100 protein-coding genes and 1 tRNA gene (1 of these 101 cut by a window edge) are annotated in these 115,343 nt (G+C 55.8%); 81 read left to right on the forward strand and 20 right to left on the reverse strand.

Features of this window, described 5'->3' with window-relative positions; genetic code table 11:
- From J1C54_RS05435 to pgi, 9 genes are all read left to right on the forward strand, one after another.
- The coding region (locus tag J1C54_RS05435) for an EpsG family protein (protein WP_229145640.1) at window positions 1-813 on the forward strand (813 nt) is incomplete at its 5' end.
- Window positions 814-827: 14 nt separating this feature from the next.
- Window positions 828-1,919 carry a glycosyltransferase family 4 protein gene (locus J1C54_RS05440; protein ID WP_229145645.1) on the forward strand — a complete coding sequence of 364 codons (1,092 nt, stop codon included), beginning with the start codon at window positions 828-830 and terminating at the stop codon, window positions 1,917-1,919.
- A gap of 206 nt (window positions 1,920-2,125) precedes the next feature.
- Window positions 2,126-3,187: a UDP-N-acetylglucosamine--undecaprenyl-phosphate N-acetylglucosaminephosphotransferase gene (gene wecA / locus J1C54_RS05445; protein WP_229145647.1), complete on the forward strand. Its 1,062-nt coding sequence runs from the start codon at window positions 2,126-2,128 to the stop codon at window positions 3,185-3,187.
- Between the two features lie 25 nt (window positions 3,188-3,212).
- Complete coding sequence (locus J1C54_RS05450) at window positions 3,213-5,150, forward strand: YjbH domain-containing protein (RefSeq protein ID WP_229145649.1); 1,938 nt, start codon at window positions 3,213-3,215, stop codon at window positions 5,148-5,150.
- 88 nt (window positions 5,151-5,238) lie between these two features.
- Entirely contained in the window at window positions 5,239-6,201 is a 963-nt protein-coding gene (locus J1C54_RS05455; protein WP_229145650.1) for a hypothetical protein, read from the forward strand.
- A 137-nt stretch (window positions 6,202-6,338) separates the two neighbouring features.
- Window positions 6,339-7,670 (forward strand): UDP-glucose/GDP-mannose dehydrogenase family protein, encoded by a 1,332-nt coding sequence (locus tag J1C54_RS05460; RefSeq protein WP_229145652.1) that lies wholly within the window; start codon window positions 6,339-6,341, stop codon window positions 7,668-7,670.
- Complete coding sequence (gene galU / locus J1C54_RS05465; RefSeq protein ID WP_229145654.1) at window positions 7,667-8,545, forward strand: UTP--glucose-1-phosphate uridylyltransferase GalU; 879 nt, start codon at window positions 7,667-7,669, stop codon at window positions 8,543-8,545. The genes J1C54_RS05460 and galU overlap by 4 nt, the downstream gene beginning before the upstream one ends.
- A 33-nt stretch (window positions 8,546-8,578) precedes the next feature.
- Window positions 8,579-9,871: a UDP-glucose/GDP-mannose dehydrogenase family protein gene (locus tag J1C54_RS05470; RefSeq protein WP_229145656.1), complete on the forward strand. Its 1,293-nt coding sequence runs from the start codon at window positions 8,579-8,581 to the stop codon at window positions 9,869-9,871.
- A gap of 36 nt (window positions 9,872-9,907) precedes the next feature.
- The gene (gene pgi / locus J1C54_RS05475) at window positions 9,908-11,551 is read left to right on the forward strand and encodes a glucose-6-phosphate isomerase (protein WP_229145657.1); all 1,644 of its coding nucleotides are present in this window, start codon (window positions 9,908-9,910) and stop codon (window positions 11,549-11,551) included.
- Here the strand turns inward: pgi and J1C54_RS05480 are convergent.
- Both J1C54_RS05480 and J1C54_RS05485 read right to left on the reverse strand, forming a co-directional pair.
- Window positions 11,546-11,980: a thioesterase family protein gene (locus tag J1C54_RS05480; RefSeq protein WP_229145658.1), complete on the reverse strand. Its 435-nt coding sequence runs from the start codon at window positions 11,978-11,980 to the stop codon at window positions 11,546-11,548. The genes pgi and J1C54_RS05480 overlap by 6 nt on opposite strands.
- 5 nt (window positions 11,981-11,985) lie before the next feature.
- Entirely contained in the window at window positions 11,986-13,137 is a 1,152-nt protein-coding gene (locus tag J1C54_RS05485; RefSeq protein WP_229145660.1) for an iron-containing alcohol dehydrogenase, read from the reverse strand.
- A 47-nt stretch (window positions 13,138-13,184) separates the two neighbouring features.
- Between J1C54_RS05485 and J1C54_RS05490 the strand changes: the two genes are divergently transcribed.
- Genes J1C54_RS05490 through J1C54_RS05525 form a run of 8 tightly spaced genes read left to right on the forward strand, consistent with a single transcriptional unit; the run spans window position 13,185 to window position 19,265 of the window.
- Entirely contained in the window at window positions 13,185-13,427 is a 243-nt protein-coding gene (locus J1C54_RS05490; protein ID WP_229145661.1) for a hypothetical protein, read from the forward strand.
- Between the two features lie 58 nt (window positions 13,428-13,485).
- Window positions 13,486-14,136, forward strand: a complete 651-nt coding sequence (locus tag J1C54_RS05495; RefSeq protein WP_229145664.1) for a TetR/AcrR family transcriptional regulator — start codon at window positions 13,486-13,488, stop codon at window positions 14,134-14,136.
- Between the two features lie 5 nt (window positions 14,137-14,141).
- Complete coding sequence (locus tag J1C54_RS05500) at window positions 14,142-14,615, forward strand: L,D-transpeptidase (protein WP_229145666.1); 474 nt, start codon at window positions 14,142-14,144, stop codon at window positions 14,613-14,615.
- Between the two features lie 16 nt (window positions 14,616-14,631).
- Entirely contained in the window at window positions 14,632-15,642 is a 1,011-nt protein-coding gene (gene nagZ / locus J1C54_RS05505) for a beta-N-acetylhexosaminidase (protein WP_229145668.1), read from the forward strand.
- On the forward strand, window positions 15,642-16,784 hold the full coding sequence (locus J1C54_RS05510; RefSeq protein ID WP_229145670.1) for a mechanosensitive ion channel family protein: 1,143 nt from the start codon (window positions 15,642-15,644) through the stop codon (window positions 16,782-16,784). Before nagZ ends, J1C54_RS05510 begins: the two co-directional genes overlap by 1 nt.
- Window positions 16,781-17,341, forward strand: a complete 561-nt coding sequence (locus J1C54_RS05515) for a hypoxanthine-guanine phosphoribosyltransferase (protein WP_229145672.1) — start codon at window positions 16,781-16,783, stop codon at window positions 17,339-17,341. Before J1C54_RS05510 ends, J1C54_RS05515 begins: the two co-directional genes overlap by 4 nt.
- Complete coding sequence (locus J1C54_RS05520; RefSeq protein ID WP_229145674.1) at window positions 17,341-18,075, forward strand: S-methyl-5'-thioinosine phosphorylase; 735 nt, start codon at window positions 17,341-17,343, stop codon at window positions 18,073-18,075. Before J1C54_RS05515 ends, J1C54_RS05520 begins: the two co-directional genes overlap by 1 nt.
- The gene (locus tag J1C54_RS05525; RefSeq protein WP_255612541.1) at window positions 18,072-19,265 is read left to right on the forward strand and encodes an NAD(P)/FAD-dependent oxidoreductase; all 1,194 of its coding nucleotides are present in this window, start codon (window positions 18,072-18,074) and stop codon (window positions 19,263-19,265) included. Before J1C54_RS05520 ends, J1C54_RS05525 begins: the two co-directional genes overlap by 4 nt.
- A gap of 25 nt (window positions 19,266-19,290) precedes the next feature.
- Here the strand turns inward: J1C54_RS05525 and J1C54_RS05530 are convergent, their stop codons facing one another.
- Together J1C54_RS05530 and mfd are read right to left on the reverse strand one after the other, a co-directional pair.
- On the reverse strand, window positions 19,291-20,160 hold the full coding sequence (locus tag J1C54_RS05530; protein WP_229145677.1) for a CsiV family protein: 870 nt from the start codon (window positions 20,158-20,160) through the stop codon (window positions 19,291-19,293).
- 50 nt (window positions 20,161-20,210) lie between these two features.
- Window positions 20,211-23,669 (reverse strand): transcription-repair coupling factor, encoded by a 3,459-nt coding sequence (gene mfd, locus J1C54_RS05535; RefSeq protein ID WP_229145681.1) that lies wholly within the window; start codon window positions 23,667-23,669, stop codon window positions 20,211-20,213.
- A gap of 415 nt (window positions 23,670-24,084) precedes the next feature.
- Here mfd and J1C54_RS05540 point away from each other — a divergent pair, with 415 nt between their 5' ends.
- The 11 genes from J1C54_RS05540 to J1C54_RS05590 all read left to right on the forward strand — a co-directional run bounded on the left by J1C54_RS05540 (window position 24,085) and on the right by J1C54_RS05590 (window position 35,129).
- A complete protein-coding gene (locus J1C54_RS05540; RefSeq protein ID WP_229145682.1) occupies window positions 24,085-24,960 on the forward strand; it encodes an acyl-CoA thioesterase II in 876 nt (291 codons plus the stop codon).
- Between the two features lie 81 nt (window positions 24,961-25,041).
- Window positions 25,042-26,481 (forward strand): glyceraldehyde-3-phosphate dehydrogenase, encoded by a 1,440-nt coding sequence (locus tag J1C54_RS05545; RefSeq protein ID WP_370635613.1) that lies wholly within the window; start codon window positions 25,042-25,044, stop codon window positions 26,479-26,481.
- 199 nt (window positions 26,482-26,680) lie between these two features.
- The gene (locus J1C54_RS05550) at window positions 26,681-28,027 is read left to right on the forward strand and encodes a Na(+)-translocating NADH-quinone reductase subunit A (protein WP_229145683.1); all 1,347 of its coding nucleotides are present in this window, start codon (window positions 26,681-26,683) and stop codon (window positions 28,025-28,027) included.
- Between the two features lies 1 nt (window position 28,028).
- On the forward strand, window positions 28,029-29,276 hold the full coding sequence (locus tag J1C54_RS05555; RefSeq protein ID WP_229145684.1) for an NADH:ubiquinone reductase (Na(+)-transporting) subunit B: 1,248 nt from the start codon (window positions 28,029-28,031) through the stop codon (window positions 29,274-29,276).
- Window positions 29,276-30,103 carry a Na(+)-translocating NADH-quinone reductase subunit C gene (locus J1C54_RS05560; protein ID WP_229145697.1) on the forward strand — a complete coding sequence of 276 codons (828 nt, stop codon included), beginning with the start codon at window positions 29,276-29,278 and terminating at the stop codon, window positions 30,101-30,103. The genes J1C54_RS05555 and J1C54_RS05560 overlap by 1 nt, the downstream gene beginning before the upstream one ends.
- Window positions 30,096-30,767, forward strand: coding sequence for an NADH:ubiquinone reductase (Na(+)-transporting) subunit D (locus J1C54_RS05565; protein ID WP_229145702.1), 672 nt, complete (start codon window positions 30,096-30,098; stop codon window positions 30,765-30,767). Before J1C54_RS05560 ends, J1C54_RS05565 begins: the two co-directional genes overlap by 8 nt.
- A 15-nt stretch (window positions 30,768-30,782) precedes the next feature.
- The gene (gene nqrE / locus J1C54_RS05570) at window positions 30,783-31,403 is read left to right on the forward strand and encodes an NADH:ubiquinone reductase (Na(+)-transporting) subunit E (RefSeq protein ID WP_229145708.1); all 621 of its coding nucleotides are present in this window, start codon (window positions 30,783-30,785) and stop codon (window positions 31,401-31,403) included.
- Window positions 31,404-31,421: 18 nt separating this feature from the next.
- Entirely contained in the window at window positions 31,422-32,651 is a 1,230-nt protein-coding gene (gene nqrF, locus J1C54_RS05575; RefSeq protein WP_229145712.1) for an NADH:ubiquinone reductase (Na(+)-transporting) subunit F, read from the forward strand.
- Window positions 32,644-33,717 (forward strand): FAD:protein FMN transferase, encoded by a 1,074-nt coding sequence (locus J1C54_RS05580; protein WP_229145714.1) that lies wholly within the window; start codon window positions 32,644-32,646, stop codon window positions 33,715-33,717. Before nqrF ends, J1C54_RS05580 begins: the two co-directional genes overlap by 8 nt.
- Window positions 33,714-33,950 carry a (Na+)-NQR maturation NqrM gene (nqrM, locus tag J1C54_RS05585; RefSeq protein ID WP_229145722.1) on the forward strand — a complete coding sequence of 79 codons (237 nt, stop codon included), beginning with the start codon at window positions 33,714-33,716 and terminating at the stop codon, window positions 33,948-33,950. The genes J1C54_RS05580 and nqrM overlap by 4 nt, the downstream gene beginning before the upstream one ends.
- A 39-nt stretch (window positions 33,951-33,989) precedes the next feature.
- Window positions 33,990-35,129, forward strand: coding sequence for a patatin-like phospholipase family protein (locus J1C54_RS05590; RefSeq protein ID WP_370635614.1), 1,140 nt, complete (start codon window positions 33,990-33,992; stop codon window positions 35,127-35,129).
- Window positions 35,130-35,137: 8 nt separating this feature from the next.
- Here the strand turns inward: J1C54_RS05590 and J1C54_RS05595 are convergent, their stop codons facing one another.
- Window positions 35,138-35,878 (reverse strand): glycerophosphodiester phosphodiesterase, encoded by a 741-nt coding sequence (locus J1C54_RS05595; RefSeq protein ID WP_229145724.1) that lies wholly within the window; start codon window positions 35,876-35,878, stop codon window positions 35,138-35,140.
- Between the two features lie 139 nt (window positions 35,879-36,017).
- Here J1C54_RS05595 and J1C54_RS05600 point away from each other — a divergent pair, with 139 nt between their 5' ends.
- The 3 genes from J1C54_RS05600 to J1C54_RS05610 are packed head-to-tail and all read left to right on the forward strand — an operon-like array spanning window position 36,018 to window position 40,317.
- The gene (locus J1C54_RS05600; RefSeq protein ID WP_229145728.1) at window positions 36,018-36,725 is read left to right on the forward strand and encodes an ABC transporter ATP-binding protein; all 708 of its coding nucleotides are present in this window, start codon (window positions 36,018-36,020) and stop codon (window positions 36,723-36,725) included.
- Window positions 36,722-39,094 (forward strand): ABC transporter permease, encoded by a 2,373-nt coding sequence (locus tag J1C54_RS16705; protein ID WP_229145729.1) that lies wholly within the window; start codon window positions 36,722-36,724, stop codon window positions 39,092-39,094. Before J1C54_RS05600 ends, J1C54_RS16705 begins: the two co-directional genes overlap by 4 nt.
- An 11-nt stretch (window positions 39,095-39,105) precedes the next feature.
- A complete protein-coding gene (locus tag J1C54_RS05610; RefSeq protein WP_229145733.1) occupies window positions 39,106-40,317 on the forward strand; it encodes an HlyD family efflux transporter periplasmic adaptor subunit in 1,212 nt (403 codons plus the stop codon).
- On the opposite strand, the gene J1C54_RS05615 is transcribed toward J1C54_RS05610, so the two are convergent.
- The 3 genes from J1C54_RS05615 to J1C54_RS05625 all read right to left on the reverse strand — a co-directional run bounded on the left by J1C54_RS05615 (window position 40,314) and on the right by J1C54_RS05625 (window position 43,503).
- Window positions 40,314-41,207, reverse strand: coding sequence for a carbon-nitrogen hydrolase (locus tag J1C54_RS05615; protein WP_229145738.1), 894 nt, complete (start codon window positions 41,205-41,207; stop codon window positions 40,314-40,316). The genes J1C54_RS05610 and J1C54_RS05615 overlap by 4 nt on opposite strands.
- 19 nt (window positions 41,208-41,226) lie before the next feature.
- Complete coding sequence (locus J1C54_RS05620; protein WP_229145742.1) at window positions 41,227-42,246, reverse strand: agmatine/peptidylarginine deiminase; 1,020 nt, start codon at window positions 42,244-42,246, stop codon at window positions 41,227-41,229.
- 78 nt (window positions 42,247-42,324) lie between these two features.
- On the reverse strand, window positions 42,325-43,503 hold the full coding sequence (locus tag J1C54_RS05625) for a hypothetical protein (protein WP_229145747.1): 1,179 nt from the start codon (window positions 43,501-43,503) through the stop codon (window positions 42,325-42,327).
- A 168-nt stretch (window positions 43,504-43,671) separates the two neighbouring features.
- On the opposite strand from J1C54_RS05625, the gene J1C54_RS05630 reads away from it, so the two are divergent.
- On the forward strand, window positions 43,672-44,907 hold the full coding sequence (locus J1C54_RS05630; RefSeq protein ID WP_229145976.1) for a lipoprotein-releasing ABC transporter permease subunit: 1,236 nt from the start codon (window positions 43,672-43,674) through the stop codon (window positions 44,905-44,907).
- On the forward strand, window positions 44,900-45,595 hold the full coding sequence (locus tag J1C54_RS05635) for an ABC transporter ATP-binding protein (RefSeq protein ID WP_229145762.1): 696 nt from the start codon (window positions 44,900-44,902) through the stop codon (window positions 45,593-45,595). Before J1C54_RS05630 ends, J1C54_RS05635 begins: the two co-directional genes overlap by 8 nt.
- Here J1C54_RS05635 and J1C54_RS05640 read toward each other — a convergent pair.
- Window positions 45,568-46,131 carry a DUF2062 domain-containing protein gene (locus tag J1C54_RS05640; protein WP_229145770.1) on the reverse strand — a complete coding sequence of 188 codons (564 nt, stop codon included), beginning with the start codon at window positions 46,129-46,131 and terminating at the stop codon, window positions 45,568-45,570. The genes J1C54_RS05635 and J1C54_RS05640 overlap by 28 nt on opposite strands.
- An 86-nt stretch (window positions 46,132-46,217) precedes the next feature.
- Between J1C54_RS05640 and J1C54_RS05645 the strand changes: the two genes are divergently transcribed.
- The 9 genes from J1C54_RS05645 (at window position 46,218) to J1C54_RS05685 (ending at window position 66,015) form a co-directional block, all read left to right on the forward strand.
- Window positions 46,218-48,455 carry a DNA internalization-related competence protein ComEC/Rec2 gene (locus J1C54_RS05645; protein ID WP_229145774.1) on the forward strand — a complete coding sequence of 746 codons (2,238 nt, stop codon included), beginning with the start codon at window positions 46,218-46,220 and terminating at the stop codon, window positions 48,453-48,455.
- Window positions 48,456-48,482: 27 nt separating this feature from the next.
- Window positions 48,483-49,124: a MotA/TolQ/ExbB proton channel family protein gene (locus J1C54_RS05650; protein WP_229145775.1), complete on the forward strand. Its 642-nt coding sequence runs from the start codon at window positions 48,483-48,485 to the stop codon at window positions 49,122-49,124.
- Window positions 49,121-49,537 (forward strand): biopolymer transporter ExbD, encoded by a 417-nt coding sequence (locus tag J1C54_RS05655; RefSeq protein WP_229145777.1) that lies wholly within the window; start codon window positions 49,121-49,123, stop codon window positions 49,535-49,537. The genes J1C54_RS05650 and J1C54_RS05655 overlap by 4 nt, the downstream gene beginning before the upstream one ends.
- Window positions 49,534-51,285, forward strand: a complete 1,752-nt coding sequence (gene msbA, locus J1C54_RS05660) for a lipid A export permease/ATP-binding protein MsbA (RefSeq protein ID WP_229145779.1) — start codon at window positions 49,534-49,536, stop codon at window positions 51,283-51,285. Before J1C54_RS05655 ends, msbA begins: the two co-directional genes overlap by 4 nt.
- Window positions 51,272-52,288 (forward strand): tetraacyldisaccharide 4'-kinase, encoded by a 1,017-nt coding sequence (lpxK, locus tag J1C54_RS05665; protein ID WP_229145784.1) that lies wholly within the window; start codon window positions 51,272-51,274, stop codon window positions 52,286-52,288. The genes msbA and lpxK overlap by 14 nt, the downstream gene beginning before the upstream one ends.
- A complete protein-coding gene (gene kdsB / locus J1C54_RS05670) occupies window positions 52,285-53,037 on the forward strand; it encodes a 3-deoxy-manno-octulosonate cytidylyltransferase (RefSeq protein ID WP_229145786.1) in 753 nt (250 codons plus the stop codon). The genes lpxK and kdsB overlap by 4 nt, the downstream gene beginning before the upstream one ends.
- Window positions 53,034-53,507 carry a low molecular weight protein-tyrosine-phosphatase gene (locus tag J1C54_RS05675; RefSeq protein WP_229145789.1) on the forward strand — a complete coding sequence of 158 codons (474 nt, stop codon included), beginning with the start codon at window positions 53,034-53,036 and terminating at the stop codon, window positions 53,505-53,507. The genes kdsB and J1C54_RS05675 overlap by 4 nt, the downstream gene beginning before the upstream one ends.
- Window positions 53,504-54,517, forward strand: a complete 1,014-nt coding sequence (murB, locus tag J1C54_RS05680) for a UDP-N-acetylmuramate dehydrogenase (protein ID WP_229145796.1) — start codon at window positions 53,504-53,506, stop codon at window positions 54,515-54,517. Before J1C54_RS05675 ends, murB begins: the two co-directional genes overlap by 4 nt.
- 365 nt (window positions 54,518-54,882) lie before the next feature.
- The gene (locus tag J1C54_RS05685) at window positions 54,883-66,015 is read left to right on the forward strand and encodes a thrombospondin type 3 repeat-containing protein (protein ID WP_304504399.1); all 11,133 of its coding nucleotides are present in this window, start codon (window positions 54,883-54,885) and stop codon (window positions 66,013-66,015) included.
- A gap of 375 nt (window positions 66,016-66,390) precedes the next feature.
- Here J1C54_RS05685 and J1C54_RS05690 read toward each other — a convergent pair whose 3' ends face one another.
- Window positions 66,391-66,696 carry a hypothetical protein gene (locus J1C54_RS05690; protein ID WP_229145800.1) on the reverse strand — a complete coding sequence of 102 codons (306 nt, stop codon included), beginning with the start codon at window positions 66,694-66,696 and terminating at the stop codon, window positions 66,391-66,393.
- Window positions 66,697-66,714: 18 nt separating this feature from the next.
- On the opposite strand from J1C54_RS05690, the gene J1C54_RS05695 reads away from it, so the two are divergent.
- From J1C54_RS05695 to J1C54_RS05715, 5 genes are all read left to right on the forward strand, one after another.
- The gene (locus tag J1C54_RS05695) at window positions 66,715-67,674 is read left to right on the forward strand and encodes an RHS repeat-associated core domain-containing protein (RefSeq protein ID WP_229145803.1); all 960 of its coding nucleotides are present in this window, start codon (window positions 66,715-66,717) and stop codon (window positions 67,672-67,674) included.
- Window positions 67,675-67,683: 9 nt separating this feature from the next.
- Window positions 67,684-67,983: a hypothetical protein gene (locus tag J1C54_RS05700; protein WP_229145806.1), complete on the forward strand. Its 300-nt coding sequence runs from the start codon at window positions 67,684-67,686 to the stop codon at window positions 67,981-67,983.
- Between the two features lie 113 nt (window positions 67,984-68,096).
- Window positions 68,097-69,356 carry an RHS repeat domain-containing protein gene (locus J1C54_RS05705; protein ID WP_229145807.1) on the forward strand — a complete coding sequence of 420 codons (1,260 nt, stop codon included), beginning with the start codon at window positions 68,097-68,099 and terminating at the stop codon, window positions 69,354-69,356.
- A 439-nt stretch (window positions 69,357-69,795) separates the two neighbouring features.
- Complete coding sequence (locus tag J1C54_RS05710) at window positions 69,796-71,139, forward strand: RHS repeat-associated core domain-containing protein (RefSeq protein ID WP_229145809.1); 1,344 nt, start codon at window positions 69,796-69,798, stop codon at window positions 71,137-71,139.
- Entirely contained in the window at window positions 71,129-71,434 is a 306-nt protein-coding gene (locus J1C54_RS05715; RefSeq protein WP_229145811.1) for a hypothetical protein, read from the forward strand. Before J1C54_RS05710 ends, J1C54_RS05715 begins: the two co-directional genes overlap by 11 nt.
- Window positions 71,435-71,641: 207 nt before the next feature.
- Here the strand turns inward: J1C54_RS05715 and J1C54_RS05720 are convergent, their stop codons facing one another.
- The 3 genes from J1C54_RS05720 to J1C54_RS05730 all read right to left on the reverse strand — a co-directional run bounded on the left by J1C54_RS05720 (window position 71,642) and on the right by J1C54_RS05730 (window position 73,345).
- Window positions 71,642-72,319, reverse strand: a complete 678-nt coding sequence (locus tag J1C54_RS05720) for a TIGR04211 family SH3 domain-containing protein (RefSeq protein ID WP_229145813.1) — start codon at window positions 72,317-72,319, stop codon at window positions 71,642-71,644.
- A gap of 95 nt (window positions 72,320-72,414) precedes the next feature.
- On the reverse strand, window positions 72,415-72,711 hold the full coding sequence (locus J1C54_RS05725) for a YciI family protein (protein ID WP_229145818.1): 297 nt from the start codon (window positions 72,709-72,711) through the stop codon (window positions 72,415-72,417).
- Window position 72,712: 1 nt separating this feature from the next.
- Window positions 72,713-73,345 (reverse strand): inner membrane-spanning protein YciB, encoded by a 633-nt coding sequence (locus J1C54_RS05730; RefSeq protein ID WP_229145821.1) that lies wholly within the window; start codon window positions 73,343-73,345, stop codon window positions 72,713-72,715.
- Window positions 73,346-73,489: 144 nt separating this feature from the next.
- On the opposite strand from J1C54_RS05730, the gene J1C54_RS05735 reads away from it, so the two are divergent.
- From J1C54_RS05735 to queF, 22 genes are all read left to right on the forward strand, one after another.
- Complete coding sequence (locus tag J1C54_RS05735) at window positions 73,490-74,332, forward strand: PHP domain-containing protein (protein WP_229145823.1); 843 nt, start codon at window positions 73,490-73,492, stop codon at window positions 74,330-74,332.
- 11 nt (window positions 74,333-74,343) lie between these two features.
- Window positions 74,344-74,967: an L-threonylcarbamoyladenylate synthase gene (locus J1C54_RS05740; RefSeq protein ID WP_229145824.1), complete on the forward strand. Its 624-nt coding sequence runs from the start codon at window positions 74,344-74,346 to the stop codon at window positions 74,965-74,967.
- A 51-nt stretch (window positions 74,968-75,018) separates the two neighbouring features.
- Window positions 75,019-76,236 carry a tryptophan--tRNA ligase gene (locus tag J1C54_RS05745; RefSeq protein WP_255612544.1) on the forward strand — a complete coding sequence of 406 codons (1,218 nt, stop codon included), beginning with the start codon at window positions 75,019-75,021 and terminating at the stop codon, window positions 76,234-76,236.
- A 45-nt stretch (window positions 76,237-76,281) separates the two neighbouring features.
- The gene (locus J1C54_RS05750; protein ID WP_370635615.1) at window positions 76,282-77,217 is read left to right on the forward strand and encodes a ScpA family protein; all 936 of its coding nucleotides are present in this window, start codon (window positions 76,282-76,284) and stop codon (window positions 77,215-77,217) included.
- Entirely contained in the window at window positions 77,210-78,241 is a 1,032-nt protein-coding gene (gene scpB / locus J1C54_RS05755) for an SMC-Scp complex subunit ScpB (protein WP_255612545.1), read from the forward strand. Before J1C54_RS05750 ends, scpB begins: the two co-directional genes overlap by 8 nt.
- Window positions 78,234-79,079, forward strand: a complete 846-nt coding sequence (gene rluB, locus J1C54_RS05760) for a 23S rRNA pseudouridine(2605) synthase RluB (protein ID WP_229145825.1) — start codon at window positions 78,234-78,236, stop codon at window positions 79,077-79,079. The genes scpB and rluB overlap by 8 nt, the downstream gene beginning before the upstream one ends.
- Before the next feature lie 39 nt (window positions 79,080-79,118).
- Window positions 79,119-79,760, forward strand: coding sequence for a phosphoribosylanthranilate isomerase (locus J1C54_RS05765; RefSeq protein WP_229145826.1), 642 nt, complete (start codon window positions 79,119-79,121; stop codon window positions 79,758-79,760).
- On the forward strand, window positions 79,753-80,964 hold the full coding sequence (gene trpB / locus J1C54_RS05770; protein WP_229145827.1) for a tryptophan synthase subunit beta: 1,212 nt from the start codon (window positions 79,753-79,755) through the stop codon (window positions 80,962-80,964). Before J1C54_RS05765 ends, trpB begins: the two co-directional genes overlap by 8 nt.
- A gap of 13 nt (window positions 80,965-80,977) precedes the next feature.
- Window positions 80,978-81,793, forward strand: coding sequence for a tryptophan synthase subunit alpha (trpA, locus tag J1C54_RS05775; protein WP_229145828.1), 816 nt, complete (start codon window positions 80,978-80,980; stop codon window positions 81,791-81,793).
- A gap of 33 nt (window positions 81,794-81,826) precedes the next feature.
- Window positions 81,827-82,705 (forward strand): acetyl-CoA carboxylase, carboxyltransferase subunit beta, encoded by an 879-nt coding sequence (accD, locus tag J1C54_RS05780; RefSeq protein WP_229145829.1) that lies wholly within the window; start codon window positions 81,827-81,829, stop codon window positions 82,703-82,705.
- Window positions 82,706-83,929 (forward strand): folylpolyglutamate synthase/dihydrofolate synthase family protein, encoded by a 1,224-nt coding sequence (locus J1C54_RS05785; RefSeq protein ID WP_229145830.1) that lies wholly within the window; start codon window positions 82,706-82,708, stop codon window positions 83,927-83,929.
- Window positions 83,929-84,450: an SPOR domain-containing protein gene (locus tag J1C54_RS05790; protein WP_229145831.1), complete on the forward strand. Its 522-nt coding sequence runs from the start codon at window positions 83,929-83,931 to the stop codon at window positions 84,448-84,450. The genes J1C54_RS05785 and J1C54_RS05790 overlap by 1 nt, the downstream gene beginning before the upstream one ends.
- Window positions 84,451-84,503: 53 nt before the next feature.
- A complete protein-coding gene (locus J1C54_RS05795) occupies window positions 84,504-84,998 on the forward strand; it encodes a CvpA family protein (protein ID WP_229145832.1) in 495 nt (164 codons plus the stop codon).
- Between the two features lie 12 nt (window positions 84,999-85,010).
- On the forward strand, window positions 85,011-86,534 hold the full coding sequence (gene purF, locus J1C54_RS05800; protein ID WP_229145833.1) for an amidophosphoribosyltransferase: 1,524 nt from the start codon (window positions 85,011-85,013) through the stop codon (window positions 86,532-86,534).
- A 14-nt stretch (window positions 86,535-86,548) separates the two neighbouring features.
- Window positions 86,549-87,766 carry an O-succinylhomoserine sulfhydrylase gene (locus J1C54_RS05805; RefSeq protein WP_229145834.1) on the forward strand — a complete coding sequence of 406 codons (1,218 nt, stop codon included), beginning with the start codon at window positions 86,549-86,551 and terminating at the stop codon, window positions 87,764-87,766.
- A gap of 36 nt (window positions 87,767-87,802) precedes the next feature.
- A complete protein-coding gene (locus J1C54_RS05810; RefSeq protein WP_229145835.1) occupies window positions 87,803-88,720 on the forward strand; it encodes a MoxR family ATPase in 918 nt (305 codons plus the stop codon).
- Window positions 88,720-89,682, forward strand: coding sequence for a DUF58 domain-containing protein (locus J1C54_RS05815; RefSeq protein WP_229145836.1), 963 nt, complete (start codon window positions 88,720-88,722; stop codon window positions 89,680-89,682). Before J1C54_RS05810 ends, J1C54_RS05815 begins: the two co-directional genes overlap by 1 nt.
- Window positions 89,682-91,757, forward strand: a complete 2,076-nt coding sequence (locus J1C54_RS05820; RefSeq protein ID WP_229145837.1) for a DUF3488 and transglutaminase-like domain-containing protein — start codon at window positions 89,682-89,684, stop codon at window positions 91,755-91,757. The genes J1C54_RS05815 and J1C54_RS05820 overlap by 1 nt, the downstream gene beginning before the upstream one ends.
- A 6-nt stretch (window positions 91,758-91,763) precedes the next feature.
- A complete protein-coding gene (locus J1C54_RS05825) occupies window positions 91,764-92,453 on the forward strand; it encodes a histidine phosphatase family protein (protein WP_229145838.1) in 690 nt (229 codons plus the stop codon).
- A gap of 100 nt (window positions 92,454-92,553) precedes the next feature.
- A complete protein-coding gene (locus J1C54_RS05830) occupies window positions 92,554-93,489 on the forward strand; it encodes an ABC transporter ATP-binding protein (protein WP_229145839.1) in 936 nt (311 codons plus the stop codon).
- Entirely contained in the window at window positions 93,486-94,259 is a 774-nt protein-coding gene (locus J1C54_RS05835; protein WP_229145840.1) for an ABC transporter permease, read from the forward strand. The genes J1C54_RS05830 and J1C54_RS05835 overlap by 4 nt, the downstream gene beginning before the upstream one ends.
- 35 nt (window positions 94,260-94,294) lie before the next feature.
- The gene (gene queF / locus J1C54_RS05840; protein ID WP_229145841.1) at window positions 94,295-95,119 is read left to right on the forward strand and encodes an NADPH-dependent 7-cyano-7-deazaguanine reductase QueF; all 825 of its coding nucleotides are present in this window, start codon (window positions 94,295-94,297) and stop codon (window positions 95,117-95,119) included.
- A 3-nt stretch (window positions 95,120-95,122) separates the two neighbouring features.
- Here the strand turns inward: queF and J1C54_RS05845 are convergent, their stop codons facing one another.
- On the reverse strand, window positions 95,123-96,589 hold the full coding sequence (locus J1C54_RS05845; protein ID WP_229145842.1) for an AbgT family transporter: 1,467 nt from the start codon (window positions 96,587-96,589) through the stop codon (window positions 95,123-95,125).
- A gap of 8 nt (window positions 96,590-96,597) precedes the next feature.
- On the reverse strand, window positions 96,598-98,145 hold the full coding sequence (locus J1C54_RS05850) for an adenylate/guanylate cyclase domain-containing protein (protein ID WP_229145843.1): 1,548 nt from the start codon (window positions 98,143-98,145) through the stop codon (window positions 96,598-96,600).
- A gap of 149 nt (window positions 98,146-98,294) precedes the next feature.
- Here J1C54_RS05850 and J1C54_RS05855 point away from each other — a divergent pair, with 149 nt between their 5' ends.
- From J1C54_RS05855 to J1C54_RS05865, 3 genes are all read left to right on the forward strand, one after another.
- Window positions 98,295-98,858: a nitroreductase gene (locus tag J1C54_RS05855; protein WP_229145844.1), complete on the forward strand. Its 564-nt coding sequence runs from the start codon at window positions 98,295-98,297 to the stop codon at window positions 98,856-98,858.
- Window positions 98,851-99,297, forward strand: a complete 447-nt coding sequence (locus tag J1C54_RS05860) for a YiiD C-terminal domain-containing protein (protein ID WP_229145845.1) — start codon at window positions 98,851-98,853, stop codon at window positions 99,295-99,297. The genes J1C54_RS05855 and J1C54_RS05860 overlap by 8 nt, the downstream gene beginning before the upstream one ends.
- 115 nt (window positions 99,298-99,412) lie before the next feature.
- Window positions 99,413-99,503 (forward strand) — tRNA-Ser (locus J1C54_RS05865).
- Between the two features lie 197 nt (window positions 99,504-99,700).
- On the opposite strand, the gene J1C54_RS05870 is transcribed toward J1C54_RS05865, so the two are convergent.
- Both J1C54_RS05870 and J1C54_RS05875 read right to left on the reverse strand, forming a co-directional pair.
- Window positions 99,701-100,603, reverse strand: coding sequence for a recombination-associated protein RdgC (locus J1C54_RS05870; protein ID WP_229145846.1), 903 nt, complete (start codon window positions 100,601-100,603; stop codon window positions 99,701-99,703).
- A 399-nt stretch (window positions 100,604-101,002) separates the two neighbouring features.
- Entirely contained in the window at window positions 101,003-102,514 is a 1,512-nt protein-coding gene (locus J1C54_RS05875) for a 4-hydroxyphenylacetate 3-hydroxylase family protein (protein WP_304504400.1), read from the reverse strand.
- 225 nt (window positions 102,515-102,739) lie between these two features.
- On the opposite strand from J1C54_RS05875, the gene J1C54_RS05880 reads away from it, so the two are divergent.
- The 7 genes from J1C54_RS05880 to J1C54_RS05910 are packed head-to-tail and all read left to right on the forward strand — an operon-like array spanning window position 102,740 to window position 108,641.
- Window positions 102,740-104,251 carry a fumarate hydratase gene (locus tag J1C54_RS05880; RefSeq protein ID WP_229145847.1) on the forward strand — a complete coding sequence of 504 codons (1,512 nt, stop codon included), beginning with the start codon at window positions 102,740-102,742 and terminating at the stop codon, window positions 104,249-104,251.
- A 22-nt stretch (window positions 104,252-104,273) separates the two neighbouring features.
- Window positions 104,274-104,888 carry an RNA polymerase sigma factor gene (locus J1C54_RS05885; RefSeq protein ID WP_229145848.1) on the forward strand — a complete coding sequence of 205 codons (615 nt, stop codon included), beginning with the start codon at window positions 104,274-104,276 and terminating at the stop codon, window positions 104,886-104,888.
- The gene (locus J1C54_RS05890) at window positions 104,882-105,109 is read left to right on the forward strand and encodes a zf-HC2 domain-containing protein (protein ID WP_229145849.1); all 228 of its coding nucleotides are present in this window, start codon (window positions 104,882-104,884) and stop codon (window positions 105,107-105,109) included. The genes J1C54_RS05885 and J1C54_RS05890 overlap by 7 nt, the downstream gene beginning before the upstream one ends.
- Before the next feature lie 59 nt (window positions 105,110-105,168).
- Window positions 105,169-105,834 carry a DoxX family protein gene (locus tag J1C54_RS05895; RefSeq protein ID WP_229145850.1) on the forward strand — a complete coding sequence of 222 codons (666 nt, stop codon included), beginning with the start codon at window positions 105,169-105,171 and terminating at the stop codon, window positions 105,832-105,834.
- A 3-nt stretch (window positions 105,835-105,837) separates the two neighbouring features.
- Window positions 105,838-106,677 (forward strand): peroxiredoxin, encoded by an 840-nt coding sequence (locus J1C54_RS05900; RefSeq protein WP_229145851.1) that lies wholly within the window; start codon window positions 105,838-105,840, stop codon window positions 106,675-106,677.
- Window positions 106,677-107,720, forward strand: coding sequence for a methyltransferase domain-containing protein (locus J1C54_RS05905; protein WP_229145852.1), 1,044 nt, complete (start codon window positions 106,677-106,679; stop codon window positions 107,718-107,720). Before J1C54_RS05900 ends, J1C54_RS05905 begins: the two co-directional genes overlap by 1 nt.
- A 15-nt stretch (window positions 107,721-107,735) precedes the next feature.
- Window positions 107,736-108,641 carry a radical SAM protein gene (locus J1C54_RS05910; RefSeq protein WP_229145853.1) on the forward strand — a complete coding sequence of 302 codons (906 nt, stop codon included), beginning with the start codon at window positions 107,736-107,738 and terminating at the stop codon, window positions 108,639-108,641.
- Between the two features lie 31 nt (window positions 108,642-108,672).
- Here the strand turns inward: J1C54_RS05910 and recQ are convergent, their stop codons facing one another.
- Complete coding sequence (gene recQ, locus J1C54_RS05915) at window positions 108,673-110,481, reverse strand: DNA helicase RecQ (RefSeq protein ID WP_229145854.1); 1,809 nt, start codon at window positions 110,479-110,481, stop codon at window positions 108,673-108,675.
- 31 nt (window positions 110,482-110,512) lie between these two features.
- On the opposite strand from recQ, the gene J1C54_RS05920 reads away from it, so the two are divergent.
- On the forward strand, window positions 110,513-111,535 hold the full coding sequence (locus tag J1C54_RS05920) for a hypothetical protein (RefSeq protein ID WP_229145855.1): 1,023 nt from the start codon (window positions 110,513-110,515) through the stop codon (window positions 111,533-111,535).
- On the opposite strand, the gene J1C54_RS05925 is transcribed toward J1C54_RS05920, so the two are convergent.
- Entirely contained in the window at window positions 111,532-112,284 is a 753-nt protein-coding gene (locus J1C54_RS05925) for a ParA family protein (RefSeq protein ID WP_229145856.1), read from the reverse strand. The two genes, J1C54_RS05920 and J1C54_RS05925, sit on opposite strands and share 4 nt — an antisense overlap.
- 149 nt (window positions 112,285-112,433) lie before the next feature.
- Here J1C54_RS05925 and J1C54_RS05930 point away from each other — a divergent pair, with 149 nt between their 5' ends.
- Window positions 112,434-113,462 (forward strand): DUF4062 domain-containing protein, encoded by a 1,029-nt coding sequence (locus tag J1C54_RS05930; RefSeq protein WP_229145857.1) that lies wholly within the window; start codon window positions 112,434-112,436, stop codon window positions 113,460-113,462.
- A 16-nt stretch (window positions 113,463-113,478) separates the two neighbouring features.
- Here the strand turns inward: J1C54_RS05930 and J1C54_RS05935 are convergent, their stop codons facing one another.
- Window positions 113,479-115,343 carry the 3' portion of an acetoacetate--CoA ligase gene (locus J1C54_RS05935; protein WP_229145858.1) on the reverse strand. 85 nt of this gene lie beyond the right edge of the window, so only the last 1,865 of its 1,950 coding nucleotides appear in the window; its start codon lies beyond the right edge, outside the window; the stop codon is at window positions 113,479-113,481.

Raw genomic sequence — 115,343 nt, forward strand, 5'->3', positions numbered from 1 at the left:
CTGGTTAACTGGCTTGTCGCCCAGTTTGACGGTCCCATTTATTGGGTGAACCTGATCTGCGGCGCCATCCTTATGATTGGTGTGATGTCTTTTTCTCGTCGCCAACCCCTGCCATGGCTGGCGCTACTGGTATCGGTGCCATATCTGATCATCGTGGTGGGTATGGGCTACACCCGTCAGGCGGTGGCGCTGGGCTTTTTGCTGATCAGTCTGACCTCACTCGGCAGGGGCAAGGTCGGATGGTTTGTATTCTGGGTGATGCTGGGTGCGACTTTCCACAAATCTGCAGTATTGATTCTGCCGGTGACAGCTCTTGCCTCAACTTCAAATCGGCTATGGAATTTTACCTGGGTTGGACTGATGTTTTTGGTGGGCGGTTATCTGTTCCTTTTCGATTCTGCCGAGCACCTTTGGATCAACTATGTTCAGGCGGACTACCAGTCTGAAGGTGGCTTGATCAGGGTGTTGATGAACGCGGTTCCAGCCGTGCTGTTTTTCCTGTTGCACCGGCGTCTGAGTTTGTCTGAAGCCGAAAGAAAGCTTTGGTTATGGATGTCCTTGCTGGCACTGATTTGCATTCCCCTGGTTGTTGTTTCATCCGCTGCAACGGATCGAGTGGCGCTTTATTTGATTCCTTTACAGATTTTTGTGTTTTCACGCTTGCCAATGGTTTCCGCCAAACCACATTCTCGCGGAGCCATTGCTCTTGGTGTGGTGGGCTATTACGGGCTGGTGCAGGCTGTTTGGCTATTTTTTGCTACACATTCCTTTGCATGGGTCCCATACCAGAACGTTCTATGGTTTGGTGGCTGATGAGATCCGTTTTCTTGACATCAAATTCATCCTGGTATCTCTACAACTTTCGCGCCAGTACTATTCATATGCTTCGCGAGCGAGGTTTCAGGGTTGTCTGTCTTGCTCCTTCAGATGAATTCAGTTCGCGTCTGGTTGATGAGCTTGGCGTTGAGCATATCCCCGCGCCCCTCGACGGCAAAAGCACCGGAGTTGTTCAGGAGCTTCGCAGTCTCTTTTTTATTTGGAAGGTGATGTGGCGACGCAAACCTGACTTCGTTTTCAACTTTACGGTAAAGATGAATATCTACAGTGGTCTGGTTTGCGCACTGCAAGGGCTCCCGTTTGCTAACAACATCTCGGGCCTTGGCACTGCATTTATTCACGACTCCTGGCTATTTCGTCGTGTGCGGCAGGCCTACGGGCTGGTGAATCGCAGAGCACAGCATCTGTTCTTCCAGAATGAGGCAGATCTTGCTGTGTTCAGGGATAGCGGCTTGTTGGGGCATACACCGGTTACGCTACTGCCCGGCTCTGGAATCGATTTATGCAGGTTCCAGAGCTCGCCTTTACCTCAGGGTGGCCCGGTGACCTTTATTATGATCGCCCGGTTGCTGGGAGATAAGGGGGTGCGCGAATACGCCGAAGCATGCCGCCGGCTCAAGGCGGATGGCCTGCAGGTGCGCTGTTTGCTGGTTGGGCCCTTGGGGGTGAGTAATCGCACGGCGATCTCGTCACAAGAAGTTAGTCAGTGGCAGGAAGAGCAAGCGCTTGAGTACCTTGGCGCCGTGGACGATGTGCGCCCGCTAATCGAGCAGTCTCATGTGCTGGTATTGCCTTCCTATCGGGAGGGTATGCCTCGCACGGTGCTAGAAGCTGCCGCCATGGGCCGCCCTGCAATTGTCACGGACGTGCCGGGATGTCGGCATGCTATCGAACCGGAAGTTACCGGTTGGCTGTGCAAGGTGCGTGATGGGCAATCTCTGGCCAAGCAAATGGGGCGGCTGGCGCTGATGAGCACCGCTGACATACAAATGGCGGGCAGGGCGGCTCGCCAGCGGATGGAGAGCTTGTTCAGCGAAGAGCGTGTTGTACAGGCATACTTGAATTGCCTGATTGAACCTTAGGGATGATACCGGGATAACCCTATTTCCCCAGTTTTCGTATTTCGTTCATGGTCATCGACTAACCTTCGCTTGAGACGTCCTTCACAGGCATCGTCACATTAGTGTTAAATGCACTACTGTTTTGCCCGATAGCTGGAGCCGCCGTTTATGTATCCGTTGAACCTGATGTCCGACGGTGCGGCTGGTCCAGATCAAGGAGAGTAGGCATGGATTTGATGACTACAACAGGGCTGTTATCCGGGCTTTTTGCATCCGTTTCTCTCGTCTTTCTGCGGCCTGTAGCCGTTCGTGTGGGCCTGCTGGATATTCCGGATCACCGCAAGATGCACCGTGGGGCAGTGCCTCTGATCGGTGGTCTCAGCGTTTTTGCTGGTCTTGCCTTGGCGTGGCTGATTGTCATGCCGTTCAACCGGCCTTATGGCATTTATCTACTGTGCTCTCTTTTTCTGGTGGCCCTTGGGGCACTGGATGATGCCCGTAATATTCCGGCCCGCTTCCGTTTGTGGGCGCACGTGGTGCTAGGCACTTTGTTGGCTCTGGGTTCGGGCGTTTACCTGAACACCTTCGGTGATCTGATCGGTTTTGGCGTGATCATGCTCGGTTGGCTGGGGCCGGCAATCACTATCTGTGCGGTAATTGGCGCCACCAATGCATTCAACATGATGGATGGAATTGATGGGCTGGCTGGCAGCTTGAGCCTGGTGTCACTGGTTTCGCTGATCATTTTGTTTGTGCTGGCCGGGCCGGGCTTCTCCACTGAGCTGGTGCTGGCAGTGGCCCTGACTGCGGCCATGGTGCCGTATCTACTGGCCAACCTGTCCATCGGCCCGTTCTCCCGCAAGGTCTTTATGGGCGATGCCGGCTCCATGTTTATTGGCTTTTCCCTGGTGTGGTTGCTGGTTAATGGCACTCAGGCGGGAGAGCTCGCATTCCGGCCTGTGACGGCGCTGTGGATCATTGGTCTGCCGCTGATGGATATGCTGGCGGTTATGTTTCGTCGCTACCGCAAGGGGCAGTCGGTGATGATGCCGGACCGTGATCACCTGCATCATATTTTTCTGCGCGCCGGTTTCAATGACCGGCAGGCACTGGCCATTATTACGGGGGCAGCCTCCATTCTGGCGCTTCTCGGTATTGCCGGGGAGGTGATTGGTGTGCCGGAGTCGATCATGTTTCTTGGCATTCTGGTACTGTTTGTTTTGTATAACTTTGCCCTGAGCCATATCTGGCGTGTGACCGCTGTGATTCGCAAAGGCCTGAAAATGTAGGAGCGGCTTAAGTCGCGAATAGTCTATGAAAAAGAGTTCGCGGTTTAAGCCGCTCCTGCCGGTTATTTTCTCTCTTCCGTATGTGGTATCTGCTGCGGATGATCTGGCATTGCCCGGTTACAGCGGTTTTCTCAATGTCCCCTCTGCCACGGTGCTTAATCACGTTCAGGCGGATGTACAGTATTCTGATCAGGCGTGGGTTGCTGGTGAGTATGGTCATTACCGTAATGTGGCCGGGGTGGTGGGAATCTTCCCGTTAGTCGAAGTGGGCGGGCGTATTGCCTGGGAGGAGACCCAGTCCAATCTTTTTGCTAACGGTAGCGGGCCGCGAGATCTGTCAGCTAATTTCAAGGTGCAGGCGCCGCTGATCCCGGAAAGCTGGTTCACACTTGCCGCCGGGGCTCAGGACTTCGGAGGCTCGGCGAATAATTTCGAGTCCTACTATGTGGTGGCTGGCCGTCAATTCGGGCCTGTGGAAATGGCTGTTGGCTATGGTCGCCCGGAAGAGGCTTTGCGCTATTTGGATGGTGCTTTTGCTGCCATCTCTTACCGGCCCACCCGCTGGCTTAATCTGATCGCTGAATATGACGCTGCGGATGTCCGCCTTGGCGCCGGCTTGACCTCCCCCAAAGGCTGGCTACCCGGTGGTCTGCAGGTGAAGGGCAAGGTGATGGCCTATGACCGTGGTGATAGCGACAACGGCAGGCAGTTCTTCTCCTTGGGGCTATCCATTCCGCTGGGCCGGGATACCGCTCGATCCACCACAGGGGCGGCTTCAGCTGTGGCAACGGAGGCGGCTTCAGCACCGGTTACTGGTCAAGAGTCAAAACAGTTGGTGGACGAAGGCGCGGCTACGACGACTATTGGAGAGATTCTGGTAGCGGCGGGCTATGAGCGGGTTTCCGTGGGCTCGGCCGGCAATCAGCTGACAGTACGCTTTGAGAACAACCTGTTTAACCGTGATGAGCGACAGGCCCTTGAGGATGTGGCCCAGCGGTTGCACGCGGCGGGCTTGCCGACCGGCTCAGAGGCGGCGACCAGCCTGCGTCTGGTGCTGCTCAATCAGAATATTCCGGTGATGACACGCCAGCTGTGGCTGGATGGAGAGCAGCCACGGCTGACCTCTGCCAGCGAGCAGGAGCCGCCACAGCAGTGGGACTTTCAGGGCAGTGCCGGGCCGGTATGGCGACCACGTTTGACCCTGAGCCCAAATCTGACCACAGGCGTGGCCACTGAGTACGGCGTGCTGGATACCTCGCTGGCGCTGGGCTCCGAGGTGTCGACATCGCTATGGACTGGAGCTCTTGCGTCGGCAACCTGGAATCAGGCGGTTTACGCCAGCGAAGACTTTGATCGGGGTGGGGTGTTCTATAACAGTCGCCAGCGCACCGGCCTGAAAGAGGCGGATTTGCAACAGACTCTGCGGCTCCATCCACAGTTCTTTACTACCTTTCATGCGGGGCGCTACAACACTGACTATTATGGCTGGTTGAGTGACTCCTTGCTGGTTAGTTCCGATCGCCGCCATGCCCTTGGTTTCCTGAGTGGCAATTTCCGCCATGTGGACGATTCAGCCAGAGAAGCGCGGCAGATGCTGGGCCGCTATACCTATAGCCATCCGGGGCGTGACGTACAGCTTACCTTGCATGCCGGGGAGTTTTTCGAGGGTGACACAGGCTTCCGGGTGGATGGCCGCTTCTGGTTTGGCGACTACGCCATGCTGCTGACCTACAAGAACACCGATGCTGAGTTTGTTGGCCTTGGGGTAATGATTCCGCTGACGCCGGTTAAGGACCGCCAGTTCCGCTACTTGCAGGTGCGCGGCAATCCGGATTGGAGCTATACCGTGCAGACCCGGATTAACGAAGATGCCAACGTAGTGTCATTTGGCGGGGCTACCATAGTGCGACCAGCGAACACGCTGGAGCGGGTCTACTTGAACCGTCTGCGGCCGGGTCTCTAGGGGCCAATTCCTTGCAATTACAGGGGCTTCCGCTATAGTGACTGGCATTCACGCCCGTGGTGCCGACGCCAGATTCAGGGAGTTTATGATGACCGAAAGTAATAAGGATGCAGTAATGCGTAATCTGATTGCCGTCGCCATTTTGGCTCCGCTTGTGGCGCTTGCCGGCTGTTCTGATAGTACTAATTTTCTTGGCAAAAAATCGAAAGGTATCGTCTACGACGGCTATCTGGCAGGTGCCAAGGTTTGCGTTGACCAGATCGTTAACCGTCAGTGCGATGATCCGCCGGAGCCGGCAACCTTTACTGATGCCGATGGCGGCTTTCGCTTGACTGCTCTAACCCCGGAGCAGGCACGTTATCCACTCGTTGCCGAGGTGGTGCCAGGTACCACCATTGATCTGGATACTGGTTTGCCGGCGCCTGCTGGGTTGAAGTATCTGGCTCCGGCCGGCAGTAACTCGATCAGTGCTTTCAGCACCATTGTTCAGATCAGGATCGAACAAGAGATTGTCGCAGGTCTTAACGTTGTGCCGATTGTTGTTCCTGACCTGGTCACCCTGAAAAAAACCGTAACAGAGGCGCTGACAACAGAGCTTGGTTTGCCAGCCAACATTGATCTGACCGACTATGATCCGATTAAAGTGAAGAACAAGGGCTCGGCTAGCGCGGCGGCGCGCGAAACGGCGGCCAAGTTGCATATCGTTAACCAGATACTGACGGCTCAGATCGTTGAGTTTCTGCCTTTGGCGGTTGCTAATGCTAACCCACCGAGTCAGGAGTCTGCTGCATATCCTGCTTTGATTGCGAAGTTGGATCCGGCTCAGGTGCTGGCTGAGGTAGAGGCCTACATTGCGGCCAACACCCTTACGCTGGCGGATCTTCTGGACCCAGCCTTTGACCCGGCCATAATTCCGGTGACAGACCCGGCGGTGCCTACTCAGGCTGAGATCTTTATTCAGTTCGAGAACGACGTGAACATTGCTCAGTCCATCGACAATCTGGTCAATGGCGGTCAAGCGGTTACCGGTGGCACCGGCGGCACGCCTTGATCAAGTGCTGAGATAGACAGGAAGGGCGGCCAAGGCCGCCCTTTTTTATGTTGCGGCAGGAATGCTCCCCCAACAGCAGCCCACTAACAGGGAACAGGGTATAATCACCCCGTTTTCTTTTTCGTTCAGGGACTTTTATGAATATCACCATTTTCGGCACCGGCTATGTGGGCCTTGTGACCGGTACCTGCCTGGCTGATGTTGGCCACAATATCCTCTGTGTCGATGTGGATGCAGCCAAGATCGAAGGCCTGAAGAATGGTGTCATTCCGATTTACGAGCCGGGCTTGGAGCCGATGGTCAAGCGCAATGTGGCCGAGGGCCGGTTGAACTTCACTACTGATGCTGCTCAGGCAGTGGCCTTTGGTGAGCTGCAGTTTATTGCCGTGGGCACGCCGCCAGATGAAGACGGTTCCGCGGATCTGAAATATGTATTGGCAGTGGCACGTACCATTGCCACCCATATGACTGATTACAAGGTGGTGATTGATAAGTCTACCGTGCCAGTAGGTACTGCCGATAAGGTTCATGCTGCTATTACCGAAGTGCTGGCCCAGCGCAAATCGGCCATTGAATTTGATGTCTGCTCTAATCCCGAGTTTTTGAAGGAAGGGGCGGCCATTGAAGATTTTTCCAAGCCGTCGCGCATCGTCATTGGTACGGACTCGCCGCGCGTGGAAAAACTGATGCGCGAGTGCTACGCGCCGTATAACCGCAATCACGACAAGATGATTGTTATGGATGTGCGCTCCGCCGAGCTAACCAAGTATGCGGCCAACGCTATGCTGGCCACCAAGATCAGTTTTATGAACGAGATGGCTAACCTGGCGGAGCGTCTTGGTGCAGATATTGAAGCAGTGCGCATCGGTATTGGCTCCGATCCGCGCATTGGTTATCACTTTATTTATCCAGGGGCCGGTTATGGCGGCTCCTGTTTTCCCAAGGATGTGCAGGCACTGGCTCGCACGGCCACACAGGTGGGTTATGCGGCGCCGTTGCTGAATGCGGTGGAAGCCGTCAATGACGCCCAGAAGGAGACTCTGTTCGCCAAGCTAAGCAAGGCGCTGGGCTCTGTGCAGGGCAAAACCATTGCCGTATGGGGTCTTTCGTTCAAGCCAGAAACCGACGATATGCGCGAAGCACCATCGCGGGTGTTGGTAGAAGCGGTATTGGCAGCTGGCGGTAAAGTGCAAGCATTCGATCCCCAGGCGGCCCATGAAGCTGGCCGGATTTTTGGGGAGCGCGACGGGCTTAGTCTGGTTGATAGCCGCAATGATGCTGTTGCCGGTGCTGATGCATTGGTGATTTGCACCGAATGGAAAGCATTTCGCGCAGTGGACTTCGCCTGGCTGAAGTCGCAACTGAAAAGCGCCGTGGTGATCGATGGCCGCAACCTTTACGACCCGGAGCAAGTCGCCGCCGCCGGGCTTGAATATTGGGCCGTAGGTCGCGGGCGGAGCATTCAATGATTAGAAAAGCTGTCCTTCCTGTCGCTGGCCTTGGCACCCGGTTTTTGCCAGCCAGCAAGGCTATACCAAAAGAAATGATCACCGTGGTCGACAAGCCCGTGGTGCAGTATGTGGTGGAGGAGGCAGTAGCCGCCGGTATCACAGAGATCGTGCTGGTTAACCATTCGCTAAAGAAAGCGATCGAAGATCATTTCGATGTTCATTATGAACTGGAAGCCGAGCTGGAGAAGAAAAACAAGACCGCCTTGTTGGAAGTAGTGCGCGGCATTGTGCCCGCGGGAGTGCGGGTCATCAGTGTCCGTCAGGGGCGGCCATTGGGATTGGGTCATGCGGTGTTGTGCGCCCGTGAAGTTATTGGCGATGCACCTTTTGCTGTGCTGCTGCCGGATGTTTTGGTGGATGCAGAGGGTGTGACTGGCGGCAATGACCTGTCACGCATGCTGCAGGCCTTTGAGGCTCATCAGGCTGCCCAGATAATGGTGCAGCAGGTGCCTATGTCGCGGGTCGATCAGTATGGTGTGGTATCGCTAGGTGGCCCGGCTCCAGCAGCGGGGCAAAGCGTACCGATGACCGGAGTGGTGGAGAAGCCGAAGCCAGCAGATGCGCCTTCAGATCTGTCCGTGGTGGGCCGCTATGTGTTGCCGGCTCGCATCTTCGAGCTGCTGGCAAGCACGGCGCCGGGCGCCGGCAACGAGATCCAGTTGACCGATGCCATTGCTGCATTGATTCAGGAGCAAAGCGTGGAGGCCTATCGCATGCTGGGGGCGACCTATGATTGCGGCAGCAAAATAGGCTACCTTGAAGCCACTTTGCGCTACGGCCTGCGCCATCCCGAACTCGGTGCCCCGTTCCGCGATCTGATTAACAACCTGTAGCAGCGGCTTCAGCCGCGAACCGGAGAGCCATCAATGCATCTGGATGTTTACGGCGACACCCTTACCGCGCTGGTTACCGCTGCGGCGTTGTCCTCCACCGGACATCAGGTGACGCTGCGGGTGCCGGCAGGGCAGGTGGCAGATGATCTGAATGCCTATCGCATGCCATATCAGGAGCCGGGCCTGGAGTTGATGCTGGATCAGCAGCAAAAGGCTGGTCGGCTGTGCACGGGTTCTGCCGAAGATATGCCGGAAGATTGTGTGGAAGGGGTGTTTCTGGCCCTGTCTCCAGCGGCGCAGTCTTTTGCAGAATCCTTGATTGATCAGCTGGCAGCTCGTCGCGGCCATAGTTGGCTGGTGGTTAACCAATCCAATTTCCCGGTGGGCACCACAGAAAGTTTGCAGCTGCGTTTGCGTGATGGCGTCGACCCAGGTGTAGATCGCGCGGTAATCTGCATGCCGGAGATGCTGCAGGAAGGCGCCGCACTGCAATCGTTTATGCGCCCATCCAGCATTTTAGTAGGTTGTGATAGTGACTGGGCGGAAATTCATATTCGCGAGATGCTGCGGCCGTTTAACCGCTTGCGCGATGTAATGCGCTTGTTGCGTCCGCGTGAAGCGGAGTTTACCAAACTGGCGATCAACGGCATGTTGGCCACTCGGCTGGGCTTTATGAATGACATGGCATCTTTGGCCGATGCGCTGCATGTAGATATCGAGCAGGTACGCATGGGCATGGGCGCGGATCCACGAATCGGTGAGGCGTATCTGTATCCCGGTTGTGGCTTCGGAGGGATGAACTTTTCCCGCAACGTGATGAGCCTGGCGGATACTCTGGAGTCATCCGGAGTGGGCTCCGAGTTGCTGGAACAGGTGCTGCTAATTAATGAGCGACAGAAGGAAGTTCTGTTTCGCAAGCTATGGCAGCACTACCACACCGAGCTGAATGGCAAAACTGTGACCCTGTGGGGCGCCGCATTCAAGCCGGGCACTGGGCGTATTGATAACGCACCAGCGCTTAAATTGATGGAAGCGCTATGGGCGCAAGGTGTCACCGTGCGGGTGCATGACCCGAAAGCACTGCCAACCCTGCTGGCACACTATGGTGAGCGTGCTGATCTTGTTCTTTGTGATGATCCCTACGAGGCTGCACGTGGTGCCGATGCGCTTATGCTGGTAACTGAGTGGAAAGATTACTGGAGCCCGGATTATCGGCGCCTGCGTACACTTATGGCACAGCCGTTGCTACTTGATGGGCGCAATATTCTGGACCCGGACTTTGTCCGCAGCAGTGGCTTTGTTTATTACGGTATTGGCCGGCAGTAGTGCGGGCAGCGAAAGTGGCAAGCGGAGTTTTGGTGCATGCGTAGTCGAACAGGAGTGCCTGCAGATACGGTTTGGCAGCAGCTGAGCGAGCAGGCGGCTGCCTTGCAGGATATTCATCTGGCTCAGATGTTTGCCGATCAGCCGGACCGTTTTGCCCGGTTGTCTCGTCGTGCCGGTCCGTTGCTACTGGACCTGAGCAAGCAGCGTCTTGATGTACGTACGCTGGATTTGCTTGGCCGGCTGGCCGATGCCCGCGATTTGCGCGGCTGGATTAACCGCCTGTTCGCTGGCGAGTCAATCAATCACACCGAGCAACGTGCCGCCATGCATTGGGCATTGCGGGTGCCGCCACAGCAGCCTTCGCCGGTTCAGCAGCAGGTGCAGGAGCAGCTGGATCGCATGACCCGCATAGTTGAACGCATCCATGCCCGTCAGTGGCGTGGCGTCACCGGTGAAGTGATTACCGATGTTGTAAATATTGGCGTGGGTGGCTCTGATCTGGGCCCCATGATGGTTTGCCGGGCACTGGATGATGCTGCCGATGAGCGGGCAGTGCGCACCCATTTTGTCTCCTCCATGGACGGCAGTCAGGTGTCCCATCTGCTGCATCAATTACGTCCACACAGCACGCTTTTTATTATCTCTTCAAAGTCTTTTACCACCATCGATACGTTGTACAACGCGGGCACCGCCCGGGCCTGGCTGCAGCGAGCCCTGGGCGATGACCCGGCGGTGATTGGCTGTCACTTTATTGGTGTGTCATCCGCTGTGGACAAGATGGAACAGTGGGGCATTCCGCGCACTAATCAGTTGGCGCTTTGGGACTGGGTGGGTGGTCGTTTTTCGCTGTGGTCATCCATCGGTTTGCCCATCGCTTTGCGCATTGGCATGAAAGGCTTTCGCGAATTGCTGGCCGGAGCCAATCAGATGGACGAGCACTTTCGCAGTGCGCCATGGACTGAAAACGTACCGGTGCTGATGGCACTGACCGGCGTCTGGAATACTAATATTCTTGGTATTCATGCCCATGCGGTGTTGCCCTATGACGGCCGCCTGAAATATCTTCCGGCGTTTTTGTCGCAGCTGGAAATGGAATCCAATGGTAAGTCGGTGACCCGCGATGGTGAGCCGGTGCCAACTGGTACTTGCCCGGTTTTGTGGGGCGAAGTGGGGCCTAATGCGCAGCATGCTTTTTATCAGTTGCTGCACCAAGGCACTGAGCCGGTGACCTGTGACTTTATTGCGCCCGCCCGGCGCTACCATGAAGTGCGCCACGACGCGGCGGCTGCCGAGTTGATCGGTCAGCACCATCTGGCCTTGGCAAACTGCTTTGCACAGTCGCGGCTGTTGGCATTTGGTGAAGCCGCTTTGCCGCCCGGCGAGCAGCTGCCCATGTATATGCGTTATCACGGCAACCAGCCGAGCAGCACATTGCTACTTGATCAGCTGGACCCATTCTCGCTGGGTGCCTTACTAGCGGCCTTCGAACACAAGGTTTTTGCTCAAGCGGTTATCTGGCAGATCAACCCGTTCGATCAATGGGGCGTAGAGATGGGCAAGCAAATCGCCACCGAAACCCTTGAGCTGATCAACGGAGGAGTGACATCCAGCAGCATGGATTCATCCACCGATGGTCTGATTGCTGCGGTAGGGGCAGCTTCAGCGGCGAAAGATTTATAAGATTCCTTGCAGTGCTGTGCGCAGGTTGTCCGGAATCGGTGTTGGCTTGCGACTATGCCGGTCAACGAATACATGAACAAAGTGTCCCTCCGCTGCTGCCTCGTCGTCACCTTCGCGAAAAATTGCCAGCCCGTACTCTACGGATGAATTGCCGAGCCGGTTGACTCGCATGGCACCCTGCAGTTTCTCCGGGTAGGCCAGTGCCTTGTGATAGCTGCAGCAGGAGTTCACCACCAGACCGATAATATTGCCGTTATGGATGTCCAGGTCTCCTTCGTGAATCAGGAAGTGATTGGCGACAGAATCGAAGTAGCTGTAATAGATCACGTTGTTTACATGACCATAGATGTCGTTGTCGCTCCAGCGGGTGCTGATCGGGGCGAAGTAGTGGTAGTCGCTGCGTCGGCCGATGGCTTTTTTCTCACTCACGCCGGTTACCACGCAGCTTTGTAGATGGCGATAGCGTCTGCTTCTGTGACTTCACGAGGATTATTTACCAGCAGTCGTTGCTGCAGCATTGCGTCACTGGCCAGCCGTGGGATGGCGTCTTCGTTGATGTCCATTTCGCGCAGACGGGTCGGCAGTCCCAGCTCCCCGCTAAGGGTGCCCAGCCAGTTGATCAGGGTGGTGGCGGCCTTGTCTCCCACCAGTGTGCCGCTCGGCAGCACGCAGCGGGCCAGCTCCGCATAGGCCTTTTCTGCCTCAGGCAGGTTAAAGCGCATGACATGGGGCAGAACCAGTGCATTACTCAGGCCGTGAGGAATGTGATAGATGCCGCCCAGCGGGTAGGCGAGGGCATGCACTGCGGCCACCGGTGCGTTGGCAAAGGCCTGCCCGGCGAGCATGGCGCCGAGCAGCATATTGCCGCGCGCTTTCAGGTCACTGCCATTGTTGACTGCGGTTTCGATATTGGCACTTAGTAGTCTCAGCGCTTCGCGGGCGAGCATGTCCGAGTAGGGGTTTTTGCGATGCTTGCTGGTATAGGCTTCGATGGCGTGAACCATGGCATCAATGCCGGTGGCGGCGGTTACCGCGGCCGGTAGGCCAGTGGTCAGAGTGGCATCCAGCACTGCCACATCCGGCAGCAGTTGCGGCGCCACTACGCCCATTTTGGTTGTCTCGCCGGTGGTGACGATGGCAATCGGTGTCACTTCCGAGCCCGTGCCGGCGGTGGTTGGTATCTGGATCAGCGGCATGCGCTGACCTGTGGCATTACCAACGCCGTAAACCTGCTGCAGGGTCTGCTCGCCGGGCACCAATAGGGCCACCAGCTTGGCGGTGTCCATGGCGCTGCCGCCGCCAAAGCCGATTACCCCGTCGCAGCCGGATTCGCGGGCCACCTGCAGGGCTTGCTCTATAACGCTCTCTGGCGGGTCGGCTTGCACATCCTTGAATACGGTGACAGCCAGACCGGCTTGCTGCAGTCGCGTTACCAGCGGCTCCAGCATGCCACTATTGGCAATGCCGCCATCAGTCACCACGCAGGGGTGGCGCATGCCCAGATCACTGGCGATTTCGGCCAGTCGCTCACTGGCGCCAGGCTCACAAATCAGGCTGCGGGTAGTAGCAAAGGTAAAGGCAGTCATAGCATCATCCGTATAGAGCGGTTATCGCGATAAACAGGGAGGAGATTATGGGTAAACCCACCGCAGAACAACTGGAGCAGGCTCTGGCGCAGGCCGCATGGCTACGCGAGAACGATGTCGACGAGCATTTTGTTGGCAAGTCACTGCTGAATCACAACTATCGTCTGCACCTGCTGGAAGATGTTCTGGTTAAGGCCAAACACTACCTGCACTCCGGGCAAAGCGCCCAGGGCCACCGGGAGCTGATACAGGCCATCGAAAAGGCTGAGGCCGCCGACCCGGACATGTAGGAGCCGCTGTTACGGGGTGCTACCATGCGTTTCAAACGTTTGTTTGGGAGGCGCTATCATGGCTGGGCGAGGGGCTGAACGAGGCACGGTGGACCGGATTCTCGACACTGCCGAGGTGTTGTTTGCCCAGAAGGGCTTTGCTGAGACCAGTCTGCGCGCGATCACCAGTAAGGCTGGAGTCAATCTGGCGGCGGTGAACTACCACTTCGGCTCGAAGGAAGCCCTGATACAGGCGGTCTTCGAGCGCTTTCTGGATCCGTTTTGTGCCCGTTTGGATGGTCTGCTGACGGAGCTGGAGACTAACTCCGGGAGCGTTACTCTGGAGCGCCTGCTGGCCACGCTGTCGCAAAGTGCGCTGGCGGTGCAGAAGGGCGAGCCGCACAGGGTGGCTATCTTCTTCCGTCTTAGCGGTCTTGCTTATAGTCAGGCTCAGGGGCATTTACGCCGCTTTTTTCGGGAGCATTACGGTGAGGTGTTCCGGCGGTTCCTGGAGCAGCTAGCACTGGCGGTTCCGGAAGTGCCGCCGATGGAAATGTTCTGGCGGGTTCACTTTGCTCTAGGGGCGACCATTTTTACCTTGTCCGGTATGGATCCGTTGCGTGCCATTTGCCGCAGTGACTTTGCCGTTGAGGTGCTGCCGCAGCAGGTTGAGGAACGGCTACTGGCATTTCTTGCCGGTGGTATTCGCGCGCAGCTGCCGGCATCCTGAACGTTATGGCTATCCACGTTTCCATTGCTGATCAGACCCTTCGCTTTATGGACGCCAGCGGCGCTGAGCACCGCTATTGCGTCTCTACTGCATTGAATGGCCCGGGTGAGAAGCAGGGTAGTGGCTGCACGCCTCGCGGTAGCCATCGTATTCGGGCAAAAATTGGTGCCGGCCTGCCTGTGGGGGCGGTACTGGTAGGGCGTCGTTTTACGGCGGAGATATGGTCTCCGCAGCTTGCCGAACAGTATCCCCAGCGTGACTGGATTCTGTCGCGAATCCTTTGGTTGTGTGGCAATGAGCCAGGCCGCAATCGGTCGGGTCGCGTGGATTCCATGCGCCGCTTCATCTATATTCACGGCACGCCGGATGACCAGCCTATGGGCGTGCCGCGCTCGCATGGCTGTATCCGAATGCGTAATGCGGATGTGATTGAATTGTTCGACCTTGTCACGGTCGGTTGTCCTGTCCTGATTGAATAATTTCCGGGGAAATTTCATGTCTGCCCAGCCCCTGCTGATGCTGGATGTTGCCGGCCAGTCGCTGACCCATGAGGATCGCGAACTGCTACGCCATCCGGGCACTGGTGCTTTAATTCTGTTTAGTCGTAACTACGCCAGCCCCGCCCAGCTTAGTGAGCTGGTAACGGAAATTCGCACCGAAAGTCCCGATATTCTGATCGCAGTGGATCAGGAGGGCGGTCGGGTGCAACGCTTTCGTGAGGGCTTTAGTCGTATCCCGCCCATGCGTTGTCTGGGTGCATTATATGATCGTGATGCGGACGCAGCGCTGGCAGCCTCTCGTGAGATGGGTTTGTTGATGGCGGCGGAGCTGATTCCGCACGGCATAGATATCAGTTTTGCCCCGGTGCTGGATCTGGATTTTGGTGCCAGTTCGGTGATCGGGGATCGCAGTTTTCATGCTCATGCCGATGCGGTAGTGGCTTTGGTAGCTGCTTTTATTGATGGCATGGCGGCCGCTGGCATGGCTGCCACAGGCAAACACTTTCCCGGGCATGGTTTTGTGCAGGGCGACTCCCATCTGGAGTTGCCTGTTGATCATCGCAGCCTGGATGAAATTCGGGCCCAGGATATGGTGCCATTTATCAAGCTGGCGGACAGTCTTGCCGGCATGATGCTGGCGCATATTGTTTATGATCAGGTGGATGCCGAGCCGGCTGGCTTTTCAAGATTCTGGTTGCAGAATATCTTGCGAGGTGAGCTGGGTTATCGTGGCCTGATTTTCTCTGATGATCTATCCATGGAGGGCGCCGCTGCCGCTGGCAGTTATGCGCAACGTGCCGCTGTGGCACTGGATGCCGGTTGCGATATGGTGCTGGTATGCAATAACCGCGCTGGAGCTATTGATGTGCTGCGCTATCTGGAGCAGCGACCTGCTTCTCAGGTGGTGCCTGCATCCTCTATGCGTGCGCAGCAACATCAAGTGTCAACGGCGGCTCTGCAAGCTGCCCGCAATACCGCCATGCGTTTGCTTGAGGAGGCGAAGTAATGCTGGAGACAGTACAGACATTCTTTCAGGAGTCCACCGACACAAAAGTCTGGCTGACGCAGGTTTTTGTAGTGGTGTTTATCACTGTGTCGATCAATTTTATTTTGATGCGGCTGATTGATATCGCCGAAAAGCTAGTGGGAAAGACCGAGTCATTATGGGATGACGCTCTGCTGGAGGCGGCACGTATCCCGGTGCGTTTGTTTGTCTGGACCATTGGCCTTACCTTTGCCGCGGCTATTCTCGATAACGTGACCGAAACCGCGTTGTTTGGATATTTACCTCAGGCCAGAAGTATTGCCTATATCGTTATCCTGAGCATGTTTTGCACCCGGTTCATCAGCTATGCGGAAGTAAATATCGTAAACCCGCAGCGTCTGGCGAAACCGATGGATCAGACCACGGCGCGGGCGCTGGCAAAACTGCTGCGTATGTCGGTGATGATTACTGCCGGGCTGATCATTCTCCAGGAGCTGGGCTATTCGGTGTCCGGGGTGCTGGCCTTCGGCGGTGTCGGCGGTATTGCCATTGGTTTTGCGGCTAAGGATATGCTGGCCAACTTTTTCGGCGGCATGATGATCTATCTGGATAAGCCTTTTAAGGTGGGTGACTGGGTGCGCTCGCCGGATCGCCAGATTGAAGGGACGGTAGAAGATATTGGCTGGCGTTTGACCCGCATTCGTACCTTCGATAAGCGGCCGCTATATATTCCTAACTCCATGTTCTCGACTATCGTCGTGGAGAACCCGTCGCGCATGACTAATAGACGAATCTATGAAAATCTGGGTATTCGTTATAGCGATGGCCATCTGATGAAGGTGATCTGTGACGACGTGCGCGACATGCTTAATGCGCATCCGGATATTGATCAGGAGCAAACTATCATTGTCCACTTTAACCGCTATGGTGACTCCTATCTCGAGTTTATGCTGTACGCATTTACCAAGACAAGTGAGTGGGTGCCGTTCCATGCGGTGAAGGAAGATGTGCTGCTGAAAGTTATGCAAATTGTTGAAGGTCATGGCGCTGAGTTTGCCTTCCCGACTCGGACATTGCATATCGCTGCTGATGGCCATCCTGATGAAGCAGCTATATTGCAGACCGTTACCGAGCAGAAAAACAGGGAGGAGAGACGCCCATGACCCCGGAGTTTCGTCAGCATCTACTTGAAGTACGAGCTAATGCTCGGCAGTTGTATAGCGCTGAACAGATTGATCAGGCAATTACTGGCATGGCTACGAAGATTAATCGCGACTATGCCGAGCAGGATCCGTTGATGTTGACCATCATGAATGGTGGTGTGGTACTGATGGGTAAGCTGCTGCCACAACTCGACTTCCCCTTGCAGATTGATTACCTGCACGCCACTCGCTATCGCGGTGAAACTTCAGGCACTGAGATCGAGTGGATTATTACGCCGGGGACTTCGCTGAAGGATCGTAACATTATTATTGTGGACGATATTCTGGATGTGGGCTCTACCTTGTTGGCTATTATCGATGCCTGCGAAAAGCAGGGTGCCAAGTCGGTGGCCACGGCGGTGCTGGTGGATAAGGTGCATGATCGCAAGGCGCAGCCGGGAATGAAGGCGACCTACACCGGTATTGAGGCGGAGGATGCCTACCTGTTTGGTTGCGGTATGGATTATCGCGAATACTGGCGTAACGCACCGGGTCTATTTGCGGTGGAGGGACTGTAATGCTGGCTTTTATCGGTGGCACCGGGTTGACCCGTATGGCTGGCCTGACGGTGATCGCCAAACATGGCATTACTACTGAGTGGGGAGATCCTTCGGCAGCTGTTGTGGAAGGTGAGCTAGCGGGCAAGCGTGTGCTTTTTCTGGCCCGTCATGGCGACCCCCATGTGCTATTACCACACCAGGTTAATTACCGCGCCAACATTGCTGCATTGAAGCAGGCTGGTGCCTCCGAGATCGTTGCCGTGAATGCGGTTGGTGGGATTACTGCTCAGGCACCTACTGCTGCCATCGTGGTGCCAGATCAAATTATTGATTATACCTGGGGCCGTGAGACGACTTTTTTTGACAGGCGCGTGGCGCCGGTTGTGCATGTGGATTTTTCCTGGCCTTTCAGCGTGTCCCTGAGGCAGCGCCTGGTAACTGCTTTGGCAAGTGTTCATGCCCACGCCATCAATGGTGGCTGCTATGGTGCCACTCAGGGGCCAAGGCTGGAAACCGCTGCAGAAATTAGCCGCATGGAGAGAGATGGCTGCGATATTGTGGGGATGACGGGTATGCCAGAGGCCGTGCTCGCCCGCGAGCTGGAGCTTCCCTATGCCATGCTGTCGCTGGTGGTTAACCCCGGTGCGGGGAAAAGCGATGTCGAAATTTCCATGGAAGAAATCGAAGCGGTGATTCATGCCGGCATGGGCAAGGTCTGCGAGGCGCTGACTGCCATGGTGTCCGCTGCTTGAACGATGTTGATGTGTTGGTTATCGGCGCCGGGGCCGCCGGTCTCATGTGTGCCTCTGTGGCCGCATATCGAGGCCGTCGGGTACGGGTGCTGGACCACGCCAACATGGCCGGTAAGAAGATTCTGATGTCTGGTGGTGGTCGTTGTAACTTCACAAACCTGAATACTGCTCCAGCAAATTTTATTTCAGTGAATCCCCACTTCTGTATTTCTGCGTTGAAGCGTTATACCCCCCAGCACTTTGTTGAGCTGGTGGAGCGCCATGGTATCGATTGGGTGGAGAAAGCGCCGGGACAACTATTTTGTGCCGATAGCAGTCGTGACATTCTGGATATGTTGTTGCGGGAATGTGAGTGGTCACAGGCGCAGGTATCGCTAAAGGTTTCCATCGAACAAGTGGAGGCGGTGCAGGGTGGATACCGAGTGCGCACCTCCGATGGTGTGATTCGTTGTGAGTCTTTGGTGATCGCTTCCGGTGGTCTGTCTATCCCGACGCTCGGTGCTAGTGGTTTTGGTTATGATATTGCCCGCCAGTTTGGCCTGCCGGTTTTGCCCACCCGCGCTGGGTTGGTGCCGTTTACCCTGCAACCCGCCCAGAAAGAAAAGTTAGCGCCACTGTCGGGGCTCAGTACGCAAGTGCGGGTGCATTGTCGTGATGCCGAATTTGCCGAACCGATGCTGATCACCCATCGCGGACTTTCCGGGCCGTCCATGTTGCAGATTTCCAGCTATTGGCAACCTGGTGATGAACTGGATATTGATCTTGTTGCCAGCGCTGAGGGCGGTAAGGGGTTCGATATTTCTGTACTGCAGCAATTGCGCGCAGCCTCACCCAATGCGCGTCCGGAAAGCTGGCTTTCCAGCATGTTGCCAAAACGATTGGCCCAGACCCTGTGTGAATGGTTCGATTGGCAGCAAAGCTGGCAGTATTTCGATAATGCTCGGTTAGAGTCCATGGCGGATCAGCTTCAACACTGGCGCATCAAGCCATCGGGCACGGAGGGCTATCGCACCGCCGAAGTGACTCTTGGCGGCGTTGATACCCAGGCGGTGTCATCCAAATCCTTTATGGCTAAAGACCAGCCCGGCCTGTTCTTTATCGGCGAAGTGCTTGATGTCACCGGTCATCTTGGCGGGCATAACTTCCAGTGGGCCTGGGCCAGTGCCCAAGCGGCCGGACAGTTCGCCTGACCTCAGGCTCCTCCTGCAGTCATTTCTATCGGATCTGCTGGGCTTTGAGGGCTTCGTTGAGTTGGTCGAGCTTATCTTGCTCAGGATGATTCCACGGGGTGATTCGTACCAGTAGGCCAAACAGGGGATGGTCGAGGTAGTGCAGCTCTTCACTGCGCATGCGCCGTTTCTGGTCAATTTTGACCCACACTCGCTGGCCTTCAGCGGTGTCGCTGCCAAACCAGAGAATGGGCTCGATGTGCAGGTACCGACTCAGATGAAAGCGCAGGGCCCCTTGCAACTCGTGGATTGCAACGGGCTCTTCGCTGCTTTCCAGGGTTTCAATCTGTGGCAGGGTGGTGAACTGGCCGCTGCTGTCCATGGCGGCGTAGTCGTCAGTGGTTGGTGCTAATTCGCCTTCTTGGGGCATTGCTTCGCTGGCAACGGGCTCCGGCAGGATGTCGCCGCCTTCTACCAGCACCGCAAAGGCATGGGCCCGTTCGCGCACTGGCTGGCGCCAGGCTTGATGTAGCAGGATTCGGTGGCCATCTTTAGCCATTCTTTCGGCGGCTTGCTGTAATGGCAGATCGCTGTCGATAATCTTCCAGGCACCGTAGGCAACGGCACTGATGTCTATATTGTCGGCGTGCTCCGGGATGCGCGGTTCGCTGCTGTCCAGTGCGATCAGGGCAGAGTGGTTCAGGTCCGGTTGCTGGTCGAGACGCCAATATTCGTCGCTTAGAGGGCTTTGCCGGGCAAAGGCGACTACTTCGATCTGGTACCACTTTTCTTGCATTACCTTGGGCAAGTCGGCGATAGCCCGGCGGATTTCCGGTGCACTCATTTCGGCATAGGGGTTGGCCATTGCCGGTGCGGTCAGGCTCAGTAGTAAAAGTGGCAGCATGATGTAGCGCATGGTTTCTCCTGAGCTCTTATACCAATATTGCGGTTAAAGCCGCTTCTGCATTATTTTCCGGCGAGGGTGTCGAGCAGCTTGTTTACCACTTCGATTTTTTCCTCGGCTGTATCAGTGTTGATGGCAAATTTCAGGGCGGTGGCGCCATCCAGTTTGTAACGGGTCGAGGCGGACTGTACCAGCTTTACCAGACTGAGGGGATTGACCACAGTCTGCTCGGAGAATTCCAATCGGCCCCACTGGCCGCCGGCATCGATCTTGCGGATGCCGATCTGTTCGGCCCGTTGACGCAGGGCGGTGACGGCGAACAGGTGCTTGACCTGCAGCGGCAAAAGACCAAAGCGGTCGATCATTTCGACCTGCAGTTCGCGCAGGGCCTCGGCGTTGCGGCAGCCGGCAACGCGCTTGTACAGGGTCAGGCGGGTAAACACATCTGGCAGGTAGTCCTCCGGAATCAGCGCCGGGATGCGTAGGTTTACTTCCGGGCCGCCGGAAAGAGGCTTTTCCACATCCGGCTGTTCGCCGCGCTTCAGCGCTTCCACTGCCTGCTCAAGCATTTCCATGTAAAGGGAGAAGCCAATCGATTCAATATGGCCGTGCTGCTCGTCGCCGAGTAGCTCGCCAGCGCCGCGTATTTCAAGGTCATGGCTGGCCAGTTGGAAGCCGGCGCCGAGATCTGTCGCGGTTTCGATTGCTTCAAGACGCTTTTGTGCGTCCTTGGTCATCACTTTCGGCGGTGGCGTCATTAAATACGCATAGGCTTGATGGTGTGAGCGCCCAACCCGGCCGCGCAACTGGTGTAGCTGGGCCAGACCAAACTTGTCGGCACGATCAATGATGATGGTGTTGGCGGAGGGAATATCGATGCCCGTTTCGATAATGGTGGTAGATACCAGCACATTAAAACGGCGGTGATAGAAATCAGACATCACCGACTCCAGTTCGCGTTCACGCATCTGCCCGTGGGCAATGCCAACCCGGGCATCCGGTACCAGTTCGCGGATTTCGTTAGCCGTGCGGGTCATGGTGTCGATATCGTTGTGCAGATAGTACACCTGCCCGCCACGCAGCAATTCACGCAGAATGGCTTCTTTAACCAATGGTGCGTCGTGCTGCTGAACGAAAGTCTTAACAGACAGGCGTCGCTGTGGCGGAGTGGCAATAATGGAAATCTCACGTAGCCCGGCGAGCGACATGTTCAGTGTACGAGGAATGGGTGTGGCGGTCAGGGTGAGCATGTCGCACTCGGCGCGCATTTGTTTCAGACGCTCTTTGTGACGCACACCGAAACGATGTTCTTCGTCGACAATAATCAGGCCAAGGTCCTTGAATTCGATGCCTTCCTGTAGCAGCTGATGGGTGCCCACCAGAATATCTACCTTGCCTTCTTTAAGACGTTTCAGCGCATCGGTTTTTTCTTTACCGCTACGGAATCGGTTGAGCACTTCCACACTGACTGGCCAATCGGCAAATCGGTCGCTGAAGGTTTCAAAGTGCTGTTGGGCCAGCAAGGTAGTGGGAACCAGTACGGCTACTTGAGTGCCATTTTGCACTGCGGCAAAAGCGGCACGCATGGCCACTTCGGTTTTGCCGAAGCCAACGTCCCCACATACCAGCCGATCCATCGGCTTGGCAGTGCGCATATCCTGCAGCACCGCTTCAATGGTTTGCTGCTGGTCCGGGGTTTCTTCGAACGGGAAGCCTGCAGAAAAGCGACGATATTCTTCTTCGTCAAGTTTGAACGAGCGGCCTTTCTTGGCTTCCCGTCGCGCCCAGGTGTTGAGTAGTTCGGCGGCCACGTCATGAATTTTTTCTGCCGCTCTTTGTCGCGCCTTGCTCCATTGGTCGGAGCCGAGTCGGGTCAGCGGCGCATGTTCCGGATCACCGGCGCCGTAGCGGCTGATCAAATGGAGACTGGCCACAGGTACATAGATTTTGTCGCCGCCGGCATACTCAAGCAACAACAACTCATGCTGCTGGCCGTCGATCTGCATATAGGTCAGGCCATGATAGCGACCGACGCCATGGTCTATGTGTACTACCGGCGTGCCGGGAGTCAGCTCGCCCAGTGAGCGGAAGGCATTTTCCGGGGCGCTGGAATCCGAGGTTTTACGGCGTCGGCGTTGCAGAATTCGCTCGCCGTATAGTTGTGACTCAGCCAATACCAATATGTTGTCTTTGCTTGACCAGAAGCCGCGGTCCAGTTCACCAACGGTCAGTTGCCAGGATACGTTTTGCTGAACAGCATTGTGCAAAAAGTCCTGCCAGCCGTCGGCCATTTGAGGCTGCAGCCCGGCTTTTTGCATAAGCGGCAGTAGTGCTTCACGTCGCCCGGCGGTTTCTGCGCAGACCAGTACCCGCAATTGCGGATGTTCTTCAGTAAAGCTTTTGATCTGTGCAAATGGGTTCTGGTCGCTGTGTGCATTGACGGCAAAATCCGGCGGAGCATCAAAAGCAAAGGCAATGCCGTCATCGTCACAGATGCGTGCCCTTGGCCGTGACTTCAGGCCGCCGTTCAGTTCGTCAGGGCGTAGAAAAATCTCTACCGGGCTAAGAATCGGCCGGCGGATATCGTGACGCCGGCTTTCGTAGCGGCTGCCGGTTTCTTCCCAGAAATGATTGGCAGCTTCTTCGCAGCCGGCCATCTGCACGATGCGGGCATTATCGGGCAGGTAGTCAAACAGGCTGGCCAGCTGATCGAAGAACAGCGGTAGGTAGTATTCCAGACCACCGCTGGCCATGCCTTCGGAGACGTCCTGGTACAAGGTGCATTGACGATGGTCGACATCAAAGCGTTCCCTAAAGGCACTGCGGAAATGGCTGATGCCGTCAGTGCCGAGGGGGAATTCTGCCGCCGGCAACAAGGTAATGTTTTTTACGGTTTCACTTGAGCGCTGGGTGTCCGGGTCGAACAGTCTCAGGGACTCTACTTCGTCATCGAATAGTTCGATGCGAAAAGGCTGTTCTGCGCCCATGGGGAAGATGTCCATGATGGCGCCGCGCACTGCAAATTCGCCATGCTCGAAGACGTTGTCACGCTGGCGATAGCCGGCCGCGACGAGGCGCAGCCGGGTGTCTTCCATATTAAAGCGCTCGCCAACCTTGAGAACAAAGCTATTGCCGTCGATATGGCTGCGCGGTGCCAGGCGTTGCATCAGGGTGCTGACCGGGGTGACCAGTATGCCGCTCTGTGCAGTGGGCAGGCGGTGCAGCACTTCTATGCGGTCGCTGATGATGTCCTGGTGGGGGGAGAACAAATCCCAAGGCAGGGTTTCCCAGTCGGGGAACAGTCGTAGCGGCAGGGCTGGGTCGTTGTCGAGATAGAAGGCGAGGCTGTCATGCAGTTGCTGGGCACGGCCGGAGTCCGGCGTGACCAGCAGGATCAGGCCGGGGGTCTCGCGAGCCAGGGTGGCGAGGGTGACGGCCAGGGAGCCGTCGTCCAGTCCGCGCCAATGGCGGTAGTTTTCCGCTCCGCTGGGGAACAGTTTTTCGTCAGGAAGCAGGATCAAAACGGCGGCCCCTATAAATCAGGGCGCCGATTCTACCGCAATAACCTGGTTGAACCACCTTCACCCCCGTGCCCGGGCGCAACCGCCGCCAGCTGGTAAATCTCTGGTTGGGCAGTGAACCTCACCGGTTCTGTCACCTGTTCGGGGTTTGCGGGACACGCCGTGAACCCATCCCTAGGGGCTTGAGTAACAGGCGCCAGAACCTCGCATCCTGCTTTTTCAAGCTTTTCGGCTTCATCCCTGGCCCTCGTTGGCTCGGTGCCTCCCTTAGGCGTGAACGCCACCATAATCCGGAGGGTGACTCAGCGTAGCGGGCACCCCGGAGGATTATGGCGGCGGTTGCGCCCTGGCACGGTGGTGGCGGTGGGGGGTTAAGGTACAATCCGGCTTTCTGTTTTCTAGCGAGGTGCGGTTAATGCGCCAGGTTGTTCGTGAATTGCTCGATATCCTCCAGCTTGAACCGCTGGAGCAGAATCTGTTTCGTGGTCAGACCCGGGCCACCGGGCAGCGCAGTATCTTTGGTGGCTTGGTGGCGGGTCAGGCACTGATGGCCGCATCCCGTACTGTACCGGCGGACCGCCCGGTGCACTCCCTGCATGCCTATTTCCTGCGCCCGGGTGACTTCAGTCTACCTATTATCTATGAGGTCGACCGCATTCGTGACGGCGCCAGCTTTACCACCCGCAGGGTCAATGCCATCCAGCATGGCAAAGCGATTTTCTCCCTGGCAGCCAGCTTCGCGGTGGAAGAGGAGGGGGTTGAGCACCAGAGCGCCATGCCGGATGTGCCGATGCCGGCGGATCTGGAAAATGATGAGCGCATTCGAGGTCAGGTGGCGGCCAATATTCCAGAGCCCTTTCGCAGCGCCTTTTTGCAGGAGCGGCCGGTGGAGTTTCGCCCTGTAAAGCCGCGCAACCCCTTCGATATCACCCCGCAGAGCCCGGAGCGCATGTCCTGGTTCAGGATTCCGGAGGTTCTAGATGTCGATCAGGCCACCCACCGGGTGTTGCTGACCTTTTGTTCGGATTTTAGCCTGATGGGGACTGCCATGCTGCCCCATGGCATGCACTTCTTTCAGCCACAGCTGCAGGCGGCGAGTATTGATCACGCCATGTGGTTCCACAAGCCAATTCGTGCCGATCAGTGGCTGCTCTACTGCACCGACAGCCCGCGGGCTTCCGGTGCCCGGGGTATCAATCGCGGCCTGATCTATGCAGAGGACGGCACTCTGGTTGCCTCGGTGGCTCAGGAAGGGCTGATGCGCTTGCGGCCGGGGGAAATGCAAGCCTGACCATGGGGTATTACGGGTGGCACAGGGCGGTGCTTGCAGCTAGAATGCGCGCCCCGAACCCCCCACCTTGAGAGGCTGCCCGTGAACAAGCTGGAAGATCACTTCGGACGCTGGAAAAACCGTGAGGAAATCGCTGAGACGATGATTCCGATGATCGGTCGTCTGCACCGCGAGAAGAACCTCACCATCACGGTTTACAGCCGCTCGCTGCAGAACCAGTCCGTTATCCAGATTCTCAAGGCGCACCGTTTCGTCAAGCAGATTGAAGACGCCGAGCTGTCTGTGGTCGAGACTTTCCCGGTGCTGCAGGAAGTGATGAAGCTGGACCTGCATTCCCTGCGCATCGATATCGGCAAGATTGCCGTGGCCTTCAAGAAAGATGACCGCGGCCAGAGTATCGAAGAGTTTGTCCGTCAGGAACTAAATGGTGCAGTAGAGGCGGGTAGTGCGCCGGCTGAGCCCACTGATGTGGTGCTTTATGGTTTTGGCCGTATCGGCCGCATTCTGGCGCGCCTGTTGGTAGAAAAAGTTGGCGCCGGCCACGGTCTTCGTCTGAAGGCTATTGTGGTACGTGAATCAGGCAAAGGGGATCTGGCCAAGCGTGCCAGCCTGCTGCGCCGTGATTCGGTGCATGGTCCGTTTGCCGGTACCATTGCGGTGGATGAAGAAGACAGTGCGATCATTGCCAACGGCAATTTCATCAAGGTGATCTACTCGAACGATCCGACCACCGTGGATTACACCCAGTACGGCATCAAAAACGCCATTCTGGTGGACAACACGGGCAAGTGGCGTGACAGCGAAGGCCTGTCCCAGCACCTTAAGTGTGCGGGTATCAGCCGTGTGATCCTGACCGCCCCAGGTAAGGGCGATATCAAGAACATCGTTCACGGCGTGAATAACGACATTATCACCGCTGACGACCAGATTATCTCCGCAGCCAGCTGCACCACTAATGCCATCGTGCCGCCGCTGAAAGCACTGAGCGACAAGTTCGGCATTGTTCACGGTCATGTGGAAACGGTGCACTCCTACACCAATGACCAGAACCTGCTGGATAACTTCCACAAGGGCAACCGTCGCGGCCGCGCCGCACCGCTGAACATGGTGATCACCGAAACCGGTGCTGCCACCGCTGCAGCCAAGGCGTTGCCGTCACTGGCAGGAAAGCTGACTGGCAACTCTATTCGTGTGCCAACGCCGAATGTGTCGCTGGCGATTCTTAATCTGACGCTGGAGAAGGAAACCGACCTGGAAGAGCTGAATAGCTATCTGCGTTGGGTGTCCCTGCATTCTCCGTTGCAGCGCCAGATTGACTACGTGAAGTCGCCGGATGCGGTTTCTACCGACTTTGTTGGTGCTCGTCACGCTTCCGTGATTGATGCCGAGGCTACTATTGTCAACGGTAATCACTGCGTGCTCTATGTCTGGTACGACAACGAGTTCGGCTATAGCTGTCAGGTGGTACGTATCCTGCAGCAGATATCGGGTGTGGAATACCCCTCCTTTCCGAAGGAGTGATGTACCGGCAGCGGCGTGTTTAGCTGGCAACCCTGAGGGGCTGTCCCTATAATGTCGCCCGCTGCAACCCGGCCAAATGGGTGTTAATGCAGCCGTTCTTCCGGAAAAGTGCCCTGAAAAGGGCCTTTTTCAGCACTGCTTCACCGGTTCGGGCGCAGGCCCGGACGTAATCCGGAACCATTAAATTGGGCAAGAAGCTATGATCAAAATCAGGCGGGGACTTGAACTTCCCATCAGCGGATCACCGCGTCAGACCATCACTGACGGAGCCGCTATCCGCACCGTGGCCATTCTCGGCCCCGATTATCCCGGTATGAAACCCACCATGGCAGTTCAGGAAGGCGACCAGGTCGAAAAGGGCCAGCTGCTGTTCACTGACAAAAAGTGTGAAGGCGTGAATTACACCGCCCCGGCTGCCGGTACCATCAAGGCTATTCATCGTGGCGCCAAGCGCGTCCTGTTGTCAGTGGAAATCGAGGTTGCAGAGACTGAGAAGTCAGTCAACTTCGGCGCCCACGACCGCGCTGCACTGGCAGGGCTGTCCCGTGAAGCGGTGCAGCAGCAGTTAATTGAGTCCGGCCAGTGGACAGCAATCCGCACCCGCCCATTCGGCAAGGTGCCGGCGCCTGGTTCGGTGCCAAATTCCATCTTTGTCACTGCCATGGACACTAACCCGCTGGCTGCTGACCCTGATGTGATTATCGCAGAGCAACTTGATGCGTTTCGCGATGGCCTGACTGTGCTGTCAAAACTGACTGCCGGCCCCGTTTGGGTATGTCGCGCTGCGGCTTCCAAACTGCCGTCGTTTGCAGCTGGCCAGATTCGTGAGGAATCTTTTGCTGGCCCGCATCCGGCCGGCAACCCGGGTACCCATATCCACTACCTCGATCCGGTCGGCGCCAGCAAATCTGTCTGGACGGTGAGCTATCAGGAAGTGATCGCCATCGGCAAGTTGTTCACCTCCGGCGAGCTGTTTACTGACCGAGTGGTATCTCTGGCCGGCCCGCAAGTGCGTGAGCCCCGTCTGGTACGTACTCGAGTAGGCGCATCCACTGTTGAAATGACTGCTGGCCAGCTGAATGGTGGTGACAACCGCGTTATTGCCGGCTCCGTGTTTAATGGTCATAACGCCCGCGGCGCGATGGCGTTTTTGTCACGGCTGTCGCAGCAGGTCACCGTATTGCTGGAAGGCCGTCATCGCCAGATGTTCGGCTACCTGTCTCCGGGTATCAATCGTCACTCGGTGCTGGGTATTTATCTGTCAAAACTGATGCCGGGCAAAAAGATCGCCATGACGACTACCACCAATGGTAGTGAGCGGGCCATGGTGCCGGTGGGCACCTATGAAGCAGTGATGCCGCTGGATATTCTGCCTACTCAGTTGCTGCGCGCATTGATTGTCGGCGATACAGACTCGGCTCAGAAGCTTGGTGCGCTGGAGTTGGTGGAAGAAGATCTGGCGCTGTGCACCTATGCGTGCGTCGGCAAGTATGAATACGGTCCGATCCTGCGGGATAACCTGACCCGGATCGAGCTGGAGGGCTGATATGAGTCTGCGACAGTATCTCGACAACAAGGTGGCGCCGCATTTTCACGAAGGCGGCAAGCTGGAAAAATATTACGTTTTCTACGAGATGTTCGACACCATGTTGTACAGCCCGTCTTCGGTAACGAATACGGCTGCCCATGTGCGTGACGGCATCGACTTGAAGCGGGTGATGATGACGGTATGGTTTGCAGCCATGCCAGCGTTGCTGTTTGGTCTGTTCAACACCGGTTATCAGGCCAATATGCAAATCACAGAGTTTGGCTACCAGCCCATCGAAGGCTGGCGTACCGCCATCGTCGCGGCTCTGACGGGCTTTGATCACGGCAACGTGTTCGCTAACCTGCTGCACGGTGCTGTGTATTACATTCCGATTATGATCGTGGTGTATGTCGGCGGCTTTATCTGGGAAGGCCTGTTCGCCTGGAAGCGCGGTCACGAAGTTAACGAAGGTTTTTTTGTTACCGGTATTTTGTTCACTTTGATTCTGCCGCCGGCGATCCCGCTTTGGCAGGTATTCCTTGGCATTTCTTTCGGGGTTGTCATCGGTAAGGAAGTGTTCGGTGGTACGGGCAAGAACTTCCTTAACCCGGCGCTGGTTGGCCGTGCGTTCCTTTACTTCGCGTACCCGGCACAGATGTCCGGCGATGCGGTATGGACTGCGGTGGATAACTTCTCCGGAGCCACCGCGCTGTCATTGGCTGCCGCAGGGCAGATCGATTACAGCGTAGGGCTGACTGAAATTGCGTACACCAGCGGCAACGTGGATTTGAGCTGGATGAGTACTGCGTTGGGCGGCATTCAAGGTTCAATTGGGGAAACTTCGACGCTGGCCATCGCCATCGGCGCCGCAATTCTGTTGCTTACCCGGATCGCCAGCTGGCGCATCATGCTCAGCGTGATTGTTGGCACAGTGCTGATGTCGTCGATCTTCAATGCCATTGGCAGTGAAGGGAATCCCATGTTTGCCATGCCCTGGTATTGGCACCTGACCATCGGTGGTCTGGCATTTGGTCTGGTGTATATGGCAACGGATCCGGTGTCGGCATCCATGACCAATACCGGCAAATGGGTCTTCGGTATCATCATCGGTGTCATGACTGTGATGATCCGGGTAGTCAATCCGGCTTTCCCGGAAGGCATCATGCTGGCGATTCTGTTCGCTAACCTGTGCTCACCATTGATCGATCACTTTGTCATGCAGGCGAATATCAAACGCCGCATGCGTCGTAGCGGAGGAGTCGCCTGATGTCCGCGAAAAATGATTCGGTTCTGAAAACTTTCACCGTCGCACTGTTGGTATGTCTGGTGTGCGCAGTGGTAGTTGCCACGGCGGCTGTGATGCTGCGCCCGGTGCAGGAGATTAACAAGCTGCTGGACAAGCAGGTCAATATCCTGATGGCGGCGGGCTTGTACAGCGAAGGCATGGATGTAGCCCAGGCGTTTGAAAGCATCGATCGTCGCTTTGTGGACCTGGAGTCTGGTGAGTACGTCGATATGCCGGAGAGCTATGACCAACGCCGTGCTGCGAAAGATCCAGAGGCCAGTGTGCGTCTGGACGGCAAGGTGGATATCGCCAGTATCCGCAATCAGGCCAAGGTGGCAGAGGTCTATCTGGCCAAGGATGAAGACGGCGAGCTGAGCAAAATTATTCTGCCGATTCATGGATACGGTCTATGGTCGACCCTGTATGGCTTTCTGGCACTACAGCCGGATGCCAACACTATCGCTGGCCTGGGCTTCTATGAGCACGCCGAAACCCCGGGGCTTGGCGGAGAGGTCGATAATCCGAAGTGGAAAGGTCTCTGGCCGGGTAAGACACTGTTCAATGAGGAAGGTGAGCTGGCCATCGCTGTTGTCAAAGGCACCGTTGATAGTGGTGCCCCTGATGCGCAGCACAAGGTGGATGGGCTGGCTGGAGCGACGCTGACCACCAATGGCGTGAATAATCTGGTGCGTTTCTGGATGGGTGAGAACGGTTTTGGTCCATATCTGGATTCACTCAATGCACAGGCAGCCGCTGAGCAGATGCCAGTTGAAGAGCCCGTCGAAGACGAGGAGGTGAGTAATGGCTGAGCAAGGTAAAACCAAAGAACTGCTGTTTGGGCCGATCTTCGACAACAATCCGATTGCCCTGCAGATCATCGGTATTTGTTCAGCGCTGGCCGTAACCAGCAACCTGAACACTACTGTGACCATGTGTATCGCGCTGACCTTGGTGACCGCGTTCTCTAACTTCTTTGTATCAACGATTCGCAACCAGATTCCATCGAGCATCCGGATCATCGTGCAGATGACCATTATTGCCTCGCTGGTTATTGTGGTGGATCAGTTCCTGCGCGCTTACGCCTATAGCATTTCCAAGCAGCTTTCGGTGTTTGTGGGTCTGATCATTACCAACTGTATCGTGATGGGTCGCGCCGAAGCCTTCGCTATGAAGAGCCCGCCAATTCCTTCATTTATCGATGGTGTAGGTAACGGTCTGGGTTATAGCTTCATCTTGCTGGTGCTTGGTTTTGCCCGTGAGCTGATTGGTGCTGGCAGCCTGTTCGGCGTACCGATTCTGACCAAGGTCACCGACGGTGGCTGGTACATTCCCAATGGCATGATGTTGTTGCCGCCGTCCGCATTTTTCCTGATCGGCTTCATCATCTGGGGTATTCGTGCGGCGAAGAAGGGTCAGGTAGAGAAAGATACCTTCGCCATGGCTCCGAACACCCGCACCAGTGAAGCCTTTTAAGGGGAGCGCACAACAATGTTTGAACATTATCTGAGCCTGTTTGTGCGAGCTGTGTTTGTCGAGAACATGGCGCTGGCATTCTTTCTGGGCATGTGTACGTTTATTGCGATCTCTAAGAAGATCGAAACGGCCATTGGTCTGGGTATTGCTGTGGTGGTGGTGCAAACCATTACTGTGCCGGCAAATAACCTGATCGTTCACTATTTGTTGAACGAAGGCGCGCTATCCTGGACCGGCATTGAGGCTCTGGCCAAGCTGGACCTGCGTTTTCTTGGTCTGCTCAGCTTTATCGGTGTGATTGCGGCCATCGTCCAGATTATGGAGATGGTGCTGGATAAATATGTGCCGGCTCTCTACAACGCGCTAGGCATCTTTCTGCCGCTGATCACCGTGAATTGCGCCATTATGGGCGGCTCACTGTTCATGGTTGAGCGTGACTACAACTTTGGTGAGTCGGTGGTATACGGTCTCGGTTCTGGTGTGGGCTGGGCGCTAGCCATTACCCTGCTGGCCGGCATCCGGGAAAAGCTCAAGTACAGCGATGTACCGGATGGCCTGAAGGGTCTCGGTATTACCTTTATCACTGTCGGCTTGATGTCGCTGGGATTTATGTCTTTTTCTGGCGTCCAGCTGTAAGCGGAGGGAGCACAGACCATGAATTTTGAAATTGCGTTCAGTGTGCTGATGTTTACCGCCATTGTTCTGGCGCTGGTGGCGATTATTCTTGCCGCTCGCTCCCGTCTGGTGAGCACCGGCGATGTGCATATCGAAGTGAACGAGGATGCCTCTAAAGCCTTGACTGCATCCGCCGGCGACAAACTGCTGCAAACCCTGGCAGGGCAGGGCATCTTCCTGTCCTCGGCTTGCGGTGGCGGCGGTTCCTGCGCCCAGTGCAAGTGCCGCGTACTGGAAGGCGGTGGCGATATCCTGCCAACTGAGGAAGGGCACTTTACCAAGCGTGAAATCCGCGACGGCTGGCGCTTGTCTTGTCAGGTTGCAGTAAAGCAGGACATGAAGATCGAAGTGCCTGAGGAAATCTTTGGCGTGAAGAAGTGGGAGTGCGAGGTTATCTCTAACGATAACGTGGCTACTTTCATCAAAGAGCTGGTGCTGAAGCTACCAGAGGGCGAGGTGGTTGATTTCCGTGCCGGCGGTTATGTACAGCTGGAAGCGCCGCCGTACGAAATCGACTTCAAGAATTTCGATATCACTGAGGAATACCGTGCAGACTGGGATCGCTTCAAGTTTTTCGATCTGAAAACCAAGAACCCGGAAACCGTGATTCGCGCCTACTCTATGGCCAACTATCCGGAAGAGCGTGGTCTGCTGAAGTTCAATATCCGTATTGCCACTCCGCCTCCGGGCCGCACCGATATCCAGCCAGGCCTGATGAGCTCCTATGTGTTCAATCTGAAGCCGGGCGACAAGGTCACCGTATTTGGTCCCTTTGGTGAGTTCTTTGCCAAGAAAACCGAGGCAGAGATGGTATTTGTCGGTGGTGGTGCCGGTATGGCGCCGATGCGCTCGCATATCTTCGACCAGCTCAAGCGACTTGGATCGAAGCGAAAGATCAGCTTCTGGTACGGTGCGCGCTCGCTGCGAGAAACCTTCTATGCGGATGAGTACGATCAGCTGGCTAAGGATAATCCGAACTTTGAGTGGCATCTGGCGCTGTCCGACCCTCAGCCGGAAGATAACTGGGACGGGCTGACCGGGTTTATTCACAACGTGCTGTTTGAGCAATACCTGAAGAACCATCCCGCACCGGAAGACTGCGAGTTTTATATGTGCGGTCCGCCGATGATGAACGCGGCGGTGATCAAGATGCTGGTAGATCTTGGTGTCGAGCCTGAAAATATCCTGTTGGATGACTTTGGTGGCTAACGCTCTTCGTATCAGAGCAGAGCGTTTTGCTCACCACTTACAGGGCCTTCGGGCCCTGTTTGCGCTTTGCCTGATGGCGTTGTTGCTGAGTGCTTGCCGGCAGCCCCAACAGATTCATCTGCTAAGCGGCTCCACCATGGGTACCACCTGGTCGGTGAAGGTAGTTGATCTGCCTGAAAATACCACCGTGCCGCAGCTGCGCGCAGACATTGAGCTGCTTCTTGAATCGATTAATCGGCAGATGAGCACTTATCAGCCGGAGTCTGATATTTCACGGTTCAATCGGGCTGCAGCCGGGACATGGCAGGTGCTGCCGGTGGACTTCTGGCGAGTTGCCAGCTATTCATTGAAGCTGGCTCAGGAGACCGGTGGAGCCTTTGACCCCACGGTGGGGCCTCTGGTTAATCTGTGGGGCTTTGGCCCGGATCCAAAGCGTGACCACCCCCCAGAGGCGGATAAGCTGGCCGCAGTGCAGGCCCGTGTTGGCTGGGCTAAGGTTGCCATGCGCGCCGAAGATCAGGCTCTGTATCAGCCGGGCGGCGTGTATTTTGATCTTTCCGCGGTAGCCAAGGGCTATGCGGTGGATAAGGTGGCAGACCTGCTGCTGGGAATGGGCATAGACAACATGCTGGTTGAAATAGGTGGGGAATTGCGAGGCCATGGCCGCAAACCAGGCGGCGAGCTTTGGCAGGTGGGTGTTGAGAAGCCGTTGCCAGGAGTGCGTGAAGTGGCCCACGTAGTAGCCTTGAGGGATTTGGCTATTGCCACTTCAGGGGACTATCGTAATTACTTCGAGGAAGGTGAGCGGCACTACTCCCATATTCTTGATCCGCGTACCGGATATCCTGCGGAGCACAGGGTAGTATCGGTGTCGGTGTTGCATGAACGTTGCGCTGATGCGGACGCACTGGCCACGGCCCTCACGGTAATGGGGGCAGAAGAGGGAATGATTTGGGCTGAAGACAGGAAACTGGCGGTTCTGTTTATGGTCAAAGCAGATCAGGGTGTAGAGCAAAAAATGACAACGGCATTTCGCCGCTTGGCAATGCAGGAGACGACCCAATGATTGAAACCATTCTTGCCAGCATCGTGGTAATGGGCGGCTTGATTGCTGCTATGGCAGTGGGCGTTATTTTTTCCAATAAGCCGATCAAGGGCTCCTGTGGCGGGCTCAATGCGCTGGGTATGAAGGAAGGTTGCGAAATCTGTGGAGGAGAGCCGAGCAAGTGCGACGAGCAGGTCAAGGCCTCCTCAGGCAAGCCAGCCCCCATGGCCTACGACGCCAACAAACAACGTTAGTTCTGACCACTGGCTGCATCTGGCGGCTCAGGGAGCAGCGTGTCACTGCATAAAAAGAAAACAGGGTTAATCCTCTCCGGTGGTGGCGCAAGGGCCGCCTATCAGGTCGGTGTGCTTATGGCTATCGCCGATATGGTACCGCGCGGCACGCGCAATCCTTTTCCGATTATCTGCGGTACTTCCGCTGGCGCTTTGAATGCGGCAGCTCTCTCTGCCAACGCGCATAATTACCGCATGGCAGTAAAGGGGCTGGAACGGGTCTGGTCGAACATCACTGCCGAGCAGGTTTATCGTACTGACCTTTATGCTTTTGTTCGCTCCCTTTTCCGCTGGGCACTGAGTGGCGTGCTGTCTGGTAGTACTCCGGTCAATAGCGCCTTGCTGGACAGCACGCCGCTGCATAAGTTGATTGATTTGGTGATCAATTTTCAGCGCATTGAGCAAAGTCTGGAGCGTGGTGATCTGGATGCTCTATCGATTAGTGCCACCAGCTACGGAAGTGGCGAATCAATTGCTTTTTTTCAGGGACGCGAAGGAATTGAGGGGTGGCAGCGCGCCCGCCGTATTGGTCGGCCCACGCGTATCGCAGCGCATCATCTGTTGGCTTCCGCGGCAATTCCGATTCTGTTTCCTGCGATTGCTCTGGAAGGGCGATATTTTGGTGATGGGGCAGTGCGTCAATTTGCCCCAGTCAGCCCGGCCCTGCACTTGGGCGCTGAGCGGGTCATGGTTATCGGTGTATCTGGTAACACCAGTGCCAGTCATCAGCGTGAAGTCACGGGCTACCCTTCACTGGCTCAGGTGCTTGGTCACATTCTGAATAGTGTGTTTGTCGATACTTTGGAAGGGGATGTGGAGCGGCTTGAGCGCATTAACAAGACCTTGTCTGCTATTCCGCTGAAGGAGCGAGAGAAGCAGGGCGTTAGTCTGCGTGAAGTGGAAGTATTGAAGATCTATCCCTCTCAGCCAATTGATGAGATCGCTGCGGGACATATTCAGGAATTGCCACGTACGCTGCGATTCTTCTTGCGTGGTTCCGGGGCTACTCGTTCGCCGGGAGCGGCGGCGGTGAGCTATCTGCTATTCGAGCCTGGGTTTACTCGCAGCTTGATGTCGCTCGGGTTTCGTGACGCCAAAGAACGTGAAGAGGAAATCCGGGCCTTTCTTGGCATCCTTTAAAGCGGCAATTACAGCCGTGCTACCCGGCTGCGCAGGTGGCTCAGGAAGCCGGTGGGGAAATCGGTGATGATCGAAGTTACCCCCAGTGAGATGAGTCGTTCTGCTTCCTTAAGATCGTTCACCGTCCATACAGAAATGCCCAGATCATGTCGACGTACGTGATCCATCAAACTGGCGCTGACCAGTCCATGATGGCAGATCAGCCAGTGGCACTGCAGGTCAATGCAGCTTTGGATCGGCTTGTTGCGACGGAACTGGCATACATAGCCACGGTGAATTTCCGGAGCCGCGTGGCGCATCATGGAGAGAAAGCGAGAGCTGCTCGACGTCACCACAACACGTTGCTCCAGAGCCTGTTCACGAATCATACGCGCCAGTCTGTCGGCGGTGCGCTTTAGCGGTGCTTTGCCGTCTGCTTTAACTTCAAACTGAAATCGCATGTGATCTGGGCAGCTGTTCACCACCTGTTGCAGCGATGGCACCAGGCAAGGCGTGGGCCACCCCGGGATGGCTTGACGGGCATCATGGGCCATGGCGCTGGCCAAAGGCAGTTTGTGGGCGTTGCCGGCGTGGCCTGTAGTCCGTTTCAGGTCTGCGTCATGCAACACAAAAAGTTCATCGTCTCTGGATAAGCGCACATCCAGCTCGATTTCAGTGACGCCGGCAATCACCGCCCGCTCAAAGCTGGGAAGGGTGTTTTCCGGTGCCTCACCACGAGCGCCGCGATGGCCGACTATGGCTGGCAGCATACTGATTCTCCCTTGGTCTGTGGCGCGAGTATGCCGCCGCCTTGTGCTACCGTCTATCGCTGACCGAGGTCAATGTCGGCTGGTTGTGGTTAATGCATAGTGCCATCCAGTCAGGGAGCCACCCGGCTAGGGAGTCACTATGGCAGAGATCGTTTTTCAGGCCCACGGACTGACCAAGGTCTATGGCGATGGCGACCTCGCCGTGCATGCATTGCGCGGCGTTGATATGCAGTTATATGCGGGCGAGATGGTTGTGTTGCTAGGGGCTTCCGGCTCCGGCAAGTCTACCTTGCTGAATATTCTCGGTGGGCTGGACAATGCCACCAGTGGCACGGTGCGGTATGGCGATATTGAGCTTGGTCAGGCGTCCGAGCGCCAGCTGACCCGTTACCGCCGACACCATGTCGGTTTTGTTTTTCAGTTTTATAACCTGATTGCCAGCCTCACAGCGTTGGAAAACGTTGCTGTGGCCACGGAAATTTCTGCGGACCCCATGAGCCCGGAGGATGCTCTGGGGCTGGTTGATCTGGGTGGCCGAGGGCATCACTTCCCTGCTGAGCTGTCCGGTGGGGAGCAGCAGAGGGTGGCCATCGCCCGAGCCATTGCCAAGCGTCCTGCTGTGCTGCTGTGTGACGAGCCCACCGGTGCACTGGACTCGAAAACTGGCGTGCGCGTGCTGCAAGCGCTGGCCAAGGTTAATCAGGAGATGGGCACGGCCACAGTAATCATTACCCACAACGCCGGCATTGCCGCCATGGCGGATCGGGTCATCACTCTTAGTGATGGTCGCATCAGTGAGGAACATCGCAATTCAACTCGTGCTGATCCAGCAGGACTAAGCTGGTGAACTGGCTTTCGGTGCTGGATCGCAAGCTGCTGCGCGAGCTATTTCATTTACGTGGCCAGGTATTGGCCATTGCACTCGTGGTGGCCGGTGGCATCGCTGTGTGTGTGATGTCGCTGGTTAACTACGCATCGTTGTCTGAAACCAGAAGTCACTACTATCGTCAGCATGGCTTTGCGGATGTCTTTGTTGACCTGACTCGAGCGCCGCGCCATATGCTGGCTCAGGTGCAGCGGCTGGATGGTGTGGCGCGGACAGAAGCACGGGTGCAGTCGTCGTTGCGATTGCAACTGGAGGGGGTTACTGATCCGGTTAGCGGCCGGGTGCTGTCATTGCCAGATCAAGGGGAGCCGTCCTTGCATCGTCTTTTCCTGCGGGCTGGACGCATGCCGGACTCGCGCCGCAGTGACGAAGTGGTTGTGATAGGTAGCTTTGCCGAGGCGCATAACTTGAAGCCCGGCGACTCCCTGAGCGCGATTATCAATGGTCGCTGGCAGGCGTTGCGTATTGTTGGTGTGGCCGAGTCGCCCGAGTTTATATATGTGATTCCACCGGGCAGCATGCTGCCGGATTATCGCCGCTATGCGGTTCTGTGGATGAGTGAGCGAGCGCTGGCGGCGGCCATGGATATGCAAGGTGCGTTTAATAATGTGCTGGTATCTTTGCAGCCAGACGTGCCAGAGGAGATGGTGATTGATCAGCTTGATGAGCTGTTTCGTGGCTCCGGCAGTACGGGTGCCTACGGCCGCGATGATCATTCATCTGACCGATTTCTTAGTGAGGAGTTGGCGCAGCTGCGTACCATGGCGCTGCTGTTTCCTGCCATCTTTATGGGCGTGGCAGTGTTTCTTATCAATGTGGTAGTGGGCCGCCTGGTGTCCACTCAGCGTGATGTGATTGCCGTACTCAAGGCATTTGGTTACAGCAATCTTCAGGTCAGTGTGCATTTTGGCAAGTTGGTATCCCTGATCATGTTGCTGGGAATTCTGCTTGGCATGATTGGTGGACTGGCACTGGCCCACGCATTGACCGAAATGTATATGCAGTATTTTCGTTTTCCGACTTTGTTGTTTTCGGTGCCCATGGCGCAAACCCTGCTGGTTGCAGTGATCGGTTTGCTGGCTGGCGTTGCCGGTGCCTACGGTGCATTACAGCGCGCTTTCCGGTTGTCTCCGGCGGCGGCCATGGGGCCAGAGCCGCCGCCAATTTATCGCCGTGCACGACTTGAAAGAATGTTCTTGCTGATCCGTTTCAGCCAGCCTGGCCGTATGATTTTGCGCAATATCGAGAGGCGGCCGTTACGCTCTTTAATGTCCGTGCTTGGCGTAGCCATGGCTACAGCCATTATTGTGCTGGGTACCTTCCAGTTTTCCGCTATTAATTTGATTGTTCACAGCCAGTTCGCCCTTGTGCAGCAGGAGGATATGACAGTCACTCTTGTTAACCCGCGTACTGTGAATGCGGCTTATGAGCTGGCCGGTATCAATGGTGTCCGTGCTGTTGAAAGTAGTTTGGCAGTGGCCGTACGTTTGCGATCCGGTCACCGCAGTTGGCGGGTTGGTTTGATCGGACTACAGCCGGATGCGCAACTTAGTCTGCGGGTGGATACTGCGCTTGAGCGCATTGCGCTACCGGAGAAGGGCTTGTTGTTAACGGAGTTTTTGCTGGAAGAGTTGCAGGTGGGTGTGGGTGATTCATTGACGGTGGAGTGGCTCGATGGCAGTGGCGAGCAGAGCGAAGTGACTGTTGCAGGAGGCTCAAGGGAGTTTGTTGGTGTTGGTGCCTGGATGTCGCTACCTGAGCTGCAGCGTTTGCGTGGTAGAGGTGCAGAAATTAATCAGCTGCAATTGACAATAGATCCACAAATGCGCAGTGCCGTGTTGCAGGCACTCCAGGAGCGTCCGCAAATTGCCGGTGTCAGCGAGCGCCAGGCCATGCTGACCGCATTTAATGAAACCATTGGCCGCAGTTTTTTGACCTATACATTTTTTATTGCCTTGCTGGGAGGCGTGATTGCCTTCGGAGTGATCTATAACACCGTGCGTATTTCCCTGGCGGAGCGAGGTCGAGAGCTGGCAAGTCTTCGTGTGCTGGGCTATCGACCATCGGAGGTGGATCATATTCTGCTGGGTGAGCTGGCGCTGCTGTTACTGCCTGGCATCCCGCTTGGCTGGTTAATCGGCCAGCAGTTGGCTTGGTTGCTGGTCCATTTGATGGAAAGTGAACTGTATCGGATTCCATTGATTTTCACTGCTCAAACACTGGGGCTTGCTGCCACAGTGGTGATACTGTCCGCCATATTGTCTGGCGTGGTGGCGGTAAGACGAGTGGCGAAACTGGACCTTATTGAAGTTCTGAAAACCCGCGAGTAAAGGAGACACAGGTGAGCGTTAAAAAAAGAAACTGGCTCGGTCGTGGTGTTTTTTGGGGGCTGATTGCGCTGGCAGCGCTATTTGCGGTTCTGACCACCCTGCGCGAACAACCGGTATGGGTGGATGTTGCTGTGGTATCACGCCAGCCGTTGGAGGTCACCATTGTTGAAGAAGGCCGCACCCGTGTGCAGAACCGTTTCGTAGTCTCCGCGCCGGTGGCGGGTTATGTGCGTCGTATCGAACTTGAAGTAGGTGAGCGGGTGGCCCAGGGGCAGCTGCTGACGCGACTGGAGCCGTTGCGTAGTGAAGTGCTGGATGCGCGCTCCCGGGCTGAAGCAGAAGCCATGGTGGCCGCTGCACAAGCATCGCTGGCGGCGGCTGAGCAACAGGTGGCGGCTGTACAGGCGGACCAGCAACTGGCGGCCAGTGAGTTGAAGAGAATTGCTCAGTTGGCAGAAAAGCAGTTGGTGTCTCAAGAGGTGCTTCAGCAAACTGAGGCCGCCGCCGCCCGTACCGATGCAGCGCTGCGTTCTTCCCGCTTTGGCGTGGATGTGGCTCGTCATCAACTAGAGGCAGCGCGCATGCGTGTGTCGGTTTCTGCTGCCAGCAGTGGCGCCGCCAGTACGGACTTGGTGGACATTACCGCACCAGTGTCCGGTGCTGTGTTGCAGCGCCTGCGACAGAGCGAAGGTGTGGTAATGCCCGGTCAGTCATTACTGGAACTGGGCGACCCGGCAGCACTGGAAGTGGAAGTGGATGTGCAGAGTTTTGATGCGGTGCGTATTCAGCCCGGCACAGAAGTGCGCCTGACTGGCTGGGGTGGCGATGCGCTCATGGCGATTGTCCGTACCGTCGAGCCGGTGGGGTTTACCAAGGTGTCGGCACTGGGTGTTGAAGAGCAGCGTGTTCATGTGGTTCTGGATATTACTGCGCCGGCGCAGCAGTGGGCTTTGCTTGGTGATGGTTACCGGGTTGATGCGCATTTTATTTTGTGGCGCGGTGACGATGTATTGGTGGTGCCGGAGTCAGCCCTGTTTCGTCGTGGAGATAAGCGTTATGTGTTTGTTGTCGACGGCGATATGGTCAAGGAACGTATGGTTGAAACCGGCAACAGTGACGGCTTCCGTATTGCCGTGCGCAGCGGCTTGGAGGAGGGCGAGCAGGTGGTGCGCCACCCTGACAACAGTCTGACTAATGGCGCACGGGTACGCAGCCGGCTTTAACGTCGGAAGCGCTTGGTCAGGTCACCATAGGCATCAATGCGGCGATCGCGCAGATACGGCCAAATGCGCCGAACTCGTTCGGTGCGGGCCATATCAATATCAATCAATAGCACTTTATCGCCATCCTCTCCGGTCTGACCGAGAATCTCGCCCTGCGGGCCGGCAATAAAGCTGTTGCCCCAGAACTGGATGCCGCCTTGACCAGTGGGTGAGGCTTCAAAGCCGGTGCGGTTGGCAACCATAACGGGCAGACCATTGGCTACACCATGGGCCCGTTGAATGGTGATCCAGGCATTCAGCTGGCGCTGTTTTTCGTCTTCATCGTCGGCCGGGTCCCAGCCGATGGCGGTGGGATAGAGCAGCAGTTCTGCTCCGGCTAGCGCCATCAGGCGCGCAGCCTCCGGGTACCACTGATCCCAGCACACCAGAATCCCCAGACGACCCACTGAGGTGTCAATGGGAGTGAAACCACTTTCTCCATCAAGACGCTCTGCGTCACCCGGGGTAAAGAAAAACTTTTCGTAAAAGCCAGGGTCGTCCGGGATGTGCATCTTGCGGTACTGCCCGGCGATGGAGCCATCTTTTTCCAGGACCACTGAGGTGTTGTGATAAAGCCCGGCGGCACGCTTTTCGAACAGGCTGGTGACCAGCACGATGGCCAGTTCCTTGGCCAGTTTGCCGAAACGTTCCGTGGATGGGCCAGGAATGGTCTCCGCCTGATCGAACACATCGGTGTCTTCGGTCTGGCAGAAATACAGGCCGCGATGCAGTTCTTGCAGTAGCACCAGTTCGGCACCCTGACTAGCCGCTTCACGGATCAGCTTTTCGGATTTTCGCTGATTGGCTTCGAGATCGCCGCTGTTGGATTGCTGGATCACTGCTACCCGCATCGTGCTCTCCTGTTTCCTGTTAATCCGTTGAGGTTGTTTTACGCAGGCCATGGGGCAATTGCATAGTCACACAATGCAGGCTGCCGTGCTGCCAGGTCAGAGCCAGACAGTCTATCGGCACTATTTCATGGTGTGGAAAGGCTTTTTTCATTTGGCTAATGGCCATCGCATCAGTGTCACAGTTGTATACGGGCAGTAGTACGGCACCATTTATGATCAGGAAGTTTGCATAGGTGGCCGGCAGTCGATGGCCATCGTCGTCGAACAAGGCTGGGGTCATCGGCAGGGGTACCAGTTTGAGCTGGTATTGAGCAGCCAGTGCTTGCAGCTCCAGCTCCATCTTTGCCAGCTCGTCATAATGACTATCGGTTTTGTCTGTACATTGCACATAGGCAATGGTGCTGTCGTCGCAGAATCTGGCCAGGGTATCGATGTGAGCGTCAGTATCGTCGCCTTCGAGGTCGCCGTGACTGAGCCACAAGACCTGTGTCACACCAAGATGATGGGCCAGTTGCGCTTCGATATCCGCCTGACTCAAGTCCGGGTTGCGGTTCGGGTTCAGTAAACAATAGCGTGTGGTTAGTAGCTGGCCGTGGCTATTGATTTCCAGAGAGCCACCTTCCATTACCAGCGGCACACTTTCTACCGGCGCGTTCCAGTCAAGTTTGCCTGTAGTGGTGTTGTCTAGCGCCGCTTCGAATTTGCCGCCCCAGCCGTTGAAGACAAAGTCCTTGATTAACAGGTCGCCGTTACGAATTACCGATAGCGGGCCGAAGTCGCGAGCCCAGGTATCGTTGTAGTCGAGTTGACGCATCTGCAGGCGCGATCGATCCACTTGGCCGAGCCGCTCGAGAATATGTTCTTCGTGGGCCTGATCACGGCACAAAATAAGCAGATTTTCTCTTTTCAGAATGGCTTGAGCCAGTGCCTGATAGGTGGCTTCTGCCCGGTCCATAATGTAAGCCCAGTCAGTATCCGGGTGAGGCCAGGCAATCATGACTCCCCATTGCGGGTGCCATTCAGGCAGCAGTCTGCTCATGTTGGTTCAGTGACTCCGTAAAAAAGAAAACCGGATCAGGATCCGGCTTTCTGTGGGCGCTAGAAGGTGGGAGCTATATTACCACTGAAGGCTGAATCCACTCTCACCTTGCTCTTCTTTTTTCTCGCTATTTTGCTTCTCAGGTTGTGCCGCTGGCTTGGCCGCGGACTCCTTGGCGGGCTTCGCAGGCGGCTGCTCTGCTGACGGCTTGGCCGGCTCCTGTGCAGGTTGCTCTTCGGCAGGCGCTTCCTCTGCTTGCTGGGCTGCGGGCGCAGCCTCTGGCTCTGCAGCAGAGGCGGGCTCTTCCATCACAATGCGGCCGGTCGCTGGGTCAAAACGGAAACGGGCTGCCTCTGCCGGAGCCTGAGCAGGTGCTTCTGTGGCAGGAGCCTCCTTCGCAGGTGCAGCTGGCTCAGCCGGCTTGACTGGCTTGGCGGCTGGAGTGGCTGGTTCCGGTGTGGCAGCAGCTGGCTGGGTCTCTACCGGAGCTACCGGTTTGCCATCTGCTCCGACCTCGATCATCCGCCCGGTGGCAGGATCAAAGCGCATACTAGTGGCAGAACTTGCAGGGGCGGTGGCCGGGGCAACCGCTGCCGGTGCGATGGCTGCAGGGGCAGTTTTCTTTGACTCTGATTTCTTTGGCTGCTGTGGCTCGGCAGCCGGAGCTTGCTCTGCTGCGGGAGCAGGAGCTGGCGTGGCCTCAGTCTCGGTCTCGATCTCAGCCTCCGGTACGGTCTGCGCTGCCGGTGAGCGGACGGGCTTGCCATCTGGGCCGATCTCGATGATTCGACCGGTGGCCGGGTCGAAGCGGAAGGTGCTTTCTGCCGCGGCAGGAGCGCTGTCTGGCTCAGCTTCTTTGGCTGCGCCGGCTTCCGCCGCTGCGCCGGCCTTTGCCGGGGCCTCTGTTGAGTTGATTTCTTCAATCGCCGGCGGCTGCTCAGTGACTTCCGCCTGAGGCGAGGTTTGCGAAGCTTCTTCAGGCACAGGAGCCGGTGCAGGAGGGGGAGTAGTCAGCGTTTGAGCATGCTGAACTGCATGAATGGTGTATTTGCCTTCGAAATAAACGGTGAAATCGTCATATACCCACCGGCTGATGGGTGGCGTGCCGACGGGTGCCACCTGGCTCGCCGGATTGCCGAACTGCTTGCGCACGGCATCCTGAGTCATGCCGCGATCAGGCAGCTGGCCGGCGGCAAACAGGCTGGAAGTCAGGCCCAGCAGGCCCGCGGCCAGCAGGGCTGTTGTTGTTATACGCATTCCTATTCCCCCACAGGAGGTGCAATTTCAAGTGATATTAGAAAGTTAGCGCTGGTTATTCAACTACTTTGCCAAATTGTGCCCCCGCTCATGTTGCAGACATGGGAGTTAATCAGAGTGTACAGATCATCTTTCTAGGCGGCATGGTTTAGTGCTTAAATGCGCGCCATGCTGAAACCATTCTCCCTATATGTTGGCCTGCGTTACACAGGCGCCAGAGCCCGCAATGGCTTTATCTCAGTAATCACCCTGATTTCCGCACTGGGCTTGATGCTCGGCGTGGCGGTGTTGATTACCGTTTTATCTGTGATGAACGGCTTCGATCGCGAGCTGCAGACGCGGATTCTGGGCATGGTCACCCATGTTTCGGTGACTGGCCGCGAGCCAGTGGCGGATTGGGAGTCATTGGCTGCGGTGGCCAATCGTCATGATGAAGTGCTGGCGGCGGCGCCGTTTCGGCAGATGGAGGGCATGCTAAGTCATCAGGGGCAGGTGGCCGGGGTAATCGCCACCGGGATACTGCCTGAGGCGGAGCGTCAGGTGTCTATTATTGGCGACTTCATTGATAGCGGTGATCTGGACTCGCTTCAGTCCGGTGAGTTCAACGTGGTCATTGGCTATGGCTTGGCGCGGCGACTGAATGCCGCTCTGGGCGACAAGGTAACTTTGGTATTGCCTGAGGCGACCCTGTCGCCGGCCGGCGTGATGCCGCGCTTCCGGCGTTTTACCGTTACCGGTATTTTCCGGGTGCGTGCGGAAGTTGATGGGATGCTGGCTTATATCCATGTGGATGATGCGGCTCGCTTGGCGCGAGCCCCCGGTACGGCAGAAGGCATTCGCCTGCGCCTGAAGGATTTATTCGAGGCGCCGTATATTGGCTGGCAGCTTGAGCGGGAATTGGGACCGGACTACCACAGCAGCGACTGGACCCGTAGCCATGGCAGCCTGTTCCAGGCAATTCGTATGGAAAAAACCATGATGACGCTGTTGCTGTCTTTTATCGTTGCAGTGGCGGCTTTCAATATCATTTCCAGTCAGGTGATGCTGGTCACCGAGAAACGGGGCAACATTGCCGTGATGCGTACTTTGGGCGCCACGCCCGGTATGATCATGCGGGTGTTTATGGTGCAAGGTACTTTGATCGGCTTTGCCGGCACTGCGGCGGGAACGGCACTTGGCGTGCTGCTTTCCACTAATATCAGCGCCATCGCCCGATGGCTGGAAGATACTTTTAATGCGCAGATGTTTGATGCCTATTTCGTCAATTATCTGCCTTCCGAGCTGCAGTGGGGCGATGTGACCACCATTGTATCCATTGCTCTGGCGATCAGTTTTAGTGCCACTTTGTATCCATCCTGGCGGGCCAGTCGTGTACTTCCAGCGGAGGCGCTGCGTTATGAGTGATGCAATGGCTGAAACTCGAGTTCTGGATGCGGCTGGCCTGAGTAAAACATTCCGAGAGGGTAATAATGAGCTAACCGTGCTCAGCGATGTCACGCTGCATTTGCAGCGCGGCGAGCGTGTTGCGGTGGTGGGCAGTTCTGGCAGTGGTAAGTCCACTTTGCTGAATTTACTTGGCGGACTGGATGCACCTAGCCATGGCAGTGTCGCGGTATGCGGTCAGGTGATGCAGTCGCTATCTGAAAAGCGTCGTTGCCAGTGGCGCAATCGGCACATCGGTTTTATTTATCAGTTTCATCACCTGCTGCCTGAGTTTAGTGCACTGGAAAATGCTGCCATGCCATTGCTGATCCGTGGAGACTCACCGGCACAGGCCAGTCGTACGGCAACAGAGCTACTTGAGCGAGTAGGGCTGGGGCAGAGATTGCGTCATAAGCCAGGCATGCTCAGTGGTGGTGAGCGCCAGCGAGTCGCTATTGCCCGGGCGCTGGTCACTTCGCCGGCGCTGGTGCTGGCAGATGAGCCTACCGGTAATCTGGATGAGCGCACTGCGGCCTCAGTGCAGGGGATGATGCAGGAGTTGAATGAGACGCTCGGTATTGCATTTCTTATCGTGACCCACGACAACGCCTTTGCGGATCGTTGTCAGCGTACTCTGACCCTTCATGAGGGACGGCTTTCATCCTCCTGAGCGGCGGCCTTGGCCTGTTCTGAACGCTCTTTCTTGCGACGACGCTGGTCTTTGCGCAGGCTCCAGGTTCGAGCTACGGCCATGCGCCATATCAGTTTGATTACCGCCCACGACAGACCGCCGAATACTACCCCACATAAAAGTGATCCAAACCATAGCGGGATCATCTGCTCAATCAGCCATGCAAAGCTGACATGACTGGGTGGTGCCACAGGCATGCCCAGAATCCAGGCCCCCACCCGGTAGGTGAAATAGAAAACCGGCACGATGGTGAGCGGGTTGGTAAACCAGACCAGAACCACAGACAGCGGCAGGTTGCACTTGAAGCGCACTGCCAGTGCAGCAGCCAGCAGCATCTGAAGTGGGATCGGTACCAGAGAAGAAAAAATGCCTATGAAGGCAGCGCCAGCCAAAGAGCGGCGATTTATATGCCAGAGATTCGGGTCGGATAGCAGTGCGCCAAGAAAGCCAAGTGATCTGTTCTGTCGGATTTTGTCCGGCGAGGGCAGATATTTCCTGAATAATCTTTTCGGCATTGGCTTACCTTGGCCTCGCATTGGCGCCGCTATTATGCCTGTGTTTGGCTGCTGAGTGCACAGGGATGTGGTGCCTGCCGGTAATAATGATTGCGCTGTGTTTCGGTCAGGCCTGGTGTTGGGCTCTGGCGGCGCTGCTATGGCTGTATGGCGGTTGGTATGCGGGCTGGCGCCGTGCCATTCGTTATCTTCCCTTGATGATGGTGCTGGCGGTATATACCCAGAGTCAACTGGAGGGGGCCCTCGGCGCCAGATTGCCGAATGCATTAACCGGTGCAGAGATGCAATTTCAGGCTAGGGTGCAGGGTCTGCCCGCCCGGCTGACACTTGCACCTCGCGGCTCAGCCTCTACCTCAGGCTCCCAGCCGGCGGTAGAGCAGGTGCGCTTTATGGTTGAGGCCCAGTCGCTTGATCCGCGTTGGCCCGGGAGCCATCAGCTGGTACTTGTCTGGTATAGCAAAGACACCTCGGCGGTACAGCCCGGTGCGCTGCTGGATTTACATGTTCGCCTGAGGGCGGTGCGTGGCCAGCTCAATCAGGGCGGCTTCGATGCTGAGCGACACGCATTGGCGAGAGGCATTGTTGCGCGCGGCACGGTTCGCGCTCTGACGCGGCTGGAAGAAGGCGGTGGAATTGACCTTTGGCGTGAGCGGATAGCCAGTCGGATTGCTCGGCGAGTGGAGCATTATCCTCAGGCGGTGGCGCTGTTGCCGGCCTTGGTGGCCGGTGATCGCCGTGGCTTGAGCGGTGATCACTGGAGCGTGCTGCAGAGCACTGGTACTGCCCATCTTGTCGCCATTTCCGGGCTGCATATCAGTTTGGTGGCTGGTCTGGTGTGGTGGCTGGGACGTTGGCTGATCAGCGGTATTCTGGCGGGCAGCGCCGGCCGCATTACGGCCCAGCGACTGGCAGCGTGGCCGGCATTGCTGGCGGCGGTCGGCTACGCGGCACTGGCGGGGTTTTCCCTGCCCACTCAGCGAGCGTTGCTGATGACAGTGCTGGCAATGCTGTTGCTGTTAGCTGGACGCTCTCGCTCACCCTGGGACAACCTGCTGCTGGTGGTCTTGCTGGTTACCATTCCAGCGCCGCTGGCGTGGCTGGACAGCAGCTTTTGGCTGTCGTTTGGCGCCGTGGCGCTGCTGTTGCTGGTGCACAGTGCCGGGCATGGCGGGCTGGTCCGCCTGCAGCTAACCCTGACGTTGGTGTTCGGTGTGCTTGCTGGCCAACTGTTTGGACTTTGGAGTCTTTCGGCGCTGCCAGCCAATCTGATCTCAGTGCCGATTTATTCCTTTTTGTTGGTGCCAATGGCATTGCTCGGAGCACTGCTGGACAGTAACGCGTTGCTGGGGATGGCGGCATGGCTGGCCAGTGTAAGCTGGGACCTGCTGCGCTTTATGGCGGCATGGCCGTCGCTGCCGCTGCCATCTTCGTGGTTGGCGGGCCTGCTGCTGGCACTATTCCTGCTCAGGCTAATGCTGCCCGCGCTACCTGGGCCACGCTGGCTGTTACTGGGTTGTCTGCTGCCATGGTGCTGGCCGAAGGATCTGCGTCCCGCTATGGGCGAGGTTGAGTTGGTGGTGTTTGATGTGGGCCAGGGGCAGATGAGTGCCTTGCTTACTCGCAACCATCTACTTCTTTTTGATCTGGGGCCGGGCTGGGAGGACGGTAATGCCGCCAGTAGTGTGTTGATTCCCTGGCTGCGCCGGCAGAGGCGCCAGCCGGATTTGGTTTTTGTCAGCCATGGCCATCAGGACCATGCCGGTGGCGCGGCGCTATTCCACGACCAGCGCTATGATGGCCGACTGTTTGCGGGTGAGCCTCAGTCCCTGCCCGGCAGTCAGGCCTGTTTAAGGGGGCAGCGCTGGAAGTTTGATCAGGTGTCGGTTGAAGTACTGTGGCCGCCGGCCGGAATGGCGCTGCTACACAGCAATAATCGCAGCTGTGTAGTTAAGGTCAGCGCAACCAATCAGAGCGTGTTGCTGACCGGAGATATCGGTCGCCAAGTTGAATACTGGTTAGCCCAGCATGACGATCTGCAAGCGGATGTGCTGCAGGTGCCGCATCACGGTAGTGGTTCCAGCTCATCCTATACGCTGCTGCGGGCGGTGAGGCCCAGGCATGCCTTCATTAGCGCGGGGTATGCCAATGCTTTTGGCCATCCGGCAACGGAGATTGTGCAGCGTTATCGACAGGCTCAGATTGAGCTGGCTAACACCGCTGACAGCGGAATGCTGATTTACGGTCGGGCGGACACATTATCGCCACTGCGCTGGCGGCAAGTCTCGGCTTTCCCGTGGCGAGCCGGCGAGCCTGTGGTAGAGTAGCGGCCGTTATTCCTTCGGAGTTCTGCTGTGCTGGAAATTGTCCAATCCGGCGGCTGGTTGATGCTGCCCATCTTGATATGCTCCCTGGTTGCCATGGCAATTGTTGGCGAACGCTTCTGGACATTGCGACGCGGCCGACTGGCGCCTGAGGGCCTGGTAGGCAGGGTTCAGACCTCGCTGAAGAAAGCTTCCCCGGACAAGGCCATGCTTCAGCAATTGGCCAGTGATTCTCCCTTGGGTCGTATTCTGGCAACCGGACTGGCGAATGCTGGTCAGGGTCGCGACATCATGAAAGAAAGCATTGAAGAAGTTGCTTCTCAGGTGGTGCATGATCTTGAGCGTTTCCTCAATACATTAGGCACCGTTGCTGCGATCACGCCGATGCTGGGCCTGCTTGGTACCGTGGTCGGTATGATCGATGTATTCAGTGCCATCATGCTGCACGGTGCCGGAGATGCAGCTCTGTTGGCAGGTGGTATTTCCAAAGCCCTGATTACTACAGCAGCCGGTCTTTCGGTGGCCATTCCAGCCATGTTCTTCCACCGCTTTTTTGTACGCCGTGTAGAAGAAATCACCGTGGCTATGGAACAGCAGGCCATTTATCTAGTCGACATGATGCATGGCGACAGGGTTGAGGTGCCGCAAGTCAGTAAGGGTAGTAAAGCGTGAAGTTTGCCAGAGCAAAAAAAGAGAACGTGGAGGTCAACCTGACTCCACTGATTGATGTGGTTTTCCTGCTGCTGATCTTCTTCATGGTGTCGACCACCTTCACCCGGGAAACAAGGCTGTCAGTGGAGTTGCCGGAAGCCACAGGAGTGGCGGCACTGAGCGCAGCAAAAATGATAGAAGTCAGTGTCGCCGCCGACGGTACCTATGTAGTGAACGGAGAGCGCTTGACCCGCAGTGATCGCGATACCCTGCGTACCGTGCTGTTGCCGTTGTCCCAGCAGGGCACTGACCTGCCGTTCGTGATTATAGCTGACGCCGCGGCCACCCATCAGGCGGTGGTAACGGTGATGGATGTGGCTGGCAGGTTGGGTTTTGCCAACCTGAGTATTACCACTCAGGAGCCGAAGAAATGAAGGGCACCCGAGGTAAGCCACCGGAGGATGTGTGGCCAATTTATCGGCGCTTGCTCCGCTATACCCGGCGTTACTGGTATGCACTAGTGATCAGTGCGTTGGGCTTTGCCCTCTATTCATCCATGCAGCCAGTCACTGCCCATATGATGCAGGTGATTGTCGATACTTTTGAAAATCCTACGCCGATCATGATTTTGGTGGTTTCACTGGCGCCGTTGATGATCGCCCTGATTAACGGTATCGGTCAGTTTATTGGCTCTTACTCTGTGGCCTGGCTTGGTCAGCATATTGTTTTCGAAATTCGCAATGAAGTATTTCATCACGTGCTGGCGTTGCCGCAGCGCGTATTTCAGCGCAATGCCACGGGGCGGATTACTTCTAAGCTAGTGTTTGATGCTCAGCAGATTACTGCGGCAGGCAGCGAGGCTGTTGTGATTATTATCCGAGAAGGCCTGTCAGTGATTGCCTTGCTTGGTTACTTGCTCTACCTGGACTGGAAGCTGACCTTGATTCTTTTCACGGTGGCGCCGGCAGTGGGTGCTGTGGTGAATTATTCCGGCAAGCGTTTTCGCGCTATCAGCAGGCGTATGCAGGGCAATATGGGCAATATTAGCCATTACGTGTCTGAAGCCATCGATGGCCAGCAGCCAGTGAAGATATTTGCTGCTCAGGATCAGGAGCGAGAACGCTTCCACAAGGTTAGCCGTAGCTTCGAAAAGCAGAACGTCAAAATGGTGGCAACCAAGGAAGTTGGCACCATGCTGGTTCATATGGTGATTTCGGGTGGTGTCGGCCTGATCATCTATCTGTGTTTCGTGGTTATGAACGAAAACTTTTCCATCGGCTCTTTTTTGACCTTCTTTACTGGCGTGGGCCTGATCCAGCAGCCGATAAAACGGCTCACCGAGGTTAATGTAAAAATCCAGCGTGGCTTGACCGGTGCCGCCTCCCTGTTCGAGTTGCTGGATACCCCGCCGGAGCAGGATGCAGGTACGCGCTCGCTACAACGTGCTCGTGGAGAAATTGAGTTCCGTGATGTCAGCTTTGGTTATGAGCAGGATCAGCCGGTTCTCAAGGGATTATCGTTTTCCGTGGCGGCGGGAGAATCCGTGGCGTTGGTTGGTCGCTCCGGTGCGGGCAAGACCACCATATCTTCATTGTTACCCCGCTTTTATGATGTTGATGGTGGCCAGATTCTGCTTGATGGCCATCCGCTGACAGAATACCGGCTAGCCGATCTGCGCAGGCAGATCGCCATGGTTAGCCAGAAGGTGGTCCTGTTCAACGATAGCGTGCGCAATAACATTGCATATGGTGAGTTGCGTGATGCCACTGATGAACAGGTGATCGCTGCGCTGGAGGATGCCCATGCATGGGAATTTGTGCAGGCACTGGATGGCGGGCTGGATGCACACATTGGTCAGGATGGTACGCAGCTGTCCGGAGGTCAGCGGCAGCGTCTGGCCATTGCCCGGGCGCTGCTTAAAGATGCACCTATTCTGATTCTGGATGAAGCCACATCCGCGCTGGATACCGAGTCTGAATTTCGCATTCAGCAGGCGTTGGAGAGGGTTATGGCGGGACGTACTACGCTGGTCATTGCACACCGTCTGTCCACCATTGAGCGGGCCGACCGCATCATGGTGCTGGATGAAGGACATTTGGTGGAGAGCGGCTCCCATAGTGAGCTGCTGGTTAAGGAAGGCGCTTACGCACAACTTTACCGGATGAACTTTGAAGAGCATTGAGCAGCGATTCAGCACACTGGCGGCAGCAGTGCAGGCAGCCTGGTACCAGGGCGCTGGCTGGTTGCCCCTGTTGTATCCGGCGGCCTGGTTAGTTGGTGGCATTGCCCGTTTACGTTTCCTGATGTTCAGGCGCCGCGCTGCCGTGCCGTCGGTGCCGGTGCTGGTGGTTGGCAATATCACCGTCGGTGGCACGGGCAAAACGCCGTTGGTTGCGGGCATTTGTGATTACCTCGGTAGCCGCGGTTTGCGGGTGGCAGTGATCAGCCGTGGTTACGGTGCCCAGCCGCCGCAGTATCCTTGGCCAGTGGAGCCAGAGCAGAGTTCGGCAGAAGCGGGGGATGAGCCCCTGCTGATCCGTCGTCGCACCGGCGTGCCAGTGGTTATTGATCCAAAGCGTGCTCGCGCTTTGCAGTATGTTATTAGCCAGTATCAGCCTGATGTGGTGATCAGCGATGATGGGCTGCAGCATTTTGCCTTGCCGCGTACTGTAGAAATTGTAGTGCTTGATTCGGATCGCGGACTCGGCAACGGGCGCTGCCTTCCCGCGGGCCCGTTGCGTGAGCCGTCATCACGGCTTGATGACGTGGATTTTGTGGTGCTTAACGGTCGCCCGGATGCGCGTTGGCCTAATGCGCAGGTTATGGTGCTGCAATCGGATGATCCGGTTAATCTGAAAACCGGCGAGCGTATGCCGATGGAGGAATTCGCTGCCCGTCATCCGCTAGTACATGCCTTTGCTGGCATCGGCAATCCGCAGCGCTTTTTCTCCTCCCTGAGCACCTGGGATATTCGCGTTACTGGTCACGCTCTGCCGGATCACCATGCTTTCACTGCTGAGGATTTCGCTGGGCTGGAAGGTCACACCATTATCATGACGGAAAAGGATGCGGTTAAGTGCGTTGAGTTTTCCGGGGATAACTTCTGGTACTTGCCCGTTAGCGCTCGACTGCCGAATGTATTTCTTGATGATCTATGCAATCGCCTGCAACGGAGTGTGCAATGAGCTTCACGGTTGTGATTCCTGCCCGCTACGAATCAACCCGTTTGCCCGGTAAGCCGCTGGCTGATATTGCTGGCTTGCCGATGGTCATTCGAGTGATGCAACGTGCTCGGCAAAGTGGGGCGGCTGCCGTATGTGTGGCCACCGATGATGTGCGGGTATATGAGATTGTTCGTGAGTATGGCGGTGATGCGTTGATGACTCGCGCAGATCATGCTTCTGGCACTGACCGGTTACAGGAAGTGGCAGAAAAGCTTGGTTTGGCAGACGACCATATCATCGTCAATGTTCAGGGGGATGAGCCATTAATCCCGCCTGCCGTGATTGATCAGGTCGCGCATAATCTGGCCTCTCATTCGAGCTGTGGTGTTGCCACCCTGTGTGAGCCGATTGACCGTCGTGACGATTTGTTTAATCCGAATATTGTGAAAGTGGTGGCTGATGAGCTTGGTCATGCACTGTATTTCTCCCGTGCGCCGATTCCCTGGCATCGTGATGCTTTCGCTCAGCCAGGGGATGATTTGCCGGCCGGGCAGTGGTGGCGACATATTGGCATTTATGCATACCGTGCGGGCTTTCTGAAGAAGTTTGTTGGTTGGCCGCCGGCTCGTCTTGAGTTGACGGAATCCCTTGAGCAGTTGCGTGCAATGGCCAATGGCATTGCCATTCATGTGGCCCCCGCTAGTGAGGCGGTTCCGGGTGGCGTCGATACTGGGGAGGATCTGGAGCGGATGCGGGCGCTGCTGGGATGAGTGTTCGTATCTTGTTTGTTTGCCTTGGCAATATTTGCCGTTCACCCACCGCTGAAGGCGTGTTTCGGCAACGTGCCGCCGCCGCTGGCTTGTCGCTGGTAAAGATCGATAGCGCGGGCACCGCCGGCTGGCATGTGGGCAAGGCGCCGGATGCTCGTACAGTAAAGGCGGCAGCGCGCCGGGGTTATGATCTTTCCATGCTACGTGCGCGCCAGGTTGGTGTGGATGACTTTAATGCTTTTGATTTTATCCTCGCCATGGATGAGCAGAATCTTGCTGAGCTGCGGTCTATTCAGCCAGCTCAATCCGTGGCTGAGTTAGGCTTGTTTCTTGAATACGCGGAGGGCCCCGTTCCGCGTGAAGTGCCGGACCCTTATTACGGTGGGGATCAGGGCTTCCAAACCGTTCTTGATCTTGTAGAAAGTGCCAGCGATGGCCTGATTCGCCGTTTGCGAGGAGTTGGGTCATGACTCTCCGCGGGCATGCTGCACTGGTAAATACCCTGGGTTTGCCTGCCTCTGCCCAGTGGTATGCGGCGCTCGACGATATTGCCCAATTGCCAGCGTTGCTGGCCAATCCCAGCGTGACAAATTTGCCGCTGACGGTGCTCGGGGAGGGCAGTAATGTTGTATTGCGGGCTGAGTTACCCGGTTTGGTGTTGAGGCCGCAAATGCGAGGCATGCGCATTGTTGAATGGCGGGGCAGTCAGGCGCTGATTGAGTGCCAGGCGGGAGAAAGCTGGGACGCGCTGGTTCAGTGGTCTTTAAAACAGGGGCTGGCCGGACTGGAAAATCTGTCATTGATTCCGGGCAGTGTTGGCGCGGCACCGGTACAGAATATTGGTGCCTATGGTGTAGAGCTGGCAGACCGCTTTGATTCGTTGATCGCCTGTTCATTGCAAAACGGTAAGCCGCGCAGCTTCTCGCCTCAGGAATGTGCCTTCGCGTATCGCGACAGTTTTTTTAAAAGTGTCGAGCCGGGAGCCTGGATGATTAGTTCGGTGCGCTTGTTGCTGGATCGTGATCTGGCGCCAGTGCTGGGTTACGCAGATCTGGCCAGTCGCTATCAGGCGCTGCCGGATGAGCAGCGCAATGCCACCGGGCTGCGTGAGTTGGTTTGCTCACTGCGCCGCAGCAAGCTACCGGACCCGGCGCTACTGCCGAATGCGGGTAGCTTTTTCAAAAATCCTGTGGTGCCTGCGGAGCAGTACACTTCGCTGCAGCTGCGCTATCCAGATCTGGCGGCTTACCCGCAGGCTGACGGCAGCTATAAGCTGGCCGCCGGCTGGCTGATCGAGCGTGCTGGCTGGAAGGGCAAGCGAGTCGGCAACGTCGGCATGCATGCGCAACAGGCGCTGGTGCTGGTGAATTATGCCGAGGCCACGGGAGCAGAAGTGCTGGCTTTTGCCGATTTAGTGCGCCAGTCCGTGGCGGAAATGTTTGATGTTGTTCTGGAGCAGGAACCAATCATCCTGCCCTAAAAGGAGCGGCCGTAGCAGCGGCTTAAGGCGCGGGCATTGATATCAAATTGCCGCCAGTAGATAGCATTAATGATGACGTTTCTACATGTCATTCTATCTGGTCGTGCGAATGTATGGCTCTAGCGATTTGGCCTGATTCCTTTTTTAAGCTCTCAAGATTACGGAGTTTTCAATAGTATTTTCCGTTGAAATATTTTCTTGCTTTGGAACTTCTTTGTCGCGTATTTTCCACTTGGCCATGTCGGGGGAGGCATGGTTCACCAATCGCACGCCTTTGGTAAGTGCTTTTACGTGAGCATGCTTTGGATGCTGCTCATTGCTTGCTATTGAGTCCTAAAAAATTTCGGCCTGACTGGGGGACATGGATGAGTTCGTTCGGGCGTTTTCTTGTTCTGACATTTGTTCTGACGCTTTCGGCTTGCAAGCTTGAGGTATTTGTTGAGGGGCAGGGTGCCGTTTCAGCAAGTCCACAAGGCAGGGCTTGTAGTTCTACTGCCCAGCTTTGTTACGAGTATGGATCAAGCACCGCTGTCAGTATTACTGCCATGCCAGCGCCAGGGTATGTTGTTTCCTCCTGGTCATCAGCAAGCTGCGGTGACGCCGAAACGTGCCGCGTCACTGTGGATGATGATATCCAGATTACCGTTACGTTCTCATCTGTCGAAGAAGATGGAGATGGTGACTCAATTGCCGATCCGTATGATCAGTGCCCCGCGACCAGCCCCGGTCTGCCTGTCGATGAGAACGGTTGTGCAGATAATCAGAAAGATAGCGATAGCGACGGCGTAACGGACGATTTTGATATTTGCGCCGGTACGCCTGCTGGCGCAAGCGTCAATGCACAAGGTTGTGCGCCGTTCCAGATAGATAGTGATGCCGACGGTGTCAGTGATGCATTTGACATCTGTCCACTGACCGAGCCTGGGCGCCCTGTGGATGCCAATGGTTGTGCTGCCAATCAGAAAGACAGCGACGGAGATGGCGTCAACGATGCAGCGGATCAATGTCCTGCAACTCCACAAGACATGGATGTTGACCAGTTTGGTTGTTCTGCTTCGCAAAAAGACGTTGACGGAGACGGGGTGAGTGACGCGCTGGATGAATGTCCAGCCACGCAGCCGAATGTGCCGGTCAATGATCGGGGCTGCGCATTGAACCAGCTGGATGCTGACGGTGACACTGTTAATGATGCGCTGGATCAATGTCCGGCGACGCCGCTCGGAGAGTCCGTTGACGAGTTTGGTTGTGCTCAATCACAAAAAGATGATGACCTTGATGGCGTGAGTAATCTGCTGGATCAGTGTCCGCTGACTGAGGCAGGTGTTTCCGTCGATGCGCAAGGCTGTGCAGAGAATCAGAAAGATGACGATGGGGATAGTGTAAACAACGCGGTCGACCAGTGTCCTGCCACACCATCCGGTGAGGCGGTAGATGGTGCGGGTTGTGCGGCATCCCAGAAAGACGAAGACGGTGACACCGTTATTGATGACCTTGATCAATGCCCAAACACTCAGCAAGGAATGGTTGTTGATGCTAATGGCTGCGCCTCCAATCAGAAGGATGATGATGCGGATGGCATTAACAATGATCAGGATATCTGTCCAGATACTGTCTCCGGGCAGTCCGTCAATACCCAGGGCTGTGCCCTAAGCCAGCTGGACTCTGACGCAGATGGCATCACTGATGACCTTGATCAATGTCCTGATACCGCTGTTGGCGCATCGGCCGATGCCTCAGGTTGCAGCGACGATCAGAAAGACACCGATGGCGATGGCATAAGTGACCGGTATGACCTCTGTCCCGCTACCGAATCTGGCTGGGATGTGGATATGTTCGGTTGCGCCGAGAATCAGAGAGATGGAGACGGTGATGGCGTACCCGATAGTCTGGATCAGTGTCCTGATACAGAGGCAGGGTTGGCCGTCAATGTACAAGGCTGCGCGCTGAGTCAGTTAGACAGTGATGGAGATGGCGTCAACGACCAGCTGGACTTGTGTCCCGGCACACAACAGGCGCTGCTGGTCGATGCCAATGGTTGCGCTGAAGATCAGCAAGACACTGACAGCGATGGTGTGAACGACGCACTGGATCAATGTCCAAACACTCCATTTGCCGCTGCCGTGGATGTCACGGGATGCTCCGCAGGCCAGCGCGATACTGATGGCGACGGTGTAAGTGATGATCAGGATATTTGTCCATCAACCGAAGCCGGACTCCTCGTCAACGCGGAGGGATGTGCCGCTACCCAGATTGATACAGACGCTGATGGTGTTTTCGATGCCTACGATATTTGTCCGGGTACGATTGCTGGTCATGCGGTAGATATTCTGGGTTGTTCCGCAGAGCAGCGTGATGGGGATGGTGACGGAGTCAGCGATGCTCTGGATCAGTGTCCTGCCACGCCGGCAGGGGAGGCTGTAGACGCCGCCGGATGTGCGCAGAGGCAACTTGATGGGGATGCAGACGGTGTGCCCGATGCGCAGGATGTATGTCCGGCAACCGGTGCTGGTTTGCCGGTTGATGCAGATGGCTGCGCAGATGATCAGAAAGATACGGACGGTGATGGCATTGCGGATGCACTGGACCTTTGCCCTGCAACAGCAAGTGGCGCATCTGTGGATGACGAGGGCTGTGCAAACTCCCAGAAGGACTCCGATAGCGACGGCGTGAGCGATGCTCTTGATCAGTGTCCTGCTACGGCACAAGGGCTGCCGGTGGATGATTATGGCTGTGCCAGCAGTCAGAAAGACAGTGACAATGATGGTGTGAATGACGCGCTTGATCAGTGCCCCACGACTGAAGCAGGTCAAGCTGTAGATTCGCAAGGTTGTGCTACTAATCAGGGCGATGAAGATGGTGACTTGGTCGATGACGCGCTGGATCAATGCCCGAATACGCTGGTAGGTGACCTAGTAGATCAGTATGGCTGCTCGGCAAGCCAGAAGGACTCTGATCAGGATGGTGTGAGCAATGCTCTGGATCAGTGCCCGGTGACGGAGCCGGGGCTGGCGGTTGATATGCACGGCTGCGCAGAAAATCAGCGTGATGCAGACCGTGATGGCGTAAACGATGCGCTGGATCAGTGTCCCGGCACGCCTGCGGGGGTGATTGTTGATGCATTTGGTTGTGCTGATAGCCAGAAAGATACTGACAGTGATGGCGTGCCTGACAGTGTGGACCAGTGTCCTGCAAGTAGCCCACTGTATCCATCTGATGAATACGGATGCGGAGATAATCAGCGCGATGATGATAACGATGGCGTCGTAAACTCAGGAGATAGCTGTCCTGCCAGCCCGGCGGGCGCGATCGTCGATTACTCCGGTTGTGGTAATCGTGAAAGCGATACCGATGGTGATGGTGTAGTTGATTTAAACGACGTATGTCCTGGCTCACATAACTATCAGATCGTCGACAGCGATGGTTGTGGTCATCATCAGCGCACTGGCGAGACCATGCTGAGAACTAATGCTCATGAGGCATTCGAGAACTTTGACGATGGCTACTATCAGGCGGGTGCTCCGCGTCATTTCGAGCGGGATACAGACACAGGCATCGTTTATGATCGAACCCTTGGCGGCGCCTGGGCAGATGTTCCTCTAGGTACGTCAGGTAATCATGATGCAAGTGCCATGGCTTGCGAAAGGCTTGAGCTTGGTGGAATAAAGAACTGGTATCTGCCTTCAGAGTGGGAGCTTGCCAGCTTGATGGATTACTCGCGCGTGGGTTATCCCAATGGAGACGGGCTCCTGCCCGATGCTTTCGTTAATCGCCATACTGGCAACTTGTTCTTCAATAGCAGTAATAACACTGCTCTCAACTTTACCAGCGGGCTGCTCAGGCAGAACGTTTCCGGTACGGCTATTTGTCATGCGGGCACTACGATTCTCAGCCCCAGATTTATTGCCAAAACATCGCCCGATACCATTGTTGACGAGCGGCAACATCTTATGTGGCAGGATGATGCCAGCTTCCTGAGTCAGACATTTACCTGGTCTGAAGCCTTGCAGCAGTGTGAGAGCCTCGTTCTGGGTGGCTACGATGACTGGAGGTTGCCAAACGCAACGGAAGCCTATTTTCTCATGGCTGCGATCATGGGCAACTCGCGCATACCACTTGAATACAAGAGTGGTTATCAGGTGGAGTGGTGGTCGTCTACTACAGCGCCCAGCAGTACTAGCAGTGCAATCAGTATGTGGTCGATGTTCGGAATAGCGAATCACCGGCATTCGTCAAAAGGACTGAAGAAGCTAGCCCGTTGTGTGCGGACTATGGATCATGAGTTACCCGTGGTGGTTCATCAGGGTGACGTGTCCATGCTCAGTGATGAGACAATTACGCTTGACGGGTCTGCCAGCTACTCCAGCGATGGTGCTATTACGAGTTACCAGTGGTATAGCCCGACACTTTCTATTTCATCATCCGGTTCGGCGACGCCGAGCATTGTTAGGCCTCCGGTTGGTGAGCACCTTGTCAGACTGACGGTAACCAGTAGTCAGTATGCGGAGGCCACAGGTGCTTTTATCGTAACGGTGGAGCCTGCCAATCAGCCGCCAGTTGCGGTCTTCAATCTTCCAGAGCCGGTTTACTACGGTGATGTTGTTCAGCTTGATGCTGCGCAAAGTCATGATCCTGATGGTTATATCAGTCAATACCGGTGGTACGTGAATGGAAGCATTCTGTCCTACTCCCAGATGATGTCGCTGTCTTCCGGCTACTATCAGCCGGGAGAAAACACCGTACGCCTTCAGGTTCGCGATAACGAAGGGGCATACAGCGAATCGATACTTACCTTTGTTACCCTGATGGATTCAGATCGAGATGGTATTCTCGACGAAAGCGATCTTTGCCCGAACACTTCTCCTGGAGCTGTCGCAGACCAGTATGGCTGCTCAGTCAGCAACGCACTGACAACTTGTCCAATCAATCCGATACTAAGCGACGATGAGTTCAGGGATAGCTATCCTGAAAACAATATTGATTATATCGGGCGCAGCTATCATGCGGTTAGTGACATTGAGCGAGCTTTCAATTATGCGCGCCAAAAGGACAAGACGGCCGTTCAGTATTTGAAGATGCCGAGCCAGGCGCAATGGGATGCACTAACGGTCCAGGAGCAAGGCCTGTTTTTAATTAACACCGAACGCAAGTCGCGTGGGCTGAAGCCAATCTCGGGTATCAGTAATGAGGTGGCTCAGGTTGCCCAGCAGTACGCCGACCTGATTCGGGAAGGCAATGCGGTTATCAGTCACTACTATGTGGATGCCAACGGCAACCATACACCCCATGACCGACTGGCTCACAATAACACCATTGCCCAGTATCAAGATGCGGGAATCTTCCCTGAAAGTATTTATGCCATGCTGAATGAAAGTTCCGTAGCCAGCTTTACCAAATCAGAGCTGCTCGTGTCGGCAATCTACGGCTGGATCTATGAAGACATGTACCCATTATCAGGTTCTCCCTGGGGGCATCGAGATCAATTGCTTCAGGTCGGGCTTAATGAAAATCATGGTGATGCATCTGATGAAGGCTTGCTCGGCTTTGGTCTTTCAGTTGGCGCGTACGACCCCGACTATAACAGTGGTAATTATGGCGGCGTCGCTGTCCTGAATATGATCGACCAAGGAGCTAGCTGGCCGGCGCCCCTTACCAGTGTCGATATTAACGAGGCGCAACAGTGCAACAACTATGTGTCCCTGAGCTTCGGCGATTATGATCTGGCCGCCGCTGGTATCAGCTCCATTATCATCTCGCCTTTTGATTTTAACCTGCCGATTGGCGGCACCCAATCACTGATTGTCACCGGTGAAACGGTAACTGGCGGATCTGTTGATCTGACGCCCTATGCCACATTCTCTGCAGATGATCTTTCGATTGTTGAGGTCAATGCCAGTACGGTGACTGGCCTGAATACGGGCTATGCTTACCTTTCTGCCAACGTCGATGGCATTCGCTCCAATCGCGCACGGGTAACCGTGGGGCATCCGGTTGACACGGCCAGTCTTACCGGTACTCGTGCGGAACAGTTTCTGGGCGCGATACCCGATGATGCTACCGTTCAGGGCTACGACCCCAGGGCCGTTACAGTTTATGCAGGCACGGTGTACGACGCCGACCGCCTGCCTTTGGGCGGCGTTACTGTTTCCATCCTGAATGCCCCCGAGTTTGGTACTGCTGAATCATCCTCCTACGGTGATGCCGGCCGCTTCCGGCTGCTTGCGAAGTCTGGCCGGCAGACGCTGGTTTACCGAAAGCAGGGCTATCTGACAGTTCACAGAACCGTTGTCGGAGGGAGTTCCAGCTGGGCAGCCGCACCAGATGTTGTCCTGCTGAAGCAGGACTCCAGAACCACTGAGATTGATCTCACATCGGGTGTGCCCGAGCGTCATACCTCGACCTTTATAACCGATGTTTTCGGTACCCGTGCGACCACCCTTGTGTTCAACGATGTCACTCGTGCCACCGTAAAGGCAAAAGATGGCTCATCGTATGAACTGGACAAGTTCCTTGTGCGCGCGACCGAGTATGTACTGCCGGAATCCATGCCGGCTGAACTGCCTGAGGCAACGGCCTTCACCTATTGCTCGGAGCTGGAGCTCGACCTTGTACGCGATGATGAAGAGGTGATTTTCGACAAGCCGGTCATCATGTATGTCGATAACTTCCTCGGTTTTGCGGTCGGCGAGATCGTCCCGATCGGCTACTACGACCGCAACGATGCCGAGTGGAAGGCAGCGCGCAACGGTGTGGTGGTGCAGTTACTTGATGCCGACAACGATGGTCTCGTAGACGGCCTGGATTTTACGGGCGATGGTGTTGCCGATGATTATGACGGCGACGGGCAAACCGCCGATGAAGTGGCCGGAGTAGAGGACTTTGTTCCGGGGACAACCTACTGGCGCGGTGCGCTTGACCATTTTTCGCCGCAGGATTTCAACTGGCCAGACACTGGCGACGACATAGGCGCCACGCCGGATGAGAAGCCGGATGATAACGGTGAGCTGGAATACAATGACGAGGCCGCCTGCACCGGCTCCTACGTGAAGCCCAATCAACAGTCGTTCCATGACGACTTTGCTATAGCAGGTACTGAACTGTCGCTGCATTACACCAGCCAACGCACCTCCGGCTATCACCACAAGTTATCCATACAGGTCAGTGATGATGAGATGCCGTCCTCGGTCATTGAGATGGTGGCGACGCTTGAGATTGGTGGCCACAGGTTCACACAGACTTTTGCGCCAGAGCCAAACATCGAAGCTGTGTTTTACTGGGATGGTCGCGATCCGGACGGCAACCTGATCGAAGGCGAAGTCAGTGGCACCCTTTCTACTGGCTACAAGTACCGCATGCGGTATTCAAGTGCTGGCAATGTAGCCAGCTCTGGCATTCCAATTAACGATTTTGCTGTGAAATGGGCGGTAGAAGGGGAGTCCGACACCGGTATTTCTGCCCGCGACGACTTGGTCGTGCAACGTACCCAGCCGGTGTTGCTCAAGAATTCCTATGATGCGCAGTTTGCTCCCGGCTGGTCCATCTCGAACTACCATGAGCTCGGGTCCGACGGCACTCTTTACCGTGGGGATGGGGAAGTCGAGGAAAACTATTTCAAGTCGGAAATACTGAGAACCGGTATCACTACCAGTCAATATCCGGGCGACGATGGTAGCTATCGTAAAGGTGGCAGTGATATCGACTACCGTGTCGCAGGCGATGGCATGCTCGTTGATACGGTCACCGGGCTTGCCTGGGAGTATACGGAAACCCCGCCAAAGTTCCGCAGCGTTGTCGAAGCTCGTAATTACTGCGAGTCACTGGGTGCCACCTCAGGTTCAAACTGGCGCCTGCCCTCCGAGAAGGAGGCGATATATACGGTTGACAAATCCAGGGGCAATCATGATGCCGCCATGTATAACGTGGAGGCCCTCGGTTACTGGCGTGATACTACTTACAATCCCGCAGGCAATCCGCTGCCGGTTGTCTGTGTAAACGGCGATCTGTTAGACGAGACCACTATCGACGGCCTTGTACGAGATGCGACGCGCGAAGTAGTGATCGACAGCAAAAATGGACTGATGTGGCAGGATGATATGTCCACTACATCTGTAGAGCTGCCATGGGCGAGTGCTATTGACCACTGTGAGGCGTTGACTCACGCAGGCTTTGATGACTGGCGCTTGCCCAATATCAATGAGCTGGTCTACACCTTGCCGAATACGGTGTTTGTCAATGAAACCGAGATTGACACGTCAATTCCATGGACCTATGCGGCGGGGCATCGTATGCCCTATTGGAGTTCCACACCGAACTTCCAGATCGCTGACACTTCCTGGGCGGTTGAAAGCGTCGGCTTTTCCTCGCCGCGATTCAGCCAGAATGAAGCCAACCATGTACGTTGCGTTCGCGACGACCCGTCTGCTTTGCCGGTGCCCTATATTTTTGACGAGTACGGTCGCCATATCCGTACCATTGACCTGAATACTGGCGAAACACTCGTCACCTTCAACCACGATGCCGGCGGTCAGCTTGTTTCCATGACCAACCAGTATGGGCAAGACATCACTCTGCAACGTACAGGTTCAGTGCTGACGGGTATCACTGGCCCGTATGGCCATGAAACGACTATCCGGATGTCTGGCGCGCAGCAGATCAGTGCCATTGAGTACGAGGACGGCGGGTATAACAACTTCACCTATACGGGTGATGGTTCGCTGCTGACACGCAGTTATAAGTCCAGTTATTCGTCTTCGTATGAGCGCTTCTACGATCAGCATGGCCGTGTTACCCGGGCGATTGATCCGGAAGGTGGCGCATGGGACTTCTTCAGTGACAGGGTTGGCCTTAAGCAGGAGCGTTACGGCTACAGTACGGCTGAAAACAGTATCTATCAGACCGTACGCAGTGTGCTGGATGGCGGTGATATTGAAAAGGTCACGACCCAGAAGAATGGCACAATCGTGATGGATACCATGCAGGCGGATCGCCTGAAGCAAACCACCGAGGTTTGCGGTGCAACCACGGTGATCGACAGTGTGCGCGACACCAAAACCCAGGAGGAGATCCCGTCTGTTGTGACGGTTACCCAGCCAAGTGGCTTGCAAAGCGTTACTCACATCACCAAGCAATATGGCGACAACGGTGCAAATTACCTGCAGCAGGTCATGAGTATTGATGCCAATGGCAGGACATCAAGCATTGCTATGGACTACGCCGCCGGAGAAAGCGTGGCTACGTCCGCAGAAGGTCGCATCACTCGCTCCGAGTTTGATCCATCTACTGGTCGCGTAACCCTGCGGGAAACCGATGGCTTGCTGCCGGTCGTCACGGACTATGACAGCGTTGGTCGTCCGACCACGATCACCCATGGCGCCCGCTCCACCCGCTACTACTACCACAGCAATGCCCAGGGCCAGATCAGCAGCATTGAGGCAAGCGATGGCAAGACCACAGAACTTACCTACGATGCCCTCGGCCGCATCGCCACCATGAGTTACCCGGGCGGTGGCAGTGTGGCTTACGAGTACGACCTGCGTGGTAACTTGACTCAGGTGATCGTACCCTCCACCGGCGAGTACGACTTCACCTTCAATGCTGTCGACAAGCCAGACAGCGACAGCAGCCCGCTTGATGAAGCCACTGTCCTGACTTATGACAAGGACCGCCGCCTGATCGATGTCGCCTTGCCATCAGGTGGCCATATCACCAATACCTACACCAATGACCAGCTCAGCCGTGTTGTCACGCCTGATACCACCATTGATTATCGGTACGCCTGCAATGGCAACGTCAGCGAGATCAGCGAAGGCAGCGAAGTGCTGGCATTCTCCTACGATGGTGACCTGCTCACGGGTATCCAGTACAACGGCCAGCTGAATGCCACGATCAGCCAGCGCTATAACAGCGACTTCGTCATCGACCAGATGAGCTACGCCGGTGCCAGCACCAGCTACGGCTACGACGACGACCTGTTGCTGACTCAAGCCAACGGCTTTGCCATCAGCAGAAACGCCCGGCATGGCTTGCCGGAGGCGATTACCGCGACAGGCTACCAGCAGCAGCGCAGCTACAATGCCTACGGCGAACCACAGAACGTCAGCACCCGCGTAGCCGGCAACACCGCCTACAGCTACAGCCTGACCTACAACGACCTGGGCCTGATCGTCGGCAAAACCGAAACCCTGCACGACGGCAGCAGCCACCAGTACGTCTACAGCTACGACGACAACCGCCGCCTGAAGAGCGTGATGAAAAATGGCGTGCTGGCTGAGTCCTACGCCTACGACCACAACGGCAACCGTACCAGCCAGACCAATACGGCCCGCGGCATCCCCGGGCAAACGGCCAGTTACAACATCGCCGACCAGTTGACTCAGGACGGTAACGTCACCTACCAGTACGACGCCGATGGCTACCTGACCCGCAAAACCGACGGCAGTGATATCACCTACTACCAATACAGTCGGCAGGGCAGGCTGCTGAGCGTACAAACCCCGACCGATCTGATCGAGTACCGCCACAACGCCCTGGGCAATCGCGTGGCCAAACTGTTCAACGGGCAAATAACAGAAAAATACCTGTGGCTGGACAAGACCACGTTGCTGGCGACCTATGATGGCAACAACAACCTCAAGCAGCGCTTCGAGTACACACTGGGGCATACACCGACCAGCTTTACGCAGAATGGCAATCGTTACTACATCGCGACCGATCACCTTGGCTCAATGAGAGCGATCAGCGACGCCAGCGGCAACATCGTAAAGGCTGTCAGCTACGACAGCTATGGTAATACACTGAACGACAGCAACCCCGCGTTCAGAATCCCGTTCGGCTTTGCCGGTGGCTTGCAGGATGGTGATACCGGACTGATCCGATTTGGGTTCAGGGATTATGATCCGAGTGTTGGGCGTTGGACGGCTAGGGATCCGATTGGGTTGGGTGGCGGGGATAACGTTTACGCATATGTTCAGAATGATCCTGTTCGGTTGATTGATCCAGCAGGTCAGTTTGGTTTGGTTGGGGGAGCGGTAGGTGCGGTTATAGGCGGTGTTGGCAATGCTGTTACTACGGGAATGACAGGTGGTAGTGCTGGGGATATTGCGATTGCATTCGGCGTAGGAGCATTAACCGGTGGGGTTATGGGGGCAACTGGAGGAGCGGCGGGAGGCCTTCTGACATGGATGCTCCCAGGGGCGGTTGGCGGTGCTATAACAGGCGGATTAACCAGCTTTGCCACTGGGGGGTCAGGATCTGATGCAGCTTTGGCTGCACTTTTGGGCGGATCTATAGGGGCGCTTGGCGGTGGAGCCGGTAATGCTATGGCTTTTAAGAATGCTCTTGCAGCTTTTAGGAAGGGGTTAGGCGTTAACGGTAGTATTGCTCGTGGTGACATAGCTGGAAAATTGTCTGATTTTCTTGCAAGCTTGAGTATTTTTTTTACCGCCGAGCAACTTCAGCAGTTAATTGAAAATATGGATTTGTATGAAGGCGACGGCTGTTGAGAATAAGCGACGGGGTTCAAATGGTGTATCTTATATCAGTGTTTTTGGGGCTGGCTTTGGCTGTAATTGGCATTTATGTAATCAGGTGGATTTTGAGTTATAAGAATAAAAAGCAGTTTCATCATATTCGTCTTTTAGGCATCGTGATCGTTTCTTTTGTTGGGCCTTTTTTTATTTATGTGCTTAGACTTATAGAGGGTAGATTGGGAATGGATGGGCTTCAGAGTGGCATTTTCTTTTCTATATCTGTTTTGGTCGGAATGTTAATGGTTGGATGGTACGTGAATCCATTTAACAGGGGTCGATAAAGGTAGGTCATGTAAGCGATTTTGAATGTGTGGCAGTGATTTCTAGGGATGGAGGCCGTCGACTTGCCTACAATGCCCTAGCCGCATCGCCACCATGAGTTAACCGCGCGGCAACCTGGTTGAATCCTACGGCTACGACCACAACGGCAACCGTACCAGTCAGACCAATACGGCCCGCGGCATCGCAGGGCAAACGGCCAGCTACAACATCGCCGACCAGCTGACTCAGGACGGTAACGTCACCTACCAGTACGACGCCGATGGCTACCTGACCCGCAAAACCGACGGCAGTGACATCACCTACTACCAATACAGCCGACAGGGCAGGCTGCTGAGCGTGCAAACCCCGATTGACCTGATCGAGTACCGCCACAACGCCCTCGGCAATCGCGTGGCCAAACTGGTCAACGGGCAAGTAACAGAAAAATACCTGTGGCTGGACAAGACCACGCTGCTGGCGATCTACGATGGCAACAACAACCTCAAGCAACGCTTCGAGTACACGCTTGGCCATACGCCGACCAGCTTTACGCAGAATGGCAATCGTTACTACATCGCGACCGATCACCTTGGCTCAATGAGAGCGATCAGCGACGCCAGCGGCAACATCGTAAAGGCTGTCAGCTACGACAGCTATGGTAATACACTGAACGACAGCAACCCATCCTTCGTGATCCCGTTCGGCTTTGCCGGTGGCTTGCAGGATCGTGATACCGGACTGATCCGATTCGGGTTCAGGGATTATGATCCGAGTGTTGGGCGCTGGACGGCGAGGGATCCGATTGGGTTGGGTGATGGGCCGAATATTTATGCTTATGTGAGGAATGACCCTGTCAGATTTGTTGATCCGACTGGTCGGTATGCGCATATTATTGCTGGAGGATTGATTGGCGGAGTAGGAAATGCCTTAGGAACTTACTTTGCTGGTAACAGAGATGCATTTTCTTTGGTAACTTCTTTTGCAATTGGTGCTGGTACAGGAGCGGCTTTTGCAGCAACTGGTGGTGCTGCCGGTGGTGGAAGTGCGCTGGCATGGATGAAAAATGGCTTAGCTGCAGGAGCAATAACCGGAGGTGGTACTGAGCTTGCCTTGAACGGACTTTCATCTGACGTTGCAGTGCAAACTCTTATGGGGGCTTCGGTTGGTATTTTAGGTGGAGGCATAGGAAATGCGGCTGCATTAAAGAGTGCCTTACAGCAATTGCATAAAGGATTAGGTAAAAATATATCACGATCTGATTTAGCAGGAGCTCTGACTGATTTGTACGCTAGTTTATTCATATCATTTACAGCCGATCAGCTGGCTCAGATTATTGACCAATATTTAGAGGCCGGCGGGTCTTGTAATTAAGGAGTGAAAATGCATTATCTTGTTCCAATAATTCTTGGAGTGATATTCTCATTTTTTACTATGTTTATTATTAAATGGATTATTGATAAAAGAGAGCATAAGAACATTGAGAATATAAGATTGTTAGGAATAGTTGTGATATCCAGCAGTGGTCCTTTATGTATCTATTTACTTAGAGTTTACTTAGAGAATTTTGATCTTGATAAAGATGTTTACGGTATTGCTTTTATGATCGTAGTGATAGGAGGGCTATTTACATTTTGGAACGTTTTAAAACCTTATAAGGATATTAATAAGAATAAGGATTAGTTCGTTTTGGTTATCGTGACTATGATCCAGCGATAGAGTAGTGGACAGCGCGGGAAGTGTAATCCCCTGCCATCAGCTATAGCTACGACGACAACCGCCGCCTGAAAAGCGTGATGAAGGATGGCGTGCTGGCTGAATCCTACGGCTACGACCACAACGGCAACCGTACCAGCCAGACCAATACGGCCCGCGGCATCGCCTGGCAAACGGCCAGCTACAACATCGCCGACCAGTTGACCCAGGACGGTAACGTCACCTACCAGTACGACGCCGATGGCTACCTGACCCGCAAAACCGACGGCAGTGACATCACCTACTACCAGTACAGCCGACAGGGCAGGCTGCTGAGCGTACAAACCCCGACCGACCTGATCGAGTACCGCCACAACGCCCTGGGCAATCGCGTGGCCAAACTGTTCAACGGGCAAGTAACAGAAAAATACCTGTGGCTGGACAAGACCACGCTGCTGGCGATCTACGATGGCAACAACAACCTCAAGCAACGCTTCGAGTACACGCTTGGCCATACGCCGACCAGCTTTACGCAGAATGGCAATCGTTACTACATCGCGACCGATCACCTTGGCTCAATGAGAGCGATCAGCGACGCCAGCGGCAACATCGTAAAGGCTGTCAGCTACGACAGCTATGGTAATACACTGAACGACAGCAACCCCGCGTTCAGAATCCCGTTCGGCTTTGCCGGTGGCTTGCAGGATGGTGATACCGGACTGATCCGATTTGGGTTCAGGGATTATGACCCGAGTGTTGGGCGTTGGACGGCTAGGGATCCGATTGGGTTAAATGGGGGCTTAAATGTTTACGGGTATGTTGGCGGAGATCCTTTGAGTTCGGTTGACCTTTTGGGGCTCCTTAGTCAAACGCAAATTGGAGGGATCGGCGGTGCTATTGGTGGCGCAATATCGGGTGCGATATCAGGTGCTGGGATTGGTGCTGCTGCAGGTATGATTACCGGTCCCGGAGCTCTTGCGTCAGCCGCGGTTGGGGGACTCATGGGGGCCATCGCTGGTGGTGCAAGTGGGTATATTGCTGGTTCTGCTGCCGCGGCTTCTCCGCTGATTGGTGGTCCGTTAGCTGCGGCCGGTATGGGCTTGATTGCAGAAGGGCCGTCCGGTGCGATTGCTGCTGGGGTCGGTGCTCTGGCCGGAGGGATGATGTCGGGTTTGCCGGAGCCGGCCGCATCAATGGGCGGGGCGGCTGTTGGTGGTGCTGTTGTTGGAGGAATGATAGCAGGAGGCGGGTGGATTGGTGGCGCTATAGGAGGGGCTGTAGGTGGCGCTGTGGGGGCAGCCCTTAATTGTGGCTATGGCTATTGCACGCCTTCGCCAGATCGACCTCGCTGCCCTAATTAGTTAATCCTTCCCGTATGGAAAAGTTGGGCATTATTATGATCCTGAAAAAAAACCATATTTTTATCTTTTCTATTATAGCTGTTGTATTTTCGGCGTCCCTTCTGTGGATGTATTTCTCAGTGCTTATATTCTTGAGGCATGGTTTTGATGTAGTTCTATATTCTTTGATCTTGCCAACTTCTTTGCTATTTATATTTTTCATCCTTGTTTTTAATGAATGCTCATTTTTCATTGATGAGGGCGGGGTTGGGAAAGGTGTTTTTATAAAGAAAAAAATTGAATGGAATAAAATTAATTCCATTAAAATGGTGAGTAATAGGCCTTACATTGTCGAGATTTCTGGGCCTCAATATATTATTCGAATTAATATTTTATTTTTTAAAGACTTCTCTCGGGTTGTACTTTCTTTAGAAGAGGAGAGGGCGCGTAGGGGAAATTATTGAACCTGATCGAGTACACGCTTGGCCATACGCCGACTAGCTTTACGCAGAACGACAATCGTTACTACATCGCGACCGATCACCTTGGCTCGCCGAGCGCAATCAGTGATGCCAGCGGCAACATCGTCAAGGCTGTGAGCTATGACAGCTATGGTAATACACTCAGTGACAGCAACCCCGCATTCACCATTCCGTTTGGCTTTGCCGGTGGCTTGCAGGATAGCGATACCGGGCTAATCCGGTTTGGGTTTAGGGATTATGATCCGAGTGTCAGGCGATGGACGGCAAGGGATCCGATTGGATTGAATGGTGGGTTAAATGTTTACGGGTACGTTGTCGGGGATCCGGTCAATCTGGTTGACCCCGAGGGCCTAGAGCCAGCTTTCCCGGGGGTTTCGTTTGGGGGGGGGCAGATTTTGGTGGGCTCAGTCCATGGGGGGGTGCTAGTGCGGGGTATCGCGTGGCCGGCAATGTGGGTGGTGCTATTGATGGGATCAAATGTCATGTTCAATGCTCTAGGTAAGGTGTGCCTCCATAGGTTTCCCCGGCTAGTCTTTTTTGTGCCCATTCTTTTTTTGGGCGCATGTGGCGAAAGCCCCAATGGTGGTATGCAGGCGCTTATCTACGGTAACAGTGACTCCGGCCATAGTGACGAGGTGTTGCTGAAGAAATATAAGGAAGTGCTTGAAGATGCTCACTATGTAGTGGTGGAAACAGATGGGCTGAATCCTGAAGCGGGTGATTACGTTGAGAAGGTCTACAAGAAGCTGTCACTCTGTCGTTACTCAGAGTGTAATGACTATATTCAGGATTATGCGATTCTAGCTAAACTTATAGATCAGATTACCAGCAATGTTGTTTCGGAGTCTGAGCTGGCTCACTTTCGACCGTGGTCCATATACTACAGTGCGATGGAGATTTTTACCTCTGAGTGTCGCCGTAGGACTGCAGCAAATAGCCGTTCTCTTGAAAAACGTATTATTGAGCATGCAAGGGGGCTTGAATCTTATATGGGGGATGTTGTTGGCGTGCATGAGAAGATACTTGCTGCTTCATTGGAGGAAGACCATGTGTATCTCAATGCAATAAAATCATTTGATGCGCTATCTATAGATTCTCTTTGTGACGGCAATCCTGTTTATTCTCCCAAGGTCTTTGATGTTAGTCATTCGATGGTAAGAAGCATCGTAGAAAGTCGCATGACTGATAGGATTTATTCATTAGAAAATAGATATGGCGTGGCGATTTTTCAATCGGAAATGTATTGCGGAAGCTCATATTTGAGGCGTCTGATTCCTCTTCATAGGGAGTCGCTTTCTTGTGGAAACGCAGATGAATTTTGAAGTTTTACTATCATCTGCGTACGGTGCGGCATATGGAGCAGCATTTGCGGTAATATTGGTTCCTTTGTATTCATGGGCTTTACGTCAAAGGGAAAACGTGCGCATATTGACTACTACCTTTGTTGCGTGTTTAGGGCCTGCTTTCATGATTGCCAACAAAAAAACCACCGAATTTCTTATGATTCCTGAAAACGAAGACTGGAGTGGAATATCTTTTGCGCTTCTAGGCGTCATGATTTTCATTTTTTATGGAATAAAGTTAAAAATTTTTAGCCGTAAACCACGGCGGGATTAATTTCTGTATTACATGAATGGTCAGTGAATCGCCCGAGATGAGCTACGCCGGCGCCACCATCAGCTACGGCTATGACGACGACCTGTTGCTGACTCAGGCTAACGGCTTTGCTATCAGCGGCTTGAGACGCGAATTGTTTTTTAAAAAATCGATCGCGGCTGAAGCCGCTCCTACAGCCGCTCTCTTGGAAAGACTTTCCTACAGAGATCAGGCCCAGCTGCTACGAGCCTTGCCGGAGCGTGAGCGCATCAGCCAGCCAATCAGCCAGCCGCCAATCAGAATAGACGCGCCTACCATCCACATGCTGGAGGTTTTGTCGCTGCGCAACAGGGCATTCTCCGCGGTGACGCCATTCAGTTCGGTGCGCAGTCTGCTTAGTTGCTCGTTCAGCTCACGGTTGGCCTGGTCCAGTCGAATCGGGTCGGCGGCAACTTCCTGCAGTCTTTCTACTTCTTCGCTACGCGAGCTAAGGTCTCCACTGAGTCGCTGATTGTCCTGCTTCAGTTGATTGCGCTCACTGGTTAATGTTGTCAGTTGCTGGCGTGCTTCGCTGAGCTGTTGGGTGACTTTCTGGTGCTGTGCTTCCAGCTGTTCAAGGCGGATCATGGAAGGGGCGGAGCGCACAACATATTGGGAATTAATATAGCCCTCAGTGTCGCCGTAACGTACCTGGGCCCAGTCGGAGCCTTCTTCCATGGCAATGATTTCCAGTCTTGTGCCGCTCTTCAAGCCACGGTGAATGATGCGGTACTCGTTGCCGGCGCCAGAGCGCATGGGCACATAGAGGGTGTCACTGATCCAGCCCGGGGCGGCCATGGCGGAAGTGCTTGCCATGGCTGACAGAGAGGCAACAACCATCAGAAGTGCTGAGAAAGTTACGCGCATGGGGTAAAACTCCTTGAAATCAATCAGGCGAAGTCTGGGGGATTTCGCCGCAGAAAAGCGTGCGGTATTTCACTGGCCGGTATTCGTGCGGCGCTTCAGAACACCCGCTTGAAAGGTTTCACCGTAACCCGGGCATAGACGCCAGCATCCAGATAGGGGTCCGCATCGGCCCATTGTTGCGCCGCATTCAGGGAGGAGAACTCGGCGACAACCAGTGAGCCGGTAAAGCCCGCATCACCGGGGTTGTCACTATCGATTGCCGGATGGGGGCCGGCAATTATCAGGCGGCCAGCCTCATGTAGTGCTTCAAGGCGGGCCAGGTGATCTGGCCGGGCAGCCAGTCGCTGCGCCAGAGTGCCGGGATGGTCTTCGCTGATGATGGCGTAGAGCATGTTATTCCGCTTCCTTTTGCTGGTTTTCCGGCGCGTTGGCCGAAGCAGGTTGTTTATCCTCGAAAAGTTTTTCCCGTTCCTCTGGCGACATACAGCGGTACAGATAAAACAGCACCCCACCATAGAAAAATATGCTGAGGATGGAAAAGCCGATGGCCTTGAATAGCACCCAGAAGTCAGTGCTGAAACTGAACGCGATGTAGAGGTTGAGCACTCCGACAAACAGGAAGTAGCCAACGAAGACAAGATTGAGAATGCGCCACTGCAGCGGTTGCAGGGCGATGATGTGGCCAAGGCCGCGTAGCATTAGTGCTTCGAGCAGTCGTTGCAACAGATTGCGTCGCAGGAAATGTCCGGCTAATAGCACACCGGCAAACAGGAAGTTGATAATGGTCGGGCGCCATTTGATAAAGGTGTCGTCGCGCAGCAGCAAGGTCATGCCGCCAAATACGGCGGTAAGCAGAAACACAAACCAGTGCATCTTTTCCAGCTTGCGCCAGATCAGCCAGCCGGCACTGACCTGAATCAGGCAGCCGATCAGGATTGCCCAGGTGGCGGTGTAGATATCGCGGCCGCTGATGAAATAGGCGCCGAAAAAGGCGATCACCGGCAGATAGTCAAAAAACTGCTTCATGGTCTGGCCCGCAGGGATGGAGCCGCGATGTTACCCCGTTCCCCGGCGCGGGCAAAACCGCCGATTCGCTGCGCCGGGTGGAACGGACTAGAATGGGGCCTGCGGACTTTGCCGACCTTATTGAAAACTTTACTGAAGAGTGCCGTGACTGATTGTCGCTTTGATTTTCATTGCCATAGCCTTGCGTCCGATGGCGCCCTGACGCCGACCGAGCTGGTCGAGCGGGCGGCTGGCGCTGGTGTGCAGCTGCTGGCGTTGACCGACCATGACACCTTGGCAGGGCAGCATGAGGCGCGCCAGGCGGCGTCGGCGGCTGGTATCCGCCTGATTGCGGGGATTGAGGTGTCGGTGGGTTGGGATGGTCGTGAGCTGCACCTGGTGGGGCTCGGCTTTGACCCGGATCACCCGGAGGTCAGTGCGCTGGTGGCCTCCCAGCAGCAGGCCCGGACCCTTCGTGCGGAACGTATTGGTGGTCGGCTGGACAAGGCTGCCGGGCTTGCCAACAGCTATCAGCGCACCGTGGCACTGTCCGCTCAGGACGCGCCGGGGAGGCCCTGGTTCGCCAAGATGTTGGTCGCAGCGGGCAAGGTTCGCGATGAGCAGCATGCCTTCAACCGCTACCTTAAGCCGGGGCAGTCCTGCTTTGTGGCCACCCCATGGGTGTCCATGGACGCGGCCGTGGCGGCTATCCGCGCCGGCGGTGGGGTTGCTGTATTGGCCCATCCCACCCGCTATAGCTTTACTCGGCGCAAGCTGCGCCGTTGCCTGGATCACTTTGTAGCCGCAGGGGGCGCCGCATTAGAGGTACTTACCCCGGGACTGAACCCCCAGCAACAGGCATTGTTAGCTGAGTGTTTGCGGGATTTTCCTTTGCATGCGTCAGGGGGGTCTGACTTCCATACTCCCAAACAAACCTGGCTGGAGCTGGGGCGTCTGCCCCCCGTGCCAGCGGATATGCCACTGGTACATAGCCTGATCGGGGCCTAGAATCCGCCCCCATGACGCAAATCTTCCATATCCATCCTGATAACCCGCAGCAGCGCCTGATTCGTCAGGCAGCAGATATCGTCCGTAAGGGCGGGTTGATCGCCTATCCGACGGACACCACCTATGCGCTGGGCTGTGCCATTGGCGAAAAGGCGGCGCTGGACCGGCTGATCCAGCTGCGGCGGCTGGATGACAAGCATCAGTTCTCCATTCTCTGTGCAGATCTGTCCGGGATTGCCACCTATGCCAAGGTCAGCAACACGGATTACCGGCTGATCAAGGCCCATACCCCCGGTGCCTATACCTTTATCCTGCAGGGCACCAGCGAGGTGCCACGCCGCTTGATGCATGAGAAAAAGCGCACCATCGGCATCCGTGTGCCGGACAATGCCATCTGCCAGGCGCTGCTGGAGGAGTTGGGGGCGCCTTTGATGACCTCGACTTTGCTGCTGCCGGGGGAGGAGATGCCGCTGAGCGACCCCTATGACATCGAGAACGCCCTGGGGGGTCGGGTCGACCTGATTATTAACGGCGGTTTCGGCGGCATGGAGGAAACCACCGTGGTGTCATTGGTAGATGAGGGCGGCCCTGTCATTGTTCGTGAGGGTGCCGGGCCTGTAGATCGTATTTTCTGACCGGCCAACCCGCTATAATCGCCACTTTCGTCAAGATCACCGGAGTCTGTCTTGAGTTCTGTTGTTTCTTCCCAGCGCGTCCTGTCTGGCATGCGACCCACAGGTCGGTTACATCTTGGTCACTATCATGGCGTGCTGAAGAACTGGGTAAAGCTGCAGCACGAGTATGAATGCTTCTTTTTCGTGGCTGATTGGCACGCGCTGACCACCGAGTATGAAAACCCGCAGAATATCGAGTCATCAGTTTGGGAAATGGTGATTGATTGGTTGGCGGCGGGCGTTAACCCGGGCTCTGCGACCATGTTTATCCAGTCGAAAGTGCCAGAGCATGCTGAGCTGCACCTGTTGCTGTCGATGATGACGCCTCTGGGTTGGCTGGAAAGGGTGCCGACCTATAAGGATCAGCAGGAAAAGCTCAAAGAGAAAGATTTGGCTACCTATGGTTTTCTCGGCTACCCGCTGCTGCAGTCTGCGGATATCCTGATGTATCGTGCCGGTTTGGTGCCGGTTGGCGCCGATCAGGTTGCCCATGTGGAGATTACCCGTGAAGTGGCCCGCCGCTTCAATCATTTGTACGGTCGTGAACCCGGGTTTGAGGAGGCCGTAGAAGCGGCGATCCGCAAGATGGGCAAGAAGCAGTCGAAAATCTACCTCGACAGTCGCCGTAAGTATCAGCAGGATGGTGACGAGAGTGCGCTGGCGCTGGCTCAGGCGCTGGTCAATGATCAGTCCAACATCACGCTGGGTGATAAAGAGCGCCTGCTCGGTGACCTGGAAGGTGGTGGCAAAATCATCTTGCCTGAGCCTCAGGCGTTGCTGACGCCGGCGTCAAAAATGCCGGGACTGGACGGTCAGAAAATGTCCAAGTCCTATGGTAATTACATCAGCCTGCGAGAAGAGCCGGCTGATGTGGACGAAAAAATTCGCAAGATGCCCACGGACCCGGCCAGAGTGCGCCGTACTGACCCCGGCAACCCCGATAAATGTCCGGTATGGCAGATGCACGAGGTGTATTCTTCCGAGTCGACGAAACAATGGGTGCAGGAGGGGTGTCGTAACGCAGGTATTGGTTGTCTCGACTGCAAGCGTCCGATTATTGAGGCCGTGCAAGCTGAGCTCGAGCCCATTCGCAAGCGTGCACAAGAGCATAGCCGTAATCAGGACTTGGTCCGCAGTATTATTGCCGAAGGCTGTGAAGACGCTCGCGAGGCAGCGCGCGACACATTGGATGAAGTGCGTCAGGCCATGGGCTTGAAGTATCGTTCGTAAGCGGTTGATTTACCGTGCGTGAGCACCGTGAAAGAGGATGATGTAATGAGTGGACCTGAGGTCCCTGAAGATACTCTTGAAGCGCTGGAGCAGCAGGCGGATCGTCTTGCTGCAGCTCAGGAGCTGCTAGCCACCGTCAAACCCAAGCAAAGCGAAATGCCGTTTGGTCTTATGTACGGCAAGGCGATCACCAAACTACCTGATGATCTGTATATTCCGCCAGATGCACTGGAGGTGTTCCTCGAAGCGTTCGAGGGGCCACTGGATTTGTTGCTGTATCTGATCAAGCGGCAGAATCTGGATATTCTCGATATTCCAGTGGCGCAGATTACCACCCAGTACATGCAGTACGTTGAATTGATGAAGTCGCTCAATTTTGAGTTGGCTGCCGAGTATCTGGTGATGGCGGCCATGCTCGGCGAAATCAAGTCGCGCATGTTGCTGCCGCGACCGAAGGCGGAAGAGGGCGAGGACGAGAACGATCCGCGCGCCGAATTGATCCGCCGTTTGCAGGAATACGAACGCTTCAAGAAGGCGGCGGAAGATATTGAAGCCTTGCCGCGTCTGGAGCGGGATTTCTGGGAAGTGAAAGCCAAGCGACCGGATTACACCCGCGAGCGGGCCGAGCCGGATGTGGACATGAAAGAGATGCTGCTGGCTCTCAAAGATGTCATGCATCGCGCCGACATGTTCGAGAGCCACCATGTTTCACGGGAGAAGCTGTCTACCCGAGAGCGGATGGCGGACGTGCTGGACCGCTTGCGTAGCGGTGAGTTCGTTCCCTTTTTTACCCTGTTCCGACCGGAGGAAGGCCGCGCCGGGGTAGTGGTGACTTTTATCGCCATTCTTGAGTTGATCAAGAGTTCACTGGTGGAAGTGATACAGAGTGAGCCATTTGCACCGCTCCATCTGAAAGCCCGCACCGTGCTGCTGGAAGACGAGGACCGGTTGCCTTTTGAAGTGAGTGCTGCCAATGACTGAAGACGTGAAAGACGAAGTGTCTGCCGAGCAGGAAGCGGCCAGCCAAGCCGTGCCTGAGGAAACTGCCCAGAGCGGGGAAACTGCCCAGAGCGAAGAAGAAAAAGTTGCCGCTCATATCGATACGGTGCTCATTCGTCGGGTGCTTGAAGCAGCCATTCTGGCTGCTGATGGGCCGATTGATCGGGACACCATGCTGTCGTTGTTCGATGAGGCAGAGCGTCCTGACAAGGACAACCTGAACCTGATTCTGGCGGAGCTGGCGGAAAGCTATGCGGGCCATGGCATCGAGCTGAGGGAAGTGGCCTCCGGGTTCCGTTTTCAGGTGCGCAGTGAAATGGGCCCATGGGTTAGTCGCCTGTGGCAAGAAAAGGCGCCACGCTATAGCCGCGCCATTCTCGAGACCCTTGCCCTTATCGCTTATCGTCAGCCCATCACCCGTGGTGAAATTGAAGAAATTCGGGGCGTGGCGGTAAACACGCAGATTATTAAGACGCTGCTGGAGCGCAACTGGGTGCGCGTGGTCGGTCATCGTGATGTGCCCGGCCGCCCGGCCATGTTTGCTTCCACCCGACAGTTCCTTGATTACTTTGGTTTGAAGAGCCTGGAGGAGCTGCCGTCGTTGTCCGAGATTCGTGATCTGGACAAGATCAACGAAGAACTTGAGCTTGAAGAGGCCGCCCTGGCCATGCCACGGGGTGAGCAGGACGAAGAGGGCGGTGACGAAACTCGTCAGGTCACCATCATGGAAGCAATTGACAACAACGAGCCGGAAATTGATGAGTCCACCCTGATGAGTCTGGAACAGGTGGATTCTGTGCTGTCCAGTTTCGAGTCGGAATTCCGTCGCAAGCCGGGACAGACCGAGGAGCCAGAAGCAGAAGCAGAAGCAGAAGCAGAAGCAGAAGCAGAGTCTGTTACAGATGAGCAGGGATCTGATAGCGAATTATTCCCCGATGTCGATCAGGAAGATGAAGACCTCTCGCAGGATGACGACGTGAACGGGATTGAAACAAAGCATGAGTGAGAAACTGCAGAAAGTATTGGCTCGAGCAGGCCTGGGTTCCCGCCGTGAGCTGGAAACCTGGATCGAGTCTGGCCGAGTGTCCGTTAATGGCAAGATCGCCACTTTGGGCGATCGGGTCGAACCCGAGGATGTCATTCGCGTGGATGGTCATATCACCAAAACCAAAGCCCCGGAAGATATGGTGCGTCGTGTCATCGCCTACCACAAGCCAGTGGGTGAGGTGTGTTCACGCAATGATCCCGAGGGCAGGCCTACAGTATTCGACAATCTGCCACGCTTGACCGGTCAGCGTTGGGTGCAGGTCGGCCGTTTGGATATCAACACCTCCGGGCTGTTGTTGTTTACTACCGATGGCGAGCTGGCCCACAGGTTAATGCATCCATCGAACGGCTTTGTGCGTGAGTACGCGGTTCGGGTGCGGGGTGAGCTTACCCGGGAAAAGCGCAAGGCGCTGCTAGACGGAGTGATGCTGGAAGACGGTATATCGAAGTTTGACACCATCACAGATGCCGGCGGTGCCGAGGAGGCGGCCAATCATTGGTACAAGGTTTCCCTCAAGGGCGGCAAGTACCGTGAAGTGCGTCGTTTGTTTGAATCGCAGGAGTTGGAAGTGGCGCGCTTGATACGGGTCAGCTTCGGTGAAATCAATCTACCGCCACAGCTTAAGGCTGGACGTTGGATGGATCTTACTCCCGACGAGATGAATCAGCTGGCGGGCAAAGTTGATCTTCGTGGCAAGCAGTACACCGGGCTATATGGTCGGGCCCGTCTACGTGGCCAGAGGGCAGACAAGAAGCCGCCTTCGAAAGCACGTCGTAATCCCTACCGCCGTTCGTAGGTACCGCCCTGGCGCTGCGGCCTATATCCGGAGATTATTTTGCAACGAGTACGCGTCAAAGTTTGTGGCATTACCCGCGTTGCTGACATGCAGTCAGCGGCCCGTTTGGGGGCGGATGCTATTGGCTTGGTGTTTTATCCGCCGAGCCCGCGTTTCGTGGGTATTGAACAGGCTGCTGCTATCTGTGCAGCGACACCAGCTTTCGTTACTACCGTTGGGTTGTTTGTGAATCCAACCTACGAACAGGTCTGCGAAGTGCTGGAGCGAGTGCCGCTTGATATTCTTCAGTTTCATGGCGAAGAGCCGGAAGTATTCTGTTGTCGTTTTGGCCGGCCTTATATGAAGGCCCTGCGTATGGCAGATGATCTGGATGTGCTGGCCGCTGCTGAACAATACCCGGCAGCCTGTGGCCTGTTGCTCGATAGTCACGTTCCCGGTGTCCCGGGCGGTACAGGTACAACCTTTGATTGGCAGCGCATTCCGGCGCAACTCAGCCAGCCGCTGATTCTTGCCGGCGGACTTGACGCTGCCAATGTCAGTGATGCCATTGCCACCGTGCGCCCCTGGGCGGTGGATGTCAGTGGTGGTGTAGAACAGCTCGATGCGGATGGCCGTCGTCATCCCGGCATCAAATCCGAGGCCGCTATGGCCGCTTTTATCGAAGGAGTTAATCGTGTCTGAGAAGATCGACTTTGCCGCCTTTCCGGACCCCCGCGGGCATTTCGGGCGTTACGGCGGTCGCTTCGTTTCTGAAACTCTGATGGCAGCGCTGGAAGATCTTGAGGCGGTGTATAACCGGCTTAAGGATGACCCCCAGTTTCAGGCCGATTTTGATTACGACATGGCTCACTATGTGGGTCGTCCTTCACCGCTATATTTTGCCGAGCGCCTGAGTAAGCAGGTTGGCGGCGCTCAAATCTGGCTGAAGCGCGAAGATCTTAATCACACCGGTGCCCACAAGGTAAATAACACCATTGGTCAGGCGTTGTTGGCCAAGCATATTGGCAAGCGCCGGGTGATCGCAGAAACCGGTGCCGGCCAGCACGGTGTGGCCAGTGCCACCGTGGCCGCGCGACTGGGTTTGGAATGTCAGGTGTATATGGGCGCCGATGATGTTGAGCGGCAGAAGCTCAACGTCTACCGGATGAAGCTGCTCGGCGCCGAAGTAATCCCGGTGACGTCCGGCTCGCGCACCCTTAAAGATGCACTGAACGAAGCGATGCGTGATTGGGTGACCAACGTTGATCACACTTTCTACATTATCGGTACCGTAGCAGGCCCGCATCCTTATCCCATGTTGGTGCGCGATTTTCAGAGCATTATTGGCCGCGAAGCCAGAGAGCAGTGCCTGAAAATGAATGGTCGATTGCCCGATGCGTTAGTTGCCTGTGTTGGTGGTGGTTCCAATGCCATTGGTCTGTTCCACCCATTCCTGAATGATGAATCAGTTTCCATGTATGGTGTTGAAGCCGCCGGCGATGGCATTGAGACCGGCCGTCACTCGGCGCCACTGGCGGCCGGTCGTCCCGGTGTATTGCACGGTAATCGCACCTATCTGATGGAAAACGACGACGGCCAGATTATCGATACACACTCTATTTCTGCTGGTCTGGACTATCCGGGAGTTGGCCCTGAACATGCCTGGCTCAAGGACCTTGGTCGGGTCAATTACGTGGGGGCTACGGATGATGAGGCGCTGGCCGCGTTTCGCACCCTGACCCATGTTGAGGGCATCATGCCGGCTCTGGAGTCTGCCCATGCGGTGGCCTATGCCATGAAGCTGGCCGCTACCATGTCGGAGGATCAGATTATTGTGGTGAACCTGTCTGGTCGTGGTGACAAGGACATTCTGACTGTCGCCGCTCTTGACGGTTTTACTTTCTGAGGTGGGTTTATCCATGAATCGTATTGCCAAACGTTTTGCTGATCTGGCCGCCTCTGGCCGTAAGGCTCTTATTCCTTATGTAACCGCCGGTGATCCGACCCCAGATGTGACGTTGCCATTGCTGCAGGCCATGGTGGCAGCAGGCGCAGATATCATTGAGCTGGGCATGCCGTTTTCGGACCCCATGGCGGATGGACCGGTTATTCAGCTGGCCTGCGAGCGATCGTTGGCCGGAGGCACCTCGGTGCGCTCCTTGCTTGATACCGTGGCGAACTTTCGCAAGACCGATGATGACACCCCGATTGTACTAATGGGCTATCTCAACCCGGTTGAAGCGATGGGTTATGAAGTGTTTGCCCAGCGCTGTGCCGAGGTGGGCGTTGATGGCGTGCTGATTGTTGACCTGCCGCCGGAGGAAGCACTGGATGTGGCGCCGACCTTCCGTGAGCACAATCTTGATCTGGTATTTCTGGTTGCGCCGACCACTACTGATGAGCGTATGGAGCTAATCGGCAAGGCGGGAAGCGGCTATCTGTACTACGTGTCACTGAAGGGTGTCACCGGTGCGGCCACCCTGGATCCGGTCGAGGTGCGAGGCCGGGTGGAAACAATTCGCAAACACACCAAATTGCCCATTGGTGTGGGCTTTGGTATCAAGGACGCTGAATCCGCCCGACTGGTTTCACAGGTGGCTGATGGGGTTGTGGTGGGCAGTGCGCTGGTACAGCAGATTGCCGATAATGCAGCCAACCCCGTAGTGATCCCGGAGAAGGTCGCCGCAGTGTTGCGGTCGATGCGTGAGGCGATGGATAACGGCAAGGCAGGTTGAACCGGCCTTTGCAAATAGACGGAGCAGGGCAACATGAGTGGTGGTAACTGGCTGGAGAAAATTCTTCCTTCGGTGCGCAAGGGCGACGCGGATAGCCGTCGTGCCAGTGTGCCAGAGGGGCTTTGGCGTAAGTGCCCGCGCTGCGACAGTGTGATTTACCGGCCGGAGCTGGAGCGCAATCTGGATGTCTGTCCCAAGTGTGAACATCATTTGCGTATCAATGCTCGAACCCGCCTCAGCTTGTTTCTGGACGATGGGCCGCAAAGTGAAATTGGTGCGGATATCGAGCCGGTGGATCGGCTCAAGTTCAAGGATTCTAAAAAGTATAAAGACCGTCTGACCGCTGCGCAGAAAGACACCGGCGAAAAAGATGCGCTTATCTGTCTGCGTGGCAAGGTAAATGGATTGCCGGTGGTGGCGGCGGCTTTCGAATTCGGTTTTATGGGCGGCTCCATGGGTTCGGTGGTGGGCGAACGCTTCCTGCGCTCAGTGGACGTCTGTCTGGAGAATCGTCTGCCGTTCGTTTGCTTCGCTGCCAGTGGTGGAGCGCGCATGCAGGAGGCACTGTTCTCATTGATGCAGATGGCGCGTACCAGTGCAGCACTGCAGCGGATGCGCGATGCGGGGCTGCCTTTTATTTCCGTGCTGACTGATCCGGTATATGGCGGTGTGTCCGCCTCGTTGGCCATGCTTGGCGATATAAACGTTGCCGAGCCTGGTGCCTTGATCGGTTTTGCCGGTCCGAGGGTGATTGAACAGACTGTCCGGCAGAAGCTGCCGGAGGGTTTCCAGCGCAGTGAATTTTTGCTCGAGCATGGTGCGATTGACATGATCGTCCACCGGCGCGATATGAAAGATACCCTGCATCGTCTGTTAGCTAACCTGACCCATGCGCCGCTGCCCGCTGCCTGAATGAATCTGGATGACTGGCAGGCGCGTATAGAGCGTTTGCATCCGCAGGAAATCGAACTTGGCCTGGGGCGAATCCGTGCCGTGGCCGAGCGTCTTGAGGTAAACGTTTTTGCCTGCCCGGTGATCACTGTGGCGGGCACTAATGGCAAGGGTTCCACCGTCACCCTGATCGAGCGACTGGCCCGCGCCGCCGGTCGCAGCACTGCACTTTATACATCTCCTCATTTGCATCGTTTCAATGAGCGGGTGCGTCTTGATGGCGAGCCGGTCAGTGACGCCATGCTGTGTCAGGCCTTTGAACGGGTGGAAAGCGTTCGTGGCGATGTCGCATTAACCTATTTTGAGTTCACCACCCTGGCTGCTTTATGCGTATTCCAGCAAGCCGGTGTCGATCTGGTTGTTCTTGAAGTTGGCTTGGGTGGGCGCCTGGATGCGGTCAACCTGATCGATGCGGATATTGCAGTGATAACTTCCATCGGTCTGGACCATCAGGACTGGCTCGGCGATAACGTGGAACAGATTGGTCGAGAGAAGGCCGGCATACTGCGCGCAGGTCGACCGCTGTTGTTTGCTGCCATGGATATGCCAGAGAGCATTGCTCAGGCGGCGGAGCAGGGCGCAGCCCGGTTGATCCGCGCTGGCGAGGTTTTCGGTGTCCATGGCTCGGCGATCTATTGGCAGCAGTCCGGTAGTCATCACCTTGAAGTGTCTGATCCACTGCCGCTGGGCCGGGATAATCTGGCGGCAGCGGTACAGGCATTGGCTCTGCTGGATATGTTGCCGGCTGATATCGCTGCGGTGGCCGCCAGCACTATTTTGCCAGGACGTTGTCAGCATAAACGTATTGATGGTTGTGACTGGTATTTTGATGTGGGTCACAATCGTGAGGCATTGCAGCGCTTTCTCAGTCTGCTGCCGGCTGTAACGGGGCGTCGCAGGGCGCTCTGTGCCATGCTTGCGGATAAGCCGGCGGAGCAGGTGCTGGCAGATTTTCAGGCTCATGTGGATGACTGGTATCTGGCGGGCCTTGGCGGAAGCCGCGGCCGGTCTGCTTCGGCCCTGGCAGGGTTGCTACCCGATATTGTTCCCAGACAGATCTTTGCCAATGTGGCTGAGGCCGTGGCGGCGGTGCGGGAACAGCAGAGTGGGGAAGATCAGGTGCTGGTGTTCGGTTCTTTTTACACCGTTGCTGAAGCAGCAGCGGCCCTTGCTGTGGAGCTGTGATGAGGTTTTCGGTACGTCACCCTCTGGTGGCGATTCTGCTGATTGTGCTGATCTCGGCCATCGTGGCGCCATTGCTACTGCGTCAGGAAAGTGTGGTGATGCGACCGCTGGATATGGAGTTGCCAGCAGTGCCTGAGCTGCCTACGCCAGACGCGCTGCCGCCGGTATCGACTAGCGAAATAGAGCTAGCGGAGCAGGCCATCAATGATGCCCGTGAGCAATTGCGGGGTGGCTCGGCTAAGCCTTCGCAGAATGACCCCCTGCCCGTGCCGGCAGCTTGGGCTGTACAGGTGGCAGTGCTGGAAACCGAGCAACAGGCGCAGGCTGAGAAGCAGCGTCTGCTGGATAGTGGCTACCGGGGCTATTTGCGCATGTTGCCTGAGAATCAGGGCTGGCAGCTGTTCGCCGGGCCGGAGTTGGAGCGAGCCGCGGCGCAGGCCACACTGGAGCGCCTCAAGATTGACCCACAGTGGTCCATTGAGACAGATATTCAGACCCCTATCGTACCTTTCAGCCCCTGACCGTCGCCGTCTCTTTCTGCTACCATGCGCCCTTCTTCGCTGCCGTCCCGACAATGAATGTAGCAGACGCTGTAATCCTGCTGGTGATCGCCATTTCGGCGCTGCTCAGTCTGCGCCGCGGCTTTACCCGTGAGGCATTTTCCCTGCTTACCTGGGTGGCAGCCTTTATTGTTGCCCGTCTGTTCGGACCGTCGCTAGAGCTGATGCTGGAGGGCGCCATCGAAACCCCCAGTGCCCGTATGGCGACAGCGTTTGGCGTGCTGTTTGCGGCGACACTGGTGGTCGGGGCACTGATTAATCATCTGCTTGGCGAGCTGATCAGGGTAACTGGCCTGTCCACCACAGACCGTTTGTTCGGCATGGTGTTTGGTGCCGTGCGTGGGGTGTTGTTGGTGGTCGTGCTGGTGGCCATCGGGGGACATTTGTTTTCGGGCGACAGCTGGTGGCGCGAGTCGCTTCTGGTGCCGCATTTTGCTTTGCTGGAAGACTGGACGCGGACAGTTGCAGCGGAACTGGTCAAGTTCATCATCCAAATTGGATCAGCCTAGGGGACAGGTCACATGTGCGGAATAGTCGGTATCGTTGGTCGCTCATTCGTCAATCAGGCGATTTATGATGCTCTCACCGTGTTGCAGCATCGCGGCCAGGACGCTGCTGGCATTGTTACCTGTGAGGGTGACCGGCTTTTCCTGCGCAAGGACAACGGTATGGTGCGTGATGTGTTCCAGAGCCGCCATATGCGCCGTCTGGTGGGTAATATGGGCATAGGCCATGTGCGTTATCCCACCGCTGGTACAGCCAGCTCCGCCGAAGCACAACCTTTTTACGTCAACTCCCCCTATGGCATTACCCTGGCGCATAACGGTAACCTGACAAATACCACGGCGCTGGCGGAGGACATCTACAGAGCGGATCTACGCCATATCAATACCTCGTCAGACTCTGAGGTGCTGCTCAACGTGTTTGCCCATGAGTTGCAGCAGATGGGAAAACTGATTCCTCAGCCGGATGATATTTTTACTGCGGTAGCGCGTGTGCACCAGCGTATTGAGGGCGCCTATGCCGTGATCGCGATGATCACCGGGTATGGCATCCTCGCGTTTCGCGACCCCCATGGTATTCGTCCGGTTTGTTATGGCCGTCGTGATACGGAGCAGGGCCCCGAATATATGATCGCTTCGGAAAGTGTTGCGCTTTCTGGTTTGGGTTTCCATCTGGTTCGCGATCTGGCGCCGGGCGAGGCCATATACATCAGCGCTGAGGGAGAGGTGTATACCCGTCAGTGCTCGGAGAATGCGCAGCTGAGTCCATGCATCTTTGAGCAGGTTTATCTGGCTCGCCCGGACTCTATTATTGACGGCATCTCGGTATACAAAGCGCGCTTGCGCATGGGCGAGAAACTGGCCGAGAAAATCCAGCGTGAGTGGCCTGATCATGATATCGATGTGGTAATACCAATTCCGGATACCAGTCGCACCGCGGCTTTGCAGATGGCTAATATGCTGGATGTGAAGTACCGCGAGGGCTTTATCAAGAATCGCTATATTGGTCGTACCTTCATCATGCCTGGGCAACAGCAGCGAAAAAAGTCTGTGCGCCAGAAGCTTAATGCGATTGAGCTGGAGTTCTCCGGCAAGAATGTACTGCTGGTCGATGACTCCATTGTGCGCGGTACTACCTGCAATGAGATTATTCAGATGGCCAGGGAGGCCGGCGCCAACAAGGTGTATTTTGCCTCTGCCGCACCTGCGGTGATCTATCCCAATGTCTACGGCATTGATATGCCGGCGGCTCAGGAGCTGATTGCCCATGGTCGTACTAATGACGAAATCTGCACGCTGATCGGCGCTGACAAGCTGGTTTATCAGGATCTGGAGGATCTGGTCGCCGCCTGTCGCGAAGGCAACCCGGATGTCGTCGAATTTGACTGTTCCGTATTTGATGGCCGCTACATTGCTGGCAAGATTGACCGGGACTATCTGGACTCGCTGGAGAAGCAGCGTAACGATGCGGTGAAAAAGCCGAAAAATCTGGCCGCTGCATTGGCCAGTAATGAAGCGGTTGATCTGCATAACTCAAATTGAAACAGGATGAGTGAATGAGCAAGCGGCGCCTGCCTGAGAATCTTTCTGTCGAAACACTGGCTATTCGCGCCGCCGAGTTGCGCACCGATGAGATGTCTCACTCGGAAGCACTCTTTCTGACATCCAGCTTTGTATATGAAAGTGCGGCGCAGGCTGCTGCCCGGTTTGCGGGCACTGAGCCTGGCAACATCTATTCGCGCTTCAGTAATCCTACAGTGCGTTCGTTCGAGGAGCGTTTGGCTGCCCTTGAAGGCGGCGAACAATGTGTGGCTTTTGCTTCTGGTATGGCTGCCATTACTGCTGTATTCATGGCCAGTCTCAAGCCCGGTGATCATATTCTTAGCTCTCGTAGTCTGTTTGGTACCACCCATGTTTTGTACGAGAAGTACCTGCGCAAGTTCGGCATAGAAGTGACCCTGGTTGATATTGACGACCTTGACCAGTGGCGTGCAGCCATGCGCCCGGAAACCCGATTTCTATTTGTCGAAACGCCATCCAACCCGCTAGCTGAAGTGGCAGATATCCCGGCGTTAGCGAGCATCGCCCATGAAGGTAACGCCAAGCTGATTGTTGATAACTGTTTCTGCACACCGGCCCTACAACGGCCGCTGCAACTGGGAGCAGATATCGTCATTCACAGTGCCACCAAATATCTGGATGGTCAGGGCCGTTGTTTGGGTGGGGCAGTAGTTGGCCAGGCACAGGATATGGCCGAGGTGTATGGCTATCTCCGCACTGCGGGCGCCACCTTGAGCGCTTTTAATGCCTGGGTGTTCCTCAAGGGGCTGGAGACCCTGTCCCTACGCATGCATGCACATTCCAGTAATGCCCTGGCAATGGCTGCCTGGCTGCAAACCCAGCCGGGGGTAAAGCGGGTTCATTACGCTGGCTTGACGGACAACCCGTATCATTCTTTGGCGGCGAGGCAGCAAAGTGGCTTTGGCGGAGTGCTGTCGTTTGAGGTGGTTGATAGCGAAGGTAAGGAAGACCGTCAGGCAGCGTGGCGTTTTATAGATGCCACTCGTCTGGTATCGATCACGGCCAATCTGGGAGATGTGAAGACCACTATTACCCACCCTGGCAGCACGACTCATGGGCGTCTGGCTGACGAGGACAAACGTCGCGCAGGTATAAGTGAGAATCTGGTCCGACTGGCTGTTGGTCTGGAAGGTATTGAAGATCTCAAGGCAGACATGCGCAGGGGGCTGGCAGCACTCGGCTTCTCAGAGTAAATCGTAGAATAAAGCGCCAGCTTTCGGAGAATAATAATGTCAACGACGATCAGTCGGGCGATTACTGCAGTTTCATCGGTGGTGCTAGGCAAGGACGAGCAAATCAGGCTGGCTGTGGCATGTATGCTGGCCCGTGGACACTTGTTAATTGAAGACCTTCCCGGCATGGGTAAGACCACATTAGCTCATGCCCTCGCCAGAGTGTTTTCTCTCGACTACCGTCGGGTGCAGTTCACCAGCGACATGCTGCCGGCGGATATTCTTGGTGTCTCCATCTACGACCCGGATACCCGCCAGTTCCAGTTGCGACAGGGCCCTGTGTTTGCTCAGTTATTGCTGGCCGATGAAGTCAATCGGGCGACTCCGAAAACTCAGGGCGCACTGCTGGAAGCAATGGAAGAGCGTCAGGTAACGCTGGATGGTGTGTCGCGGCCGCTGCCAGAGCCATTTTTTGTGATTGCGACGCAGAATCCGGTCACTCAAGCGGGTACTTTCCCGTTGCCAGAGTCGCAACTGGATCGTTTTCTGATGCGTATTTCACTGGGCTACCCCTCTGCGGAAACCGAGTTGGCATTGCTCAGTGGTAGCGACCGACGCGACCACGCGTCAACTATGAAGCCTGAAATCAGCAGCGCAGAACTGATGCAGCAGATGGCACTGGTTGGCAAGGTGCACGCCTCTGCTGATCTTATCGATTACGTGCAGCGCCTGTTAGCTCACAGTCGTGATAGTGGTTTGTTTGTGGTTGGTCTGTCGCCACGGGCGGGGTTGGGTCTATTGCGTGCTGCTCGCGCTTGGGCATTACTGGCAGGCCGCGACTATGTCACTCCAGAAGATGTTCAGGTGGTACTTGGCCCGGTTACAGCCCATCGCATCCAGGCCAGTACTGGAGGCGCCAGTGCCACCTCCACCCAGCAGTTACTTGAAGCCGTGCCGGTGGTTCGGCGCAGCTGATGAAGCGCTTCGGGCGGATGGTCAGGCAGCGCTGGCAGCGCTGGTTGCAGCGGCGCATTCCACCGTCTCGCAAGGTGACGTTGGATCAGCGGCGCATATTTATCTTCCCAACGGGTTATGGGTTCCTGTTTCTGCTGATCGCCGCACTTCTTTTTATTGGTGGCATCAATTACGAAAACAATTTGCTACTTGGCTTTTCCTTTCTGCTGGTCGGTCTATTCCTGATCGCCATTTTGCATACCTTTCGTAATCTTGCTGGCGTGACTCTGGTCGCTGGCGGTATGCGGCCGGGCTTTGCTGGCGCCCGAGGTGCTCTGGAAGTGCGAGTTCAGGGCGGTGCGCATGCTCACCGTAGTTTGTGGCTTAGGTGGCCTGCTGCGGTGGCGGAAGAAGTATCGGTGGAGCCTGGGCAGCAGCAGAGTCTGTGGCTGAGTGTTCGGCTGAGCCATCGTGGTCGTCAGGATCCCGGCCGGCTGCGCGTGGAAACCCGTTATCCACTGGGATTGTTGCGTAGCTGGAGCCTGGTAGACCTGGATCACCTGTGTCTGGCCTGGCCCAGGCCATTGCCGGGCGGCGAGTGTCCCGCCAGCGGTGGAGAGAATGATGCCGGGCAGCAACATCAGCGCGGAGGTAATGAAGAGTTTGAGGGGCTGCGCAGTTATGTGGCTGGGGACTCGCTGCGTTTGGTGGACTGGAAAAGTTATGCCCGCGGGCGTGGTTTGAATACCAAGCAGTTCAGTGATCCGGCAGAGGGGCGTTTGTGGTTGGAGTGGCAAAGGCTGCCTGGGCTTGACCCGGAGAGCCGCTATAGCCGCCTGTGTTTCTGGGTTTTAGAGCTGGACCGTGCAGCTGAGCGGTATGGCTTGGTATTGCCCGACGGTTCGCTGGAGCCGGACCTCGGGCCGCTGCAGCGCGAGCGCGCGCTGGAGATGCTGGCATTGTCTGGCGAGGGGGGCGGCTGATGGCCCGGGTCTATCAGGTTCCCCGTCATGCATTTCCATGGTTGCTGGCCGGGGCCCTGTTGGCGTCATTGCCGCACCTGTGGCGTGGTCCGTTATGGCTTGCGGTGGCTGTACCGGTTCTACTTGGCTGGCGCACGCTGATTCAGCGTGGCCTGCTGGCGATGCCCGGCAAGCTGATTCGTTTTCCCCTGCTTCTTGCCGTCGTTGGTGCCACGCTTTACAGCCATGGCACGGTGCTCGGGCCAGAAGCAGGGGTGACTCTACTGGTGGCCGCATTCGCTCTGAAGATGCTGGAAATGTTCCGATTACGTGATGCTTATGTGGCGATTATTTTGGCCAGCTTTGTGCTCGCCACTACTTTCCTGTTTTCCCGTGATCCACTTACCACCTTGTATATTGGTTCGGCGCTGGTAGTAGTGATGGCTGCGCTGGTTGGGATTAATGACCCGGAAAGTGGAGTCTCTCCCTGGCGTCACCTGCGTCAGTCCGGGGTGATGGTGTTGCAGGCACTGCCGTTAATGTTGGTGTTTTTCGTGCTTGTGCCGAGAATGCCGCCACTGTGGAATTTGCAGGTCAATCAACAGCAGGCTAAAACCGGCATGAGTGACTCCATGTCACCGGGTGAGATTAGTCGTTTGTCGCGGCAAAGCGGTATTGCCTTTCGAGTGGAGTTTGACGGTGAGGTGCCGCCGCCGGCCCAGCGCTACTGGCGTGGTTTGACCTACGGTTGGTTTGATGGTCGACGCTGGAGTCAGGCTCTGCCGCCGGAAGTCAGACAGCAGGAATACCTGCATTTTGCCAACGGGCCGCCGCCAGAGTGGTACGAGCAATTACTTGCAGAGCGTGGCGAGCCAGATTGGCGCTATCGAGTGGTGATGGAGCGTACTGGCCAGCAATGGTTATATGCGCTTTCTGTGCCTTTCAGTAATCGGCAGGAGGTCGGGCTGGCGCGAGATCTTCGGCTGGTGCGTAGAACCGATATTGAGTCCACATTTGATTATCAGGTCGACAGTTACCAGATGCCGGTGGCTCGTCAGGGCTTGGCGGACTGGGAGCGACGTTTCTACACCAGTTTGCCGCAGCAGGGTGGCAACCCAAGAGCAAGGCAAATGGCCAGTGAATGGCGTGCCGGTGCTAGCGGTGATGCCGCATATATCACCCGACTACTGCTTTGGTTCAATCAGGAAGAGTTCTATTACACTCTGGAGCCGCCTTTGCTTGGCGAGAACACGGTGGATGAATTCCTGTTTCGGACCCGACGTGGCTTTTGTGAGCACTACGCATCCAGTTTTGCCTTTATGTTGCGTGCTGCAGGTATTCCCGCCCGTATTGTTGCCGGTTACCAGGGCGGTGAGTTGAACCCGTTGGGTAACCACCTGCTGGTGCGGCAATACGACGCTCATGTCTGGGTAGAAGCATGGTTGCAGGGGCAGGGCTGGGTCGAGTTTGATCCTACCGGGGCGGTAGCGCCCACCCGTATTGAGCAGGGCCTGGATGCTGCACTGGCTGAGTACGGAGAGAGCGCGCTCACTGGTCTGGCTGGCGCTCTTCGGGGAGTGCCGCTGTTTGCCAGGTTAAGTCTGCTGGCCGACTACATTGAGTTTGGCTGGGCAAAATGGGTGCTTGGCTACAGCCAGCAGAATCAACTCGAGTTTCTCAGTCGCTGGCTTGGCAAGGTTACGCCGCAGCGTATGGTAATGGCGCTGGCGGCGGTGGGTGGCGTCATCATGCTGGCCATGTTGCTATGGATGCTGTGGCGGGTACGACGGCCCCGTCTGGTATGGTGGCAGCGCGAGCACCGCCGCATGACTCAGATGCTGTCGCGCCGGGGAGTGCCGCTGGCGCCACATCTGACCACTGCCCAGATTGTGCAGATTGCCAGCCAATATTTTCCCGCTGCAAGCCAGCCATTACAGGATTGGCAGCGTTGCTATGACACCATCGCTTATCGTAAAGAGATCACTGAGCCGATGGTGCTGCGTCGCCAGTTGCGTGGTTTACGCCGACGGGTGGGGCGTCGTTTGATCCGGCCCATGAGCCTGAATCCTAACCCAGACCAGCAAAGAGAAGCTTGATTCGCTATGGCCCGACTGCACCCGATGCTTAAGCAGGCTTTGCCACTATTGCCAGAAAGTGTGCCAGTGCATCTGTTTACCAGGCACTCAGTACGCGAGCTGGCCACGGATGGCTTTGCTGACTACCGCTTGCCGTTGACTCCTGAAGGCATTGCCATGGCTCGAGATTGGGGGGCTGATCTGGGCAGGCCAATCAGTCGCTTCAGCAGCAGTCCGGTGGGCCGCTGTGTGGACACTGCAAAGGCGATGATGGAGGGTGGTATTGAGGCCGGGCTGCTGGATAAGCCGGTGGAGATTGAGCGCAGTATGGTACTGGTTGAGCCGGGCTGCTACGTGGAAGACGTTGCCCGGGTAGGCCCCCATTTCCTGAAAATGGGGGCGCTGCGCTTTATCAACCAGCACTTGCGTGAAGGAATGGACGGCCTGCTGAGTCCACAGGCGGGGCGGCAAAAGCTACTTGCCTTCATGCGTGAACGAGAGCCCCAGGCTGGCGGGTTGGCAGTGCATGTTTCCCACGACACTATTCTGATCGCCTTTGTGGCCAGCTTACTGGGTCTTGATCAGGTTGCGGAGAAAGACTGGCCATGGATGATGGAGGGCTGCTGGTTGTGGTTCGATGAAAACGAGTTGCACTGGATCTGGCGCGGTGACTGGCATCGCAAGCCGTTGCAGCAGCTGCTACTTGAGAGCCCCTGAACTTCTTAGTGCTACAGCCCTGAGTCCGTTTGAGATTCAGCTTTGGCCTGGCCGCTTCTGATATAGTGTTTGCCCGTCATTAATTGGAGGTTTCTGCACCTTGTCTGCCGCCCTTGTATTGCGCGATGTGCGCAAAACCTACGCCAATGGCGTAGAAGCCCTGAAGGGCATCAGTCTGGAAGTTCAGGCTGGTGATTTTTTTGCTTTGCTGGGCCCCAATGGGGCCGGCAAGTCCACCACCATCGGGATTATTAGCTCTCTGGTGAACAGCAGCGGGGGTTCGGTAGAAGTATTTGGCTACGATCTTGACCGTCAGCGGGTATTGGCCAAGCAGCGCGTCGGTGTGGTGCCGCAGGAGTTCAATTTCAATCAGTTCGAAAAGGTCTTCGATATTCTTATCTCCCAGGCTGGCTTTTATGGCATCCCCGCAGGCAGGGCCGCTGAACGCGCCGAGCATTACCTGCGCAAGCTGGGTTTGTGGGATAAGCGAGAGAGCCAATCTCGCATGTTGTCTGGTGGCATGAAGCGTCGCCTGATGATTGCCCGGGCGCTGGTGCATGAGCCTGATCTGTTGATTCTGGATGAGCCCACAGCGGGAGTGGATATCGAATTGCGTCGATCCATGTGGGATTTTCTTATTGAGCTGAACCAGCAGGGCAAGACAATCATTCTTACTACCCACTATCTGGAAGAGGCGGAGTCCCTGTGCCGGCGTATCGCCATTATTGACCGAGGCCAGATCGTCGAAAATACGGATATGAAGTCTTTGCTGGAAAAGTTGGATGTGGAAACCTTTGTACTGGATCTGGCCGAGCCGCTAAGTGAAGCGCCTTCCCTTGAAGGTCTGGAGGTACGTCTGCGTGATGCGCGCACTCTGGAAGTGGCAGTGCCAAAAACCAGACCGTTGAATGACTTGTTTGTGGCGCTTGGGGAAAAGGGTATCTCGGTGCTGAGTATGCGTAATAAGAGCAATCGTCTGGAAGAGCTTTTTTTGCGTTTGGTAGAGCGCAACCTGCCGGCCGGAGGTGGCGTATGAACGTATCTTTTCAGTGGGTGGCGTTTAGTACCATTGTTGCCAAGGAAATACGTCGTTTTGTCCGCATTTGGCCCCAGACTCTGCTGCCGCCAGCTATCACCATGACTCTCTATTTCGTTATCTTCGGTAACCTTATTGGTAGCCGCATTGGTGATATGGGGGGCTTTGATTATATGCAGTTCATTGTCCCGGGTCTGGTGATGATGAGCGTGATCCAGAATAGTTATGGCAACGTGGTTAGCTCGTTCTATTCAACCAAGTTCCAGCGCTCGATTGAGGAGATGCTGGTTTCCCCAATGTCCGCCACCACTATTCTACTAGGCTATATCGCTGGTGGCGTGGCCCGTGGCTTATGTGTTGGTGTAATTGTCACTCTGCTGTCGCTGTTCTTCACCCACTTGCAGGTGCAGCATATTCTGGTCACGGTGCTGGTGGTATTGCTCACTGCTGTGCTGTTTGCAATTGCCGGTTTTATCAATGCAATTTTTGCCAATAAGTTTGATGACGTGGCAATTATTCCAACCTTCGTACTGACCCCGCTGACCTACCTGGGCGGGGTGTTTTACTCAATTGACCTGTTGCCCGAATTCTGGCGCATGGTGTCGTTGCTTAATCCGGTGGTTTATATGGTCAACGTGTTTCGCTACGGCTTGTTGGGCGTCAGCGATGTGAACGTGGTCGCTTCACTGGCAGCAATTGTTGTGTTTACTGGTGGTCTGTTTTTCTGGGCCCTGTGGTTGCTTAAACGGGGTGTCGGTATTCGGCACTAATTGCAGATCGGTTATTGGTTTTCGGAGAGTCACCTATGGCCAATCCGTTTGATGAAACGCCGCTCGGTCGGCGTACTGATTATATAGACCAGTACACTCCGTCTTTGCTTTGTCCTGTGCCGCGCTGGGATGCCCGTGAGGCGCTGGAGCTTGATCCTCAATCCTTACCATTCCATGGTGTGGATCTTTGGACCGCCTACGAGGTGTCATGGCTGGATAATCGGGGAAAGCCGGTCGTCGCTATGGCAGAGTTTGCCGTGCCTTGTAATAGCCGCAATCTGGTTGAGTCCAAATCCCTCAAGCTATACCTCAATTCCTTCGCTAACAGCCGTTTCGGTTCGACGAAGGATGTTCGCACGTTGATGGAGAAGGATCTCACTGATTGTGCCGGTGGTCCGGTGGATGTGCGACTGATGTCTTTGGATGAGGCAGCGCGAGAGCCATGGCTGGAGATCAGGGGCCAGTGCATTGATCTGCTTGACATTGATATTGATGATGGCGCGCAGCAGGTGACGCTGCTGGCCGATCAGGGGGCGGAGCGGAGCGAGACGCTGTATAGCCATTTGTTGCGCAGTCTCTGCCCGGTCACTGGACAGCCGGACTGGGCCACGCTGGTGGTACGTTATACCGGTGCGCCGATTAGTCAGGTGACATTGCTGCGCTATGTGGTGGCGCTGCGCAATCATCAGGGTTTTCACGAGCAGATTGTTGAGCAGGTGTTCAGCGATATTCTCAAGCAGTGTGAGCCGCGCCAATTAAGTGTTTATGGTCGGTTTACTCGCCGTGGTGGGCTGGATATCAATCCATTTCGCTCCAACTTCGAGGATCGTCCCCTCAATCGCAGAGTAGTCCGTCAGTAGGTTTTAGTTCGGGCCAAGGGGCAAACCGATGCTTAGCCAAATCGCCAGCAGAGCTGTCCAGCTTAACAGCAGGGCCAGACTGTAGGGCAGCATCATTGCCATCAGCGTACCAATGCCGGCATCACTCTGATGACGGCGGACAAAACCCAGCACCAGGGCAAAGTAAGGCATCAGCGGAGTGATGATGTTGGTGCTGGAATCACCAACGCGAAACGCAGCTTGCGTGGCTTCCGGAGAAACCCCGGCCAGCATCAGCATGGGTATCAGTAGCGGAGCCAGCAAGGCCCACTTTGCAGAGGCGCTGCCGATCATCAGGTTAAGCATGGCTACCAGCAGTACCAGTCCGGTCATCATTGCAGCGATAGGCAAATCCGCCGCTGCAAGTAGTGCCGCTCCCTTCACCGCAAGCACCAGGGCAAGGCCGGTCCAGTTGAACCAGGCAATAAATTGGGCGGCAAAAAACATCAGCACCAAATAACCAGCCAACTGGGTCATGGTGCTTTCCATGGCGGTGATAACATCCGCGCCATTTTTGAAACGGCCACTGCTGCGCCCGAAAACCAATCCGCAAATTGCGAATCCCAGAGCAACGATAATCACAATCGAGCTCATAAACGGTGAGCTAAGCAGGGAGCCGCTATCGGGGTGTCGCAGTGGAGCATCAGTGGGTAATGTCAGCCAGGCCAGGGTGGCCAGATAGATTAGTGCGCTGGCCGTGGTAAGTAATTTCGTCCGCCGCGTGGCTGATGCATTGTCATCATGTAGTGCTGAGGGCCGGCAGGTTTTCTCTGGCTGGAGGGCGGCGACCAGACTGATCACTGCCGTGACTAACAAGGTGGAAGCCAGCATAAACCAGTAATTGGCTGCGGCTGCTACCGTCTTGGTGGGATCGATGCTGTGTGCCGCTTCAGTGCTGATGCCCGCAAGCAATGCATCAATTGGGCCCAGTAGCAGGTTGGCACTGAAGCCACCAGACACGCCAGCGAAGGCCACTGCGATGCCGGTTAATGGTGATCGACCGGCCCGTTGAAACAGCAGGGCGGCGAGCGGAATCAGCACCACATAGCCTGCGTCCGCGGCAAGACTGGACAGAACGCCTGCAAGGGCCACCAGGGGTGTAAGCCATGCCTTGGGTGCGAGACGAACCACGCCGGCAAGCATACTGCCGAGCAAACCAGACTGTTCGGCAAGACCAATGCCCAGCATGGCCACTAAAACCACCCCCAGTGGTGCAAAGCCGGTGAAGTTACTAACGGCGCTGGTCAGCATCCAGCGAATACCTTCGCCGGATAGCAGTGACCGCACTTGCAGGGGGTCGCCACTGATCGGGTGCAGGGCGTCAACGGGGAAAAGCTGAAACAGGAGGCTGATCGGCAGAATCAACAGGCTTAACCAGACAAAAAGCAGAGTCGGGTGGGGCAGGCGATTGCCGATTCGCTCTACCTGCGCTAACCAGTTAGATGTCGACACGATGCGCCTCAAACAATCAGACGGTCTTTAACCGTCATGGCGGTTTTGCCGAGCACTTCCATGATTTTGCTACGATCGCGGTCGCGCATCTTGCTGCTGTCAACGTGCAGGGAGAAGCCTTCGGTTTGTAGATCGACCTTGGTCTCTTCAGTCTTTTTCAGCCCGGTGGCAGCACCGGCAAGGCCAATCAGAATGCGCTTCTTATCAAAGTTGCGTACCTTTGGCAGGTCCATAAATATGGCAAAGCCCGGGGCTTCCAAAGACAGGAAGCCGGCACCACTGCCCGCGCGGCTTTTCATTTCCAGTACTTCATAAACAGGAATAGGGCGGTTGAAGCCCTTGGCCTGAATGTCACCCATTGCCCGGCACAGGATGCGGTCCTTGACCAGCTCATAGGTTGTCTGGGAGATAAGGATATGACTTGGTCGGCAGGCGGACTCCAATCTGCTGGCCAGGTTTACGTCGGTGCCAAGGATGGTGTAGTCAAGCCGTGTGTCAGTGCCGAAGTTACCCACGGTGCAGTAGCCGGTGTTGATGCCGATGCGGATCTCCAGCTTGTGCTCTATCCCTTCGCGTTTCCATTGCTGCCGCAATAGCTTCATCTGCTTTTGCATATCGATGGCCATGGCCACGCAGGCAGTGGCGTCTTCCTTGGAGCCCTTGCTGCTTGGGTCGCCGAAGAACACCATCACGGCATCGCCAATAAACTTGTCTACGGTGCCGCCGTGGCGGCTGGCAATGCGGGTCATTTCGCTGAGATAAGTATTCAGCATCTTAGTCAGGGTATCGAGAGGTAGCTCTTCCGACATGGCGCTAAAGCCCTTGATGTCAGAAAAGAACACGGTAAGTTTTTTACGCCGTGTTTCAACTTTTGCATCACGTTTGCCAGAAAACAGGGAGCCCCATATTTGTGGAGACAGATATTTGGCTAGCTTGCGTGATAGTTCTACGGCCTGCTTTTGCTGGTTGGCCATCTGTGCCTGAGCAGATAGCAGAATGCGGGTTTGAGAGTGGGTTTGAAATGAGGTGGCACCTACGAATAGTCCAAGGCCAACCATGGACATCATCGATAGCAGCACCGGTGTTTGTTCTACCGGCAGGATGTGGAAGCCCATGATCAGTGCGCCGGCCACGGCGCCCACTACAGTGCCGAAAATATTCATTAGCCAGATGTACAAGCCACCACTGGTCACCGCGTTGGCATGGACAATGATCAGTAGTGCCAATGCGGGCACCATTGAGAAGTGCAGGGCGGCAATGGCTATACCAACCATGACGGCATCGACCTGCACTAGTACCCGGCTGGTTTCCTGCTGTCGTTGCCCTTTGCGCTCCATATGGGCAGCGATGATCTGGGCAATTAATGGGTAGGCCAGTAGTACCGCAAGAATGATCAGGTAATCGAATGGATAGACGCCATGCTGAATGCCCACCGATAGCAGCAATACGGCGACCACGAACTCCAGCATACGGATGTAGTTGGCCATCCGCCGGGCATGGGCCTGCGGGTCTTCATCAATACGGCGACGTTTGCCGGGGGTGGGGCTTGCCTTCATGGTGCTCGGGGTCACTCTTTTACCGGCGAATTAGGCTGTAAAGGTTAACCGTAATGAAGATAAGAAAGAAGGCGTAGGTGCTATTCTGCCCATCTACAGGGTGGCTCCGCTACAATGCGGGCACTTCATATGGCAGCGAGTTGAAAAACATGGATATGGAAACAGCCATCCGGGAACGAGTCTCCTGTCCGCGGCTGGATGGTCCGGCACCCACTGCAGACGAGCTTGAGCAGCTGCTGGCGGCGGCTATCCGAGCGCCTGACCATGGTCTGCTGCGGCCGTGGCGATTTATCGTTATACAGGGTGAGGAGCGGGTGCGTTTCGGCGAGATGCTGGCCCAGTGCTGCCGCGAGGACCAGCCCGATCTTAGTGAAGCACAGTGCGAGAAACTACGTCAGGCGCCACTACGGGCGCCGATGATGCTGATTGTGCTGGCCGAGGTAACAACGGGGCATAGGGTATCAGTCATTGATCAGATTATGGCCTGTGCTGCTGCAGTGCAGAACTTGCTGCTTTGTGCCCATTCCATCGGTGTTGGGGCCATGTGGCGCACTGGCGCACCAGCCCTTAGCCCGAGCCTGAAAACACGGCTGGGTTTTTGTGCTGAAGATGAAATCGTTGGCTTCGTCTATCTGGGTACTCCCTGTGGAAATGGCAAGGAACCTTCTGTCGATACGCCGGCAAGCTATATGAGAACCCTGCCAGATGCCTGATCTCCTGCAGTTGGCTGCGCGTGTCCGCGAGCATATTCCGCTCACCCGATATATGGATTTTCGGTTGCAGGAGTTTGCCGCAGACCAGCTAATTCTGTGCGCTCCCTTGGCGCCGAATATCAATGATAAGGGCACCATGTTTGCTGGCAGTCAGGCGGCGCTGATGGCTTTGGCAGGCTGGTGTCTGACCACTTTGCAGGCTGAGATGCAGTTGCCAGACGCGGATGTGCTGGCGATGCAAAATAGTTTGCGCTACCAGCGCCCGGTTACCGGCGAGCTGACCATCGTGGTGACAAGTTCTGCTGAATCATTGGCCCATTTCCGCCAGCGGCTCGCTCGCGGCGAGCGGGGCGTTCTGGAGGTTGTGGCGGAGGGGCTCAATGTGGATGGCAGTGTGGCCAGCGTCTATCAAGCGCAATATATGGCCAGAGGCCTGTGATTGCTCAGTAATTGGCCATTGGACCCGCTTTTCCCGTTGCTACCCCTGCACGCCTCGGGTAACCTACGCGCCTTCAAAAAACCGGCTTCAGTGCTGTTTTTTTGATCCAGGTTCCGGTGAGGTGGCCGAGTGGCTGAAGGCGCACGCCTGGAAAGTGTGTATACGTTAATAGCGTATCGAGGGTTCGAATCCCTCTCTCACCGCCAGATACCAAAAGGCCCCGCAATGCGGGGCCTTTTGGTATCTGGCGGTGAGAGATGAAATGATTCGACCCTCCGTTCGACAAGCCGCGCCAGCGGCGCAGGGGTTGACGAATCAATCCTGATGCCCGACGTCCTGTAATAAGCTTATAGAAAGTGTCGGCTCCATGGCCTTTTGTTTAGGGTTCGTCCGTATCACCTCTTCATTCCCCGGAGCTAAACGCCTCACTCAACGCCCCAAGCATCTCCCGTAAAACCCCACCTTGCAAAGCAATCCGCGCCATCATCTCGGCCAGCGCGTCCTCCTCATCAACTCCGTCAAGGCTCTCACGAATCACATCCAGCGCCTTGACTCGCTTGATCTGCATTTCTTCGGTTAGGTCAAACTCAAGCTCGTCGCGAAAGCCAAGGTTCAGCTTCACCACCTGCATGCCAGCTTCGATATGGTTGAGGATGTCTTCCTTGCTCAGATCGAATGAAGTAAAGCGCACGCTGGCGGCTTCTTCGCCAGTGCCTTTCAGTTCGCAGCGATCGCCCAGGCCGAAACCGTGAGGCAGTTGTTCTGGGTGCTTTAGCCATTCCGTCATTAGCATGGCGGGTGACGTTTCTGCGTCGGCACGGCTGACCGGCAGGCTGCCCAGAGCTTTACGCAGGCAGGAAATAACTTGCTCGGCACGGTTGTCAGATGAGCTATCTACCAAAATACGTTTTGTATTGAGGTCAATAAGAAAGCCGATGCGCCGCTGGCGGGTAAATGCGCGCGGCATCAGTTCGAAGGTAATCTCGTCTTTTAATGCGGCTTTTTCCTTGCGGCCGGGGCGACGACCATCCCGTGCTTCGATAGCGTCCAGTCGCTCCTCCAGTTCTTCCTTGATGACACCACCGGGCAGCAACCGGCTGGTTTCCTGCCAGACGCCATAGAGCAGGTTGTCGGTGGCGTGGATCAGGTTGTCATAGGCTTTCAGCGGGGCTATGAATCCATCTACGGTAAGTTGTTGCTGGCTGATTTTTGGGCAGCGCAGGGTGGTTAATTTTTCTTCAAGCTGTTGCGCGGACCAGGGAAAGGGTTCGGCGCTTTGGTAAACACAGAGATTGCGGATCCACATGGGGAGATAAACCGAGTTGCTGTGGGAGGGTGGCCACCATAAAGGAGTGACGGGGGTGGCTCAACCACCTTGCTAAAGGAGTGGCTTTAACCGCCGAATTTCTGGTTGGGTAGTGAACCTCCCCGGTTCTGTTACCTGTTCGGGATTTGCGGGACACGCCGTGAACCCATCCATGGGGGCTTGAGTTCGGCATCCATGCCTCACACAGTCCCGCAAACCCCAAACAGGCGCCAGAACCTCGCATCCTGCTTTTTCCCGGCTTCACCCCTGACCCTCGTTGGCTCGGTGTCTCCCTTAGGCGTGAACGCCACCATAATCCGGAGGGTGACTCAGCGTAGCGGGCACCCCGGAGGATTATGGCGGCGGTTGCGCCCGGGCACGGTGGTGAAGGTGGTGGGGTCAGGCTTGTTTGATGCCCGCCAGCTTTCTGGCATGCCACTTTTTCTTCTCCACATCCATGCCGCGCATAATCTGGATGCGCTGGGCCTGTGGGCTGCCCGCGCCGTGCATTGATTCGGTCAGGTAACCGACCGCATTACGGCCCAAAGTCATGTTCTCGATCAGGCGCAGAATACGCATGCGGTCTTCCACCGGCAGGTCGTCGCGGCCCTTGAGGAACTTTTTGATGATCTCACCGGCTTCCTCGTGCTGATAATCTGCCTCGCTGGGCATGGTCACCATGATGCCGCCGGCCAGATCCTGAGCCAGTCGGGAAATTTCGTAGGGGAAGCGGGTGACGTTGTGCTTGCACACATTGGCCAGCATTGAGTCATTCATATAGATTCCACTGGCCAGTTTTTTTGCTTCATGGGAGCTGGCAATTCCGCTGGAGTAAATGGTTTCGTTGAGGTGCACCATTTCCACCAGCTTGTCGCGGATATGACTGACCTTGTCGAGGCCGTTGTATTCCGCAATGGAGGCGGCAGCACCGACTAAAACATCGCCAAGGCCTGTTTTGCATACATAGCTGGCGCGATGGTATGAGGTAAAGCGTGCCACCATGTCCTGAGCGAACTCGTACTCACCATCCATCAGTACGTGCTCCCACGGAATAAATACGTCGTCGAAGTACACCAGCACTTCCTGGCCACCGTACTCGGCGTTGCCAGCATCAATATCACCCGCTTCCATAGAACGGGTGTCACAGCTCTGGCGGCCATATATATAGGTCAGGCCTTCGGCATCGCCCGGGATCATGCCGACCACGGCATAGTTCTTGTCTTCTTCGGTTAGGTTCATGGTTGGCATCACACAGATCCAGTGCTGATTCCAGCCGCCAGTCATATGCGCTTTGGCGCCGCGCACAAAAATGCCTTTGTCATTACGGCCGGAGACATGCATAAACATGTCCGGATCGGCCTGCTCGTGGGGGCGCTTGGAGCGATCACCTTTCGGATCGGTCATGGCAGCGGCAATCAGTATATTTTTGCGCTGCGCCTCTTTTAGCCACTCCAAGTAGCGCTGGTGATACTGGGTGCCATGCTTCTGGTCGATGTCATAGGTGATCGAGTGCAGCACGGAAATGGTGTCCAACCCGGTGCAGCGTTGAAAACAGGTGCCGGTAATTTGACCCATACGGCGCTGCATTTTGTTCTTCATCACCAGATCATCCGGAGACTCAACAATATGCAGGAAGCGATTGACCTGAGCGTTGATCAGAGGCGAGTAGGCAGTAGCCAGATCAGGGTCCTCAATGGCCAGATCGTAGCTGGCGCGCAGGGCATTGATCGAGGGTTTGATCATCGGGTGATCGGCCGGCTCATCAATCAGCTCGCCAAACAGGAACATCCGGGTGCCACGGCCGCGCAGGCTCTGCAGGTACTCCTCACCGGTGCCAATGGTGGGCATGCGAGCCCAGCGCTCGGCGGCGGACTCTTGTCGGCGGGCTTTGATCGGGGTGACGGCGTTCATCGGGCTCTCCGGTTTTTGTTGTGGGCGGGGCAGGGCTTGTCGACAAGCGAGTGACCCGGTAGTCGCTCCATGTTAGACGGCGCGGCAGGGAAGGCAATGTCCTCAGATGACAGCTGGCCTTCTCTTTTGGTCGCTGCTAGTGCTCTTATTCACGTTACGGGGTCGCCAGCGGGGTGGGGCAATCCGCTATAATCGCGGCCCCAACCGAGCTAACCGGAGCCAGTCATGACGGTCATTCGCCAAGACGATGTGATCCAGAGCGTCGCCGACGCCCTGCAGTACATTTCCTACTATCACCCGCAGGATTTCGTTGAGGCGGTGCATGAGGCATATCAGCGCGAAGAAAGTCCGGCGGCCAAGGATGCCATGGCGCAGATTCTGGTGAATTCGCGCATGTCGGCCATGGGCCATCGACCAATCTGTCAGGACACCGGGATCGTCACTGTGTTTTGCAAGGTCGGCATGAATGTGAGCTTTGAGGGTGATATGTCGCTAACAGACATGATCAACGAGGGCGTGCGGCGGGCGTACAACCATCCGGACAATGTCCTCAGGGCTTCTGTACTGTCCGATCCGGATGGTAAGCGGGCCAACACCAAAGACAACACTCCGGCGGTCATTCACTACGACATCGTACCGGGCGGTACGGTGGATTTTCAGGTGGCGGCCAAGGGTGGCGGTTCGGAAGCTAAATCCAAGTTTGCCATGCTTAATCCTTCCGACTCGGTGGTTGACTGGGTGCTGGAGCAGGTGCCGAAGATGGGTGCTGGTTGGTGCCCGCCGGGTATGCTGGGAATCGGTATCGGCGGAACCGCGGAAAAGGCCATGCTGCTGGCTAAAGAATCGTTGATGGAGTCCATCGACATTCATGAGCTGAAGGCCCGTGGTGCGCAGACTCGTTCTGAAGAACTGCGTCTTGAGTTGTTCGAAAAAGTGAACGCGCTGGGTATCGGCGCGCAGGGTCTGGGCGGTCTGACCACGGTGCTGGATGTCAAGGTGTACGACACTCCGACTCACGCTGCTAACAAGCCGGTGGCGATCATTCCCAACTGTGCTGCAACTCGTCACGCCCACTTTGTTCTGGACGGTTCAGGTCCGGCGCACCTTGAAGCGCCAAAACTGGAAAACTGGCCAGAAATTGCCTGGGGCAATGATGGCAAGTCCAAACGAGTCAACCTGGACAGTATTACCCCGGAAGAAGTGCAGAGCTGGAAGTCCGGCGATACCCTGCTGCTCAACGGTAAACTGCTGACCGGTCGTGATGCTGCGCACAAGCGTATGGTCGATATGATTAATCGAGGTGAAGCGCTGCCGGTGGACTTCACTAATCGCTTTATCTACTACGTTGGTCCAGTTGACCCGGTTGGCGACGAAGTTGTAGGGCCCGCTGGCCCGACCACGGCAACCCGCATGGACAAGTTCACCCGTACCATGCTGGAAAAAACCGGCCTGATCGGTATGGTCGGCAAAGCCGAGCGTGGTGATACTGCGATTGATGCAATCCGTGACAGTAAGGCGGTCTATCTAATGGCCGTCGGTGGTGCTGCATATCTGGTGTCGAAGGCAATTCGTAAATCTCGAGTGGTTGCTTTTGAAGATCTGGGCATGGAGGCAATCTACGAGTTTGAGGTGGAAGATATGCCGGTCACCGTGGCGGTGGACTCCAGCGGCGTATCGGTTCATAAAACCGGACCGAAGATTTGGCAGGCGAAGATCGCCTTGAAGGAAGAAGCCTGAAATATCTGACGAGTACACAGGTATGACCAGCTTGCATGATAATGCCAGTGAGCTGGCTCAACTGCGCAATGGAGATGAAGCGGCCTTCGCCAGGCTGGTGCGCGCTCATCACCGTGCTTTGCTGGCGCTGGCCCGGCCCATCGTTGGCGAGTCCGAGGCCGCTGAAGTGGTACAAATCGCCTGGATCAAGGCCCACGCGGCATTAAAGGATTTCGAAGGCCGCTCTGCGCTGCGTACCTGGCTATCGCGCATTGTCATTAACGAGGCACGGATGATGCTGCGCCAGCGCAAGCGTGAAGTGTTTCTCGAGGACATGCAGGCGGAGGCCCCGGGACCGCTTGTAGACCGATTCCGCAGCGATGGCCACTGGTCAGTGCCACCGGTGAACTGGCATGCAGACAGCCCGGACAGCCTGCTGACCCGGGAGGAGTTGGCTGATTGTTTGGCCGCTCTACTGGATAGCTTGCCGTCGAATCAGCGAGCCTTGCTGGAGCTGCGCGACAGCGACGGGATGCCGTTTGATGAGGTGTGTAACATGTTGGGCGTGTCCGCATCCAATGCCCGGGTATTGTTGCACCGCGCCAGAAGCAGATTATTTGCGTTGGTGGACCACTTTGAGGAGACGGGCGAATGCTGAAGTGTCGTGATGTTCCTGCAGAAGCAGAAGCGTTGCTGGACGGCGAGCTAAGCCTTGGTCGGCGGGTGGCGCTGCGCTTTCACTTGTTTATGTGCGGTAATTGTCGGCGCTACCTGGGCCAGCTACGCCTGTTGCTGGGAGCCGTTCCGCAGATGCACGGTCAAGCCTCGGACGAGGAGGTGGACCAGGTGCTTAAGCGTTTACACGATCACTCGCACTGAAGCTTGTAACAAGCAGGGCGCTCACGCATCTGAGTCTGAACCCGATGCAGGAGCTAGCTATGTCGCCATTGATCCAGTTGTTCAGCCGCCTTCACTCTCTGTTTAATCACACCCGCAGGCTTGATTTCCTTGCACCCTTGCTACTGCGCCTGTTTCTGGCTCCAGTGATGATTGCGGCTGGCTGGCAAAAGGCGGGTAGTTTCGAGTCTACCGTCGCGTGGTTCGGCAATGACGACTGGGGATTGGGACTGCCGTTTCCTGCACTATTGGCGGCGCTTGCCATCGCTACCGAGTTGTTCGGGGGCATCTTGCTACTGGTCGGGCTGGCAACACGCTATGTGGCCGTGCCACTGATGATCACCATGCTGGTGGCGGCGCTCAGTGTGCATTGGCAGAACGGTTGGTTCGCAGTGGCACCGTCCAATCCGCAAACCAGCATGGCCCGACCGCTAGCAGTATTGGGAATTCCGGCGGCGCAGCGTAGTCTGGAGAACAGCGCGGAAGTGGGGCAGCGTCTTCAGGCGGCTAAAGGCCTGTTACGAGAGCATGGCAATTACAGCTGGCTGACGGAAAAAGGAAGTTTTGTTGTTCTGAATAACGGCATTGAATTTGCTGCAACCTATTTCGTTATGTTGCTAGCCCTGTTTTTTTATGGCGCTGGCCGCTGGCTAAGCATGGATTACTGGATTGAACGGCGTTTCCACTTGGCCCCGGAGAGTCAATAACATATGAAGCTGAAATCCTTGTTTATTTCGCTTTGGATAGCACTGCTGGTGCTGGGGGTTGGCCGCAGCGGCTGGATCCTCTGGCAGCAACCGGCGCAGGGGGCGGCTTGGGGCGTAGCTGTTGCGCTGCTGCCCGCACTGGTGTTTTTCATGTGGTTGCTGGTGGCGCCCGTGGCGCGCACCGGCGCCACACTCTGGCCGTTGACTGCCGGGCCACTAATTGGCTTGTTAGTATGGCTGCTGTTGGACCCTGTCAGTCTGATGCCTCTGCTGCATATTCTTGGCACAGGCTTGGCCGGCGGCTTGCTTTACCAGTTCTGGTATTCGCGTTTTAACCGTGAGCAAAGTGACGGGCTGACGGTGGGGCAGCGGCTGCCCTCGCTGCAGTTTGCTGGTGGTGATGGCAAAGCGGTGCGTACCGATGAGTTGACTGGGCCGTTGTTGCTGATTTTCTATCGTGGCAACTGGTGCCCCCTGTGTATGGCTCAGATTCGTGAGGTGGCGGGGCAATATCGTGAACTTCACGCCCGCGGTGTTACTACCCTTTTAGTCAGCCCCCAGCCCCATGAAAACACTAGCAGTCTGGCGGAACGCTTTGATGTGCCATTTTTGTTCCTGGTGGATGAGGATAATCATGTTGCCCGGCAGCTTGGCATCGTCGCCGAGAATGGTTTGCCAGCGGGACTGGCAATGCTTGGTTATGACAGTGATACGGTAATGCCGACAGTGGTAATGACGAATGCGGACGGGGTGATTATCTTCTCAGATCAGACAGATAATTACCGGGTCCGTCCGGAGCCAGATGTATTCATTCGTATTCTTGACGAAGCGGGAGTGAGTTAATGCGGGAAGATGTGCGCGAGTACTACGGTCAGACATTGCAGAGTAGCAGTGACCTGCAGACCAATGCTTGCTGCGATCAGATACCGCCAGACTGGCTCAAGCCTGTGCTGGCGCAGCTGCATGATGAGGTAGTCAATCGTTATTATGGCTGTGGCCTGGTGGCGCCGCAGTTATTGGAAGGCATGCGCGTACTGGATCTCGGTTGTGGTAGCGGCCGTGATGTCTATGTGCTTTCGGCGCTGGTTGGTGAGCATGGCGAGGTGGTCGGTGTGGACATGACCCCGGAGCAGCTTGAAGTAGCCGAGCGCCACAAGGACTTTCATCGGCAGGCATTCGGTCATGGTAAGAGTAACGTCCGTTTTCTGCATGGCTATATTGAGCAGCTTGACCTGTTGGGGCTGCCGGACAACTACTTCGATATTGTTGTTTCGAATTGCGTTATCAATCTTAGTCCAGACAAGGAGAGAGTCCTGCGCGAAGTGCACCGTGTGCTAAAGCCAGGCGGCGAAATGTACTTCTCCGATGTCTATGCGGACCGTCGTATTGCAGAGCCTTTGCGGCAGGACCCTGTGCTATACGGCGAGTGCCTCTCCGGTGCGCTTTACTGGAATGATTTTATTACGCTATCCAAAAAGGCGGGCTTCGCCGATCCTCGGCTGGTGGAGGATCGTCCAATTACCATCGCCAATGATGAGATCGGAGCCAAGCTGGCGCCGACCAGGTTCTGGTCCGCCACCTACCGGCTATTCAAGCTTGAGGGGCTGGAGCCAGCCTGCGAGGATTACGGTCAGGCAGTTATCTATCGCGGCACGGTGCCCGGTTCTGCCCAACAATTTATGCTTGATGGGCATCATTTGATTGAACGGGGCAAGGTGTTCCCTGTTTGTGGTAATACCTGGCATATGCTCAGTGGTACTCGCTTCCGCGAGCATTTCGATTTTATCGGCAACTTTGACACTCATTACGGCATTTTTCTGGGTTGCGGAACCAGTGTGCCGTTTTCGGATGATGCGGGCGCCAGTGTGGGTCCTTCTTGCTGTTGAGGCACGATTATGCAAATGATTCGTACTGAAAGCTGGTATCGCACGCCGAACGACGATCCGCGTGGCTACATTGAAAGTGACTCCCTGCGAGAACTTTGGTTTCACACTGGAACTGCCTGCAATCTGGCTTGCCCATTCTGCCTTGAAGGCTCGAAGCCGGGGGATGACCGCCTTGGTTTGATGACACTGGATGATGTGGTGCCATTTATTGATGAGGCCTGTGAGCTTGGTGTTGGGCAGTTTTCTTTTACTGGTGGTGAGCCCTTCGTGGCCAAGCAATTCCCTCGAATTCTCCAGTATGCAGCGGCGCGCAAGCCCTGTTTGGTTCTTACCAATGGCACACGGCCGTTGCTGCAACGCATGGATGAAGTGCTGCCGCTGGCCGAAGCAGCAAATCCGGTGTCATTTCGCATCAGTATCGATTATCCCGATGTGGTCAGACATGAGGCAGGTCGTGGGGATGGCACTTTTGTGGAATCTTTGCAGGCTTTGCGCGAATTAAGTGCAGGGGGTTTCGCTGTGTCGGTGGCGCGGCAGTGGGAGCCTGATGAGAATACTGTAGAGGTTGAGCAGGCATACCAGAAAATTTTTGCTGATAATGGAATTCCTGATGCGATCCGTCTGGTTTCCTTTCCCGACTTTGCCACACCAGGTACTGAGCGTGTGACACCGCATATAACCGAAAGCTGCATGACCACCTATCACACGGCGGAAAGTCGTGCCGGTTTTATGTGTGCCTTCAGTCGAATGGTGGTCAAGGATAAGGGCAAGATGCGGGTTTATGCCTGCACCCTGGTGGATGATGATCCGAGTTATGATCTCGGCGCTACCTTGCGGGATAGTCTGAATCAGCGAATTATGATGAAGCATCACCGCTGTTTTACCTGCTTCAAGTTTGGTGCTTCCTGCAGTGAGCTGTGAAAACACAGCTCCATAGAATCAGGCCAGACAATCAAGCTGGATATTCAAACTCCCGGATGACCTCAAGAAACTGGCCGCCAAATCGCTCCAGCTTGACGTCACCCACGCCACTTACACTAAGCATGGCACTGGCAGTTGTTGGGCGTTGCTCAAGCATGTCGCGTAAGGTGGCGTCGTTGAAAATAACGTAGGGTGGAACACCGTGCTCTTCGGCCAGACGTTTGCGGCAACTGCGAAGTGCCTGCCACAGCTCGCGGTCAGCAGGCTCGATATCCTGATGACGGCGTTTGCTGCTGGCAGCTGCAATAGGCACGGAGACCTTGTCACGGCGCAGAGAGATTTTTTCTTCTCCCCGCAGAATGGCCCTGCAGCGCTCTGTTAACCGCAGGGTGCCAAAACCATCCGGGTCCACGTCCAGATAGCCCTGAGCGACAAGCTGGCGCATGATTGCCCGCCACTCATCCTGACCGAGTTCGCGGCCAATGCCCCAGGTGGATAGCTTGTCATGGCCAGCGCTGGTGACTTTCTCACTGCTACTGCCACGCAGTACCTCAATCACATGGATAGCGCCGTAGCGTTGGCCGGTGCGATAGACGCAGGACAGGGCTTTCTGTACCGCTTCTGTGGCGTCCCAGGTATCCGGTGGGGTCAGGCAGTTATCGCAGTTGCCGCAGGGTTTCGGTAGTTCATCGCCGAAGTAGCGTAACAGTGCCTGACGTCGGCAACTGGTGATCTCACACAGGCCGAGCATGGCATTGAGGCGCTGCTGCTCGTGCCGTTTGAATTCTTCACTCCCCTCCGAGCCTGCCATCATCTGGCGCAGCTTTACTACATCTTCCAGGCCATACAGCAACAGGGCGGTGGCCGGATCGCCATCACGCCCGGCGCGGCCGGTTTCCTGATAGTAGGCCTCGATACTTTTCGGCAGGTCCAGATGAGCAACAAAGCGTACGTCGGGTTTATCGATGCCCATACCGAAAGCAATAGTGGCCACCATGATGACGCTGTCTTCGCGGAGAAAACGTTTTTGATGGGTGGCGCGCAGGCTGGCGGGAAGGCCCGCATGATAGGGCAGGGCAGTGAAGCCTTCGCCGCTCAGCCATTCGGCGGTTTGCTCGACTTTCGCCCGGCTCAGGCAATAGACGATGCCGGCATTACTGCTTTGCTCCTCACGCAGGAAGCGTAGCAACTGCTGGCGAGGCTTGTCTTTCTGACGTATGCGGTACTGGATATTGGGCCGGTCGAAGCCGCTAATGAATTGTTGCGCCTTGTGCAGTGACAAGCGCTCGGTAATCTCGTCACGGGTGCGGGCGTCGGCGGTGGCCGTCAGTGCAATGCGAGGGATGTTCGGGAACTGCTCCTGCAAAACGTTCAGGCGCAGGTAGTCGGCACGGAAATCATGCCCCCACTGGGCCACGCAGTGGGCCTCGTCGATGGCGAACAGGGCAATCTGGCAGCTGGCAAGCAAGGCAAGAGTGCGAGGCTGGATCAGCCGCTCCGGCGCTACGTAGAGCATGTCCAGCTCGCCTTGTTGCAGCGCTTGCTCAGTCTGCCATACCTCGGCAGCGCTCAGTGTGGAGTTAAGGAAGCCAGCCCGGACCCCCAGTTCGCGCAGGGCACTGACCTGATCTTGCATCAGGGCAATCAGTGGGCTGATCACTACACCGACGCCCTCGCGGGCCAGTGCAGGAATCTGGTAGCACAGTGATTTACCGCCGCCGGTGGGCATCACTACCAGCGCATCACCGCCACCGATCAGACTATCGATAATCGCCTGCTGGGGGCCGCGAAAGCTGCTGTAGCCAAAGGTGTGTTGGAGAATATGGTGGGCATCAGTCATGGGGGGCGAGTATAGCTGTTGCGAGCGCCACATGCAGAACCGCGGCGAATCAGGTATAAAGCCAGCGCTACAAGGTTGTCGCACGCTACAGAGCAAAGACCGTGCATGGTTCACGGTGTTCTTGCGCCGTATGGCCGAGGATGCTCACACATTGGTACTGCCCGAGCTGCACAGACGTATGGTTTCTGTCCTTCCCCGCTGGTCGACGATTGTCTTGACCTCCTTTTGCCTGCTGGCAACTGGTTGCACAGCTTTGCGCGAAAATGCCCCGGATTCACTGGCGGCACTTATTGACCGAGCTATGCCGCCGGCGCAAGTGGCCGGGCTGGATTTTCAGTCAATTGAGACTCTGGGTGTCCATGGCTCCTGTGATGTGCTGGCCGAGATGTGGCGGCAGAACCGAACTGTCCCGCGGCGTGAGCTGGAAGGCCGTTTACTGCCAACCTGCGAGGCTGACGTGCAGGCAGCGCTTGCCCGTCAGCGCGAGGCGCAGCGTCTTGATGGGCTGATTGAGGAGGCTTGGCAGGCACTGCTGGCCCGTCGCGAGCAGCAACGCTTGCTCACGGAGCGTCGTCAGCTTGAGGAGGGTCTGCGACGCCGCCAGATGCAGAAGCAGCAAGCCAGAGAGGAGCAGATCAAGCAGCAAATGGCCACGCGGCAATCTCGTATTGAGTCATTGGCAGTGGCCTTGCAGGCGGCTGCAGTTCATCAGGCGCTGGCCGAGTTGAACGTGCAGGACAAGTCATTGGCTTACAGCGCTGGACAGGTGTCAGAACGTAGCTTGAGTAATTTCCTTGCCTGCGTGGAAATCGCTTACCCGAACCAAGGTTACAAGATTCGCCGCGATGGTCGCCGGCTGGTGGTGATCGCCGAGAAGGCGGCCCTACCCAGAGGGCGCATGCCAATAGAGCTGCGCTTTACCGAGAATGAAGGCTACTGGTTGCTGACTTTTCTTAAGGTGGCAGAGATTACCGCCAGTAACGCTCAGGACCGCTTCATCCTGGCCCAGAATCTGGTGGCCCAGAGCTGTTATGGCGAAGACGGCCTGCTCTAGCCATGCAGCTTGAGCTTGCCAGCCAGTTCAAACCATAGATGACGGTAAGCGCGCGCAGCCGGAGTATGGCTGGCAAACTCACCGACAGGCGCCCGATGCTCGCCCATCTGCTCCACATGGGTGGAGTAGGGGATGTAGGTCTGCAGGCCTCCGCGCATGGCGGCCGGCGGTTTGGCGATCATTTCCAGATGCAGCAGGCGGCGCCGGTCGACCATGTTGAAAAATGGCAGCACCTTCAGGTTTCCGTAGTTTTTCTCTTTCAGCCATGTCCTGACCTGTTCCAGCGAGCGTAGTGACAGGTGGCTGGGAATGACCGGTATTACCAGCACATCGGCGGCGGCAAATATGCTTTCTGCCAGTGGGCTCAGGGTGGGCGGGCAGTCCAATAGCGTTAGTCGATAGTGCTCGCCAAGGGGTTCGATGAGCTTCTTCAAGGCGCTACGAGGGTTGCCTGCCTCACTGAGTTTGATGTCCAGGTTGCGCAGGGTGATGTCCGATGGGATCACATCCAGGCCTTCCCAGCGCGTGCCGACCTTGAGCCGGCCGATCGGCTGGCGACCCTTGAGAAGACTGCCCGCTTTATAGCCCTTTTCGTTATCCGCTCCCAAATAGAAGCTGGCGGCGCCCTGTGGGTCCAGGTCCCACAGTAGGGTTCGGTGTTTCCAGCGTGCTGCGTGCCAGGCGAGATTGACGGCAGTAGAGGTCTTTCCGACCCCACCTTTCAGGTTATAGAAGGCAATGGTATGCATGCTGCTCCTTGCTCTGCGGCCCCTTTTTCTTGGCAGGCTAGCATGGCCGGCGGAGGATGTCCGCTCCTGTTCGGGTTGTGGATGATCGGCAAAGGGGATTAAATACACGCCTACCGCCGCATTAATGTGATCTCTCCCCGGGGCTCTTCGTGACCAGCGACAAGAAGTATCAGGTGTTTGTCAGCTCAACCTTTGCAGACCTGCAGGATGCCCGGCAGGAGCTGATGATGGCTCTGCTCTCCATGGGTATGATTCCCACGGGGATGGAGCTCTATCCCTCTGAGCAGAATAACCAGTGGCCGATGATCCAGAAGGTCATCAATGAATGTGACTACTATGTTGTGCTGGTGGGTGGGCGTTATGGCTCGTTGTCGCCCATTGGCCTGAGCTATACCCACCGTGAATATGTCTATGCAGCCACCAAGAAAAAGCCGGTGATTGCCTTTCTACACGACCATCCCGAGTCGTTGACGCCTGATCGTCGCGAAACCACTCGCGAGGGCGATGTGCGGTTCCGTGATTTTCGCAAGCTGGTGCAGGAAAAGGCCGCCATTTTTCGTCACTGGAGCAACCCTGCGGACCTCGCCGAGGTGGTGCGCAAGTCCATGCCGGTATTGATTCGCCAGAACCCGGCCCCCGGCTGGGTGCGTGCAGGTCAGGTGGCAGACCTATCTCAGGTACGTGAAGTTCAGGATCTGAAGAAACGCATTGAGGATCTGGAAAGAGAAAAAAGTGAATTGACTGCCGGCTGGCGGCCACCGCTGGACACACTGGCTCGCGGCAGTGACAGCGTAACCCTTCAGTACAGTTGCAACGCCTATATTAAGGGTGACTGCAAGGTCACCATGGCCGACAGCAAGATGACCTGGGACCAGGTGTTTGCGGCAGTGGGCCCGCAGATGATGAATGAAGTGCCCGAGGCCGTAATGCGCGAGGCATTGGAGGAAGCCATTGCCGCTCGGGCTCTGGTCGATGTCCAGCAGTTGATGCCGAAAGCACATGCGGTGCGCAATGTGGTGTTGTCTACGGCATCATTCAATCAGGTCAAGATTCAATTACGGGCACTGGGCCTGATTCGTAAGAATCCGGCGCGTGAAGCCACCGGCCAGATCTGGTGGCAGCTGACGCCGCATGGTGATCACACCATGACACAGGTGCTGTCGCTTATTCGTAGTTAAATCTGGCCGCCCCGATTTATTGATTTAGTTCGGGGCGATCACGGAAGTACTGTAGCGCCTCCGGGTTGGCCAGTGCACCCTGATTGGTTACCGGTCGGCCATGAATCACTTCTCTCACTGCCAGCTCGACAATTTTCCCGCTGACGGTTCTCGGAATAGCTTCCACCTGAAGGATTTTAGCTGGTACATGGCGTGGACTGGCTCCGTCTCGTATGGCTCTGCGAATCCGGGCCTGTAGCTGTTCGCTCATTTGATATTCCGGTTGCAGTACTACAAACAGCACTACCCGCACATCACCTTGCCAGTCCTGACCAACTACTATGCTTTCACGAATTTCCGTCAGAGCTTCTACCTGCCGGTAAATTTCCGCCGTGCCAATGCGTACCCCTCCCGGGTTTAGGACGGCATCACTGCGACCATGAATAATGAGTCCAGTGTGATCTTCATGGGGCCGTGTTTCTGCGTAGTCACCATGGGCCCAGACATTTTCGAAGCGGCTGAAGTAAGCACGCTGGTATTTGCTGCCGTCTGGATCGTTCCAGAAACCAATCGGCATGGAGGGAAATGGGGTGCGGCAGACCAACTCGCCTTTTTGATTATCTACTGATATACCGGCGTCACTATATACGGCCACATCCATTGCCAAGCCAAGACATTGCAGTTCGCCACGGAATACCGGTAATAGAGGGTTGCCCAAGGCAAAGCAGGAGACGATATCCGTACCCCCGGAAATCGATGCTACCAGTAGATCGGCTTTCACATCTCGATAGATATAATCGTAGCTTTCATGCAGTAGCGGTGAGCCCGTGGAGAACAGGACTTGCAACGTTTTCAAAGAATGCTTCTGCATAGGTTTCAAACCAGACTTTTCCACCGCCTGAATAAATTTGGCGCTGGTGCCAAAGTGACTGATCTGCTCGGCATCAATCAAGTCGAATAGCCTGGCGGTGTCTGGCCATGCCGGGTTGCCATCATAGAGCACGATACTGGCTCCGGCCTGTAAGCCCGACACCAGCCAGTTCCACATCATCCAGCCACAGGTGGTGAAATAGAAAAGTCGGTCTTTGGCGCCGATATCACTGTGAAGTTGCAGCTCTTTGGCATGTTGAAGCAGGGTGCCACCGGCACCATGGACGATGCATTTCGGTACCCCAGTAGTGCCAGATGAATAGAGGATATATAGCGGGTGTTCGAAGGGTAAGCGAACAAACTCCGGAATGCCGTCAGTATCGTCTAGCCAATCCTCCAGCGTCACGCTTGGAACCGTAGTGGGGACTGATGTCTGCGCCACACAAACCAGACACTCCACCTGTAACTGATTGGCAATCTCAGATACCCGGGGAGCCAGATCGATAAGTTTGCCGTTGTAGTGATAGTGATCTGCGGCAACCAGGATACGCGGTTGTATCTGGCCGAATCGATCGAGTACCGCGCTGACACCAAAATCAGGCGAGCAGGACGACCAGACAGCGCCGATCCAGCTGGCGCCCAGCGCCGCAATCACAGCCTCAATGCGGTTGGGCATATAACCTGCGATACGGTCACCTGGAGCAATGCCGTGACGTTTCAATGCAGCGGCAAAGTGTCCAGCACGTTCATATAGCTGATGCCAGTTCAGCTCAGTGCGGCTGCCGATTTCATCCACCGCAATAATTGCCAGATCGTTATCGCGACGCTTGAGCAAGTTCTCCGCAAAATTCAGTCTTGCCTCGGGAAACCAGTGACTGTCCTGAAAGCGCTCGCCGCGCTGAAGTACGGTTGTGCCCGGGTTCTCACCAACGATGTCGCAGAATTTCCAGATATGCTTCCAGAACGCATCCGGATGTGCGACGGACCAATGATGCAGTTCCTGATAGTTATTAAGCGTGCAGTTGTGCAGTC

It is taken from the genome of Alcanivorax sp. 1008, assembly GCF_020667895.1.
Taxonomy (GTDB): domain Bacteria; phylum Pseudomonadota; class Gammaproteobacteria; order Pseudomonadales; family Alcanivoracaceae; genus PGZG01.

Excerpts from the sequence above, each read along its gene's own strand:
- wecA (WP_229145647.1), top strand. The coding sequence starts at position 2,126 with ATGGATTTGATGACTACAACAGGGCTGTTATCCGGGCTTTTTGCATCC.
- J1C54_RS05450 (WP_229145649.1), top strand. The coding sequence starts at position 3,213 with ATGAAAAAGAGTTCGCGGTTTAAGCCGCTCCTGCCGGTTATTTTCTCT.
- J1C54_RS05455 (WP_229145650.1), top strand. The coding sequence starts at position 5,239 with ATGACCGAAAGTAATAAGGATGCAGTAATGCGTAATCTGATTGCCGTC.
- J1C54_RS05460 (WP_229145652.1), top strand. The coding sequence starts at position 6,339 with ATGAATATCACCATTTTCGGCACCGGCTATGTGGGCCTTGTGACCGGT.
- galU (WP_229145654.1), top strand. The coding sequence starts at position 7,667 with ATGATTAGAAAAGCTGTCCTTCCTGTCGCTGGCCTTGGCACCCGGTTT.
- J1C54_RS05470 (WP_229145656.1), top strand. The coding sequence starts at position 8,579 with ATGCATCTGGATGTTTACGGCGACACCCTTACCGCGCTGGTTACCGCT.
- pgi (WP_229145657.1), top strand. The coding sequence starts at position 9,908 with ATGCGTAGTCGAACAGGAGTGCCTGCAGATACGGTTTGGCAGCAGCTG.
- J1C54_RS05485 (WP_229145660.1), bottom strand. The coding sequence starts at position 13,137 with ATGACTGCCTTTACCTTTGCTACTACCCGCAGCCTGATTTGTGAGCCT.
- J1C54_RS05490 (WP_229145661.1), top strand. The coding sequence starts at position 13,185 with ATGGGTAAACCCACCGCAGAACAACTGGAGCAGGCTCTGGCGCAGGCC.
- J1C54_RS05495 (WP_229145664.1), top strand. The coding sequence starts at position 13,486 with ATGGCTGGGCGAGGGGCTGAACGAGGCACGGTGGACCGGATTCTCGAC.
- J1C54_RS05500 (WP_229145666.1), top strand. The coding sequence starts at position 14,142 with ATGGCTATCCACGTTTCCATTGCTGATCAGACCCTTCGCTTTATGGAC.
- nagZ (WP_229145668.1), top strand. The coding sequence starts at position 14,632 with ATGTCTGCCCAGCCCCTGCTGATGCTGGATGTTGCCGGCCAGTCGCTG.
- J1C54_RS05510 (WP_229145670.1), top strand. The coding sequence starts at position 15,642 with ATGCTGGAGACAGTACAGACATTCTTTCAGGAGTCCACCGACACAAAA.
- J1C54_RS05515 (WP_229145672.1), top strand. The coding sequence starts at position 16,781 with ATGACCCCGGAGTTTCGTCAGCATCTACTTGAAGTACGAGCTAATGCT.
- J1C54_RS05520 (WP_229145674.1), top strand. The coding sequence starts at position 17,341 with ATGCTGGCTTTTATCGGTGGCACCGGGTTGACCCGTATGGCTGGCCTG.
- J1C54_RS05530 (WP_229145677.1), bottom strand. The coding sequence starts at position 20,160 with ATGCGCTACATCATGCTGCCACTTTTACTACTGAGCCTGACCGCACCG.
- J1C54_RS05540 (WP_229145682.1), top strand. The coding sequence starts at position 24,085 with ATGCGCCAGGTTGTTCGTGAATTGCTCGATATCCTCCAGCTTGAACCG.
- J1C54_RS05550 (WP_229145683.1), top strand. The coding sequence starts at position 26,681 with ATGATCAAAATCAGGCGGGGACTTGAACTTCCCATCAGCGGATCACCG.
- J1C54_RS05555 (WP_229145684.1), top strand. The coding sequence starts at position 28,029 with ATGAGTCTGCGACAGTATCTCGACAACAAGGTGGCGCCGCATTTTCAC.
- J1C54_RS05560 (WP_229145697.1), top strand. The coding sequence starts at position 29,276 with ATGTCCGCGAAAAATGATTCGGTTCTGAAAACTTTCACCGTCGCACTG.
- J1C54_RS05565 (WP_229145702.1), top strand. The coding sequence starts at position 30,096 with ATGGCTGAGCAAGGTAAAACCAAAGAACTGCTGTTTGGGCCGATCTTC.
- nqrE (WP_229145708.1), top strand. The coding sequence starts at position 30,783 with ATGTTTGAACATTATCTGAGCCTGTTTGTGCGAGCTGTGTTTGTCGAG.
- nqrF (WP_229145712.1), top strand. The coding sequence starts at position 31,422 with ATGAATTTTGAAATTGCGTTCAGTGTGCTGATGTTTACCGCCATTGTT.
- nqrM (WP_229145722.1), top strand. The coding sequence starts at position 33,714 with ATGATTGAAACCATTCTTGCCAGCATCGTGGTAATGGGCGGCTTGATT.
- J1C54_RS05595 (WP_229145724.1), bottom strand. The coding sequence starts at position 35,878 with ATGCTGCCAGCCATAGTCGGCCATCGCGGCGCTCGTGGTGAGGCACCG.
- J1C54_RS05600 (WP_229145728.1), top strand. The coding sequence starts at position 36,018 with ATGGCAGAGATCGTTTTTCAGGCCCACGGACTGACCAAGGTCTATGGC.
- J1C54_RS05615 (WP_229145738.1), bottom strand. The coding sequence starts at position 41,207 with ATGCGGGTAGCAGTGATCCAGCAATCCAACAGCGGCGATCTCGAAGCC.
- J1C54_RS05620 (WP_229145742.1), bottom strand. The coding sequence starts at position 42,246 with ATGAGCAGACTGCTGCCTGAATGGCACCCGCAATGGGGAGTCATGATT.
- J1C54_RS05625 (WP_229145747.1), bottom strand. The coding sequence starts at position 43,503 with ATGCGTATAACAACAACAGCCCTGCTGGCCGCGGGCCTGCTGGGCCTG.
- J1C54_RS05630 (WP_229145976.1), top strand. The coding sequence starts at position 43,672 with ATGCTGAAACCATTCTCCCTATATGTTGGCCTGCGTTACACAGGCGCC.
- J1C54_RS05635 (WP_229145762.1), top strand. The coding sequence starts at position 44,900 with ATGAGTGATGCAATGGCTGAAACTCGAGTTCTGGATGCGGCTGGCCTG.
- J1C54_RS05640 (WP_229145770.1), bottom strand. The coding sequence starts at position 46,131 with ATGCCGAAAAGATTATTCAGGAAATATCTGCCCTCGCCGGACAAAATC.
- J1C54_RS05645 (WP_229145774.1), top strand. The coding sequence starts at position 46,218 with ATGATTGCGCTGTGTTTCGGTCAGGCCTGGTGTTGGGCTCTGGCGGCG.
- msbA (WP_229145779.1), top strand. The coding sequence starts at position 49,534 with ATGAAGGGCACCCGAGGTAAGCCACCGGAGGATGTGTGGCCAATTTAT.
- kdsB (WP_229145786.1), top strand. The coding sequence starts at position 52,285 with ATGAGCTTCACGGTTGTGATTCCTGCCCGCTACGAATCAACCCGTTTG.
- J1C54_RS05675 (WP_229145789.1), top strand. The coding sequence starts at position 53,034 with ATGAGTGTTCGTATCTTGTTTGTTTGCCTTGGCAATATTTGCCGTTCA.
- murB (WP_229145796.1), top strand. The coding sequence starts at position 53,504 with ATGACTCTCCGCGGGCATGCTGCACTGGTAAATACCCTGGGTTTGCCT.
- J1C54_RS05685 (WP_304504399.1), top strand. The coding sequence starts at position 54,883 with ATGAGTTCGTTCGGGCGTTTTCTTGTTCTGACATTTGTTCTGACGCTT.
- J1C54_RS05700 (WP_229145806.1), top strand. The coding sequence starts at position 67,684 with ATGCATTATCTTGTTCCAATAATTCTTGGAGTGATATTCTCATTTTTT.
- J1C54_RS05705 (WP_229145807.1), top strand. The coding sequence starts at position 68,097 with ATGAAGGATGGCGTGCTGGCTGAATCCTACGGCTACGACCACAACGGC.
- J1C54_RS05715 (WP_229145811.1), top strand. The coding sequence starts at position 71,129 with ATGAATTTTGAAGTTTTACTATCATCTGCGTACGGTGCGGCATATGGA.
- J1C54_RS05720 (WP_229145813.1), bottom strand. The coding sequence starts at position 72,319 with ATGCGCGTAACTTTCTCAGCACTTCTGATGGTTGTTGCCTCTCTGTCA.
- J1C54_RS05725 (WP_229145818.1), bottom strand. The coding sequence starts at position 72,711 with ATGCTCTACGCCATCATCAGCGAAGACCATCCCGGCACTCTGGCGCAG.
- J1C54_RS05730 (WP_229145821.1), bottom strand. The coding sequence starts at position 73,345 with ATGAAGCAGTTTTTTGACTATCTGCCGGTGATCGCCTTTTTCGGCGCC.
- J1C54_RS05740 (WP_229145824.1), top strand. The coding sequence starts at position 74,344 with ATGACGCAAATCTTCCATATCCATCCTGATAACCCGCAGCAGCGCCTG.
- J1C54_RS05750 (WP_370635615.1), top strand. The coding sequence starts at position 76,282 with ATGAGTGGACCTGAGGTCCCTGAAGATACTCTTGAAGCGCTGGAGCAG.
- scpB (WP_255612545.1), top strand. The coding sequence starts at position 77,210 with ATGACTGAAGACGTGAAAGACGAAGTGTCTGCCGAGCAGGAAGCGGCC.
- rluB (WP_229145825.1), top strand. The coding sequence starts at position 78,234 with ATGAGTGAGAAACTGCAGAAAGTATTGGCTCGAGCAGGCCTGGGTTCC.
- trpA (WP_229145828.1), top strand. The coding sequence starts at position 80,978 with ATGAATCGTATTGCCAAACGTTTTGCTGATCTGGCCGCCTCTGGCCGT.
- accD (WP_229145829.1), top strand. The coding sequence starts at position 81,827 with ATGAGTGGTGGTAACTGGCTGGAGAAAATTCTTCCTTCGGTGCGCAAG.
- J1C54_RS05785 (WP_229145830.1), top strand. The coding sequence starts at position 82,706 with ATGAATCTGGATGACTGGCAGGCGCGTATAGAGCGTTTGCATCCGCAG.
- J1C54_RS05790 (WP_229145831.1), top strand. The coding sequence starts at position 83,929 with ATGAGGTTTTCGGTACGTCACCCTCTGGTGGCGATTCTGCTGATTGTG.
- J1C54_RS05795 (WP_229145832.1), top strand. The coding sequence starts at position 84,504 with ATGAATGTAGCAGACGCTGTAATCCTGCTGGTGATCGCCATTTCGGCG.
- purF (WP_229145833.1), top strand. The coding sequence starts at position 85,011 with ATGTGCGGAATAGTCGGTATCGTTGGTCGCTCATTCGTCAATCAGGCG.
- J1C54_RS05805 (WP_229145834.1), top strand. The coding sequence starts at position 86,549 with ATGAGCAAGCGGCGCCTGCCTGAGAATCTTTCTGTCGAAACACTGGCT.
- J1C54_RS05810 (WP_229145835.1), top strand. The coding sequence starts at position 87,803 with ATGTCAACGACGATCAGTCGGGCGATTACTGCAGTTTCATCGGTGGTG.
- J1C54_RS05815 (WP_229145836.1), top strand. The coding sequence starts at position 88,720 with ATGAAGCGCTTCGGGCGGATGGTCAGGCAGCGCTGGCAGCGCTGGTTG.
- J1C54_RS05820 (WP_229145837.1), top strand. The coding sequence starts at position 89,682 with ATGGCCCGGGTCTATCAGGTTCCCCGTCATGCATTTCCATGGTTGCTG.
- J1C54_RS05825 (WP_229145838.1), top strand. The coding sequence starts at position 91,764 with ATGGCCCGACTGCACCCGATGCTTAAGCAGGCTTTGCCACTATTGCCA.
- J1C54_RS05835 (WP_229145840.1), top strand. The coding sequence starts at position 93,486 with ATGAACGTATCTTTTCAGTGGGTGGCGTTTAGTACCATTGTTGCCAAG.
- queF (WP_229145841.1), top strand. The coding sequence starts at position 94,295 with ATGGCCAATCCGTTTGATGAAACGCCGCTCGGTCGGCGTACTGATTAT.
- J1C54_RS05850 (WP_229145843.1), bottom strand. The coding sequence starts at position 98,145 with ATGAAGGCAAGCCCCACCCCCGGCAAACGTCGCCGTATTGATGAAGAC.
- J1C54_RS05855 (WP_229145844.1), top strand. The coding sequence starts at position 98,295 with ATGGATATGGAAACAGCCATCCGGGAACGAGTCTCCTGTCCGCGGCTG.
- J1C54_RS05860 (WP_229145845.1), top strand. The coding sequence starts at position 98,851 with ATGCCTGATCTCCTGCAGTTGGCTGCGCGTGTCCGCGAGCATATTCCG.
- J1C54_RS05870 (WP_229145846.1), bottom strand. The coding sequence starts at position 100,603 with ATGTGGATCCGCAATCTCTGTGTTTACCAAAGCGCCGAACCCTTTCCC.
- J1C54_RS05875 (WP_304504400.1), bottom strand. The coding sequence starts at position 102,514 with ATGAACGCCGTCACCCCGATCAAAGCCCGCCGACAAGAGTCCGCCGCC.
- J1C54_RS05880 (WP_229145847.1), top strand. The coding sequence starts at position 102,740 with ATGACGGTCATTCGCCAAGACGATGTGATCCAGAGCGTCGCCGACGCC.
- J1C54_RS05885 (WP_229145848.1), top strand. The coding sequence starts at position 104,274 with ATGACCAGCTTGCATGATAATGCCAGTGAGCTGGCTCAACTGCGCAAT.
- J1C54_RS05890 (WP_229145849.1), top strand. The coding sequence starts at position 104,882 with ATGCTGAAGTGTCGTGATGTTCCTGCAGAAGCAGAAGCGTTGCTGGAC.
- J1C54_RS05895 (WP_229145850.1), top strand. The coding sequence starts at position 105,169 with ATGTCGCCATTGATCCAGTTGTTCAGCCGCCTTCACTCTCTGTTTAAT.
- J1C54_RS05900 (WP_229145851.1), top strand. The coding sequence starts at position 105,838 with ATGAAGCTGAAATCCTTGTTTATTTCGCTTTGGATAGCACTGCTGGTG.
- J1C54_RS05905 (WP_229145852.1), top strand. The coding sequence starts at position 106,677 with ATGCGGGAAGATGTGCGCGAGTACTACGGTCAGACATTGCAGAGTAGC.
- J1C54_RS05910 (WP_229145853.1), top strand. The coding sequence starts at position 107,736 with ATGATTCGTACTGAAAGCTGGTATCGCACGCCGAACGACGATCCGCGT.
- recQ (WP_229145854.1), bottom strand. The coding sequence starts at position 110,481 with ATGACTGATGCCCACCATATTCTCCAACACACCTTTGGCTACAGCAGC.
- J1C54_RS05920 (WP_229145855.1), top strand. The coding sequence starts at position 110,513 with ATGCAGAACCGCGGCGAATCAGGTATAAAGCCAGCGCTACAAGGTTGT.
- J1C54_RS05925 (WP_229145856.1), bottom strand. The coding sequence starts at position 112,284 with ATGCATACCATTGCCTTCTATAACCTGAAAGGTGGGGTCGGAAAGACC.